At 60.4% G+C, this 114263-nt stretch carries 105 protein-coding genes, 1 tRNA gene and 9 pseudogenes (1 of these 115 only partly in view); 50 read left to right on the forward strand and 65 right to left on the reverse strand.

What is annotated here, in order from left to right:
- From fliG to QA635_RS07405, 4 genes are all read right to left on the reverse strand, one after another.
- Nucleotides 1-639, reverse strand: the 5' portion of a protein-coding gene (gene fliG, locus QA635_RS07390) for a flagellar motor switch protein FliG (RefSeq protein WP_018273552.1). 447 nt of this gene lie to the left of the window's left edge; the window shows 639 of its 1086 coding nt (coding positions 1-639); its start codon is at nt 637-639; its stop codon lies off the left edge, out of view.
- 1 nt (nt 640) lies between these two features.
- Nucleotides 641-2269, reverse strand: coding sequence for a flagellar basal-body MS-ring/collar protein FliF (gene fliF / locus QA635_RS07395; RefSeq protein ID WP_057017466.1), 1629 nt, complete (start codon nt 2267-2269; stop codon nt 641-643).
- Between the two features lie 174 nt (nt 2270-2443).
- The gene (sciP, locus tag QA635_RS07400) at nt 2444-2719 is read right to left on the reverse strand and encodes a CtrA inhibitor SciP (protein WP_002714638.1); all 276 of its coding nucleotides are present in this window, start codon (nt 2717-2719) and stop codon (nt 2444-2446) included.
- Between the two features lie 175 nt (nt 2720-2894).
- On the reverse strand, nt 2895-3755 hold the full coding sequence (locus QA635_RS07405) for a LysR substrate-binding domain-containing protein (protein ID WP_283068147.1): 861 nt from the start codon (nt 3753-3755) through the stop codon (nt 2895-2897).
- 80 nt (nt 3756-3835) lie between these two features.
- Here QA635_RS07405 and mdcA point away from each other — a divergent pair, with 80 nt between their 5' ends.
- Genes mdcA through QA635_RS07420 form a run of 3 tightly spaced genes read left to right on the forward strand, consistent with a single transcriptional unit; the run spans nt 3836 to nt 7578 of the window.
- Nucleotides 3836-5491 carry a malonate decarboxylase subunit alpha gene (gene mdcA / locus QA635_RS07410; protein ID WP_283068148.1) on the forward strand — a complete coding sequence of 552 codons (1656 nt, stop codon included), beginning with the start codon at nt 3836-3838 and terminating at the stop codon, nt 5489-5491.
- Between the two features lie 12 nt (nt 5492-5503).
- Nucleotides 5504-6763 carry a malonyl-CoA decarboxylase gene (locus tag QA635_RS07415; protein WP_283068149.1) on the forward strand — a complete coding sequence of 420 codons (1260 nt, stop codon included), beginning with the start codon at nt 5504-5506 and terminating at the stop codon, nt 6761-6763.
- A gap of 35 nt (nt 6764-6798) precedes the next feature.
- Nucleotides 6799-7578, forward strand: a complete 780-nt coding sequence (locus QA635_RS07420) for an alpha/beta fold hydrolase (protein WP_283068150.1) — start codon at nt 6799-6801, stop codon at nt 7576-7578.
- A gap of 59 nt (nt 7579-7637) precedes the next feature.
- On the opposite strand, the gene QA635_RS07425 is transcribed toward QA635_RS07420, so the two are convergent.
- Complete coding sequence (locus tag QA635_RS07425; RefSeq protein WP_283068151.1) at nt 7638-8858, reverse strand: OpgC family protein; 1221 nt, start codon at nt 8856-8858, stop codon at nt 7638-7640.
- A 124-nt stretch (nt 8859-8982) separates the two neighbouring features.
- Complete coding sequence (locus tag QA635_RS07430) at nt 8983-9165, reverse strand: hypothetical protein (protein ID WP_225647860.1); 183 nt, start codon at nt 9163-9165, stop codon at nt 8983-8985.
- Nucleotides 9166-9783: 618 nt separating this feature from the next.
- Here QA635_RS07430 and QA635_RS07435 point away from each other — a divergent pair.
- Nucleotides 9784-10656 carry a helix-turn-helix transcriptional regulator gene (locus tag QA635_RS07435; RefSeq protein ID WP_283068152.1) on the forward strand — a complete coding sequence of 291 codons (873 nt, stop codon included), beginning with the start codon at nt 9784-9786 and terminating at the stop codon, nt 10654-10656.
- Between the two features lie 198 nt (nt 10657-10854).
- Here QA635_RS07435 and QA635_RS07440 read toward each other — a convergent pair whose 3' ends face one another.
- The 3 genes from QA635_RS07440 to QA635_RS07450 all read right to left on the reverse strand — a co-directional run bounded on the left by QA635_RS07440 (nt 10855) and on the right by QA635_RS07450 (nt 11640).
- Nucleotides 10855-11055 carry a hypothetical protein gene (locus tag QA635_RS07440; protein ID WP_057017332.1) on the reverse strand — a complete coding sequence of 67 codons (201 nt, stop codon included), beginning with the start codon at nt 11053-11055 and terminating at the stop codon, nt 10855-10857.
- Between the two features lie 204 nt (nt 11056-11259).
- Nucleotides 11260-11481 (reverse strand): DUF6894 family protein, encoded by a 222-nt coding sequence (locus QA635_RS07445; protein WP_028333448.1) that lies wholly within the window; start codon nt 11479-11481, stop codon nt 11260-11262.
- Nucleotides 11482-11640: a hypothetical protein gene (locus QA635_RS07450; RefSeq protein WP_283068153.1), complete on the reverse strand. Its 159-nt coding sequence runs from the start codon at nt 11638-11640 to the stop codon at nt 11482-11484.
- Nucleotides 11641-11814: 174 nt separating this feature from the next.
- Here QA635_RS07450 and QA635_RS07455 point away from each other — a divergent pair, with 174 nt between their 5' ends.
- The 3 genes from QA635_RS07455 (at nt 11815) to QA635_RS07465 (ending at nt 12637) form a co-directional block, all read left to right on the forward strand.
- Nucleotides 11815-12000 carry a DUF3606 domain-containing protein gene (locus QA635_RS07455; protein ID WP_028333447.1) on the forward strand — a complete coding sequence of 62 codons (186 nt, stop codon included), beginning with the start codon at nt 11815-11817 and terminating at the stop codon, nt 11998-12000.
- A 1-nt stretch (nt 12001) separates the two neighbouring features.
- Nucleotides 12002-12178: a DUF2934 domain-containing protein gene (locus QA635_RS07460; protein ID WP_076830016.1), complete on the forward strand. Its 177-nt coding sequence runs from the start codon at nt 12002-12004 to the stop codon at nt 12176-12178.
- 114 nt (nt 12179-12292) lie between these two features.
- Nucleotides 12293-12637, forward strand: a complete 345-nt coding sequence (locus QA635_RS07465) for a DUF1236 domain-containing protein (RefSeq protein WP_028333446.1) — start codon at nt 12293-12295, stop codon at nt 12635-12637.
- An 85-nt stretch (nt 12638-12722) separates the two neighbouring features.
- On the opposite strand, the gene QA635_RS07470 is transcribed toward QA635_RS07465, so the two are convergent.
- The 3 genes from QA635_RS07470 to QA635_RS07480 all read right to left on the reverse strand — a co-directional run bounded on the left by QA635_RS07470 (nt 12723) and on the right by QA635_RS07480 (nt 15636).
- Entirely contained in the window at nt 12723-12926 is a 204-nt protein-coding gene (locus QA635_RS07470) for a hypothetical protein (RefSeq protein WP_125459363.1), read from the reverse strand.
- Between the two features lie 387 nt (nt 12927-13313).
- Nucleotides 13314-14027 carry a flagellar hook assembly protein FlgD gene (locus tag QA635_RS07475; protein WP_069276532.1) on the reverse strand — a complete coding sequence of 238 codons (714 nt, stop codon included), beginning with the start codon at nt 14025-14027 and terminating at the stop codon, nt 13314-13316.
- A gap of 10 nt (nt 14028-14037) precedes the next feature.
- Nucleotides 14038-15636, reverse strand: coding sequence for a flagellar hook-length control protein FliK (locus tag QA635_RS07480; protein ID WP_283068154.1), 1599 nt, complete (start codon nt 15634-15636; stop codon nt 14038-14040).
- A 359-nt stretch (nt 15637-15995) separates the two neighbouring features.
- Here QA635_RS07480 and mnmA point away from each other — a divergent pair, with 359 nt between their 5' ends.
- The 4 genes from mnmA (at nt 15996) to QA635_RS07500 (ending at nt 18471) form a co-directional block, all read left to right on the forward strand.
- On the forward strand, nt 15996-17192 hold the full coding sequence (mnmA, locus tag QA635_RS07485; protein ID WP_283068155.1) for a tRNA 2-thiouridine(34) synthase MnmA: 1197 nt from the start codon (nt 15996-15998) through the stop codon (nt 17190-17192).
- Nucleotides 17116-17856, forward strand: a complete 741-nt coding sequence (locus QA635_RS07490; RefSeq protein ID WP_283068156.1) for a class I SAM-dependent methyltransferase — start codon at nt 17116-17118, stop codon at nt 17854-17856. Before mnmA ends, QA635_RS07490 begins: the two co-directional genes overlap by 77 nt.
- 53 nt (nt 17857-17909) lie before the next feature.
- Nucleotides 17910-18278, forward strand: coding sequence for a hypothetical protein (locus tag QA635_RS07495; protein ID WP_253606933.1), 369 nt, complete (start codon nt 17910-17912; stop codon nt 18276-18278).
- A 116-nt stretch (nt 18279-18394) separates the two neighbouring features.
- Nucleotides 18395-18471: transfer RNA gene (locus tag QA635_RS07500), tRNA-Met, on the forward strand.
- Here QA635_RS07500 and QA635_RS07505 read toward each other — a convergent pair.
- Nucleotides 18428-20086 carry a recombinase family protein gene (locus QA635_RS07505; RefSeq protein ID WP_425249176.1) on the reverse strand — a complete coding sequence of 553 codons (1659 nt, stop codon included), beginning with the start codon at nt 20084-20086 and terminating at the stop codon, nt 18428-18430. The genes QA635_RS07500 and QA635_RS07505 overlap by 44 nt on opposite strands.
- Before the next feature lie 1316 nt (nt 20087-21402).
- Nucleotides 21403-21906 (reverse strand): hypothetical protein, encoded by a 504-nt coding sequence (locus tag QA635_RS07510; RefSeq protein WP_283068157.1) that lies wholly within the window; start codon nt 21904-21906, stop codon nt 21403-21405.
- A 431-nt stretch (nt 21907-22337) separates the two neighbouring features.
- Between QA635_RS07510 and QA635_RS07515 the strand changes: the two genes are divergently transcribed.
- The 8 genes from QA635_RS07515 (at nt 22338) to QA635_RS07550 (ending at nt 28918) form a co-directional block, all read left to right on the forward strand.
- A complete protein-coding gene (locus tag QA635_RS07515) occupies nt 22338-23252 on the forward strand; it encodes a hypothetical protein (RefSeq protein ID WP_283068158.1) in 915 nt (304 codons plus the stop codon).
- A gap of 22 nt (nt 23253-23274) precedes the next feature.
- Entirely contained in the window at nt 23275-23835 is a 561-nt protein-coding gene (locus QA635_RS07520) for a hypothetical protein (RefSeq protein WP_283068159.1), read from the forward strand.
- 54 nt (nt 23836-23889) lie between these two features.
- Complete coding sequence (locus QA635_RS07525) at nt 23890-24798, forward strand: AAA family ATPase (RefSeq protein WP_283068160.1); 909 nt, start codon at nt 23890-23892, stop codon at nt 24796-24798.
- Nucleotides 24795-25271: a hypothetical protein gene (locus QA635_RS07530; RefSeq protein ID WP_283068161.1), complete on the forward strand. Its 477-nt coding sequence runs from the start codon at nt 24795-24797 to the stop codon at nt 25269-25271. Before QA635_RS07525 ends, QA635_RS07530 begins: the two co-directional genes overlap by 4 nt.
- On the forward strand, nt 25268-25768 hold the full coding sequence (locus QA635_RS07535) for an HORMA domain containing protein (protein ID WP_283068162.1): 501 nt from the start codon (nt 25268-25270) through the stop codon (nt 25766-25768). The genes QA635_RS07530 and QA635_RS07535 overlap by 4 nt, the downstream gene beginning before the upstream one ends.
- On the forward strand, nt 25765-26667 hold the full coding sequence (locus QA635_RS07540) for a CBASS oligonucleotide cyclase (protein ID WP_283068163.1): 903 nt from the start codon (nt 25765-25767) through the stop codon (nt 26665-26667). The genes QA635_RS07535 and QA635_RS07540 overlap by 4 nt, the downstream gene beginning before the upstream one ends.
- A 12-nt stretch (nt 26668-26679) precedes the next feature.
- Nucleotides 26680-27402, forward strand: a complete 723-nt coding sequence (locus QA635_RS07545; protein WP_283068164.1) for a DUF6602 domain-containing protein — start codon at nt 26680-26682, stop codon at nt 27400-27402.
- A gap of 82 nt (nt 27403-27484) precedes the next feature.
- Complete coding sequence (locus tag QA635_RS07550; RefSeq protein ID WP_283068165.1) at nt 27485-28918, forward strand: phospholipase effector Tle1 domain-containing protein; 1434 nt, start codon at nt 27485-27487, stop codon at nt 28916-28918.
- A gap of 61 nt (nt 28919-28979) precedes the next feature.
- Here the strand turns inward: QA635_RS07550 and QA635_RS07555 are convergent, their stop codons facing one another.
- From QA635_RS07555 to QA635_RS07580, 6 genes are all read right to left on the reverse strand, one after another.
- Nucleotides 28980-29660, reverse strand: a complete 681-nt coding sequence (locus QA635_RS07555; RefSeq protein ID WP_283068166.1) for a hypothetical protein — start codon at nt 29658-29660, stop codon at nt 28980-28982.
- A gap of 206 nt (nt 29661-29866) precedes the next feature.
- On the reverse strand, nt 29867-33184 hold the full coding sequence (locus tag QA635_RS07560) for a DEAD/DEAH box helicase (RefSeq protein WP_283068167.1): 3318 nt from the start codon (nt 33182-33184) through the stop codon (nt 29867-29869).
- Nucleotides 33185-33467: 283 nt separating this feature from the next.
- Entirely contained in the window at nt 33468-34817 is a 1350-nt protein-coding gene (locus QA635_RS07565) for a hypothetical protein (protein WP_283068168.1), read from the reverse strand.
- Entirely contained in the window at nt 34814-40678 is a 5865-nt protein-coding gene (locus tag QA635_RS07570) for an AAA domain-containing protein (protein WP_283068169.1), read from the reverse strand. Before QA635_RS07570 ends, QA635_RS07565 begins: the two co-directional genes overlap by 4 nt.
- 392 nt (nt 40679-41070) lie before the next feature.
- Entirely contained in the window at nt 41071-41739 is a 669-nt protein-coding gene (locus QA635_RS07575) for a 4Fe-4S single cluster domain-containing protein (protein ID WP_283068170.1), read from the reverse strand.
- A 2-nt stretch (nt 41740-41741) separates the two neighbouring features.
- Nucleotides 41742-43505 carry an AAA family ATPase gene (locus QA635_RS07580; RefSeq protein WP_283068171.1) on the reverse strand — a complete coding sequence of 588 codons (1764 nt, stop codon included), beginning with the start codon at nt 43503-43505 and terminating at the stop codon, nt 41742-41744.
- A 203-nt stretch (nt 43506-43708) separates the two neighbouring features.
- Here QA635_RS07580 and QA635_RS07585 point away from each other — a divergent pair, with 203 nt between their 5' ends.
- Entirely contained in the window at nt 43709-47107 is a 3399-nt protein-coding gene (locus QA635_RS07585; protein WP_283068172.1) for a TM0106 family RecB-like putative nuclease, read from the forward strand.
- Nucleotides 47108-47163: 56 nt separating this feature from the next.
- On the opposite strand, the gene QA635_RS07590 is transcribed toward QA635_RS07585, so the two are convergent.
- The 5 genes from QA635_RS07590 to QA635_RS07610 form a co-directional block, all read right to left on the reverse strand.
- Nucleotides 47164-48060, reverse strand: coding sequence for a 3'-5' exonuclease (locus tag QA635_RS07590; protein WP_283068173.1), 897 nt, complete (start codon nt 48058-48060; stop codon nt 47164-47166).
- 69 nt (nt 48061-48129) lie between these two features.
- Nucleotides 48130-49167, reverse strand: coding sequence for a DNA polymerase IV (dinB, locus tag QA635_RS07595; protein ID WP_283071503.1), 1038 nt, complete (start codon nt 49165-49167; stop codon nt 48130-48132).
- A 65-nt stretch (nt 49168-49232) separates the two neighbouring features.
- Nucleotides 49233-49958, reverse strand: coding sequence for an SOS response-associated peptidase (locus QA635_RS07600; protein ID WP_283068174.1), 726 nt, complete (start codon nt 49956-49958; stop codon nt 49233-49235).
- A gap of 3 nt (nt 49959-49961) precedes the next feature.
- A complete protein-coding gene (locus tag QA635_RS07605; protein WP_283068175.1) occupies nt 49962-50411 on the reverse strand; it encodes a hypothetical protein in 450 nt (149 codons plus the stop codon).
- A 46-nt stretch (nt 50412-50457) separates the two neighbouring features.
- On the reverse strand, nt 50458-50853 hold the full coding sequence (locus QA635_RS07610) for a hypothetical protein (protein WP_283068176.1): 396 nt from the start codon (nt 50851-50853) through the stop codon (nt 50458-50460).
- A 145-nt stretch (nt 50854-50998) separates the two neighbouring features.
- On the opposite strand from QA635_RS07610, the gene ku (QA635_RS07615) reads away from it, so the two are divergent.
- Together ku (QA635_RS07615) and QA635_RS07620 are read left to right on the forward strand one after the other, a co-directional pair.
- Nucleotides 50999-51931 carry a non-homologous end joining protein Ku gene (ku, locus tag QA635_RS07615; protein ID WP_283068177.1) on the forward strand — a complete coding sequence of 311 codons (933 nt, stop codon included), beginning with the start codon at nt 50999-51001 and terminating at the stop codon, nt 51929-51931.
- A 147-nt stretch (nt 51932-52078) separates the two neighbouring features.
- Entirely contained in the window at nt 52079-52696 is a 618-nt protein-coding gene (locus QA635_RS07620; protein ID WP_283068178.1) for a cell envelope biogenesis protein TolA, read from the forward strand.
- A gap of 27 nt (nt 52697-52723) precedes the next feature.
- Here QA635_RS07620 and QA635_RS07625 read toward each other — a convergent pair whose 3' ends face one another.
- Nucleotides 52724-52987 (reverse strand): hypothetical protein, encoded by a 264-nt coding sequence (locus QA635_RS07625; RefSeq protein ID WP_283068179.1) that lies wholly within the window; start codon nt 52985-52987, stop codon nt 52724-52726.
- A 909-nt stretch (nt 52988-53896) separates the two neighbouring features.
- Here QA635_RS07625 and QA635_RS07630 point away from each other — a divergent pair.
- The 5 genes and pseudogenes from QA635_RS07630 (at nt 53897) to QA635_RS07650 (ending at nt 56048) form a co-directional block, all read left to right on the forward strand.
- Nucleotides 53897-54421, forward strand: a complete 525-nt coding sequence (locus QA635_RS07630; protein ID WP_283068180.1) for a thermonuclease family protein — start codon at nt 53897-53899, stop codon at nt 54419-54421.
- Nucleotides 54422-54561: 140 nt separating this feature from the next.
- On the forward strand, nt 54562-54744 hold the full coding sequence (locus QA635_RS07635; RefSeq protein WP_283068181.1) for a hypothetical protein: 183 nt from the start codon (nt 54562-54564) through the stop codon (nt 54742-54744).
- A gap of 428 nt (nt 54745-55172) precedes the next feature.
- Nucleotides 55173-55370: pseudogene (locus QA635_RS07640) on the forward strand (ArdC-like ssDNA-binding domain-containing protein); the annotation flags it as partial.
- Nucleotides 55358-55798: pseudogene (locus QA635_RS07645) on the forward strand (TraB/TrbI/VirB10 family type IV secretion system protein); the annotation flags it as partial. The pseudogenes QA635_RS07640 and QA635_RS07645, both read left to right, overlap by 13 nt.
- A gap of 4 nt (nt 55799-55802) precedes the next feature.
- Nucleotides 55803-56048 (forward strand): DUF2274 domain-containing protein, encoded by a 246-nt coding sequence (locus QA635_RS07650; RefSeq protein WP_283068182.1) that lies wholly within the window; start codon nt 55803-55805, stop codon nt 56046-56048.
- Here the strand turns inward: QA635_RS07650 and QA635_RS07655 are convergent.
- The 4 genes from QA635_RS07655 to QA635_RS07670 form a co-directional block, all read right to left on the reverse strand.
- Nucleotides 56015-56974 (reverse strand): LysR family transcriptional regulator, encoded by a 960-nt coding sequence (locus tag QA635_RS07655; RefSeq protein WP_283068183.1) that lies wholly within the window; start codon nt 56972-56974, stop codon nt 56015-56017. The two genes, QA635_RS07650 and QA635_RS07655, sit on opposite strands and share 34 nt — an antisense overlap.
- Before the next feature lie 85 nt (nt 56975-57059).
- Nucleotides 57060-57692 carry an acyl-homoserine-lactone synthase gene (locus tag QA635_RS07660; RefSeq protein WP_283068184.1) on the reverse strand — a complete coding sequence of 211 codons (633 nt, stop codon included), beginning with the start codon at nt 57690-57692 and terminating at the stop codon, nt 57060-57062.
- Between the two features lie 85 nt (nt 57693-57777).
- Nucleotides 57778-58506, reverse strand: a complete 729-nt coding sequence (locus QA635_RS07665) for a LuxR family transcriptional regulator (protein WP_283068185.1) — start codon at nt 58504-58506, stop codon at nt 57778-57780.
- 292 nt (nt 58507-58798) lie between these two features.
- A complete protein-coding gene (locus QA635_RS07670; RefSeq protein ID WP_283068186.1) occupies nt 58799-59398 on the reverse strand; it encodes a TetR/AcrR family transcriptional regulator in 600 nt (199 codons plus the stop codon).
- Nucleotides 59399-59727: 329 nt separating this feature from the next.
- On the opposite strand from QA635_RS07670, the gene QA635_RS07675 reads away from it, so the two are divergent.
- From QA635_RS07675 to QA635_RS07725, 11 genes and pseudogenes are all read left to right on the forward strand, one after another.
- A complete protein-coding gene (locus QA635_RS07675) occupies nt 59728-60930 on the forward strand; it encodes an LLM class flavin-dependent oxidoreductase (RefSeq protein WP_283068187.1) in 1203 nt (400 codons plus the stop codon).
- Nucleotides 60931-60958: 28 nt separating this feature from the next.
- Nucleotides 60959-61753: an enoyl-CoA hydratase/isomerase family protein gene (locus tag QA635_RS07680; RefSeq protein ID WP_283068188.1), complete on the forward strand. Its 795-nt coding sequence runs from the start codon at nt 60959-60961 to the stop codon at nt 61751-61753.
- A gap of 127 nt (nt 61754-61880) precedes the next feature.
- Nucleotides 61881-64652, forward strand: a complete 2772-nt coding sequence (locus tag QA635_RS07685; RefSeq protein ID WP_283068189.1) for an AMP-binding protein — start codon at nt 61881-61883, stop codon at nt 64650-64652.
- Between the two features lie 14 nt (nt 64653-64666).
- Nucleotides 64667-65449, forward strand: coding sequence for a creatininase family protein (locus QA635_RS07690; protein WP_283068190.1), 783 nt, complete (start codon nt 64667-64669; stop codon nt 65447-65449).
- A gap of 17 nt (nt 65450-65466) precedes the next feature.
- The gene (locus QA635_RS07695; RefSeq protein ID WP_283068191.1) at nt 65467-65943 is read left to right on the forward strand and encodes a flavin reductase family protein; all 477 of its coding nucleotides are present in this window, start codon (nt 65467-65469) and stop codon (nt 65941-65943) included.
- Between the two features lie 135 nt (nt 65944-66078).
- Nucleotides 66079-67158, forward strand: a complete 1080-nt coding sequence (locus QA635_RS07700) for an ABC transporter substrate-binding protein (RefSeq protein ID WP_283068192.1) — start codon at nt 66079-66081, stop codon at nt 67156-67158.
- Between the two features lie 102 nt (nt 67159-67260).
- A pseudogene (locus QA635_RS07705) lies at nt 67261-68608 on the forward strand (IS5 family transposase).
- Nucleotides 68605-68835: pseudogene (locus QA635_RS07710) on the forward strand (ABC transporter substrate-binding protein); the annotation flags it as partial. The pseudogenes QA635_RS07705 and QA635_RS07710, both read left to right, overlap by 4 nt.
- A gap of 824 nt (nt 68836-69659) precedes the next feature.
- Complete coding sequence (locus QA635_RS07715) at nt 69660-69968, forward strand: UBP-type zinc finger domain-containing protein (protein WP_283068193.1); 309 nt, start codon at nt 69660-69662, stop codon at nt 69966-69968.
- Between the two features lie 165 nt (nt 69969-70133).
- A complete protein-coding gene (locus tag QA635_RS07720) occupies nt 70134-71708 on the forward strand; it encodes an aldehyde dehydrogenase family protein (protein ID WP_283068194.1) in 1575 nt (524 codons plus the stop codon).
- Nucleotides 71709-72155: 447 nt separating this feature from the next.
- Nucleotides 72156-72377: a hypothetical protein gene (locus QA635_RS07725; protein WP_283068195.1), complete on the forward strand. Its 222-nt coding sequence runs from the start codon at nt 72156-72158 to the stop codon at nt 72375-72377.
- A gap of 570 nt (nt 72378-72947) precedes the next feature.
- On the opposite strand, the gene QA635_RS07730 is transcribed toward QA635_RS07725, so the two are convergent.
- Complete coding sequence (locus tag QA635_RS07730; RefSeq protein WP_283068196.1) at nt 72948-73241, reverse strand: hypothetical protein; 294 nt, start codon at nt 73239-73241, stop codon at nt 72948-72950.
- A gap of 218 nt (nt 73242-73459) precedes the next feature.
- The gene (gene rpmI, locus QA635_RS07735; protein ID WP_057836271.1) at nt 73460-73660 is read right to left on the reverse strand and encodes a 50S ribosomal protein L35; all 201 of its coding nucleotides are present in this window, start codon (nt 73658-73660) and stop codon (nt 73460-73462) included.
- A gap of 608 nt (nt 73661-74268) precedes the next feature.
- On the opposite strand from rpmI, the gene QA635_RS07740 reads away from it, so the two are divergent.
- Nucleotides 74269-75180, forward strand: coding sequence for a polyphosphate kinase 2 family protein (locus QA635_RS07740; protein ID WP_283071505.1), 912 nt, complete (start codon nt 74269-74271; stop codon nt 75178-75180).
- Nucleotides 75181-75307: 127 nt separating this feature from the next.
- Here the strand turns inward: QA635_RS07740 and QA635_RS07745 are convergent, their stop codons facing one another.
- Complete coding sequence (locus QA635_RS07745) at nt 75308-76036, reverse strand: type 1 glutamine amidotransferase domain-containing protein (protein ID WP_283068197.1); 729 nt, start codon at nt 76034-76036, stop codon at nt 75308-75310.
- 1325 nt (nt 76037-77361) lie between these two features.
- On the opposite strand from QA635_RS07745, the pseudogene QA635_RS07750 reads away from it, so the two are divergent.
- Nucleotides 77362-77660 (forward strand): annotated as a pseudogene (locus tag QA635_RS07750) (molybdopterin dinucleotide binding domain-containing protein); the annotation flags it as partial.
- Nucleotides 77661-78095: 435 nt separating this feature from the next.
- On the opposite strand, the gene QA635_RS41565 reads toward QA635_RS07750, so the two are convergent.
- The 4 genes and pseudogenes from QA635_RS41565 to QA635_RS07760 all read right to left on the reverse strand — a co-directional run bounded on the left by QA635_RS41565 (nt 78096) and on the right by QA635_RS07760 (nt 81373).
- Nucleotides 78096-78428, reverse strand: a complete 333-nt coding sequence (locus QA635_RS41565; protein ID WP_341850434.1) for a PRC-barrel domain-containing protein — start codon at nt 78426-78428, stop codon at nt 78096-78098.
- Nucleotides 78429-78485: 57 nt separating this feature from the next.
- A pseudogene (locus QA635_RS41570) lies at nt 78486-78867 on the reverse strand (PRC-barrel domain-containing protein); the annotation flags it as partial.
- A 380-nt stretch (nt 78868-79247) separates the two neighbouring features.
- Nucleotides 79248-79731 (reverse strand): annotated as a pseudogene (locus QA635_RS41705) (glycosyltransferase); the annotation flags it as partial.
- Between the two features lie 1285 nt (nt 79732-81016).
- Complete coding sequence (locus tag QA635_RS07760; RefSeq protein WP_425249177.1) at nt 81017-81373, reverse strand: hypothetical protein; 357 nt, start codon at nt 81371-81373, stop codon at nt 81017-81019.
- 861 nt (nt 81374-82234) lie between these two features.
- Between QA635_RS07760 and QA635_RS07765 the strand changes: the two genes are divergently transcribed.
- From QA635_RS07765 to trxC, 3 genes are read left to right on the forward strand one after another with little or no spacing between them, the layout of a single operon-like run.
- A complete protein-coding gene (locus QA635_RS07765; RefSeq protein ID WP_283068200.1) occupies nt 82235-82648 on the forward strand; it encodes a hypothetical protein in 414 nt (137 codons plus the stop codon).
- 19 nt (nt 82649-82667) lie between these two features.
- Entirely contained in the window at nt 82668-83519 is an 852-nt protein-coding gene (locus QA635_RS07770; protein ID WP_283068201.1) for an aldo/keto reductase, read from the forward strand.
- Nucleotides 83520-83542: 23 nt separating this feature from the next.
- Complete coding sequence (gene trxC, locus QA635_RS07775; RefSeq protein ID WP_283068202.1) at nt 83543-84004, forward strand: thioredoxin TrxC; 462 nt, start codon at nt 83543-83545, stop codon at nt 84002-84004.
- On the opposite strand, the pseudogene QA635_RS07780 reads toward trxC, so the two are convergent.
- The 4 genes and pseudogenes from QA635_RS07780 to QA635_RS07795 form a co-directional block, all read right to left on the reverse strand.
- Nucleotides 83999-84313, reverse strand: a pseudogene (locus QA635_RS07780) (aldehyde dehydrogenase family protein). The gene trxC and the pseudogene QA635_RS07780 overlap by 6 nt on opposite strands.
- Nucleotides 84300-84983: an aldehyde dehydrogenase family protein gene (locus QA635_RS07785; protein ID WP_283068203.1), complete on the reverse strand. Its 684-nt coding sequence runs from the start codon at nt 84981-84983 to the stop codon at nt 84300-84302. Before QA635_RS07785 ends, QA635_RS07780 begins: the two are co-directional and overlap by 14 nt.
- A gap of 79 nt (nt 84984-85062) precedes the next feature.
- Nucleotides 85063-85371, reverse strand: coding sequence for an aldehyde dehydrogenase family protein (locus tag QA635_RS07790; protein ID WP_341850435.1), 309 nt, complete (start codon nt 85369-85371; stop codon nt 85063-85065).
- Between the two features lie 114 nt (nt 85372-85485).
- A complete protein-coding gene (locus QA635_RS07795) occupies nt 85486-86697 on the reverse strand; it encodes an alkene reductase (RefSeq protein WP_283068204.1) in 1212 nt (403 codons plus the stop codon).
- A gap of 849 nt (nt 86698-87546) precedes the next feature.
- Here QA635_RS07795 and QA635_RS07800 point away from each other — a divergent pair.
- Nucleotides 87547-88275, forward strand: coding sequence for a helix-turn-helix domain-containing protein (locus QA635_RS07800; RefSeq protein WP_283068205.1), 729 nt, complete (start codon nt 87547-87549; stop codon nt 88273-88275).
- A 1517-nt stretch (nt 88276-89792) separates the two neighbouring features.
- On the opposite strand, the gene QA635_RS07805 is transcribed toward QA635_RS07800, so the two are convergent.
- From QA635_RS07805 to QA635_RS07855, 10 genes are all read right to left on the reverse strand, one after another.
- Nucleotides 89793-90083: a hypothetical protein gene (locus QA635_RS07805; protein WP_283068206.1), complete on the reverse strand. Its 291-nt coding sequence runs from the start codon at nt 90081-90083 to the stop codon at nt 89793-89795.
- Nucleotides 90084-90131: 48 nt separating this feature from the next.
- Nucleotides 90132-90419: a chaperone modulator CbpM gene (locus tag QA635_RS07810; RefSeq protein WP_283068207.1), complete on the reverse strand. Its 288-nt coding sequence runs from the start codon at nt 90417-90419 to the stop codon at nt 90132-90134.
- A 1-nt stretch (nt 90420) separates the two neighbouring features.
- Nucleotides 90421-91332 carry a DnaJ C-terminal domain-containing protein gene (locus tag QA635_RS07815; RefSeq protein WP_283068208.1) on the reverse strand — a complete coding sequence of 304 codons (912 nt, stop codon included), beginning with the start codon at nt 91330-91332 and terminating at the stop codon, nt 90421-90423.
- A 48-nt stretch (nt 91333-91380) separates the two neighbouring features.
- A complete protein-coding gene (locus QA635_RS07820) occupies nt 91381-91947 on the reverse strand; it encodes a nucleotide exchange factor GrpE (protein WP_283068209.1) in 567 nt (188 codons plus the stop codon).
- 43 nt (nt 91948-91990) lie between these two features.
- A complete protein-coding gene (dnaK, locus tag QA635_RS07825) occupies nt 91991-93895 on the reverse strand; it encodes a molecular chaperone DnaK (protein WP_283068210.1) in 1905 nt (634 codons plus the stop codon).
- Nucleotides 93896-94029: 134 nt separating this feature from the next.
- Nucleotides 94030-94500: an Hsp20/alpha crystallin family protein gene (locus QA635_RS07830; protein ID WP_283068211.1), complete on the reverse strand. Its 471-nt coding sequence runs from the start codon at nt 94498-94500 to the stop codon at nt 94030-94032.
- A gap of 45 nt (nt 94501-94545) precedes the next feature.
- On the reverse strand, nt 94546-95202 hold the full coding sequence (locus QA635_RS07835; RefSeq protein ID WP_283068212.1) for a BON domain-containing protein: 657 nt from the start codon (nt 95200-95202) through the stop codon (nt 94546-94548).
- A 185-nt stretch (nt 95203-95387) separates the two neighbouring features.
- Nucleotides 95388-96038, reverse strand: coding sequence for a hypothetical protein (locus tag QA635_RS07840; protein ID WP_283068213.1), 651 nt, complete (start codon nt 96036-96038; stop codon nt 95388-95390).
- A gap of 21 nt (nt 96039-96059) precedes the next feature.
- Nucleotides 96060-96545: a PRC-barrel domain-containing protein gene (locus tag QA635_RS07845; RefSeq protein WP_283068214.1), complete on the reverse strand. Its 486-nt coding sequence runs from the start codon at nt 96543-96545 to the stop codon at nt 96060-96062.
- Between the two features lie 472 nt (nt 96546-97017).
- Nucleotides 97018-97470, reverse strand: coding sequence for a redoxin domain-containing protein (locus QA635_RS07855; RefSeq protein ID WP_341850436.1), 453 nt, complete (start codon nt 97468-97470; stop codon nt 97018-97020).
- A 345-nt stretch (nt 97471-97815) separates the two neighbouring features.
- On the opposite strand from QA635_RS07855, the gene QA635_RS07860 reads away from it, so the two are divergent.
- On the forward strand, nt 97816-98634 hold the full coding sequence (locus tag QA635_RS07860; protein ID WP_283068216.1) for a helix-turn-helix domain-containing protein: 819 nt from the start codon (nt 97816-97818) through the stop codon (nt 98632-98634).
- Between the two features lie 705 nt (nt 98635-99339).
- Here QA635_RS07860 and QA635_RS07865 read toward each other — a convergent pair.
- The 11 genes and pseudogenes from QA635_RS07865 to QA635_RS07910 form a co-directional block, all read right to left on the reverse strand.
- The gene (locus QA635_RS07865) at nt 99340-99960 is read right to left on the reverse strand and encodes an HdeD family acid-resistance protein (RefSeq protein WP_283068217.1); all 621 of its coding nucleotides are present in this window, start codon (nt 99958-99960) and stop codon (nt 99340-99342) included.
- A 201-nt stretch (nt 99961-100161) separates the two neighbouring features.
- Complete coding sequence (gene lon, locus QA635_RS07870) at nt 100162-102597, reverse strand: endopeptidase La (protein WP_283068218.1); 2436 nt, start codon at nt 102595-102597, stop codon at nt 100162-100164.
- A complete protein-coding gene (locus QA635_RS07875; RefSeq protein WP_283068219.1) occupies nt 102590-103018 on the reverse strand; it encodes an Hsp20/alpha crystallin family protein in 429 nt (142 codons plus the stop codon). The genes lon and QA635_RS07875 overlap by 8 nt, the downstream gene beginning before the upstream one ends.
- A gap of 156 nt (nt 103019-103174) precedes the next feature.
- Nucleotides 103175-103396, reverse strand: a pseudogene (locus QA635_RS41710) (universal stress protein); the annotation flags it as partial.
- Entirely contained in the window at nt 103347-103913 is a 567-nt protein-coding gene (locus QA635_RS07880; protein WP_283068220.1) for a hypothetical protein, read from the reverse strand. The pseudogene QA635_RS41710 and the gene QA635_RS07880, both read right to left, overlap by 50 nt.
- A 257-nt stretch (nt 103914-104170) precedes the next feature.
- Nucleotides 104171-104632, reverse strand: coding sequence for a PRC-barrel domain-containing protein (locus QA635_RS07885; RefSeq protein WP_283068221.1), 462 nt, complete (start codon nt 104630-104632; stop codon nt 104171-104173).
- Complete coding sequence (locus QA635_RS07890; protein WP_283068222.1) at nt 104623-105138, reverse strand: hypothetical protein; 516 nt, start codon at nt 105136-105138, stop codon at nt 104623-104625. Before QA635_RS07890 ends, QA635_RS07885 begins: the two co-directional genes overlap by 10 nt.
- A 42-nt stretch (nt 105139-105180) precedes the next feature.
- Nucleotides 105181-105360 carry a hypothetical protein gene (locus QA635_RS07895; RefSeq protein ID WP_057836313.1) on the reverse strand — a complete coding sequence of 60 codons (180 nt, stop codon included), beginning with the start codon at nt 105358-105360 and terminating at the stop codon, nt 105181-105183.
- 54 nt (nt 105361-105414) lie between these two features.
- Nucleotides 105415-105633: a hypothetical protein gene (locus QA635_RS07900; protein ID WP_283068223.1), complete on the reverse strand. Its 219-nt coding sequence runs from the start codon at nt 105631-105633 to the stop codon at nt 105415-105417.
- A 362-nt stretch (nt 105634-105995) separates the two neighbouring features.
- Complete coding sequence (ku, locus tag QA635_RS07905; protein WP_283068224.1) at nt 105996-106865, reverse strand: non-homologous end joining protein Ku; 870 nt, start codon at nt 106863-106865, stop codon at nt 105996-105998.
- A 64-nt stretch (nt 106866-106929) separates the two neighbouring features.
- Complete coding sequence (locus QA635_RS07910; RefSeq protein ID WP_283068225.1) at nt 106930-107385, reverse strand: DUF2267 domain-containing protein; 456 nt, start codon at nt 107383-107385, stop codon at nt 106930-106932.
- 357 nt (nt 107386-107742) lie between these two features.
- Between QA635_RS07910 and QA635_RS07915 the strand changes: the two genes are divergently transcribed.
- The 4 genes from QA635_RS07915 to QA635_RS07930 all read left to right on the forward strand — a co-directional run bounded on the left by QA635_RS07915 (nt 107743) and on the right by QA635_RS07930 (nt 110510).
- Nucleotides 107743-108303, forward strand: a complete 561-nt coding sequence (locus tag QA635_RS07915; RefSeq protein WP_283068226.1) for a type 1 glutamine amidotransferase domain-containing protein — start codon at nt 107743-107745, stop codon at nt 108301-108303.
- Between the two features lie 99 nt (nt 108304-108402).
- Nucleotides 108403-108732 carry a hypothetical protein gene (locus tag QA635_RS07920; protein ID WP_283068227.1) on the forward strand — a complete coding sequence of 110 codons (330 nt, stop codon included), beginning with the start codon at nt 108403-108405 and terminating at the stop codon, nt 108730-108732.
- A gap of 560 nt (nt 108733-109292) precedes the next feature.
- Nucleotides 109293-109643 carry a DUF5335 domain-containing protein gene (locus tag QA635_RS07925; RefSeq protein ID WP_283068228.1) on the forward strand — a complete coding sequence of 117 codons (351 nt, stop codon included), beginning with the start codon at nt 109293-109295 and terminating at the stop codon, nt 109641-109643.
- Nucleotides 109644-110084: 441 nt separating this feature from the next.
- On the forward strand, nt 110085-110510 hold the full coding sequence (locus QA635_RS07930; RefSeq protein WP_283068229.1) for a DUF3775 domain-containing protein: 426 nt from the start codon (nt 110085-110087) through the stop codon (nt 110508-110510).
- Nucleotides 110511-110946: 436 nt separating this feature from the next.
- Here the strand turns inward: QA635_RS07930 and QA635_RS41715 are convergent, their stop codons facing one another.
- Nucleotides 110947-111501 (reverse strand): TetR-like C-terminal domain-containing protein, encoded by a 555-nt coding sequence (locus QA635_RS41715; protein WP_425249138.1) that lies wholly within the window; start codon nt 111499-111501, stop codon nt 110947-110949.
- A gap of 598 nt (nt 111502-112099) precedes the next feature.
- On the opposite strand from QA635_RS41715, the gene QA635_RS07935 reads away from it, so the two are divergent.
- Nucleotides 112100-113074 (forward strand): AraC-like ligand-binding domain-containing protein, encoded by a 975-nt coding sequence (locus tag QA635_RS07935; RefSeq protein ID WP_283068230.1) that lies wholly within the window; start codon nt 112100-112102, stop codon nt 113072-113074.
- Nucleotides 113075-113148: 74 nt separating this feature from the next.
- Here QA635_RS07935 and QA635_RS07940 read toward each other — a convergent pair whose 3' ends face one another.
- Entirely contained in the window at nt 113149-113298 is a 150-nt protein-coding gene (locus tag QA635_RS07940) for a hypothetical protein (protein WP_283068231.1), read from the reverse strand.
- Nucleotides 113299-113402: 104 nt separating this feature from the next.
- Nucleotides 113403-113654: a hypothetical protein gene (locus QA635_RS07945; protein WP_283068232.1), complete on the reverse strand. Its 252-nt coding sequence runs from the start codon at nt 113652-113654 to the stop codon at nt 113403-113405.
- Between the last annotated feature and the right edge of the window lie 609 nt (nt 113655-114263).

The following is a 114263-nucleotide window of genomic DNA, read 5'->3' on the forward strand; positions in this document are numbered from 1 at the left end:
GTTCGACATGAACTCGGTGCGCAGCGTCTGCTCGACGCGCTCGATGACTTCCTTCTGCACCGCTTCCATCCGCAGCATGCGGCCGACCACGTCGAGGGCGATGTCCTCGGGCAGGATCGCGAGCACGCGCGCGGCGTGCTCCGGCTTCAGCTTCGACAGCACCACGGCGATGGTCTGCGGGTATTCGTTCTTGAGGTAGTTGGCGAGCACCTCTTCCTGCACGTTGGAGAGCTTCTCCCACATGTTGCGGCCGGCCGGGCCGCGGATCTCGTCCATGATGCCGGAGACGCGCTCGGCCGGCAGGTATTGCTGCAGCAGCCGTTCGGTGGCGTCGAAATTGCCCATCAGCGCGCCGGAGGCCGACATCCGCGAGACGAATTCCAGCATCAAGTCCTCGACCACGTCGGCCTCGACGGTGCCGAGGGTCGACATGTGGACCGACAGCTCGCGGACTTCCTCGTCGTCGAGCATCGACCAGATCTTGCCGCCATACTGCTCGCCGAGTGCGAGCATCAGGATTGCCGCGCGCTTGGGGCCGGGTAACGGCTTGCCCTTGGGCCGGGCGCTTTGCCGGTTCGCCAGCGTCGAGAGGACGGTGGCGATGTCGTTGGCGTTGGTGGTCTGGGGTACGGCGGCCATGTCAGTTCTCTACCGGCTCGCTCAGCCATTGACGGACGATGGAGACGGTTTCGTTCGGATTGCGTTCGGCGAGCTCGCCGACCCGGTGCACGGCCTGGGCGTGGACCTGGCCCTGGATCTGGGCGACGTCGATCAATTGCGCCGCGCCGCTGCCGCTCGGGATCAGCGCCTGACCTGGCGTTGCGGCGCTCTCGGCATGGGCTTCCGCCAACGCGGGCATGCCCGCGCCGGCCAGCGCCGGAATGACGTCGGCCGCCACGATGCGCTTGACCAGCGGGCGGACCACCATGAACAGCACGACGAGGCCGAGCATCATCATGACGCCGAGCTCGATGACGTACATCACGTCATCCTTGGTGAATTGCAGCATGCCGAGCAGGCCGGTCGGCTCGGCGATCGGCTGCGCGGCGGGCGGCTCGGCGAAGCGCAGGTTGACGACCTCGACCTGGTCGCCGCGCTTCTGGTCGAAGCCGATCGCGGAGCGGACCAAAGCGGCGATGCGGTCGAGCTGTTCCTTGGTGCGGTCCTGATAGACCAGCTCGCCCTTTTCGTTCTTGGAGTAGCTGCCGTCGACCAGCACCGCGACCGAGATACGGTTGACGCGGCCGGCCTCGGTCACTTCGGTCTTGGTGGTGCGGGAAATCTCGTAATTGTTGGTCTCTTCGCTCTTCTTGCTCTGGTCGCGGGCGCGGGCGGCGTTGTCCTGGTTCTGGCTGCCCGGCAGCTCGTTGGCGACGGTGACCTGGCCGGAATTGTCGGCGGTGAGGCTACTTTCCTCGCGGGTCTGGGTCGAGCGCAGCACGCGACCCTCGGGGTCGAATTTGTCCGAGGTCTGGGTGATCTTGTTGTAGTCGAAGTCGGCGGAGAGCTGGACGCGGGCGCGGCCGGCGCCGACCACCGAGGAGACGATGTCCTCGACCTGCTTGCGCATCCGCTTCTCGAAGGCGGCGCGGCGCTCGTCGCCGACCGCGGCATCGGCGTCGGACTGGGCGCCGTCGGCGAGCAGTTGGCCGGCCTCGTCGACGATCGAGACCCGCTGCGGCTTCAGCCCGTTGACCGCGGAGGCGACGACGTGGCGGATCGCCCGGATCTGCTGCGGCTCCAGCGCGCCGCGCACCCTGAGCACGATCGAAGCTGATGGTTCAGGCGTCTCGCGCGAGAACAGCGGCTTCTCCGGCAGCACGAGGTGGACGCGCGCGGCCTGGACGCGGTCGATGGCACGGATGGTGCGGGCGAGCTCGCCCTCCAGCGCCCGCAGATGATTGATGTTCTGGACGAAGCTCGTGGTGCCCAAGGCGTCCGACTTGTCGAAGATCTCGTAGCCGACGCCGCCGCCCTTGGGCATGCCGCCCTCGGCGAGCTTCATCCTGAGCCGCGTCACCTTGTCCTTCGGCACCATGATCGCGGCGCCGTCATTGCGCAGCTCGAACGGGATCGCCTGGCGCTCCAACTCCTTGATGATTCCAGAGGAATCCTCGGTCGACAGGTCGGTGAAGAGGGTGGTCATCTGCGGTGTGGTGACGCGCATGATGACGAAGGCGAAGAAGCCGATCAGAGCCGCGGTGACCGCAACCATGGCCGCGAGGCGGGCCGCACCAAGACCTCTCAGGAAAGCAACCAGACTTTGCACCAACGGCCCCCAGGGATTCGGCCCGCGCGGGTCCGACTGGGCAAATATTGCCTAGGGTATGGTTTCCATATGGTTAACGACGGTTAAGGACCGCGGCAAAATCGCGGACATGAAAAAAACCGGCTTCGCAAGGCGAGGCCGGTTTTCGTCAAATGCCACAGGATCGGCACCGAATTACTGCCGATATTGCTGGATGCGCGTGGTGCGCAGCCCGGCCAGACCGTGCTGGTCGATCGAGAACTGCCAGGAAAGGAATTCATCGACGGTCAATGTGTAGCGGCTGCAGGCCTCCTCGAGGGAGAGCAGGCCGCCGCGGACCGCAGCGACGACTTCGGCCTTGCGGCGGATGACCCACCGTTTGGTACCGGGGGCCGGCAAATCCGCAATCGTTAACGGGCTGCCGTCAGGCCCGATGACGTATTTCACCCTCGGGCGATGGGGTTCTGTCATGGCGTACTCACAAACTCTCAACCACTGAACTCGCAAGGGGTAAGCTACGCCTCCCGGTTTAAAATTTGCCTAAGCCCAAGCGTTCAATACGAATCTCGTTGGAACGGCCGGGAACATTCGGATCTGCCCGCCGTCGGGCAGACCGGCGCGCGGCGCAATTCGCGGTTCGGCGCGCTCAAATCGTGGGGCGCAGGGGACCGCGCGCCAGCGTCAGCAAGGCATCGGCGAGCGCCTCCGAGGCCTTGTCCGGCCGTCTTTTCTCATAGATGGCGAATTCCAGATCGGGAAGCGGCGGCAGGCCGTCGCCAATTCCGAGAACGCGCAGGCCCGTGGTGACGGCGCTGAGGGGCAGCGGGGTAATGGCAAGTCCCGCGACGGCGGCGGCGCGGACGCCGGTCAGGCTCGGGCTGGTATAGACGATCTCCCAGCCGAGCTCTCCGTCGCGCAGCGCGGAGAGCGCGGCGTCGCGCGACACCGATCGTTCGCGGTACAGCGCCAGCGGCAGCGGCACGCCGGGAACGAGATCGAACGTTTCCGCCGCGGTCCACACGAGCGGTTCGCGCCACACCAGACGGCCTTTCGACGTTCCGAGCGGCCGCTTGGCGAACACCAGATCGAGCCGGCCCGCATCGAGCTGCTCGATCAGTTCGGCGCTGACACCGATCTGCACCTCGAGCTTGACCCCGCGATGCAGCGCGGCGAAGCGGCCGAGCGCCGACGGCAATGAGCCGCCGGCGACTTCCTCGACCACGCCAAGACGGACCGAGCCGGACAGCCGCGGCGCCACCAGCCGCTGCCGCGCCGCTTCCTCGAGCTGCAGCAAACGCCGCGCATCGCCGAGCAGCATCTCGCCTTCGTCGGTCAGCGCGACGCTGCGCGTCGTACGCCGGAACAGCGGCCGCCGGGTCTCGAGCTCGAGCCGCTTGATCTGCTGGCTGATGGTCGACTGGGTCAGATGCAATTGCTCGGCGGCGCGGTGGAAGCCGCCGCAATCGGCGACCGCGACGAAGGCCCGCAGAAGTTCGAGGTCGAGCATTGATTAATCCATATCTGTAATCAATCATATTATAGAATATCGTTTCTATTATCAATGTCGCCCGCCTACCTTCGCTTCAGATGATCAAGCAAGGAGAGGCCACCATGTCGGAGACGACACCACGAACCGATCGCACGGCGCGCCTCGTGCGCGCGCGAGCTGTCTACGGCACAAACGGAAAGGTCTGCCCGCCCGAGCACGCGATCGAGCTGCTTGAGGCGGTCATCACATCCGGCGACCGGGTGGCGCTCGAGGGCGACAACCAGAAGCAGGCGGACTTCCTGGCCGCGTGCCTCGCCGGGGTGAATCCGTCGCGGGTGCATGATCTGCACATGGTGCAGTCGGTGCTGGCGCTTCCCGATCATCTCGCGGTGTTCGAGCGCGGCATCGCCAACCGCCTGGACTTCGCCTTTGCCGGCCCGCAGAGCCGCCGCCTTGCCGAGCTCGTCGCCGCCAAGGCGCTGCGGATCGGCGCGATCCATACCTACCTCGAGCTTTACGCGCGGATGCTGGTGGACCTGACGCCGCAGGTTGCGCTCATCGTCGCCGACAAGGCCGATCGCCACGGCAACCTGTACACCGGTCCGAACACCGAGGACACGCCGACCATCGCCGAGGCCGCGGCGTTCCGCGGTGGCGTCGTCGTGGCGCAGGTCAACGAGATCGTCGATCGTCTGCCGCGCGTCGACATCCCCGGCGACTGGGTCGATGTCGTGGTGCCCGGTCCGAAGCCGTATGCGATCGATCCGCTGTTCACGCGCGATCCCGCCAAGGTCAGGGACGAGAATGTCCTGATGGCGATGATGGTGATATCGGCGGTGTACGAACCTTATCAGGTGACGCGGCTCAATCACGGCATCGGCTATGCCACCGCGGCGATCGAGCTGATCCTGCCGACCTTTGCCGCCAGGCGCGGGCTGAAGGGCAAGGTCGCGCGGAATTTCGTGCTCAACCCGCATCCGACGCTGATCCCCGCCATCGAAGCCGGCTTCGTCGACAACGTCTATTGCTTCGGCTCGGAGCTCGGCATGGAGCGATTTGTCGCCAGCCGTCCCGACGTGTTTCCGGTCGGCGCCGACGGCAATCTGCGCTCCAACCGCGCGCTGGCGCAGGTCGCCGGACAATATGCCTGCGACCTGTTCGTCGGCGGCACCTTGCAGATCGATCCCGAGGGCAACAGCTCGACCGCCACCAAGGACCGCATCACGGGCTTCGGCGGCGCGCCGAACATGGGTGCCGATCCGCGCGGCCGACGCCACGACAGCGTTGCCTGGTTGCGTGCCGGCGAGGAAGCAGGCGAGCGCCTGCGCGGCCGCAAGCTGGTGGTGCAGATGGTCCAGACCCGGCAGCCGAACGGCGCGCCGAGCTTCGTCGAGCGCCTCGACGCGTTCGACCTCGCGGCCTCGGCCGGCTTCGCGCTGCCGCCCGTCATGATCTATGGCGACGACGTCAGCCACGTGATCACCGAACGCGGCGTCTGCAACCTGTTGCGTTGCCGCTCGCCGCAGGAGCGCGAGGCCGCCTTGCGCGCGGTCGCCGGCGACACCGAGTTCGGCCGGCGACAGGACGCCGGGACGACTGACGGCCTGCGCCGCCGCGGCATCGTGATGCTGCCGTCCGATCTCGGCCTCGACGTCGAGACGGCGACGCGCGACTGGCTCGCCGCGAAATCGATCGACGACCTCGTCACTGCATCGGGCGGCCTCTACGTGCCGCCTGCCAAATTCCGCCGCTAGAAGGAGGCTCCCATGACCCACGCCGAGCACATCCCAGGCAGTCCACCGGCCTCACTCGACAAAGCGAGGCAACTCGCCGCGGCATTGTTGTCCGAGCGCGGCGAAGCGTCGGGCGCCCTGATCGCGCGCCAATTGCAGCAGACCATGCGCGCGCTCGATGCCACCGGCCGGCACGGCTTTCAACGTTATCTGGCGAGCGCGTTTCAGCCCGACGCGGCGGCGCTGCAGGATGCGGCGAAGCGTTATCTTGCCGACGGCACCGCGGCGGCCGCGGCCGCCTTGGCCGACGCTGCCGACCCGCCGCGGCAGGAGGTGCTGCGGCGGATGAACATGGCGCCCGGCGGCACGGCGAGCCTGATCGCGATGCGCAGCGAGATCGCCGGCCGTTTCGGCTCCGAACCGGAGCTAAAGCTGCTCGATGCCGATCTCAGGCATCTGTTCGTCTCATGGTTCAATCGCGGCTTCCTCGAGCTTCGCCGCATCGACTGGCAGTCGCCGGCCGCCGTGCTCGAGAAGCTGATCGCCTATGAGGCGGTGCACGAGATCAAGGGCTGGGACGATCTGCGCCGCCGCCTTGCGCCCGACCGCCGCTGCTTTGCCTTCTTCCATCCCGCGCTGCCCGGCGAGCCGCTGATCTTCGTCGAGGTCGCGCTGGTGCAGGGACTGGCCACCGCCGTGCCACCGCTTTTGGTGCAGGATGCGGATCAAGACAGTGCAGGCCTCAGGGCCGCGCATGCCGACACCGCGATCTTCTATTCGATCTCCAACTGCCAGGACGGACTGCGCGGCGTGTCGTTCGGCAATTTCCTGATCAAGCAGGTGGTCGAGGAGCTGCAAGCGGAATTCCCGCAGCTGAAGCGCTTCTCCACGCTGTCGCCGATACCGGGCTTCCGGCGCTGGCTCAGCCAGCAGCCGCAATCCGGCGGCAACGAGGTCGCGATGCTGCGTGAGCTGGACCGCGAAGGCTGGTGGCACGATGCGGCGATCTGCGAGACCTGGCGTCCGGTCCTGATGAAGCTGTGCGCGCAATATCTCACGCGCTCGCCGGCGTCAGGAAATCGCATCGATCCGGTGGCGCGCTTCCATCTCGGCAACGGTGCCCGGCTGGAGCGGATCAATTGGCTCGGCAACACGGCCGACCGCGCGATGGCGGAATCCTTCGGCATCATGGTCAACTATCTTTACGATCACGACAGCATCGAGCGTAACCATGAGGCCTTTGCGCGCGTAGGAGAGATTGTCCGTTCACCGCAGGTGGACGCGCTTCTCTGATTTTCAACTCACCATACAAACAACGGAGCAGTAACATGATGATGAACAGACGCGCCTTCTCGACCGCCTTGCTCGCTGGAGCCGCGGCTTCACTGGTGTCCTCGCGCGGCATGGCCGCCACCACGCCGCCGGTCAAGGCGCGCAACGTCGTGCTGGTGCACGGCCTGTTCGCCGACGGCTCCTGCTGGTCCGAGGTCATTCCGCGGCTGCAGGCCGCCGGGCTCAATGTGACGTCGGTGCAAAATCCGTTGACCACGCTGCCTGAAGCGGTTGCCTCCGCGCAGCGGGTGCTCGATCGCCAGGATGGTCCGACCGTGCTGGTCGGCCATTCCTTCTCCGGCATGATCGTCACCGAGGCCGGCGTGCATCCGAATGTCTCGGCGCTGGTCTATGTCGCGGCGCGCGCACCCGATGCGGACGAGGATTACACCGCGCTGGCCAAGACCTATCCGACGCCGCCCGCGAGCGCCGGCATCGTGTTCGACGGCGACGAGGGCCGGCTCAGCGAAGAAGCGTTCCTGCGCGATTTCGCCGGCGACCTGCCGGAGGCGAAGGCGAAGGTGCTCTATGCCGTGCAGCAGCCGTTCCACAAGCAACTGCTGGCCGGCAAGACCAGCCATGCGGCCTGGCGCAGCAAGCCGAGCTACTACGCCGTCTCGACCGAAGACCGCACCATCAATCCGGATCTCGAGCGCTTCATGGCCAAGCGGATGGGCGCCACCACGATCGAGGTGAAGGCCAGCCATCTCGCGCTGATCTCGCAGCCGGACGCGATCGCGCGGCTGATCCTCGACGCCGCGCGGCAGTCGAGCTGAGCGTCGGCGTTGACCGTGCGTGGGAGAGCATCCGCTTCTCCCGCGCACGATGGCGCGCCTTAGAGGATATGCGCGCCCTGACCGTCGAAAATGCCGCGATCGCCGGCGCGCGGCACAAGGTCATGTCCGGCGGCATCGACATCCGGCGGCCGGGCGCGCTTGGTGCCGAGCGTGTTCAGCAGCGTCGCGGCCACGACCATCACAAGGACACCGGCAAGACTGAGTCCGATCTGCATCGAGAGCCGGTTCGAGATGTCGAACAGGTCGCATTGGCTGGCGAGCGCCAGCAGGACGCCGAGACAATAGATCGGCAGCGAGTTCTCGCCACAATGCCTCGCGCTGCGCAGCATCGGCGTCGACAGTCCCTGCCAGCCCGCTGGAACGAGCCATGACACCACGATGGCAAGTGCCAGAAAATGCAGCAGCCGCAACGGGCTCAAATTCGACTTGTCCATCGGAAACAGCAGATCCGTCTGCGCCTGCGGCAGCAGCGGCGGCTTGATGCCGTGGCCGAGCGCAACGACCAGGCCGAACGCAAGATAGAGCGCGGACAGAACCAGCGCGGGGCGCGACGTCACCCATCCCTGGATGGTCCTTCCCTCGATGACGTACCATGCGCCCAGCACGACCGGAAGCTGCCAGGCCAGCGGGTTGAAGAACCAGACGCCGTCGGGCCAGGCGGGAATGCTCCAGCCGAAGACATGCACCAGCGCATAAAGCGACAGCGAAAGGCCAAGCGTCAGGTTCGGCGCTCGCAGCAGCAGCCACAGCAGCGGTGCGAACAACACGTGGCAGATCACAAAGACCGGCAGCACGTCGGTATTGACAGGGTGGAATTGCAGCACCGCGGCGTGCGCAAGCGCTGCGCCCGGACGTTCGAACAGAACCCGCGTATTGCTGTCGTCGGCGAGACGATCGCTGCCCGCGAGGTAGACGACGATCGCGCAGGCGAGCGTCAGCAGCAGAAAGGCGGCATAGATATCCCATCCTCGCCGCAGCGAACGGCCGATCATGCCGCGCCAGCCGTCGCGCTGACGCGCCCTGCCGTAGGCCAGTGCGCAGGTGACGCCCGAGATGAACATGAAGATTTCGGCGGCATCGCAGAAGCCGTAGTTGCGCAGGGTCAGCCAACTTCCGACGTTGTCTGGAATGTGATCGAGAAAGATCCACCATAACGCGATCCCGCGACAGACATCGATGCGCGGGTCGCGGCCGGTCGATCTGAACTCCGGCGGAGTCTCGCCGAGCAATCGCTTCGAGTTGCGGGTTCGATCGTGCATCTGTCGATCTGTCTGGCGGGCGTGCGCGGCCTCATCGGACCCAGGTCCATGAGACGCTCGGGTGCTCCGAGGCGTGCACGTGCCGGACTAGCCTCCGGCCAACCTTTATGATTGTGCGCTCCAGCTACCCGAGGGTTGGCGGCGCTTCCGCCGGCCAGCCGCAATCACGGGGGCCGGGTGGATCGCTATCCTCTGACGGCGCCGCCGGCGCGACGTCGTCGATGGCCGGCAACAAATGCTGCTTTCGCATTTCGGCGAGGCGGGCACGACAGTATTCACGATAAAGCATGTCGAATATGATGGACATGATCGAACGCCTTCTTGATCACTAGGTTGACTTTCCCACGTGACAGATTTCGACCATTTCAACCGGCGGCGATAACCGACAGTGCCGCAGGCAGTCCGACGCAACCAAAATCGATATCAGTCGTTCTACTGAATGACCTGCGCGTGGCGTCTTAGCCAGGAAACCGCGTACAGGGGCACGACACTGATTTGCGCTTGCACGCTGCCCGGAATGTTTGAAACGGATCCGATGGCAGCAATTATAAATAGAGCGATCGCGACTGCTTCTTCTTAAAAGGGAAATTTGCCGCGATTTTCATGATATCATTATATACGTAATATTCTAATCACCAAGTGAACCAGTTCACATCAGCATCAATCACAGGCGAGCAAGACTAGCAGACCGGTAGCGTGGCTTCTTGGACTCATGCGCACGGATCGGGCGAAGGCCGGTGCGTGAATCGCAAAATGCAGATACTGACTGTGGAGTGCCGCAGCATTTCATTCTGGTGTTTTGTGAAGGCTGGAGGTCCCCATGCCGATGGACGCAGCCAATTTCGCATCGTATCGATTTTCGACGTGCGAGCTTCCGGAACGCATTCGTATCCCGCTCTGGCGCGAGCACTTTGGCCGATGCATCGTGCACGCCGATATCGAGCCTCTCTCGAACGTTTCATTCCAGGCCGATGCGTCGCTGCGAGCGGTTCAGGGTTTGCGCATGCTGGCGCTGAAGGGCACGTCGATGCGGTTCAAGCGTTTGCAGGCGAACCTTGCCGATGGCGATGACTCCATCGGGGTCATCTTCTGCTCTCCGGGCAGAGGTCAGCTATCGCAGCGCGGCCGGGACGCCGATTTTCGCGCCGGCGATGCAATCGCAATTCTGCATTCCGAGCCTGCCAGCGTCACCTATATCGACGGGTTGCAATTCGGCCTGGCCGTGCCGCGCGAGGCGCTTGTGCAGCGCGTGACCGACGTCGAAGGCCTGGTCATGCGGCCGATTTGGCACCGGACAGAGGCATTCCGACTGTTCATCTCATATCTGAAATCGGTGCTTAAGGCGAAAGCGCTGAGCGCGCCGAAGCTTCGCGATACGGTCGTGACCCATATCCACGATCTCATCGCGCTTGCGATCGGCGAGTGTGCTGCGCTGGGCGAGAGCAGCGCGAGCGCCGTTGTCGCTGCGCGGCACCGTGCCGTGCTCGACTACGTCGCCGCACACTTTCAGGAACCCGGGCTCAACGTTCAAACGGTTGCGCGTGGCCAGGGAATCTCGTCGCGCTATCTGCAGCGCCTGATGGCGTCATCAGGACCGTCATTCACCGAGCGCTTGAATGAATTGCGGCTCCAGCGGGCGCTCAAATTGCTCACCGAGCCAGATGCCGGCCGTCGGCGAATTTCCGATATCGCGCTCGAGGTCGGTTTCTCGGATGTTTCGTATTTCAACCGTCTGTTCCGAGCCCGCTTCGGCGATTCGCCACGCGGTGCGCGGCTCGCACGAAAGGGCTCTCACTGAGCCGCCGCCCCTGATCGGCATGTGCGCGAGATGCTGCCTGGGGAGCGCTCCGGAGCGAAGGGCGAGGTGGGTTGAGGCCGGCTGCAAGTCTGGTTGGGGCAGAACCCGACGGTGGGGCGGGCCCGAGCCTCGAACGCCTCTCGCGGCTGTGCGCGCATTAGCTTATGTGAATCGGAGCAACTTATGTGAATCGAAGCGTTATGGTGGCGGCTCTGCTCCGGGAGTGGCGAGCCATTGGTCGATCTGGACGGCGCGCTCGGCCTCGCGGGCCTTCTTGAGAAGTCGTTCCCGCTCGGTGCCGGGAGGCAGATGCGAAGCCCTCGCGCGGGCCGCTTCCTCCAGCTGAATGAGGCGGTATGCGAGCGTCGTGGTTTGCTTGAAGCGATTGCGACGTTTCATGTGTGCAATTGGTGTTTCAACCCTGATGTAGGTCCGAACCGCGCTCGTCGTCGTTTGTTCCTATTGAACGGCGGGACGTGCCCCCGTCCTGGTCGCGTCCTTGAGAGCACCATGCGGCGGGCCGGCCAAGGAATGCCGGACATCGGCCGGCAGCGTCGGTCTGCGGGAAGCGAGCCGAGCCGAGCTGAGAACGACCGTTCCCCGTCAGACGCTCGTCGAAGCCAGCGGGATGCGGAAGAGCTCGCTATCGCCCGCATCGCGAACCGAAATGAAATTGCCGTCGCGAACCATCTCCGGCTTTTCAGTCCCGATCCGGTGAGCGATGAAGCTGCCGTGATCCTGGGCGTCCTTGTCGTCGGCACAGTCGTGACCGACGACGTCGTGTGCGGGGATGTCGCCCGCGAGATGGAAGAAGTATCTGGGCATCTAGGTCTGCTTGTCCAAATTGCCGAACGGCTTCGCGGGCGGCGCGTTCTCGGCGTTCTTGATCTGCTGCGCGCCTTCCTTGGCTAGCCTGCCATCGTTGATGATCTCGGCGATGAGTTGCTTGACCCGTCCGCCGATCCTGTCTGCAATGCCTGTCATGGCTTACCTTTGTTCCTGCTCGCTCTGCCTCTCACGACTGAAGTATCGCTCGCGGATAATGTTCCTCCGAGGGGTGACGACCGACCCATCCAAGAAAGGAACAAATGGCGGTCCGGAAGATTGGATCGCCAGCAACGGCCGAGGCTCAGGCCGAGCGCTGACGCGAGAAGTTCAGTGACGAAGCGCCTGACCAGGAAAGAGCAGTTCGATCGATCGAAGATCAACATGCATGATCTGCTTCAGGTGAGATGCTGGACACATGCCCTCGGCGTGTCGCGCGAACAGCTGCGTAAAGCCGTCGAGAAGGTCGGTGACTCGGCCGTGACGGTTCGCAAGGAGCTCGGAATTCCCGAGGAATGACATGGCCACCGAACAGCAGATCCGGGACTACGCGCGGCAGCTCTGGGAGAAGGCCGGAAAGCCCGACGGCAGGGACGAGGAATTCCGGCACGCGGCCGAGGTCGAGCTGAATGCGGAGAGCGAAAGTCCGGACGCGCCAACACTGGACCAGCCGAACAAGACGTCCATTCCCGGATGAACGCCTTGGCGCGAGGAGCGCGCCGGCAACGCGATTGATCGGGATCCTCGGTTAGGAACATTGCCATTCTGTCGCGGTTCTCGAAACGCCGCATGGAGCGGTGAGGAGGACGTTATGAAGAAGCTGGTTCTGATTTCTGTTGCCGCCGTATTGGCGTCGACGGGCGCTTTTGCCCAGAGCACGATTGTCGGCACGACCGGTGCCGGACATGCCGCCACCGTGCAGATCGAGCCGCAATATCGCACGCGAATCCACAGCTATGTGACCGAACACAAGATCCGTCCCGTCGAGACGCGGGAGAGGATCGTCGTCGGCTCGCCTGTGCCGCGCGAGGTCGAGCTTGAAGCGGTGCCTGCCGATTGGGGCCCGTCGCTCACCAGATATCGCTATGTCTATACCGGCCAGCGCGTGATGCTGGTCGATCCCGACACCCGTACGGTCGTGCAGGAAGTCGAGTGAGGCCGCTCTGATGGCGGGCCGCCTGCAACGGCGGCGGCCCGCGCTCAAGCGCCGTTCCGTCAGCGGCCATCGACCGCGTCGGTCGTCAGAGACCGATGCTGGCCACAGCCGCTTCCGCGACGCCCTTCGCGTCGAGGGCGCCGGTCTTGCCGATCTCGATGACCTTGCGGGCCACGATCTCGCAAAGCGGATCGTTGCGATCGACCAGACCCATCGAATGCAGCGCCAGGCTGAACGCCCTGTTGAAGAGCTCGATTTGCTCCGGCGTGTATTCGCCCGTCTTCAGCAAGCGATTGATCGGCATTGTCGAGCCCTACAGCAAGCAGCCAAGTGACGTGGCTATAGCATGGAACCGTTACGATCGGCAGTCGGCTTTCCCTGCGCCCTCTACAGCAGAGGCGAGACGAGAAGCAAAAGCTCGGGCAAATCATGTCGCGAGAATGCGATCGTGTGACCACAAAAACCGCGCCACACACTCAGTGTCGTCCTGGCGAAAGCCAGGACCCATTACCCCAACTCTCAACCCCAACTCTCAATTGTTGCGCGACGCCGGGGCCACGATCCCGTTCATTACCAAATGCGGTGGTTATGGGTCCCGGCTTTCGCCAGGACGACGATACAGTGTGGTGTGCGCGGTCGCCCGCTCAACGCGCAGCTGCGGATCGTGGCAATGTGCTCAGCTCGAGCCAGTCGCCCCGCGCACCACGCGCTTGATCTTGTCGGTGGTGTAGGTCTGCCCGCCGATCGAGAGCAACGGCGGGGAGGCGGTCAGGTCGACGGAGTCGACGACGCCCTGCACCTCGGTCGAGATGGCGATCGGGTTGCCCTTGGAATCCTTGCCGGTGGCGGTCAGCGTGTAGGTGCCGGCCGGCCATTGCGTGCCGTCATTGCCCTTACCGTCCCAGACGAAGCTGGCGTTGCCCTGCTTCAGGCTGAAATTGCCGGAATAGGCGGTCTGGCCGGTCGAGCTGGTGATCGTGATGGTGGCGCTGGTGGCTTGCGGGGACACCAGATTCCAGGTCGCGGATTTGTCGAACTGCGTCTTGCTGCCGTCGACCGCGACCGTGTTGCCGACATAGACCAGCGCCTGGGTCGACTGCGCGCTCTTCTCGATCTCGATCAGCGACTTCAGCTGATCGTTGGATTTCAGCTGCTGCTCGACGCCCGCGAACTGCACCAACTGCTGGGTGAACTGGTTGGTGTCGAGCGGGTCGAGCGGGTTCTGGTTCTGCAATTGCGTGGTCAGCAGCGTCAGGAAGGTCTGGAAATTGTCGGCAATGCCCTGCGAGGAGGTCGTCAGGCCGCTGCCGCTGCTGCTTCCAGAGTTCGTTCCGTTGCTGGTGCCCGGTGCTGAGACGACGGGCGTCGGCATGGTTGCATCGACTGCCATGGTGAACTCCTTACACTCTGATATCGACGCCGCCGAGGGCGCCGGTTGCACGGCCGTAGGAGCGGCCCGCCGCTGCGGCGGGAACGTTGTCCTCCTCAGTGACGATCAAACGATGGGCGTTCGGATTGGACTGGCCATTGTTGTTCTGGCCCGACTGCGACTGGTCGCGCAGGCTGAACTGCAATCCGCCATTGCCGGTCGAGAGGCCGGCATTGTCGAGCGCGCGCTGCAGCTGGTTGGCGTCCTGGCGCAGCATCGACAGCGTTTCAGGGCGTTCGACGGTGAGATGCGACGTGACCTGGCCGTTGCGATCGACATCGATGCGGACATCGATGCGGCCGAGCTCGGCGGGGTCGAGCCGGATCTCGAAGCGACTCTTGCCGCTCTTGGCGGAGGCGGCGATCTGCATCGCAAGCCCGCTGAGCGGCACGGCGGCGCTTTGCGCAGCGTTGGTCACGGTCAATTGTGCGGTCGCAGACGGCGTCGTCTGGGTGGTCGCGGGTTGCGGCTGCAGTGCGTTCGCTGCCTGCGCGCCGGGATCGGGGGTCGTGAGCTGGGTCTGCGCGGCGGCGTGGCCGCCGACCGCCGGGGTCGGCGCGGCATTGCCGTCACCGCCCGCGTCGGCCTTGATGGCATCGGCGGCACCGTCGGTGGTGGCCTTCGCCTTGCCAGCAACGGCGGCCGGCTGCGCGACGGCGGGAACGATGTTGGTCGGAGCAGCCTGCGCGGTGTTGGCGCTGCCCGCCGCGGCGCCGTCCTGGTCGGCCGGCATCGTCGCCGTCGCGTCCTTCGTGGTGAGCTGTGTCTTGGCCTGCGCCGTCGTCTTGGTGGCGGGCGTTCCGGCGGCAACCGCGGCGGCGAATGTCGCATCGCCGGTTGCAGTCGCTGCGCCCGATGCCGTTGCCGCATCGCTGGTGGTGATGATCTGCGCGTCGGTCTTGACGCCGGCCGCCTTGGCGACCTTGTCGGCGTTCGCTGTGGTGGCCGCCGCCGCTGCGGTGTCGGCGCCGGCAGGCGCGCCGGTGCCGGCAGCGGCACCAGTGCCGGCCATGGCCGAGCTTGCCGCGATGGCCGCCGCCGCGATCGCGAGCGGTGCGGCCGGCTGGTCGGACGGCGCGGTGGCCGCCGGTGTCGGGGCAGTCGCCGGTGTCGCGGCAACAGGAGCAATCACGGCATTCACGGTTGCCGCACCGGGATCCTGCTGCGCAGCGGCCTGCGTCGCGTCCGGCTTGTCACCGGTCGAGTTCGCATCGGAGCTCGATTTCGAGTCGTCCGATTTCGATTTCGATTTCGACTTGGTCTTGGACGGCGCGTCGCTGTCGACCTTGTTGTCGTCGCGCGAACTGCCGGAATCCCGCGACGTCCTGTCGGGGCCCGTGCTGGTGTCGCGGGGGCGTGCGTCGGTCGTCGAGGGCGGATCGTCGGACCGCCGCGAGGGCGCCGGCTGGGAGTCGTAGCGGCTGCTGTCGTTTGCGGACGCAGTGTTGCTGTCGACCAGCGCGGCAAAGCCGTCGTTCCCCACCTGCGAAGCGGGATCGGGCCGCGCCGACCGCTGCGTCGCGCTCTGAAAAGACCGGCCTGCCAATGCTTCCGACGTGACGCTGACCACTGCCAACCCTCGCAAATGAGACTTCCGGCGTTTTGTCAGCAAGGAGTGGGCCAATCAGCGATGGCAATAAATAATGAGTTATTTCAAGATGTTATTGGCTGCCCTGGCCGGCTGGGACGGGTTCCCGGCAGGTCTCCTTTTTGCCCGGCGGCAAGATTTGCCGTCCGCGCGCGGCACGGCACGGCTTCCGGCGGATTGCCTCACCGGAATACGGCCTATATTAAAGGTGGCCTCCAACGCGTCCGAACCGACCGAACCGGCCTTGGATGTGTTCTAAGGCTCTCTGGACAAAAGGCTTTTTCCAATATCGTCGCGGAGCGCATAAGCTCGCCGCGACAGTGACCAATGACCGCTTAAAGATGCTCAACAGTCTGGATCTCGAAGGCCGCCCTGAAGACACACGGATCGTCGTTGCCATGTCCGGCGGCGTCGACTCGTCGGTGACGGCTGCGCTGTTGAAGTCGCAGGGTTACGACGTGGTCGGGATCACGCTGCAGCTCTACGACCACGGTGCCGCGACCCATCGCAAGGGCGCCTGCTGCGCCGGCCGCGACATCCACGACGCGCGCAATGTCGCCGAGCGGATCGGCATCCCGCATTACGTGCTCGACTACGAAAGCCGCTTCAAGCAATCGGTGATCGACAATTTCGCCGACAGCTACGCGCTCGGCGAGACGCCGGTGCCGTGCATCGAGTGCAACCGTTCGGTCAAGTTTCGCGACCTGCTCGCGACCGCGCGCGAGCTCGGCGCGCAGGCGCTCGCTACCGGCCACTATGTCGCCTCGCGGCGGCTTGCCGACGGATCGCGCTCGCTGGTCTGTGCCGCGGATGCCGATCGCGACCAGAGCTATTTCCTGTTCGCGACCACGCGCGAGCAGCTCGACTTCCTGCGCTTCCCGCTCGGCGATATGACCAAGCCGCAGACCCGCGAGCTGGCGCGCCGCTTCGATCTCGAGGTCGCCGACAAGCAGGACAGCCAGGACATCTGCTTCGTGCCGACCGGCCGCTACACCGACATCATCGGACGGCTGAAGCCGAATGCGATCGCGCCGGGCGACATCGTCGATCTCGACGGTCATGTGATCGGCCAGCACCAGGGCATCGTTCATTTCACCGTCGGCCAGCGCAAGGGGCTCGGCATTGCCTCCGGCAGCCCGCTCTATGTGGTCAAGCTCGATGCGGCGACGCGCCGTGTCGTGGTCGGGCCGCGCGAGGCACTGCGGATGGATCGCATCGCGCTGCGCGACGTCAACTGGATCGGCGACGGCGCGCTGGATCGCGTGATCGGCGAGGGCATCGAGATCTATGTCCGCGTGCGTTCGACGCGCGCGCCGCAGCCGGCGTGGTTGCGCGCCGTCGATGGCGGCTATGAGGTCGAGCTCGTCGTCGGCGAGGAGGGCGTGTCGCCCGGCCAGGCCTGCGTGTTCTACGACGCGGCCTCCGGGCAGGCGCGTGTGCTCGGCGGCGGCTTCATCAGAAGTGCAAGCGCAAGCCGCGCAATACGGGCCGCGACGCAGGACGCGTTGGCGCCGCTTGCGGAAGCGGTTCGCGGATAGACAGAAGAAACGTCGGGGCAGGGGAATGGCTGGGGACATCGACCGCGAAGGGGTCGAAAAGGCGTATGGCCGCTGGGCACCGATCTACGATCTGGTGTTCGGCAAGGTGTTCGATCAGGGCCGTCAGTCGACGATCGCGGAAGCCGACCGGATCGGCGGCCGCGTGCTCGACGTCGGCGTCGGCACCGGGCTCTCGCTGTCGGAATACAAGCGCACCACAAAACTATGCGGCGTCGATATTTCCGAGCCGATGCTGCGGCGGGCGCTCAAGCGCGTGCGCACGCAGGGCCTCAGCAATGTCGAGGCGCTGGCGGTGATGGACGCCAAGAATCTCGCATTTCCGGATGCGTTCTTCGACGCGGTGGTCGCGCAATATGTCATCACCGCGGTGCCGGATCCCGAGGCGACGCTCGACGATTTCATCCGCGTGCTGAAGCCCGGCGGCGAGCTGATCCTGGTCAATCACATCGGCGCCGAGAGCGGCCCGCGCCGCGTCTTCGAGCTCGCCTTCGCGCCGCTGGCGCGGCGGCTCGGCTGGCGTCCGGAGTTTCCGTGGGAGCGGCTGACCAATTGGGCGGCGAAGCATGGCGGGGTCAGCCTTGCGGAGCGCCGGCCGATGCCGCCGATGGGGCATTTCTCGCTGATCCGCTTCCGCAAATCGTGAGGTTGCGGCGATTTTGCGAGGGAACATCGGCGCGCCGTCACGGTTTTCTCGTCATGAGGATCAATCGAACACTCGCTTTATCCTGTGTGCTGATGCTGGCACCCGCTGTTGCCGCGGCGCAGGCGCCGCCGACATCAGCCACGCCGCCGGCACAGACCGCGCCGCCGGCGCCGCAGCGCGCCGCCACGAATTGCGCGCCGCAGCAGCAGCCGTCGCATCCGGGTGCTGCAGTGCCGGAGGGAACCACGACCGGGCAGGCCGCCCAGCCGCTGGGCGACAAGCTCGCCAAATCCGACGGGGTGTTGTGCCCGCCGGCCGGGGTTGATCCCGAAATGCGTGCGCCGACCCCGCAAGGCGGCAACACGCCGGTGATTCCGCCGCCCGGCAGCCCCGGTGGCGACCCATCGGTCAGGCCGAAATAGCCTCTGCCTGCAATAAGTTGCTGCCTCGTCCGGCTTTGCTTGACAGGCGCGCATGCCACTCTTTATATGCCGCGCGTTCGCACCCGCGGCTCACCAGCCGCCGATGGCGAGCCCATGGCGGGGTAGCTCAGCTGGTTAGAGCACGGGAATCATAATCCTGGGGTCGGGGGTTCGAGTCCCTCCCCCGCTACCATCTTTCCCCACACTCCTTTGACGCGGTGCGGATAGGCATTTTCGCCCAGCAGGGCATTTAGCCGGCCTGCGATCTCCACAGTTACGCCGCCAGGCCGCTCTGGATCGCGGAAAACTGTGACGGTCTCGACGAGGTCCCTGATGGCTTCGGCGGCCTCTCCGTCGCCCGCGCTGATACCTTTACCCAGTGCTTCTTCAAGCCGACCGAGTTGCTTCTCATATCGTTTGAGGATGGCCGGATGCAGCGCGACTTCCTTCGGGGCGGGCGGCCCACTCTGCAATTCCTTAGATATCCGCTTTCGTTCGGCATCTAAGGCAGTCGATCGCGGTCCGAGAACCGATGGATCGCCATGTCCTTTCGCGATCGCATCCACGAGTCGTTCGATTTCCCGGTTTAATTGCCCAAGCTGCTGCTCAAGGCGCTGCCGTTTTGCCTGTGATGTGGCGGCGAGGCGCTTCCGCTCCTCGAGATACGTGCGTACGTATTCTGAGATAACCTTCGGCGCGCGCAATTCGGCCTTTAGACCGTTGAGGACCGCGCTCTCGACAGTGTCTAAATAAAAAGTCTTGGCGTCCGGACACGTGCCGCTCTCCGTCGCCGCCGAGCAGCGAATGCGAACACGCCCTGATTTGTCGCGCCCATTGGTTGCCATGCCCGAGCCGCACGAGCCGCAACGGAGCAGGCCAGATAGCATCCGACGAGGCCGGCGTTGATGGCTGGGGTGGGTGTGACTGCGCTCCTCTTTGCGTTGCTGAGCAGCTGCGAATAGCTCTCGATTGACAATTGCAAGGTGCGGCACTTCAGCCACCTGCCAGTCACTCTTAGGATTTGGTCGTGACAGGCGCTTTCCCGAGTCGGGATCTTTCACCATCCTGACCTTATTCCAGACGAGGCGCCCTACATAAAGCTCGTTCTGCAGAATGCCGGCACCCCTCTCGAGATTGCCATTGATAGTTGAGGCATTCCATGCCCGCCCTCGCGGGGGTGCTACTCTCTCCTTGTTGAGATCGTGAGCGATTTCCCGAGGCGTCCGGCCGTCTACGTATTCTTGGAAGATGCGCCGGATCACCTCTGCCTCTGTCTCGACGATGACTCGTTCGCCGCTCTTTCCGGCGATCGCGGCGTATCCGTATGTTAGGCCACCTCCGGCCAAACCTTGCTTGACCCGGCCTGCTTGGCCACGCCGCACCTTGTGCGCGTTGTCCTCACGATAGAGCTGCCCGACCAAACCGCGAAGACCAACCAGCACGGTGTTAACGACGCCTTCGTGGACCGCCCGGATCTCGATGCCGAGAAAAGATAGTCGCTTATGGATACCCGCGAGATCTTCCATGTCGCGAGAGAGGCGATCGAGCGCTTCGACGATCACTACGTCAAAGGATCTCTCCCGCGCTTGGTCCAACATCCGCAGAAGGCCTTCGCGTCCCATGACCGAGCCACCTGAACGAGCCCTATCTTCATGGGTACTGATAACCGTTAAGCCTTCGCGCTCTGCATAGCTTTGACAAAGTGAAAGCTGATCTTCAATCGAACGCTCGTTCTGAAGATCGGTTGAGAATCGAGCATAGATCGTCGCTCTCTTCCTTGTCTCTTCGATCGGCGAGCTCTCTTTCATGATCCTCCCTCGCAGCCAGACGAGCAAGTACGCGCGCAAGGCGTAAGATCGCCTTGTCTGGATTCGTCTGCAAGGACAATTTGCGATGCGTGTCCTGCACGGATCGAACCTCTAGGTCATCGCGCAACTCAACGAGGGCATGCACCTGCGCTGGCGCCATTCCACAAAATGTCGGCGTTGGTGATCATCCAGAGCATCATGCTCAGGCTCTGCCTAGCCGGAACGGCCGCCATGAGCTCGTCGTGTAATTGGATGCCGCGGCGAAGAAAAAGGGATGGACTTGGAAGTCCATCGCCCGCCAAAGTGTGCGCCGCTAGGCGGCGTTACCATCCAGCTCTTTGACACGTGACAGATACTGGGGCGAGAATTCGGCGCCGTCACCAACAGACTGCGACCAGCTATTGATTCCGTTGCTAGTTTGGCCTGAATCAAACCTGCAGCCAGACCGTCATGAGCGGCGGGATAGCGATTGGCTTGGTGCGATAACGCGTGCGTGTGCAAAGAGCCGGGCCTGACATCCGTGAGGTCTCCATCGCAGGACTCTCCTCACGATGATCATCAACCGGATCGACTTTACCCTCTCAAGGCTGAAACAGGGGTTCGATTCCCCTAGGGAGCGCCAGAAATTTCAACGACTTAGATCCGTTGTGCAGAAGTCGTCGAATATCCGTTGAATAAGCGCCGGCGAACGTTGGCGAACTCCGCCATGCCAATCAGTAGACACAGCCGCAGCTTATACTCGCTCCCGTCGCCGGCTAGAGTTCAGTGCCACCCGATGCGCTGAGAGCACGATCCGCTCGCGCAGCTGTCACATACACGGGGATACTTCCTTCGCGGTTCTAAGGGCAGTGACATCCTCAACGACTCGTCTTCAAGGTACGCGAAAGGCTCGCGGCTGGTTGAACGACGTTATTGAGTTGAAGGTGACTCTCGGCAGACCTTTTTGGATGGAGTTCGGAGGCCAAGGTTTCCGAAGAAGCTATCCTGATCACGGCTTCTCTGGCGGCGTCCTATCTCAATGCAGCCGAAGGGGCGAATTCGAACAACTCTGCGAGCTGGTCCTGGACGTTCTCGGATGGCACGCCTGTTACCAACGGTGATATGCTTGGGGGTAAAACGCTGCATTGACCAAAGAGCAGACGGGCGTCACTTATCCGCTTCGGTGGATGATTGACGCCCGTAAGCTTTTCGCAGGTCGTCATATTGCTCGATCTTGGAGCGCGGTAAGAAACCCGAATGCGTCGAGTTCCTCAGAATCGCGGCGTTGCGACACTGATACCAGGACACGGGTCAGAGGACGCAATCTGACGAGGTCGCTAAATTGCCTTCGCTGCAGCATCATCGCACGGCTTGCCGACCGTTTCGACATCGACCGTTCCGTCGAAGAACTGACGCAGCAGGTCGTAGATATTGAACGGCTGTGCGAACACCTTGGGAAAGGGAAAGTGTTTCAAGCAGATTTGAATCAGGAACTTCTCTCCGAATGCGCCCACTTCAACGAACTTCTCCCACGCACCGCCCATAAGCTCCGTGGTGGCGTCGTGAACCTCTTTGTCGACGCGCTGTGTTGCTTCTGGAACATCGACCAGTCGCTCGGAGTCATCAAGGTCGTTCGGGTTGCATCGCGCAGCTTCCAGGTCGACAATACGAGCGCCGATGCGCTCGTAGGCTGCGGCCGCGAGCTGAGAGCAGAAATACCCGCGGTCGGATTCCTGACGCAGTCTTTGCCATACCGTGGCGATGGCTCCACGCGTCGAATAAGGCCGGTAAAGTAACTCCCAGACAAAATCGACAAGCTGCGATTGCTGATCAGGCGCCAAACCCTTGAGCCCGCCGCATGTGGATCTTCGTGTTCGCTTCATAGCTGACGGCGGGCAGGAATATTGGGACCACGCCCGGATCTTTCGCTTCCACGGCAATGCCGTGTTCAACGTGCAAGGCCGCGTAGTTTCAATCACCGGCAGTTGCCGCGCGGATCATCCAGCTCACTTTGCTCTTGCCGGTAGAAGGCACGATATCTCCCGGCAAAAGCTTGCTCGCGTCGATAAGGAGGATTTCGCTCATTGTCGGTGTCCTGGCCGGCGTCAAATTAAGAGGCTAAGATTCTGAAATCATTTGGTTATGATTAGTCGTTTCTGCCTGGCTATTGCCACCCGTGGCAGCAATCAGGTTGAAATTCGCGTTTAGGGCGTTCGAAGTCGGACGACTCACCTTATATTGCCAGTCCTGTGCGAAATATTTGAGGTTCGGCGTGCAGTGTATCGTGCGTTTCCCGCCGCAATGGATAGATATCACCAGGTTCGAGCGCGCGCTGCTGACCTCCTGCGGCCCGCACGATGCTGGCACCTTTCAGGTCATCTTTGAATTTCCTGTCGGTTGCAAGATCATGGTCGATGCGGCGACGCGCCTTCTCTCTCTCATCAATCAGCTTGCATCGACGACGCGCACCGTGCTTCTGGATTTTCAGGAAGGCGACGCCGGCACCATGGGATATCTCAACCGCATGGGATTTTTCGATCACCTCGCGGAAGACGTTGAAATCGTCCAGGGTTGGCCGGTCTATTCTGCGGCCGAATATCATCGCGGCGGGAACTCCGCCCTCGTTGAGATTGCCCGCATCAACAAGGACGCGCGCGACGAGGATCTTCCCACCCGCCTGACCAACGCCTTGATGCGCTCCTGCGGCGACCGCGAGGACGCTTCGGCGTTGGAGGGGGCGGCCTGGACCATTTTCGCCGAACTTATCGACAACATATTCTCCCACAGCCGAACCGCGCTCGATGGCTATGCTGCGCTGCAGGTGTATTCTGGTGGCAACCGGCTTTCGGTAGCGGTCTCGGACAGCGGCATTGGAATCATGGACACGCTCAGGCCCTCTCTCCGATCCGAATTCCCTCGCCTGCACAACCTGTCGGATACGGACCTGTTGGTCGAAATCTTCAGGCAGGGCGTGTCGCGTCACGGGACGGACCGCGGTTGCGGCCTCAAGGGCTGCGCCGGCAAGGCCATCAAGTTCAACGCCAATCTTGATGTGCGGCTTCCGCAGCAGCGGGTGCTGTTGACCCCGGCGCAAGGCAGTTACCGTCCCAATACGGCCCACTGCTACGAAGGGCTGCCGCTCATGTGGGGAACCCATATCGCATTCACCTTTGGGCTGGGGTCTTGAACCCAAGGCCGAATCTGGTTAAATGAAGCCAATGAACGAGGAAGTGCGGGTGCTGCAATTGCGCAACGTCATGGACAAAGGCGAGGGCTGGGGCCGCGGCCAAGGGCGCGAAGTGTATCAGCGCATGCTCCGGTTCGTCGAAGACAGCCCCGGCGTCCTGGTCTTCAAGGTGTCGATGAAAGGCGTTAACCGGCTCGACATTTCCTTCTCCTCCGAGACTGTCGTTGAGCTGGCCCGCCGCTTTCGCACGCGAAAGGGCTTCTGCCTTGTCGACCTCAGCGATCAGGACCTGATCGAGAATCTGGACGCCGCGGCGCAGAAGAAGGAGCAGCCGATCCTCGTCTGGCATGATCGCTCGGCCGACCTAATCGGCGCCGAGCCCAGCGAGGGCGCGCGCGAGGCCTTCTCGTTCGCGATGGGTCGGTCCGAATGCCGCGCCTCGGAGTTCGCGCAGAGCAGGGGAATCACGATCAACAACGCCAGCATGAAGTTCAAGCAACTGTGGGAGCAAGGCTTCCTGCTTCGGCGGGAAGCAGTCGCCGAGAGCGGCGGCGTTGAGTTCATCTACCAGCGCATCGGATAAAAATTTTTGCACTCTGATTAAGTGTATTCAGTGAATGAGAATGAGGAGAATGTCGTGACCGCACACCCCGACTTCAACCGCCCCAAGGGCATCCAGCGCATCCGTCCGCTGCCGGACCCGGCGCTCGGCCGCCTCTGGGACTCCATTATTCTCGCCGCAACGATGAAGGACCAGCTCCTCTCGCAGTCGATGTTGAACTTCAGCATCCGCGGCAAGGTCGACCGCAGCATCCTCCCGCTCCACGGCGTCATCATGCTGGTCGGCCCGCCCGGCACAGGCAAGACCTCGCTCGCGCGAGGGCTCGCCCACCGCACGGCGCAGTCGTTCAAGAACGGAAAATTCCAGTTGCTGGAGGTGGAGCCGCATTCGCTCACCAGCGCCGCCATGGGCAAGACGCAACGCGCCGTGTCCGACCTGTTCGCGCAGTCGATCACCGAGGCGGCCGCGCGGGGGCCGACTATCGTCCTACTCGACGAAGTCGAGACCCTCGCGGCCGACCGCAACAAGCTGAGCATGGATGCGAACCCCGTCGACGTGCATCGCGCGACAGACGCGGTTCTGATCCAGCTCGACGTTCTCGCCGAGCAGAACCCGAACTTGCTGTTTGTCGCGACCAGCAACTTCCCGAAGGCGGTCGATGCGGCCTTCACGTCGCGCTGCGACCTGGTCGTGCATGTCCCGCTGCCGGATGCCGAGGCCTGCGCCGCGATCCTGTCGGATTGCCTGAATGGACTGTCGCAAACCTATCCGGCAATCGGGAAGTTGGCGAAATCCGCCGACCTCGCGCGCTGGGCATCGGCTTCGGTCGGGCTCGACGGCCGCGCGATCCGCAAGATGGTGGCGAATGCCTTGGCGAGCACGCGCGATATCGCAATGGACCCGAACACCCTGACCTCGGACAAGTTGCTCGCCGCCGCCAAGGCGGCGACGGCCAGCCGGTTGAACGTGGAGAAGAAGGCATGACGACCGTTGCCAGCCGGACATTCATCAGCACGCCCGGCCGCGAGGCCATGGCAACGTGGTCGGCGATCGTCGACCTGCTCACGCAAGGCAAGAACTCGGCTGCGCGCAACGAACTGCTCGCGGTCTCGGGCGTGGCCGCCAGCGTGATCGCCGACCACGCACCCAAGGCCGATGCCATCGTGGTGACCTGCGATGGTCCGCGGACGCGGATCTACTGCGTCTACGACGACGACGCGATCGAAGGCTCCGACGCGAACGAGGACGCGCTCGGCTTCGACCCGCTCAGCGGAGACTGGCGCGTCTCGTTGCCGTGCTTGCCCGACGATCTCGGTTGGGTGGAGGGCGCCTTGAAGAAGCACTCCGAGCGCATCACGGCGCGCGCGCTCGGCGACGGCATCGAGAAGAACGACAGCGGCAATGGCGCGGCCGCCGGCGTGTTGGTCTTCGACCAGAAAGGATTCATGGGATCATGACCAGCGTTGGCGTCTATTCCTACACGCACTCGGTCACCTATGTGGCCGACAATATCCTCAAGAGCCTGAAGGACATCATCCGGCTGAGCGGGCTCGATCCCTCCAAGCTCGTCAGCGACTGGACGGTGCTGATGAGCGGCCTGACCACGTGGCTGAACTCGCAGCACCTCAGGACCGTCACGCTGGAGGTGTTCAACCCGAAGAGCGACAGCCTTGTCGGCCGCTGGGACATCGACATCGCCTACGGCGCCTCGGGCGACGGCAGCTTCTGGACGGACACCGACCAGATCAAATACGCGATCCTCAAAGCCGGGCTTTGGCCCAGCGAAGCCAGCTACCGCATCGTCGTCGACACGGCGGACGGCCGGCCTCACGTGGCGGGCTGGAGCGACACCTCGTTGCGCTCGACGGCAGGCTTCGTGCGGCACAGCCTCGGTTCCACCATCGAGCACAACGGACTGGGCGGCAGTGCCGCGTACTGGAGGAAAGCCGGATGATCAGCCTCGACGAAGCCTTCCGCAAATTCAAGAGCCGTCTCGAGCTCAATGATCGCGAGCAGAAGAATGCGAGCCAGCGCCATACTGAGGTGCGCGAATATCTGCAGACCAAGTTCGCGGTCGAGCGCAGCTTCCTGACCGGTTCCTATGCGCGCCACACCAAGACCAAGCCGCTCAAAGACATCGATATCTTCTTCGTGCTGAAGGAGAGCGAACGCCATTACCGCGACAAGGCCCCGTCCGTGGTGCTCGATGCCTTCTACGATGCGCTGGTCGAAAAATACGGCAAGAGCGCCGTTCGCAAGCAGAGCCGATCGATCAACATCGATTTCGGCGTTGCGATCGACGCCGAAGACAACACCGACTATCGCGTCGTCAGCGTCGACACCGTTCCCGCGTTCGCGGCCGGGGACGATTATGAAATTCCCGATACCGACACCGGCGCGTGGATCAAGACGAATCCCGACATCCACGCGCAGAAGGCGGTCGCGGCGCACCAAGCCTTCTCGAATGAGTGGAAGGGTCTGGTACGCATGGTGAAGTATTGGAACAACAACCCCCGCCACGGCAGCGACAAGCCGGTGAAGCCCTCGTTCCTGATCGAGGTGATGGCGCTGCAGAGCCTCCATGGCGGCTGGCAGAGCCGGTTCGACTATGAGCTGCAGGCGCTGTTCTCGACCCTTGCCGACCGCATCTTCGAGGAGTGGCCGGATCCCGCCGGCCTCGGGCCGCCGATCAGCAATGGCATGGATGCCTCGCGCAAAACCCGCGCGCGCGACCTTCTGCGTCAGGCCAGCCGCGATGCCAGCATCGCCATCAATCTCGCGCGCCAGGGTCAGAACGGTGAGGCTCTGAAGGCATGGCGCGCGCTGTTCGGTCCCAAGTTTCCGCTTTCATAAGGAGAGTTCACCATGACCGAGTGGTCGCTTTCAGTGTTGCTGTCCGGGCTGCACGAAGACATTCAGCAGAAGCTTTCGATCGCACGCAAATCCTTCGCCCATCCCGGGACCAAAGGTGACGCCAGCGAAAAGGTCTGGCTGGAGATGTTGCAGGACTACCTGCCGCAGCGCTATCAGGCCGCCTCGGCGCACATCGTCGACAGCCACGGCAACTTCAGCGACCAGATGGACGTCGTGGTGTTCGACCGGCAGTATTCTCCGTTCATCTTCAAGTATCAGGGCCAGACCATCGTCCCGGCCGAAAGCGTCTACGCGGCCTTCGAAGCCAAGCAGGCGATCAATGCGACAATGGTGCAATACGCGCAGAAGAAGGTCGCTTCGGTGCGGCGTCTTCACCGGACCAGTCTGCCGATCCCGCATGCGGGCGGGACCTACCCTGCCAAGCCCCTCATCCCGATCCTCGGCGGCCTGCTTACCTTCGAGAGCGACTGGAGCCCTCCGTTCGGTGCGCCGCTAGAGCGCGCGCTCGCGGTCACAGATGAGCTGGAGCGTCTGGAGATGGGTTGCGTCGCCGCGCACGGGCATTTCACGTTTGATCGGTCCGGCAAGACCTACTCCTTCACCAAGGAGGGGCGACCGGCGACAGCCTTCCTGTTCAACCTGATCTCCACACTTCAGTTCAGCGGCACGGTACCCATGATCGACATTCAGGCCTACGCGCGCTGGCTGGCCTAGAACCGCGAGCCCGGTACTAGGCGCCGGCCTTTCGCTCGCGGTTTTTCATTCCCTTTCACTCCCTCTGATCGGCGAGGCCGACATGCCCAAGAACATCCTGATTTTCTCGGACGGCACCGGTCAGGCCGGCGGCCTTCGTCCGGACGAGGACCGCTCCAACATCTACAAGCTCTACCGGGCGACCCGCTGCGGCCCCGACACCGCGATCGATCCGCGGGAGCAGCTCGCCTTCTACGACGCCGGGCTCGGTTCACGACCGCCAGGCGGCGCGCTGTTCGTCACTCGCGCATATCGCTGGTTGCACAACGTCGCCAGCCAGGCGACGGGGCTCGGCATCACCACCAACATCATCGACTGCTACGCCGCCATCATACGGATGTGGGAGCCCGGTGACCGGATCTTCCTGTTCGGCTTCAGCCGCGGCGCCTACACCGTCCGGTGCCTTGCGGCCGTGCTGGGACAATGCGGGGTGCCGACGAGGATGGCCGACGGAACTCCGCTCCGACGCGACGTCGGCACGACAACCCACATTGCCCGCGAGGCCGTAAAGAAGGTCTATCAGCACGTCAGTTCGCCCAAGGATACGGACTACCTGCCGCAGCGCGAAGCGCTGGCGAAGCGCTATCGCGAGCGGTACGGCACCGACGCCGGCGGCGCGGCCAACGCGGTGCCCTTCTTCATCGGGGTCTTCGACACGGTCGCGTCCCTCGGCAGCTACGCGCTCTCCGCCGCGCTTGTCGGCGGATCAGCCGTTCTCATCGCTGCGTTGAGCTACCTGCAGTCGTTCTTCTTGTTTCCCTTTGTTCCAACCTTGTTGTGGACCGCTGTGGTCGCCGTGATCGCGGCGGGCGTCGCCTACGTCGCGACCCACGTGAAATACGCCGTCGGTCTGCCGGGCTATACGTTCTTGCAGACGCTCCATCTCGCTTCACCAAAGATGAAGTTCTACGACCTGCACCTGAACAACGCGGTCTGGTACGCGCGCCACGCCATGGCGATCGACGAGAATCGCGCCGACTTCGCGCGCGTGCCGTGGGGTGGATCGCACAACAAGGGGCCGCAGCGTCCCGACGAATACCCGGACTGGCTGCAGCAGGTCTGGTTCGCCGGAAATCACTCCGACATCGGTGGCAGCTATCCTGAGAACGAGGCCCGCCTGTCCGACGTCGCATTGGGATGGATGGTGCACGCCGCCAGGAATCTACCCGATGGCAAGAGTCCCGACGGCTTCGGCATCAAGGTGGACGATCGGTACATGACGCTGCATCCGGACCCGCTCGGCCCGCAGCACGATGAGCGCGAACCGGGTTATCTGCGCGGGCGTTTCAAATGGACCGAGGGCCTGCGCCAAGTGCAGGAAGAGGCGATCCTGCATTCGAGCGTCCTCGCGCGCTTCGCCGCACCCGGCGGCGTTCAACACTATTACCAGCGCGCGGACTATCGACCCTCGAACTTGAGTGGCCACGCGAAGGTGAAGCACTATTACGCCCCGATCCCGACAAGGGACGGTTCGTAGTTCGCCGCTATTGAACGGACTGTGCGGGCTGCCGATCGTAGCTGGCTGTTGTAGACGACAATCAGCTTGTCGCTTCCTTTCGCCGCAAACGCTTTCGCGCGCGTCGCCGCGCCTTGGCTCTAGGCCGCCCCTGCCTCCTTGCGCGTAGCTGCAGCCACGCGTTGAGCCGTGCTCGCCTGAGCGCACGGCCATTACGACGAGGCAGGGATGGCATCTTCCCCGGATTGGACAAAGTCGCGTACAATTTGAACTGGTTCCAAAAAGTGATTTCGTACAGGTCACCAGCCTCAGATCGTGCCCTTCGGACCGAAAGACCTGGTTCTCTCTTGAATTCCTGGCCGGCCCTATCGAGCATGGCCTTTACGTCTTGCACGTCCTCGTCCTTCACCAGAAAAGATTCGATCTTCTGGTCGGCCTCGATGAATGCGTTATCCTCCCGAAAAGTAATGCCCCGCACGATTTTCTCGGTCATCGCGGGCAGACTGTGCTCCGGAATGCTAATTCCAAGCTGTTGCTCAAGGGGGCGATCCCAGCGCTCGCCCAAGCCAAGCACCACTTCTTTCCCCTTGAGCTCTTCTCCCTTGTACATCTCGCGCAGGATTTTCTTCGCCCGAGCATCCCGGGCCGCTGCGTCACCCTCGCTCTTGGCGGCGTCAGGGTCGATAGCGCGCAGTGCTTTTTCTGCCAGTCCTGCTGAAGCGGGATTGCCCGCGTCAAGCGCCAGGCCCAAGCGGCCAATCAAGTCGCGCTCCAGCCTTCCGTAGCGGTCATTGCAAGCGACACAGGATGGAATTTGCCACTTTTCCAGGTCGGCTGGCGTCGAGTCCGGGTACCACGACTGTGGGAACAAGTGATCCGAATTGAGGTCCACCCCATGCCTAAGGCAGTGGACGCAGCGTCCCTTGCGAGGTCTCTTTGCCATGTTTCATGTTCGCCGTTGCAGAATCGTCAGTGGCAGAATAGTAGGAGGCGCGCGCCGGCTCTGGCGCACGCGGTTCTTAGTCCATCCCAATGCATGAGCAGTTGCCGCAATCTGTTGTCGATCGTGTCCGCCAGAATGTGACCGGTGACCACGGCCCGATCGACGGTATTTCCCGCGACGATCCAAACTTCCCGATCGTATGTCGGATTCCCGCAGGCCGCGGCTAAAGCGTCGGATATCTGCTGAGGGGTTAAACCCTTGGAATTGCGGAAGATGCGATCCCGGCCGGTTAGCGTCCGCTTGTTTGCCTGCACGTATTTGGTCCACCTGTCCGCCTTCCAATTCCCAACCGGTGCGTAGCGCGCAAGGAAAGCCAGCGAAGCGGTCGCCTGCCGTCCCACAGCCTGCAGTGAATCTACGTTGTAGACGTTGTCGCCCTTCTTGTTCACCTTGGCGTGGATGAACGAGATCTTCTTTTGGTCCGGGTCCAGTGCGATGAAATCTGCGATCTCCTTGGAATCGTCGTCGCAAACGATGAGCGGATACGGGCCGAGGCGCGCGCCGAATTCCTGCCACCCCCTGGTAAGCGCGGCCTTGTTGCTGGTGTGCACGATCGCGTCGACTGCCCCGAATATCGATTCTGCATGCCATCGACCCATGTTCGGATAGAAATCTTCGCCTTTTTCGCTCCTTGCGTCGGCCAGCACCTTCACCGAGTGCACGTCGTCGAGGATTGGTGTGCTCCCGTCGGGCAATTTGTATGTGATGCGGGGTTCGAAAAATCTCTTCTCGGCGTACACGACGTTAGGTTCTGTGATGAGAATTCGAAAACTTTGCTGTGCCGAAATTCTCTGGCTTGCCGTTTGCGGATGGGCTCTGTCGCCCGTTTCCTTTGCTCTGAACAGATCGTTCAGAGCGTCGCTGTGGAAGCGGTACCTCTTTGTTTCGTCGTTGTAGCTGATGTTGCACAGTGTTTGTTTGCCGAGCACTTCGACCGCGAAGTTGCCCTCCGCGTCGACCTCGGCGCATACGTCGTCGTGATCGATATCGGGATCCGCCGCGAGCGTTCGCGCTTCGGAATGAGAGTCGGTATGCTCGAGGAGCTCGTCGCGAGAGAAACTCAGCAGAATGCTTTGAGGCTGTGCGCCGTCCTTCGTGACATCGTCCCGTATGAGCGCGTAGCGGTCGAAGACTTGGCTGCGGACGGCCTTACCCCCGAGTTGCTTCGCGATCGAGGCGGTCCATGATATATAGTCCGCAACCGCCAAACGTCGTTCGGTGGAATCCCGAAAGCGCGCGTTGGCGAAGCCGACATAGCGCCCGCGGCCGTCGACAAACCCCGAAGCTGCCGTAGGGACCAAGTGGGGATCCAGCAGGTCGGTAAAGGTTGTTTCGAAGGCCCGCGTACGAACTGCCAACGTACGGATGGCCTGTTCGGACATGTCGAGGGATCCAAATGACATTCGGGTGAGTCGCGAAGCGGAGCCGCGTGGGAACGCCTGCTCGAGCGTTCGTCTGGATGCCACCTCCAGGCCGAGTGCTTCCATGTCCAGCACATTGCCTTCGGTATCGTGCGCCATGACGAAGTCTTTGTGCTGCACGGCGATGAAGACGCCGAGCGTCCACTCCGAGAAGAATTTGTCGATCAGTAAGGGCGAATTTCGCCATGCGTAGTAACTGAAGCCCAGGCAGTTCGCTGGGAGTCCTTCGATCGGGACGATTTTGAATCGATCCTTCTCCATCAATGCATCTTCCGCCGCTTCCGACAGTTCGGTGACGGCACGTGAGGGATTAGCCCACTTGAATATTGCGGTGCTCGCAGGAATCTGCAGGTCGGCTATCGTCAGGGGCGAAGCGGGATCGAAACGTTCCCGGAAATCGCCGCCGATGTACTGATTGTCCGGCATGTATTTCAGAAGACGGTCGGGCAGGGCGGTTTCGTTCGTCACAATGTTTCTGGTTTCTGCCGCGCAGTAGGCTTCATAGGACCTGTAGCGATCCCATGTCGCCTTGATGCGTGCCGCGTTAGCCTCGCCCGCCAGAACCCAGGCTTTTTGTTTGCGCGTTCGCCCGGGGCTCGTTCGTACCACCCGCCCGATCTGCTGTACGAGCTGACGGCCGTTCGTGTGCAGGTCGTAAATAGCGACCGCGACGAAGTCGGGATTATCGACGCCTTCCATAAGCTTGTATTGATGGAGCCAGAACTGCGCGTCGGCGCATTCATGCATTGCGCGCCGTACGCTCTGGAACCTTCTGGGGTATTGCCGCGAGGCCTTCGCGCGGTCGTGGACGAGCGCCGACTTGGTGCCGAACACCTGGTCGACCTTACGTTGCAGACTCTGCAACGTGTCGAGATCGTCGGCTCGAATCATGACTTTCGGCGTGTTCGTCCACACTTTTGCTTGAGCAAACAAGGCGGGAAGTTGCCGTTGAAGACCGGTGACGAACTTGTCGTTTGCCGACCCACTGCCGCGCGGCTCGACCACGACGGTTTCGACGTCCCTTATTACATGAGCCGCCACGGCGTCGCCGTGCGGGTAGTTGAAAACGAACTGACCTCTCACCCGGAAGGATTTGAAGTCGTTGCGATAGGGCGTCGCGCTGAGCAGCACCGTGGGTCTATTGAGCTCGCGAACGCCCTTCGACCAGGAGATGGCCGGTTCGTAGTGGCCCTCATCGACCAGGATCACGTCGAAACCCGCGAGCAAGGCAAGCACGTCCCGCGCAGACTGGGCTTTAGCCGCTCGTTCTGGCCTCGGGTCTCGAGCTCGCCGGCGAATCATGTCCAAGGCTTGATAGGTGCCGGTTAGGATCGATCTGGTGGCTGCGGGAACGTGCTGCAAAATGGCGTCTGTTCGGCTCGGCAGGAGCGTCTCGACGTAGGCTTCCTGCAGGTCCGCGCCCATAGTTGACGCTTCGGCCGTGAAGGTCTGGCCCTCATTCACCGTGTAGCCGAGATGCTTCCAGAACCGGAAGCGGACGTCGTCGCTCATCTGCGCGACCAAGGATTCGCGCGGTGTGAGCACAAGGGTTCGCTTGACCGACGGAAGGCAGCGAGCAAGGACCGCTACAATGCCGGACTTGCCAGTGCCGGTGGGAAGCTTGAGGAGGGCGGCTTCCCTGAGATTTGGCCTCTCGGGCAAGTGAGGATTTGCGGCGATGTAGGCGGCCACGGTTTCGATCGCTCGGCGCTGATGCTCATACAGCGCCGGTTTGGCACCTTCCCAAAAGCGGTACTTTTGGAGGTGACGCACCATCGCTCCGTAGGATTTTTCGTCTACGGAGGCGGCGACCTCGTCGTCTATCGACGTGCGTGGATCGGAAACGAGATCACGAATTCTCATTTGTTGCTCTTCGATGGACGTGTGCCCGAGAGATAACCTCCGACCACCCAGTAACCCGCCATCGCAGTCACGATAGCAAGAGATCTTGCAATTGAGTGAATTATAAGCATCAACCTACGCGAGATCGCTAGAGTTGGCTCCGTTTCGCAGGTTTTCCACGAACTTCGATGCCACTGCTAGACGCTGATCGAGGAATTCGGGCGCTGACGGACCGGTACTGCCGACCGCTCGAAGGCCCTCGCGAGCTGATAGTCCGCCATCACAACGCACGCATCTAAGTCTATTAGCGATTGATCTGCCGTGTCCTAACAACTTCGGCATCGGCTGACTGGGCTACTACATCCGCCACCACCTTGAGAGGGAATTGCCCTGCTGGACGGGCGCTCTCGATGGAGACGTTTCCTCCTGCTTGCGCGACCAGCGATTGTAGGCGTTCGAATTCGCCGCACCAGATCGTTTCCATGTCCTTATCTCGTCCGGCATCACGTGGATCGGCAGGATTTCCAAGCCCGACCGCTCTCACCTGCATAACGTCGGTTTGCGATCCGCCCGATAGCTCGACCCCATACCCGGGATTAGCCGGCTTTCGGAGAACGACCCGCCCGCCCGAGACCCAAGCCGTCATCATCCCCTGGGAGACCTCATAACCGAGGCTCGCGAGCCCCTCCAAGACGGCGCGTCGCCGCTCCTCCGCAGCCATGGAGCGGACTTCGGCCTCGATGAGGAAGTCGGCGCGTTTGACGAGCTCCTGGTCGTTGGCGCCAGACTTCGCAAGGGCCTGCTCGATCTCGGCGCGCAGCGCGGCCGATTCGGCCGATTTCATCTCCGACAGTTCGGCATGCCGGTCGGCAAGATCCCGTTCGAGGCGCGCGCGCGCGCGTCCGGTCTTGATCGCGGAGTTAAGATCGAGGAGCAGGCTGTCGGCAACGAGAGCCTGCCGGGCGCGCGGCTCGGCCTCGAGAGCCGCGATCCGGGCGGAAAAAGGACTGGGATCGATCCCAAGGCTTGCAAGTTCGCCGAGGAGCTTGTCCACTTTCAAAAGCGCCTGGTCGTCGCTTGCGCTGGTTTGCTGGGAAGTCCACTCCTCGAGCGTGATACGACGGTCGCCGGCACCGAGCCGGTCGGCGAGCGCCCGCTGACGCTCGGTGACGCCTTCGGAGCGGTCGGCCGGCTGAAGCAGCATCAGCCCCTTGCTTACAGCCTTGTTGAGACTCTCGACGGACGCCGCGGGGGTCGTAAGCTCTCGTCGAAGATCGACCGGGATCTCGATGGGGGAAGCTTCGAACTTCGCGAGCAGTGCCTGGGCGGCGGACCTGGCACGCCTCTGATCGCCCTTGCACTTCGCTTCAGATTCTGCGGCCTTTTCCGCGCGTCGCTCGGCATCGGCGTTCAAATATGAGATTTCGGCTATGACCTGCTTTTGAAGGTCCGTGAACCTGTCCGCGTCGAGCATCCGGTGAATTTCGTCGCGTCGAGCGATGACCCGGTCGATATCCGACTGATCGATCGTTCCATTGCGTTTGCAGGTCGAAGTCCAAAATTCGATGGCCGCGTCCAAGCGCGCTAAGTTGCGGCGGCAAATCGAGATGATTTCCGCGCGGGTGACTATCCGGAAGGCTTTCGGACCACTCATTGGTATCCTCCTCCGTTATGCAGGGCGTTTTCGACGGCTTCCTTCAGGCGCTGACGCTCTTCATCCCCGGAATGGGTCCACGCGTAGGACGAGACCCGGTGAATGAATGGGACCGCTCCATTCAGAACTTTCGGTCGCCAGACCTCGCGCGCTCGGGCTCTTTGGAGCAACAAGTGCCGCGGAGCGTCGCACTCTACACCTAGCGCATACAGACCCGTGCGAGGATCGGTGATCGCGAAATCAAGACTGAACGCGCCACCGTCGCGCGCCTTGGCCGGCTTCCATCCATTGATCTCCAGGAATTTCTCGACGGATTTCGTGAAGCCATCCTCTACGTGGCCTTCATATTCGTGATCCGCGCTCTTTTCCGTCACGAGGCGTTCGAGCAAGGTCCTGCCGGATGCCGCCGATCCCTCCGAAACGGTACGACCGTACTCTAGGTAACCCTGCAGATAGTCACGAGGTACACGCGGTCCGCTCCGCCGTGTCAGAAGGTCGGAAATCTCGGATACCGGCATGGACGTGACGATTACGACCTTCTCCCTTGCCCTGGTCACAGCCACGTTCAAGCGCCGCTCGCCGCCGGCATGACCGAGTGCGCCGAAGCTCTTGCGGAAGACGCCATGCTCATTGCGTCCGAAAGTGGTCGAGAACACGATGATGTCTCGCTCGTCGCCCTGAACGTTCTCTACGTTCTTGACGAAGAATCCCATGTCCTCGCCTGCTTCAACGCGCTCGCGTTCCCGCATCAAGGCATCGCGAAATGCTTCGTCGTTTTCTGCACGCTCTTCCAGCGCATCCTCGATCGCGTCCGCCTGCTTGCGATTGAATGTCACGACACCGACTGATGGCGGCGAAGCGTCCTCCCAGAGACCGCTGAGATACTCCACCACATCGGAGGCTTCCTTGGGATTGGTCTGGCTCTTGTAGATGCCGTCCGAGCGGAGAACCTCGATAGGCTTGATCCTCCGGATCGTTTCGTCGGGGTGGCGAACAGGCACACTGAGACCGTTCGCGTAGAACGAAGCGTTCGAAAACGAGATGAGCTCGCGGTACTTCGAACGATAGTGGACCTGCAGGGTTCGGCTTTGGAGGGCAGAGCGCGCAAGCTGGAGCAGGTCGGGACAATCCTTGATCTCCCGCCGGTTCCACGTTTCCGCGAAGGCTTCGCGTTCCTCTTCGGTCGCTTCCTCTTCCGGCTCCTCGCCATCGAAGATTGCCGCTTCGTCGTTCTCAACCTTGCTCGCGAAGAATGTCGTGGGCGGCATCTGCTTCTCGTCGCCGCTCACGATCACGATCTTGCTCCGGAATAGCGATGGCAACGCATATTCCACCGGCATCTGGGAGGCTTCGTCGAATATGACGGTATCGAACGTGCCGGGACGCGCCTGCAGCACGCGGCTCGCGATGTCGGGAGTCATCAGCCAAACCGGTCGCAGCGCGAAAAGGCCAAGCGGAGCGGCCTTCTCGATGAACTCTCGAAGTCGCAACGCCCTCGGTCCGCGAAGTCGAGTGATCGGTTCCCACTCTCGCGTCGGGCGGACGCGGCTGACATCGATGCCGTGGATCAGAAGCTCCCTGTTGCAATCCCTGATCTGCGCGTCGGCTTCGGCAAGCGACGTCACCTTCGCTTCGACCGCTCGGCTATCGAGGAGGACCTCCGGATTGGCGGCTTCCATCGCGCTCTTCCAGGCCAGCCGCGCCTCCCGTCCAATGGTTGCCCGGATGCAAGAATCAAGATCGCCGGTACCGATCAGCGAGAGTTCAGCTTCCTTCGAGCGAAGAGTGCGGAAGATAGCGCGTTCCTTGTCGCCAAGGCGAACAGAGCGGAGCCGAAATTCCTGGTAGAGCACCAGCATCGGTAACGCTTGGAGTATTTCGGTGAGGGCGGCCTCGTTTGACCGGCCGCCGTCGATTGTCGCGCGTCGCGATTCGATCCAACTCGCGTCAATATAGCGGGCAAGATCATCCAGCGCCGCATGGCTTTGCTGCCGGACATCCTGTCTTCTGAGGGCACGATCCGCCCGCCCGAAGAACCAGTCGATCCCTTCGATCTTTTCAGTCATGGCTGCCCGGTCGAGCTCAACCCGGTTGGGGCAGTCGTCGATAACGGTCACGAGGTTGTGGACGACTGCAAGTATCGAATGCAGGTTCCTGGAAAATTCGGCGAGTTTGCCGGGAGCAACGTCGTGATCGGGAGCCTTGCCGAAAAGCGCGGTGAGATATCCGGCCAACTGCGTTCTCAGTGGCCTGAGGACCAACTCCAGTTCGGCGCCGCGATGGAAAGACGAGATGGCTCGGTCGTCGTTGGCAAAACTCATGGTCGTCAGCAGAGCGCGAAGACGGCGTTTTCGAAGCCAACGCATGGGATTGATCATCGCCAAGCCCGTCGCTGGCTGTAGTACCGCTGCCGCCAGTTCCGAAGCGGATCTTAGCTCGTCGTTGTGGACTCCCACCAGTTTCCGGACCTGCTCCGGCTGGTGGGCCGATGGATCAAGCGAAGCGAGGCGTTCCTCAAGCCGGACGAGGTCGGCGAGCATATTCGTGCCCTTGGACCCGCCGCCCTCGGGAGTTCTAAACAAAGGAAGCAGCCAGCGTCCGAGATTGGCGCAAAGGCTCTCGCTGATCGAGCGAAGCTTCTCGGCCGTCCGAAGCCATTGTCTGAAGGCGTCAAAATCTGAAATCTTCAACGAGTCCGCGGTCTCCGCTTCCGCGTTCTCGCGTCCTGCCTCCAAGTCCGAGAAGGCACGAAGGGATGCACCGAACTCCTCCGCCGTTCCGCGGTCAGGGTTGAAGACCTTGAGAGAGGATAGGGGATTGCCCTCGAACTTGGCCGGAAGCCAATATCTTGCAAGCGGACCGCAAATCTCCTCGACCGTTGCGATGTCTGACGGATGCAAATCCGATAGTAGCGAACGAAGCGCCGGCGCATCGATCGGCTTCGGCTCGTTTTCCTCGATGGCCAGGAGTTCACCGAGCAATGACCGATAGGTCAATCCTGTCCGATTTTCGACTTCATGCAAAGCGGCTTGTTGCCGATCGAGTTCCGCTTCGAGCACGTCGATTCGGGCTGCCAATCGATCGCGATCGCGCTTCCACGCGGGCGAGCCGCCGGCGGGACGACTATGCAGGGCTTCGACCTGGGAGCGGATCGCACCGACAATAGCCTCGCGATCTCGCGTCGCATCCGTGATCATGACGAACCGGTCACCAAGCCGCTCTCTTTCGAGGCGCTTCCTGACGACGTCGATTGCTGGTTGCTTTTGGCAAATCACAAGCAGCGATTTGCCTCTGCCGATCGCGTCCGCCACCATGTTGACGATGGTTTGGCTTTTGCCCGTCCCTGGTGGCCCCTCAATGACGAGACCTGGTGCCTGTCGAGCTTCGATCACCGCTGCCTCCTGGGAGGGATCGCTGTCCGCCGTGAAGTAGCGATCGATCTCCCGTACCGGGGCCGGCGTCGGCGGCGCCGACTTTTGATCCGTGAGACGGAGTGCTGCTTCGAGCGCGGTCGCCGTGGGCGGCATTCCTCTCAATAGCTGGAGATCCTTCATGACCGCCTGCCCCATAAAGGCGAGATGGAACAGCACAGCTGCCGGCACGACTTGTCGTTGGTGCGAGCCGACCTTCACGTCCTTCCCGGGAAGGGGTGTCAACTCGCTCCCCATCGGCGTGGCGAGCTGGCTGAACGCGTCCATCACGTCCTGAGCGTTAAGACTGCCACGGGTGAGAAGCTCGTCCGCCGCTTCCTGCCATCGTCTTGCTTCGGGAATTCCCACCATGCCTTCGAGGGCTGGGTTGACGACGACGTGTTCGGCTTCCGTCTCGGCGTTCTTTTCGCGTCCGTACCCGATCGTGACGTGACCGCGGTTTCCGACCTCGGGCGACACGCTGACCGGCCAGAGCAGGACGGGCGCGATCCTCGGTTTCGTGTTCGGCTTCCCGTCTCGCATGAGAAGGAACGGAAATCCCATGTATAGACCGTCGATCCCGGTATCTCGCTTGTAGAGCAATGCATGCGAATGGAGGGAGCGCAGTCTGCGTTCCAGGCCCTCGTTCTCGGAAAACGCGGCAGGATCGACGTTCACTGCTCGGCCGGCTCTGGCCAAAAGAAGACTGAGTATCTCCGATCCCGGCAGTCGCGGCGTATTCAACTCGGTCAGATCTATTCTCGCGGTTTTGCCGATGAGCATCCGTGTCAGCGGCCCGCGCAGCACGCCGCCAGATATTCTCTTTGCGAAAAAATCCAGAATGGTCGAAACGTAGCCTTGCTTGGGAAGCGGCTTCCACGTGTCTTTCGGAACCGAGAGCAGTGCGAGTGCCCGACCGATCGGCATGCGTCGGTCAAGTCGAAATTCGTCGGCCCATTCATCGATCGTCGAAATCCCGCACCTCGCGAAATTCTGTATACGCTCGTCGACGGCCTGGTAGATTTCACGACGAGGCCGCGCGAGACGCGCCGCAGCCTCCTCCCTCGAAAATGCGCTCAAGTCTGCCGATGAAGCCTGCTTGGTCGCCTCCTCGATCACCTCCTCCACCGAGCGGAATTGGCTCGGCGATGCGCTGAGGAGAATTATCAGATCCTCTTCGGCCGACTGTCGCCGCTCCACGAGCGAAACGATGCCCGCATGGTCGGTGTCGGGAAGCAGCCTCCGCTTCTCCTCCCACAGAGCCGACAAACGGGCCATCGACGTCGAGAGGAGGTGCACGCGAAGCAGGTCTTCCTCGACGTCGATATCGAGTTGTTCCAGGCGCTTCCGGACTGTCTCGGCGCGCAGTTTCAGACGCCACAGCAGATCATCCGCATCGACCTTTCGAAGAAGATCTGGAGCCGGGCCCGTGATGAGGCTGAAGCCGTCGTCGGGATGATCGAGCAGCCAGCCCGGGGTAACGATATTGCCCCGGACGATCAAAGGCATGGACGGGTTCAGTGTCTTCAACGAGATCAATAGCCTCAGATCTTCGTTCAGTTCCTCGACCCTTGCGAACTGTCGCAGCGCCGCGGGCACTTTGGCGTCGAAGCCCGCCTCCGTGGCCCAGGTTGCCACCGCCCCTCGCAGGAGAAGGCCTCTTGCCTCATTCCAGTTGGACGCTTCGGCAGCGGCAAGAGCGAACGAGCCGGCCGACCGATACTGCTTGCCGCCGAGCGTGATAGATGCCCGCCCCTCCGCTTCGCCGGCTTTCTGCCCTGCAGGTGCCGATACCGCTTCCCCCGCCAGCCAGGCCTGAACTTCTTTCCATTGCCACCGCTGACGTCGATCGCTTGCGAGAAGGCCTCGAAGAAGGAGGTCCATCGAAGGATTCAGATTCTCCGGCAAGGGTACGCCGTTGGTCAGCACATGGATCAGAAAGGCCTGCTCGTTGATGCCTTCGAAGCAAGCTCCTGCGGTGATCCGCTCCAGCAGGATCATCCCCAGGCTCCACCAGTCCGAGGCCGCCGCTACGCCGCCCGCAATCGCTTCAGGCGCCATGTAGCGGGTCGTCTCTAGCGGAGAGGCGATGTCGAGATCGAATTCCGAAAGCCGTGCGGAGCCGAAGCTGCCTATAGCGAGGTCGAGCGGATCCCGGGAGCGGACGAAAATGGTGGAAGGACGGAGATCTCTGTGGCGCAGGCCTGCCTCGGTCAGCGAATGTACGGCTCGGGCAAGCTCGCTGATGAACCTCTCTAGTGCCGTCCGATCGCCGACGTCCAGCGACAGGTCCGCGATAGTGCCGCCTGGAAATTCCTCTACGACCTCATAAGCGCGCTCGCACCATCGACCGGTCGCGATTATTTCGGCGACGTGATCGCGCGGAAGTCTTTTTAACAGATCGTAGATCGCTCCGTCCGGTTCGGACGCGGTCGCATATAGCGTAAGCACTCCGCGACGTCCGCTAGAGTCCTGCACTGCCGTATAGCGTTCACGAACCGTACTCGACGACTCGATCCTGTCGAGAAGACGCCAGCCTGCGATGATTGTCTCGGTCGGCGATGGCTCGGTATCTGGCTCGGGTTGTGGAGCGGGCGGGGCCGATTCGTCGAGAATTTCTCCGCAGGTGCTGCAGATTAGATCGCCCGGCGAATTGGTATGCCCGTTACGACAAGTCGGATTGGATGGCGCCGGCGCGGGAGGGACTGGCGCAGGTTGCGGCCGGCCAGGTGGCGTCACATCGACCGACGATAGATCCCATCCGCAATTGTGACCGTCGACCGTGCCCTCGCAAAAGTACTCAGTGACGGGACGTTCGGTTTGGCAGTTCGGGCAAAGTCTAATCATGCCGAGCGAGTCCGCATGGAAAGAACGCGCTTATCCTCGGAGGTGTCGAGTGTCGATCCATTGCTTTCTAGTAATTCCTGCAGTCTCCGAAAATCATTGCGCGCGGGTATACCGGCAAACCAGACGTCGCCGTTTTCGTCGAACATGACGTCGACGGACCGATCCCGCTCGTCGGCCAGGCGCTCGAAGCTGGCGAACCGGGCGCGGCCTTTTTCCGTGATGAAGTGAAGTTCTTGATTGTCGCTTCCTCGCAGAGCAAGTGTCTGTTTTTCCTCGAAGTCGAAAGGCCCTGTAACGATGGCGTCGATCGTGCCAGAGCACGTGCCAACCGTGTCTCGTATGTGCGCCCACGGGTATCCGGTGAACACGAGTATGTCAGTCTCGGTCTTCGATCTGATTCGGGCCGTTAGTTCCAACAGCGCGTCGGGTTGATCGAAAGGCTCGCCTCCGGAGATGGTGATGCCGTCGGCATTCGAGATCCATGGAATGACGGTATTCACGACTTCTTCGACCGTCGTGCTTCCCCGTCCTTCGGCCCACGTGTCCATGGAAATGCAGCCCGGGCAACGGATGGAGCAACCTTGAAACCAAATGCCGAGCCTTTGTCCGGGCCCTAAAGTCGTCACGGGAAAATGGATACGCGATACGGCGATGCAAACCGTCATCTCTAAGGCTCGCTTTCGAGCCGAAGCGTCGATGATGCCCCGGTTTGAACTTCCAGAACTCGATATCGGCCTCCTGCTTCTGCGCCGCTATCGAACAGACCGCGCGAAAGGGGGTTGATGAGATGGGCTTCGACTTGATTGCGTATGCCGCGACCGCCGTTCGAAAGATCCGCCAGACACAAACCACGCAGCGTCGCGCGGGCCTGCTCCGACAATGTCACGTCGTAGCCTAGCGATTTGACGTCGTTCAGCAGGTTGTCGACCATCTGATCGAAGATTTCGTTGGCGACATCTGCGCGAATGAAATCGAAGACGATCACGTTTTCGCCGATGCGATTCAGTATTTCCGGACGGTTGAGCACTTGCTTGAAGTGCTTTTCGATCTCGGTGCGGACCTTCCGCTTGACCGCATCGAACGTCTCCTCGGGCGTCACGTTCGCGATCCGCTCGCCCGTGGGGCCGGGAGTGTAGATACCGAGATTGGACGTGAAAACGATGAAAGCTTCGGAGAAGTAGACGCGGTCCCCTCGTCCCGAGGTGAGAACGCCGTCATCCAGGATCTGGAGGAATTTATCGAGGATTCGCGGGTGCGCCTTCTCGATCTCGTCGAAAAGGACAACGCTGAATGGCTTTTCGCGGATTGCGTTCGTGAGCTCGCCGCCGACGTCGTATCCAACGTAACCGGGCGGGGCACCGATCAAGCGCTGATCGGAATGCTCGGCGCTGAACTCGGACATGTCGAAGCGGATGTATGCGCTGTCGTCTCCGAAGAGCAGGCTCGTGATGGTCTTCGCGAGTTCCGTTTTGCCAACTCCGGTGGGGCCGGCGAGGAAAGCGACGCCCCTCGGCCGGCCACCCCTCGGCGATTGCCCGATGCCGGTGACGGCGCGTTTCACGATGTCGAGCATGTGAGTGACGGCGTGCGCCTGCCCCTTCACGCGGCGCCTTACGAACTGGTCTGCCGAGCTGATCTTGTCGTGGCTTATTTTGCGCCACGGGTCTTCGGTGACGCCGACCTTGAAGCGCCGAACCGCATCGGAGATGCGATCGAACGAGACGTTTTCGCTTCGGGAGAGCTGTGCGATCGCGCTGAGGTCGAGAAGCAGGAGTCCTTCGGTTTCGTCGACGAATCCATTCGTTGACTTCTCCAAGTCGGCCGGGGCGGCATTTTGAGCGCCGGGCAGTCCCCGCATCAACGAACTGATCATGGTCCGCCTGGCCAGGTGATCGGGCCGACCGATCGGTATGTGCCGAATACGTGGATTGCCGATCAGGAACCAGTCGGGAAGGTCTCCTTCCTTGTCCACGATCCAGATCACCGTGTTGAAAAATGGCTGACGACGATCGCCTGCCGGGCGCGCGCGCGCAGAATGGGAGAGGATCAATGCGCGCGAAAATAGCTGATGTTCGGCAGGAGAGAGGGCCTCGCTGCGAGTGATCAAGCGCGACGCGAAGTCGATGATGAGAGCCGAGGGGGGGCCGTCAGACGGAACATGCCTTTCGAGAGCTGAGGCCAATAGATCGATGCCGCCGGCGGCGACCCCGTTCGCAGGCGAAAGCCCAAGATGCGTCAGAAAGCTATCGTCGGCGGGTTCGAGGGCTCTAAAGCCGTTCAAAAGATCGAAGGTCGCGATCTGGCCATAGCCGGCGTCCTTCAGGGCGTCCGGCAATGCTCGGGCGAGGGATACCGATGTGATTTGGCCGGGTGCGGCCTCATGGATCTGGAGGTCTCTCGTATTGCCCGACAGGACGAATTGGCTTCGCACGGGAAGAAACCGGAGCAAATCCCGCACCCATCTTGCCTTATCGACCGTACCAGCCCCCACCGAACTGCCCCCTGTCTACACTCTTTGCGCGACTATAGTAGATTACTCGCCTGTTTCGAGCCCGATCGCCTAGGAAAATGGCATAATGGACTGCGCGCTAGACGGCCGAGTCGGGTCGCCGGCGAGCGACATCATGGTGGGAAATGCAGAACGTCGGTGGGAATTTGCAACTGAGTTCGACCGACCTGGTCGGACACCTGAATTGCACGTATTTGACAGAACTCGATCTCAAGGTGGCCAACGGCGAACTCCAAAGGCCGAAGATCTGGGATCCGGTGCTTGAGACCCTTGCCGAGCGAGGTGCCGCGCACGAGCAGGCCTTCGTCGATCACTTGAAGTCACTCGGCATGGCCGTGACGGTGATCGGTGGAGTTGGGCTCGATCCCAAATCCACTTCGGCAACCCTGGAGGCTATGTCTCGCGGCGATGCGGTGATCGTTCAAGGCGCGTTACAGTCGGGGAGGTGGAGCGGTCGAGCCGACGTGCTTCTCCGCGTGGAAACGCCGAGCCGGCACGGTACCTGGTCGTACGAGGTAACTGACACTAAGCTTGCGAGGGAGACGAAGGGGAACACGGTTCTTCAGATATCATTCTATTCGGACATGCTTTCCGCGATGCAGGGTGTCGAGCCGACTTCGGCTCACGTCGTGACCCCAGGTACGAATTTTGAGCCCGAAACCTACCGTATCGCCGACTACTCAGCCTATTACCGGCATGTGAGGGCCAGTCTCGAACGAGCGGTCGCCGATGGCGCCGGCGCCGCCTATCCCGAGCCGATCGAACATTGCAACATTTGCCGGTGGCGCCGTCATTGCGACGAGCGCCGGCGGCGGGACGACCACTTGTCGCTGGTGGCCGGTATCAGCAAATCGCAGATCGGTGAATTGAACAGGCGCGGAGTTGGTACCGCTGCCGCGCTCGCTGCAATGCCCATTCCACTGGAATGGAGGCCAGAACGCGGAGCCGCCAAAAGCTACGAAAAAATCCGCGAGCAGGCGAGAATTCAAGTCGAAGGCAGGACCAGCGGCTCGATGAAGTACGAGGCGCTACCGCCGATCGCCGGCTTCGGTCTGTCACGGCTTCCCGCGCCATCACGGGGCGACATCTTCTTCGACTTCGAGGGCGATCCTTTTGTGGGAGAAGGAGGCCTGGAATTCCTGTTCGGCTACTCCTTCCTCGATGAGGGAGGGAAGCTGACGTACGTAGGCGACTGGGCTTCGAACCGACGGGAAGAGCGGATTGCATTCGAGCGTTTCGTCGATTTCGTAACCGAGCGCCTCAAATCCTATCCCGATCTGCACATCTACCATTTCGCGCCATACGAGCCGTCCACCTTAAAACGCCTGATGGGCCGTTACGCGACGCGCGAGAACGAGGTCGACGATCTCCTGCGCGCCGAGAAATTCGTCGACCTGTTTGCCGTTGTCCGTCACGCAATTCGTGCCAGCGTGGAAAGCTACTCCATTAAAAAGTTGGAGCCCCTGTATTCGTTCACCCGCAGCGTCCTGCTGGAGGACGTCGGGGCGGTCATGGCCAGGACTCAGGCGCGCCTTGAAATGGCGGACGCCGCTGGCGTTCCCGATGCGGACAAGAACACGATCCGCGGCTACAACAAGGACGACTGCGACTCGACGTTCGCGCTAAGGGAATGGCTCGAAGGATTACGCGCCAGCCTGATCGCCAGCGGTGAAGTTATCAAACGGCCCGTTCCAAAGCCTCCGGAGATTAGCGAGAAACTCGGTGATTGGCAGAGGCGGGTGGCGGAACTCGTCGGTCGACTTACTGAACGCATCCCAGACGACGTCGCTGAGCGGACAACCGAGCAGCAGGCTCGCTGGCTGCTGGCTTTCATACTTGACTTTCACGGTCGAGAGAAGAAGGCCGTTTGGTGGGAGTTCTTCCGGCTACGCGATCTTTCCGCAGAGGACCTTCTCCACGAACGCGCTGGTCTTTCGGGCCTCTCGTTCAAGGAAGTTGCCGGTGGTACGCCCAAAACTCCCATCCATCGGTACAACTTCGTTCTTCAAGACACCGATCTTCGGCCAGACAGCGAGCTAAGGAGCGTCGGCGGTCAGAAGTTCGGTAGCGTCGCCGCCATTTCGCATGACGATCGGACCATCGACATCAAGAAACGCGGCGATACGGCGGATTTGCATCCAGAGGCCGTCTTCGCCCACAAATCATTGAATCGTGACGAACGTCCCGAGTCCCTCCTTCGGCTCGGACAGTACGTGGCGGAAAATGGAATGGAGGGGGCTGCCGAACACCGTGCCGCGCGCGATCTTCTCATGTTGGTCGCTCCGCGGCTGCATGGGCAAAGCTTGCAGGTCGAGGGCGAGGATGCTTTGAAGACCGCCACTCGGGTCGCGCTTGCGCTGGACCAAAGCATCTTTCCAGTCCAAGGACCGCCGGGAGCCGGGAAAACATTCACCGGTGCCCGAATGATCTGCGCTCTTGTACGTGCGGGGAAGCGGGTAGGGATAAGTGCCAATAGTCACAAGGTGATTCGCAATCTTCTTGACGAGGTAGTTAGAGCGGCCGGCGAGGAAGGTCTCCCGATCCGCTGTGTCCAGAAGGTCGACGAGAAGCATGACGAAGACGATCTCGACAACCTGAAGTTCGTCTCGAAGAACGAGCACGCTATCGATGCGATACGGACGAACTGTACTGTCGGCGGAGGGACATCGTACTTCTGGGCCCGACCGGACGCACGACTTTGCGTTGACGTACTGTTCATCGACGAAGCCGCGCAGATGGCACTTGCGAACGTGTTGGCCGTAGCACAAGCAGCGCAGAGCGTCGTCTTGCTTGGAGATCCGCGACAATTGGAGCAGCCGATACAGGGAAGCCATCCAGATGGCGTCGGCGTGTCCGCCCTTGACCACGTCCTCGGACCACGTGCCACCATTCCGGCCGATCGAGGCCTATTCCTCGACGAGACGTGGCGGCTCCATCCGCTTATCTGCGCCTTCAATTCCGAACTGTTCTACGAAGGTCGCCTGAAGTCTCGGCCGGGACTGGAACGGCAGGAAATCAGGATCAATTCAGGACTTAACGGTTCTGGCCTTCGGTATCTTCCGGTCCAGCACGACGGCAATCAGAGTTCGTCGCCGGAAGAGGCCGATGCGATCCGCGACCTTATTGAGGAGATCCTGGGATCCGGTTCGACCTGGATCGATCGAAAAGGCAACGAGTACCCTATTTCGCTGGACGACGTCCTGATAATCGCGCCGTACAACGCCCAAGTGTTCGAACTGCAGGACCGAATTCCCGGCGCCCGTATTGGCACTGTGGACAAGTTTCAGGGCCAGGAGGCGCCCATTGTCATCTATTCAATGGCGACCTCCAGTCATGCGGACGCGCCCCGCGGAATGGAATTCCTATACAGCGCCAACCGACTGAATGTCGCTGTTTCGCGAGCGAAGTGCATTTGCATCGTGGTCGCGTCACCGCGTTTATTTGAGGCCGAGTGTCGGACACCTCGTCAGATGCAACTCGCGAATGCCTTTTGTCGGTATGCCGAGATGGCGTCGGTATTGTAAGGTTCGTCGCTTTGGAACTACGGAAAATCCTCCATCGATCAAATTGAGAACCACTTTCAGGCTCGGACGGAAAATCGATCGAACGCCGTCAAGATTTGTAAGCGCGGCTCGACATCCCGCAGATAAATGTCGGTCTGGAGGAAGGCGATTTCTTCATCCAGCTTGCTTTCGTCGCTATCGACATACCAAGATCGCGGCCTGCCATCGCTTCCATCGCTCCAACGATAGCCTCGCCGCTTGAGTGCGTCCTTTAGCTCGAAGGGCGTGCGCTCGGCCCACACGCGTATCGTCTTCTTGCGGGCCTGTTCCAGCAGGATAGCAAGTGCTGGCGAGCCCGTTGTCGGTAACTCAAAAGCCAAAATTTCCAGCAAAGCATGGCAATCGTCGACCGCCCTGTGAGCTTGATGGAAATAACCCGCACCGTTCAAAAGGTAGCCCAAGCGTGAGCCTTCGAAACCATGCTTCCGCCAATCGACCTGTGTTGCCGAACAGCCCCAAGCCTTTTGTTGGAAAATCGGCCAGTAACGTTCCGAAAATTTGCGGTCGAAACTCGCGTTGTGTGCGATGACAATCACGGCATCGTCCGCGAATGACGAGACGGCCGTCTCTTCGATGCGTTGTCCTGATACCATCTCGTCCGTAATGCCGGTAAGAGCCGTCACCTCGATCGGTATCGTTCCTGTTGGCTCGTTGAACGACGAAAAGACATCCTTGATACGGACGATCCGACCATCAGGGAGGTAGTCGAATTTTACCATGCCGAGCTCGATGACCTCGTCGTTTCGCTGGTCAAGCCCAGTGGTTTCGACGTCAAGGAGGACGGCCGTTTTGGTGTTCTGATTGCCGGACGATACGAAAGTGGTACGGGGAAGCAGTCGTCGCAAGACACGGTAGTCGGCGGATTTCGCCAGCTCTTCGGCCATGGCGGCCAGAGTTAGATCGTTGTCTGACATGCTACTATTGCGATCCTGAGGAGTCGTTGCCAACGCAGCGAGTTTAGCTCGGCCTAACTCTAATCTGCTTCAAATGCCGAAATCCAGCTGCGGCTCCGCATCATCCCCGTCCTGTAGGGAAGACACCGACACCCCCAAGAGGCGCACTGCTTTAGGGAGCGGCATGTTGTCCTTCAGGAGGCCGATAGCCAGATGCGCAAGATCGTCCCGGTTTGCGACGGGCGAGGAAGCCGATCGACTGCGGCTGATGATTTCAAAGTCGGAAAATTTCACCCTAAGCGTCACCGTCCGTCCCCGACTGCCCTTATCCTCGCAATGCCGCCAGACCCTGTCGATCAACGGCTTCAGCTCGGAGAGCATAGCCTCGAAGTCAGCAAGATCGCTGGAGAACGTGTGTTCTGCGCCGATGGATTTCCGAATTCGGTCGGCCCGGATCTCGCGGTGGTCGACGCCTCTCGATATCCAATAGTAGTATGCGCCCGCCTTCCCGAAGTTTTCCTGCATGAATTCAAGCGATTGATTGCGCATATCGAGTCCGGTGTAGAGACCGAGCGAGTTCATCTTCGCGCTGGTCGCCGGTCCGATGCCGTGGAATTTGCCGACCGGCAGGGTCTCTACGAATGCCGGGCCCATCTCGGGTGTGATGACGTACTGGCCGTTAGGCTTGCGATGGTCGGAGGCGAGCTTTGCCAGAAATTTGTTGTAGGAGATGCCGGCGGAAGCGTTGAGGCCCGTTACCTCTTTGATCTTCGCACGGATCGCCAACGCGACGTCCCGCGCCAACGGAATGCTCTGCAGATTTTCTGTCACGTCGAGATAGGCCTCGTCCAGCGACAGCGGCTCGATGATCGGGGTGTGCTCGGCGAAGATCTCGCGTATTTGCTGGGAGATCGCCTTGTACACCTCGAAGCGCGGATTTACGAAGATTAGGTCTGGGCATTGTCGCTTCGCGGTAACCGATGGCATGGCCGACCTGACGCCGAACTTGCGCGCTTCGTAGCTGGCCGCCGCCACGACACCGCGCTCTCGGGATCCGCCGACGGCGACCGGTTTGCCTCGAAGCTCCGGATTGTCTCGCTGCTCGACGGATGCATAGAAGGCGTCCATGTCGATGTGGATGATCTTACGCTGGCGGCCTCGGGAAGCTGCCTGGTCGTCATCGTCCTCGATGGTCACGTCGCTAGCCCGGCCGTGTCTTCCTTGACGCCGCGGGCGACGATCCGGAGCGTTCCGTCGGCAAGCGGCCGCTGCAGCTTCAGGGCCTCGTCCAGAGGAGCCATCATCCAGGCCTCGACCTCGTCCGCCGTCGTCAGGATCACCGGCATTGCCTTCGGGTGGATGGCACCGACCTCGGCGTTCGGGTCTGTCGTGAGGAACGCGTACAGGTCGTTGGTCGTCTCACCTTCCTTGATCTTCCGGACGGACGTCCAGTTGGTCCAGATGCCGGCGAAGCAGGCGAGGGGACGGGTCTCATCGAGCGCGAACCAGATATCACCGCCCTCGGCCTTGTTGAACTCGCTGAAGGAGTTAAACGGCACTATGCAACGATGCTCGGGGCTGAGCCAACGAGCCCAGTGTTTGCTCTTCACGTTGCGGATGTTTGTCGTGCCCCCGTCCGGCTCCAATCGTAGCAGTTCCTTGAAATCGACCGTCTTGCCCTTGGCCTGCAGCTTCTCGGCACGTTTCTTGGTGGCGTCCATCAGTGCCTTTGACGACGACGGCATTCCCCACCGCGCCGTCACAAGTTCGCGGCCCTCAGCCCCATTGCGCACGATCGGTGCCTGGTAGTCAGGAAAGACCCCCGGAATTGGCGCCAGGTTGCCAACGTATCGGTTCACGACGCGGAACAGCGCGCTGATCGCGGCTTGGTTGGTCGTGATCGAATAAAGATTGCACATCGGTCAGGATTCGGCCCGAGGGTGGCGCGGCTGCCACGTCAACTGTAGCAGAGTCGCGGATGGACGCCGGCCCGCCTTGGCGCATTTGCGGCAGCGCAGCCGGCTGGCGAGATCGTGCACGAACGTGGTCGGCGGGTGCTTCATCGCCGCGAGATCCACGTCGCTCGGCGTCTTACAGCGCGCGCACCTGATCTCCAGCCAGGGGAAGCCTCCGTTCACGGCTTGATCGATGGTCGGCGACGGATCGATCGGTTCGCCGTCACTCCACATGCGCTCGTTCCAGCTTTCGCAAAGCAGCCTATCGGCTTGCTGGATCATCGCCTCGCCTTTGGCCCGCATTTCCGCCGATTGGGTAGCCAGGATGTTAGCCATTGCACGCGCCTTGCCGAGCTCTTTCGCCAGAGCCTTGCGATCGCCGCCCGACAGGGGCGTAGGGTGATACTTCGGGGCCATCCGGACATCCAGGCGCAAAGAGATCGGATCGGCAAATCCAGAGCGGCTACGGCGTCTCGAATGCTGGCCAGCACCCGTCTTCTTCATGCCTGCCGGTGCGCTGCTGGCAGGTGTTGTCGAGCAGCCGCTGCGCGACGTCCTTCCAGAGCGCGTTGCCGCCGTACAAGCGGACCGCATCGGCGGTCTGGATTTCCAAGGTCCGCTCGCAGCGGCGGCAGGAGACGCGCAGCACGTGGCGCTGAATTTCGGAGAGACGCCGCTGCCGCATCTGGGTCCCGGTCGTGCCGGCGCGAGGGTCTTCGAGGACCGATTTCCAGTATCCGGCCGGAAGCGGCGCATCCGGAGCCGCGGTGGAGGGGCTCGGCCTACGGACGGCTTCAGCGGCCAGCTTTTCCATCTGCTTCGGGGTCGGCATGCGCCAGCTTGCGGGTCGATCGGTCATTCTCAATTAGAACATAACATGAACAAATGTCGAGTCCGTCCAAGGGTGGAGGTGGAGAAAAATCGGCCCGTCGGACCGGTCGCGGTGTCGGAACCAAGGTGAGCCGTTCGTCTTGAATCCGGCATCAGTAATGGAGTTCCCCGCGATGGCCCCACGCGCCAACTGGAAAGGCTTTCTGCGTCTTTCCCTCGTCACCTGTCCGGTTGCGCTCTATCCGGCCACCTCGGAATCCGAAAAGGTCTCGTTCAACCAGCTGAACCGAAAGACTGGCCATCGGATCAAGTACGCCAAGGTCGACGCCGACACCGGCGAGGAGGTCGACAACGAGGACATCGTCAAGGGGTACAAGGTTGATACCGATACCTTCATCGAGGTGACCAAGGAGGAGCTTGAGAACGTCGCGCTGGAATCGACGCGAACCATAGAGATTGACGAATTCGTTGACCGCAGCGAGATCGATCCGCGATATCTCATTCGTCCCTACTACCTGCGTCCCGACGGTAAAGTCGGACACGATGCCTTCGCCGTCATTCGGGAAACCATCCGCGAGATGAACAAGGTCGCAATTGGCCGCGTGGTGCTGACCAATCGCGAGCACATCATCGCGCTCGAGCCTCTCGACAAGGGACTGATGGGCACGCTACTGCGCTACCCCTACGAAGTCCGTTCCGCGGATGAGTATTTCGATGACATTCAGGATGTCAAAGTTACCAAAGACATGCTTGATCTCGCCAAGCACATCGTCAATCAGAAGGCGGGCCACTTCGAGCCGAACAAGTTCGAAGACCAGTACGAAACCGCCCTCATCGATCTCATCAATCAGAAGCGCGCCGGCAAGCCGATCACCGCGAAAGCGCGTCCTCGCGGTGAGAACGTCGTGGACCTGATGGACGCGTTGCGTAAGAGCATCGGACGAGAGGCGACGGCCCCGACTGAGGCGCCGAAGAAGCCGGCCAAGAAGCCGCGCAAGGCGGCCGCTGCGCAGAAGGAAATGCTGATGCCGATCACCGGCAAAAAAGCGGTCAAGGAGGGTGCGGCGAAAAAGCCCGCCGCGAAGCCGCAGCGAAAGTCGGCCTAGCCTATCGTGAAACATCCGATGACGCCGGGGCGGTCGCTATCTATTTGCCGGACCGGCCGCGCTATGCGCTCGCTTCGAAGAACCCCCGCTCCCGAGGTAGACTGAACGACGGATCAAATGATCGCGTCGGTAGGCGGGAAGGGTGACATGGCGAGAAAGCTCAAGACGTACCAGACTTCGCTGGGCTTCTTCGATCTGGCGATCGCCGCTCCCTCCATGAAAGCGGCCCTCGAAGCATGGGGCGCCCACAGCAATCTCTTCCATCAGGGCGCGGCGAAGGAAAGCGACGATCCGGACGTCATCGCTGCGACCATGAAGAAGCCTGGCGTTGTTCTCAGGCGTCCGGTTGGATCCGACGGATCCTTCAGCGAACATGCCGGACTGACCACCGATCTTGGCGGCGGCAGAAGTTCGGCGAAAGCCGAGCGCAAATCGAAGGGCCCCGGGGCGAAGAAGCCTTCCTCGCGTCCCGTCGACAAGGCGGCGGAGCGGAAGGCCGCGCTCGCCTTCGAAACGGAGCAGAAGCGGCGCCAGCTTGAACAGGCGAAGGAAGAGACTGCCAGGCAGAAGGACCGGGAACGGCGTCAGCAGGCGATCGACAAGGCGCAGGCTGCGCTGGACAAGGCTGAGCAAGAGCACGCGAAGCGGGTCGCCGCCATCCAGGCCGAGGTCGAGGTTATCGAGAAGAGATCGCAAGCCGAAAAAGCCCGCTGGGATAAGGAGAAGGAGCGATTGGAAGCTACGCTGCGGCGCGCGCGGGGTTAGCTTCCGTCACGCACGGCGCCGGTCCTTCTAATCAGCAGGGCATTCTGGGCAGGTATCACCGATCGAGTTCAGCACGTCACGAACCTCGGCCGCCGCCGCATCAGGGGAGACGCCTGCGGGCGGGTCTACGCGGGCGATATCGAAGGCCCGCTTCCTTGCATGCGGATCGGCGCGGTCCTGCATCCAGCCGTGCTCCTCGCACTCGCGGATGGCGCTGGCTTCCTGGAGGACATGGATCGCCCATCCGCGCAGCGTCCGTATCGGCGGCCTTCGTTCACGCGTCATCAGCATCGAAATGGCTCCCGATAGGACGAATCGTTGTGTCCGCCATTCGTTCCCCTCCTATCACCAGGGCGGGCTTTGTCGAGAAACACTAGCGAAAGGTAGCGGGTGGGCGTGCCCGATGACGCCACTCTCGGCTGTCGTTTCTGACGATGTGCAGGCTCAGAAAAGGGGGTGGCGATTTGATAGTTGCGTATTCCGCCACTGCCTTGTTGACAGGCGGCGGCGCATATTTCCGGCCATGACGCAGTCATGGGAATCGGGAGAGGACTACGCGTGTCCGCACTGCGGTGCGATATACGCGGTGACGCTCACCCAATCACTTTCAATCGACGATGACGGCAAGCCTTGCATGGAATGCGGGGACGCATTGCATGGTGGCGCAGCACGACGGTGCCGCACTTCAAGCTAAAGGTGCGTAAGAATGGGGATCCGGCATGATCCCGAAGCACCACCGCAACAAGCAAAATGCTGAACCGGGACCCTGGCGTGGCTCTATTGCCGCAATGACGCGCAGCGCTACAGCTTCGGCGTCGGCAAGCTTTCGTCGGATGAGGCGCGCCGGATCGGCAAGGCGATCGCGCGCATCCCCGAATTCCTGATGCCGCGCCAGGGCTGCTATTCACGTGGGGGCGGTCCGCGCTGGCGTGCCGACCGGCCGCATCACGTGGCTCTGGAGGATCGCTATATCCGCGAGCACTGGGGTGAGTCTACGCGCTCTGCAAGCGAAACAGCCTGCCCTTCAACGCAACGGGTGAAGTCATAATGAGCGACGGCGTTTAGAAGGTCTATGAGTTTACTTGGCAGATGGATGCGATCCTGTTCTGGAAGCGTTTCCTGGGCCGCTGGCCGAAGCCGCGGCAGAACTGGCCGAAATTCAATCCCCGCAATCTGCGGTAATCGCTGGTACCCAACACCATGATCAAACGCCGAGTCCTTGTATGGATGCTCCTGTTGCTATCGAGCACGGCCCTTGCCGACAGCTTTGTCGGTCAGGCCAGTGTCATTGACGGTGACACGTTGGAAATTCATGGAACGCGGATCCGCCTTTGGGGTGTGGATGCTCCGGAGAGCACTCAGCTATGCCGCGGTGAGGACAGCTTGCAATACCGCTGTGGTTCGAAGGCTGCGAACGATCTCGATGCTTACATTGCCCGGCGCCCCGTCAACTGTGTCCCGCTCAGCGTCGACCGGTATGGCCGCACGGTCGCGACCTGTTCGGTGGCAGGCAGGGATCTCGGGGAATGGCTTGTGCGCAACGGTCTGGCGTTGGATTGGCCTCAATACTCGAAGGGCAGATATCACGAAGCTCAGCGCGAAGCGGAGCGCGCGGGTGAGGGGATGTGGAAGGGTAGCTACGTCAAGCCGTGGCTCTATCGTGCATGCATCCGCGCCAGCGGAAACCCGTCTGCATGTTCGGACGATGCAAATGCCCATCATTGATGGGGATTCAGTGCGAGGCGTCAATCTAAAACGTGCGATGACCGGTCACCGCGTTTTTGCGGGCGGCTCTAGTCTAGCGCGGTTCAGGCGACTCACGCTACGTCATCATTCCCAATACCTCGCTGCACAATGGGAATGAAATGGTTGCTGCCACCCGTGAACTGCCGGCTTCTGGTTATGCACTTGAAGTGGACGGCCGACTCAAAGCCGAATTTGCAACTAGAGACGGTGCCAGGGCAGGTGGAGTAGAACTAAAGAAACGTTTTCCCATGCTTCAGATCAGGATCTATGACGCGCAGACGAATGCGCGCGAGGAAATTTAGGTCCTCCGACTGCTGGTTCTCCCGCTTGCGCGCGTGCGGCTTCCGCCGCGCCGGGCTCTCGTGAACCGAGCCGCTTTGCGTCTGCGCCATCCGGCTTCGATCCCTCGCGCAAGGAGATGTGGAGCTCCTCGCCGGGGGCACTCGGGAAAGGGGCTCGCCTGCGGCGATCGCTATCACTGCCCCGTTCCCGGGTGCCCTTTTAACCGGTCTCGTCGCTGCACTCGGACCCGCGTGCCCCTTCGGGTCGCTATGCTCACGCTCTCCGGGTGCCATTTCTCGAAGGCGATGCGCCGCTGGCGCACGCCTGATGCGGCCTGCGGCCTAAGGCAGATTGCGAAGAGGCTGAGAGTAAGAGTGCAGGCTGGCTTTTTCCGCGACGGGTTACAAGCTGCGAGAGAGGCTCGCGGCGCCCGTCGCGGAGACCCGCGATGTCAAACCGTACTGCTTGCGCGCGCGCCGGCCAGGATCGGGCGAACCTCTATAGCGAAATTACCAACAAGATCATTGCCGAGCTTGAGGACGGACGCGTGCCATGGGTTCAGCCCTGGGGTACGGCCGCGGCGAAAGCGCCGCTGGCCATGCCGAAAAACGCATCGACCAGCCGGCAATACAGCGGCCTCAGGGTGCGCGCCTGATCGGTATCTACGATAGTCAGGTCACTTTCGGCCAGTCCCGTGTCCTGCTCGTTTGGACCCGGCTGATCATGCCGAATGGACGTTCAATCGTTCTCGAGCGGCAGCCTGGCGCTGACACCGCGGGATATGCAGGTCTCGAAGACCAGGTCGACAACCACTGGGGCGAACTCTTCAAGGCTGCGGCACTATCGACGTTTCTGGCGATCGGGACCGAACTGGGGGCTGGCTCGGACACCAATAGCAACGACAGCGCCATCATCCAGGCATTGCGGCATGGCGCCTCCGACTCGCTGAATCAAACCGGACAACAGGTGGTTCGGCGCAGTCTCAACATCCAACCCACTCTAACCGTGCGACCTGGCTTTCCAGTCCGCGTTCTCGTCAATCGCGACCTCATACTTGTGCCATACGGAGGGTAACGGCATGCCCAAGCTTAAAATAGCAACACTGCCGGACGACAAGCCGGTCAAGGTCGCCGCCGAACTTCCGGCATCAGTGCATCGGAATCTCGTCGCCTATGCAGAGGCCTTGGCAAGCGAAAGTGGGCAGCGCATCGATCCGGCGAAATTGATCGCACCGATGCTAGCTCGCTTTATGGCCACGGACCGCGGATTTGCAAAGGCGAGACGAGCCGGTCACCCCTCGAGAGCCGGTGGAAGCGAGGAATAGCGCTCTGCCAACAGATTGAGGAAACGGTTTAGAGCCGGATTTTCATTGTCGTCGCGCCAATGCGCAAAGAAGTCTACCCGGCTAGGTCCTGTCCCGTCGTGCAATTCCCGGTACACAAGCCCAGCGAAACTTGCGCCGATATCCGATTCCATCACCAGACTGAGCCCCATGCCCATACTCGTCAGATTTTTGATAATGCCGCGGCTTACGTCGTGGCGCTCTACTGCGGGCCGGTCGTCAGGTGAGGCGAGCTTCGAAATCAGGAGATCCTCGAGCTCTCGTCCTGGATCAATCTTGCTTAGAAGTATCTTTTCGTTGCGCAAATCGACCCAATAGATGGTCTCGCGCGCCGCTAGGCAGTGATCCTGAGGCAACGAGATCAAGATGCGCTCGCTCCACAGCAGTAGTGATTTGACGTCCATTGAAGCCAGACGTCCAGGGCTAACGACGACGTCGACGGTCCCGTTACGCAGCGCGGTCATCAGATGAAAGCGAGAGCGTTCCATCGTTGCCAATTCGATCTGCGGGAGCCGCTTCTTAAATTCACCTATAGTCGCCCGCAAATTGCCGGTAGACACGGACGTGTAGAAGCCAATAACGAGATGGCCAGTATCGCCGCGACCACCAGACCTCCCGGTTTCAACGAGTATGTCGACCTGTTCCAGGATCAGCCGCGCAATTCGCAAAACCGCTTGCCCAGCGATAGTGGGCTTGATTCCTCCGCTGGAGCGCTCGAATAGTGAAGTCCCAACCAGATATTCAAGCTGACCGATGGATCGGCTCAGGACAGTGTGCTTGATCGAAAGGACAGCAGCGGCTCGTCGAAAGCTCCCGTAGTCGCTGGCAACAACGGCGAATCGAAGCTGTTGCAGGTCAATCGAGCTCGCTGCGTTCCGCCGATTGTGTCGGATCCCGGGTTCTGTCATTTTCGAAGCTCGGTAACAAACCACAAGACAGGAAGTCCCCGATCCAGGCGAGGACCTCTAATCTCGTTCATTGGCAGGGATCGTTCTAGGCGGCAGCAAAGATTACTGGCATCCAGAGAGTCGGTGTCGAAAGACCCCCAGCCTTGCGGAGATTCCGGAGGACTTCGCTCGAAATCGCAAGGTAACCCGCCAAGGCCACGGTTTTGCCGATTGTGGCCGGATTGCCAATGCGTCGCAGCGGCCAACCGACCCGTCGAAGGATTCGCTCCATTCGGAGATCTGTGACAGTAACGATATCAGTGAGTTGTCGTGAGAGCCCGAACTCGACCATTCCGGCAAACAACTCGTATGCGGCGCGAGTTATGCCGTGATTTCCTTTGGGGGCGTCGGCTGCAATGTCGATAGCGAACCTGCTGCTTTCCCATACTAGCGGAGTTGACGGCGCGGGTTGATCTTCAAGAAGCGCGGGAAAGATGTCGCGAAGCATGGTCGGGCCAAGCGTGGGGAGCAGGCGTACGGAACCTTGCACTTGGCCGTTTTCACCTACCTGGATCAGATAGTCAGGATGCAGCGCGTCGAATTCGTCGATCTCCATGTCGCCGCTGGTCTCGACTTCCCATGCCATGCGCAGTTTGAAGACACGATGCCGCAACCGATGCATCTCAACGAGAGTGTCGGAAAGCTCTCCGTACGAAGGTGGTGTGATCAACTGGATCATAATCCCTCCAGTAGTGTTGAATAGCCTTCGTTGAAGCGCGATTATCGCCTCAAATCATCACCTGTAGTTGTAGGGGGAGGGCACCCTAATTTTGCTTTTTTCTGTTTGCAGCCGCCAGGTGTGTTACGGCCTGCGCGATTGTGCGTACGCCGAGCTTTTCCTTCGCATTCTCTAAGTAATACGCAACCGTGTTGCGCGAGATACCGAGAATGCAGCCGATTTCCCAAGAGCTCTTTCCTCGAGCCGCCCACTCCAAACATTCTACTTCGCGGCGCGATAGCCGAATTCCGTCGAGACCACGTTCGTGTCCGAGCTTGCGACGAACGTGAGCATGAAAATACATTGCCATGAGTTGAAGGACACGCGTGTACGAATCAATGCATTTCTCGAATTGTGGCCGGCTCTCGTCAGTAGCGAAGGTCAATGCGGAGATTGGCCCATGCCCATCGTGAATCGGCACCGTGAAGCCGAACCGGATTCCGCATTGCGCGGCTTCATCGAATAGTCGCCGCTGCTCTTTTGAACTGGTTTGTGATCGAAAATCGATTCCCCATCGAAAGGGCTCCGGGCTCTGAAGGGCTTTTCGAATGACGGGATCAATGACTTGGTATTTCTTATCTAGATAATGGGTCGTCCATCGCGTTGGATATGTTGAGATGAGCCGGGGCTTCCTGTCTTCTTCGCTCTGGAGAGCGAGATAAGCGAAGCACGATAGGTCCAAAGCCGATGCTGTTTCTGCCAGCGCATTGGAGAAGCCTTCGGCATCTTCGGCGCTGACTATTGCATCAATGAATTGTTGGAGGACCAGATGCATATTGCTTTCCCTTAGACCGGTATGTGCAGAAGCCTTGTAGGCGACTCACCGTAGCGTCGTCGCGGTGCTGCGCTTGAGGACGCCTGGCCCGCCGGACCTAAGGGAAAGCCTGCTAACATCAAGCACCACACGCCTCCGTAACTAGCGCCGAAGGAAATTAGGCAAAACCTGGCCTGTGCGGGACGCGCCTCACAGTGCGATCTCTCATGTGCAGCCATAGCTAATGCGTGGGATTCTGCGGCCGCGAGGACCGTCAGATCGATAGGGTTTGCGCCGGCAGGACAGGTGTAGATCAGAGGTCGCCGCGGCCGAGCAGCGCGTGCAGCGCGGCCTGCCGCATAGTGGAGAAGATCGACTCCTCGTCGAGGCCCTTCCTAAGCGTCGCAGCGGTGTTGAGCATGGAGAACACGGCCTGGGTCAGCAGTCGTGCCTCGGGTTCGGACAGGTCGGGCCGCAGCGGGATTATCACGGAAATCCACTCTTCGGCGTACAACGCCATCTCGCGCCGGATCCGTCTGTGGTCGTGTTCAGGAAGAGCGTGCTCGTTCTTGGTGAAGATCAGCGTGCTTGGTGGTCCTTTAAGGATCAACCGGATGTGCGACTCGACCATCGCTATCATGGCGGCCTTTGGGTCCTTCGTCGTCTCCGCGATCCGTTTCACAACCTCGTGCACGATCTGCGTCGGTTCCTCCAGAACCGCGATCAGGACTGCCTGCTTGTTCTGGAAGTGGCGATACAATCCAGGACCAGTGATGCCGGCGCGCGCAGCGATCATTTCAACTGTGACCGCGTCGTATGAGTGCTGCAGGAAGAGTTCAGCAGCGACCGCGATCAACTGCTCGCGCCGCCCGCTGCTGTATGCCCGCTTGATCGGTAATGGCTGAATATTCATTGAGGCGCACCGTACCACGTGGCGGCCGCGAGGCACCGTGTCATCCCGCGCGCCAGCATCGTCTGTCCCGGGCTCAATGAACGGATCATGTGAACATCTCATTTCATTCTCATGTAAATATGTATTCACTTTTCTGGACCGCCGCCAGATCGCTAGGCGAGGGGGCTGAATATTCCATCGCGCGCTTATTGGACAATATACCAGTAAATGAGCCATGATTGCAAAGAACGGTTCTAGATGGTCGGCACCGAAAGGTTGTTGACAGGACGCAATTGCCGGCCATAAAGTTAGTGTAGATTAACATTGAAGATGCGAAGGAGGCACAACGCATGCGGTTCATCTTCTTCAGCGAGGGAGAGACCCAGCCGGGACACACCCACGCGCACCGCTATCGCGAGCTCATCGACGAAGTGATCCTGGCAGAGAAAGTCGGATTCGACGCGTTCGGGTGCTCCGAACAGCATTTCGCGATCGGCACGGCCTCGACCTCCGCACCCGAGGTGATCTACCCGTACATGATGGCGCTAACCAGTCGGATCCAGTTCATCCACCTGATCACGCCGCTTCCCAAGAAGATCAATCACGCGCTGCGCGTTGCGGAGCGGCTGGCGACCGAGGATATCCTGTCGAACGGCCGCGTCGGGCTTGCCGTCGGCCGCGGCAACACCACCCTCGCGCTGCGCGCCTTCGAGGTCGACCCCGAGGAGACCAAGGCGCAGCAGATAGAGGGCATTGAGGTCATCCGCCGGGCGCTATCGAACGACACCTTCTCTTTCGTCGGCGAGCATTACAAGATTCCGCCGCGCAGCCTGACGCCCAAGCACGTGACGCTGCCCTATCCGCCAATCATGATGGCGACTTCGAGCTCGCAATCGATCACCGCCGCCGCGCACATGGGCATCGGCGCCATGATGGGCGGCGGCTATAGCGGGTTCGCCTCCGTGCAGAGGTCGGCCGAGCTCTATGACAAGGAGCTGGCGAGCGCCGAGCACGTATATCCCGTGCAGGCGCAGAAGGTGGCGGTGATATCCGGCGGAATGCATTGCGCCGATACAAACGAGGAGGCGGAGCGGTGGGCGGCCACGCTGGCCCATAGCGTCGCCTTGTCCATCGACGCTTATGAGCGGCTGTCGAAGCTGTCCGCCGACTACGGATCGCTCGGCAAGATCAAGAACATCGACTTCAAGAATGAGCGCTATCTGTTCGACGAGTCGGGCAGCTTCATCGTCGGCGACGTCGAGACCTGCACCAAGCAGGTCCAGCGGTTCGTCGACATGGGCATCGACGCGCTCGCGCTGCGCATCGATGGCATGCCGCACAAGGAGCTGATGAAGTCGATCGAGCTGTTCGGCAAGTACGTCATCCCGAGGTTCAAAAACCACCGGTCGGTCGTGCGCACGTCCGACGCGATCCTTGCCGACATCCGCGCCGCCCGCCCCGCCCATTATGCCGAGCGCGAGGCCTTCGAGAACGCCAAGGCGGCCGCCGGGACCGTCGATGGCGCAGTCCGTAATCCTGCGGCTTCGGCCTGACGCCTATTTGAAGAACTGGAGACTGAAGATGAAAGACAAAAAATATGAAGACTTGCTCGTAGAGATACGTCCGAGCGGTGTGGCCGTCATAACCATGAACCGGCCTGAAATCCTCAACGCCATCAATTGGCCTATGCATACCGCGTTGGAGGAGGTGTTCGTGGACCTCGATAGGGCCCCCGCGGTGAAGGCCATAGTGCTCACCGGCGCTGGTCGAGGCTTCTGCTCAGGAGGTGATCAGAACGCGCTTGATACCGGCGGGCATCCGATATCGCCCACGCGCTCGGGTCGACATCTCATCAGGAACATCCTCGAAGTCGAGTCCCCCGTCATCGCTGCCGTAAACGGCGTGGCGGTCGGGTTGGGCGCCACGCTCGCCCTGTTTTGCGACGTTATCTTTGCCCAGCCGAGCGCCCGTTTCGCCGATACGCATGTTACGGCCGGTGTCGTCGCCGGAGATGGGGGCGCTGTAATCTGGCCGCTTCTCCTGGGTCCGGCGCGGGCTAAACACTTCTTGATGACCGGTGACTTCATTTCGGCGGAAGACGCGGCGGCTGCAGGGATGATCAACAAGGTCGTGCCGGAAGGTACTGTTCTTGATCATGCGATCGGATACGCCGAGCTGCTCGCGGGCGGTCCCCGCAACGCTATCGTCTGGACGAAATACAGCGTCAACAAGTTGCTCAAGGAGCAGGTGCATCTCAATCTAGATACCGCGATGGCGCTCGAGGCGCTGACCTTCAAGAGCCCCGATCGCAAAGAAGCTGTCGCGGCCTTTCGGGAGAAACGCAAGCGCTTTGCGGAAGCCAAAAAGCCGACGTGAGCCCGGCGCGACGATGCGGTGCCAGACTTCGACGCATGATGATGGCCCGCTACATCGAGGCCTGGCAGCCGTTCCGCGAGAAGCGGTCGCGCCACCCACCGCAGCAATCAGACACGAGAGACATCCGATGACGGCTCTATCCGTGCGGCACGAAAGCGATGCGGCTGCCGGGCTGCGGACGGCCGACCACGACGGCGTCGTGGTCGCAACGCTCGACAGGCCTCCGGCCAACGCTCTGAACCGTGCGCTGTTGCTCGCCATGACGGCGCTGTTCCGGGATCGTGGCCAGGGCGACCCCACGCCGATAGTGATCACCGGTGCCGGGGGGCGGTTCTTCTGCGCCGGCGGTGACATCAAGGAAGCCGACGGAGCCGCCGCCGACCCGGTCGAAGTCCGAATGCGAGGTTTCCATAACCTTCTTGTCGCGATGGAGCGATACCCGGCTCCAGTCATTGCCGCCGTCAATGGCGACTGCGTCGGCGGCGGCGTGGAGTACGCGCTATTCGCGGATGTGGTGCTCGCGGCGCCTCACGCCCGGTTCGGATTCCCCGAGATCAGACACGGCCTTCTGCCCGCGGACAAGGGAATCCAGCGCCTCATTCGCCTGATCGGAACACGGCCTGCACGTGACTTGCTGCTGAACGGTGAACTCGTCGGTGCCGAGCAGGCGGCACGGTGGGGACTCGTCGACGCGATTGTCGAGCCTGGTCGACTGGTGGAGGAGGCGCTCGGCCGGGCCCGAGAAGCCGGCCGCCGAGCGCCTGTGCTCTATGCGGCGCTCAAGCAGGCCGTGAACGATTACGACGACGTTGTTGATCGACGCCAGGCCGAACTGACGCTCGCCAAGGCTGCCTGCTGGTTCAACGACCCTGTGGCCCGAGGCCTCCGCGAAGGCTGGAGACAGGCGCGGGCGTCGTCGCGGCCCTCCGACGAGGGGGCGCCCCAAACCCCACCCCACACTCAGGCCGGTAGGCCTGCACAAATCGGAGCGATGACCATGGCCACAAACCCCGTCCCCGCAGCCACTGCCCGCGTACGGCAGGTGCCGGTACTGAGCGGCGTCACCGATATCGGCGTCGCCAACTTCCAAGCCGTCGAGCGAACCTTCGCCCAGATGGTGCAGGAACGAGCCGAGGTTGAACCCGACGAGGTCGCATTTTGCCAGTGGGATGGGACGTGCGCGATCCCGACCACGTGGGCGCAGTACGCATCGACCGTACGAGAGGTTGCGCTCGGACTGGCAGCCCTCCGTGTCGCGCCCGGCGACAGAGTTGCCATCATGGCGCCGGGCCGGGGCGAGTGGGTGATCGCGGCGCTTGGCATTCTCTCGGCCGGAGCGATTCCGGTCGGTGTCTACCCCATGAGTTCCGCGGCTGAAGTGAGGCAACTGGTTGGACACAGCGAAGCCGTTGCCATGGTTGTTGGCGACGACAATGACGTGGCAAAGGTCGCTTCAGTTGCCACGGAGCTTCCCGCGCTACGAGCCGTGATCAGCTTCGATGGTTCCCCGTCAGGACTTCCGGGAACGGTTGTCGGCAAAACATGGGCCGCACTGCGCGACACCGGTCGAGGCCATGATACGGCCAACCCGGCGCTTTTCGACGAGCGCCTCTTCGGCGGGCACATCGACCAACCAGCAGCCTTGTTCTACACGTCTGGCTCCACCGGAGCGCCCAAAGGGGTCATCCATACCCACCGCACCCTGCAGTACTCCGTCCTTGGCTCCGCCGTACTCAACCCGGAGGTAACCACAACCCGCCGAGACTCGCTCAGCTTCCTGGGCCTCTCCCATGTCTCTCCGGCAATGTCCGGCGTCTACGTGCCGATCATGACCCGGGCGGTGGTGACCTTCTGCCGCCTGGACCAGCTCTCGGAGGCCCTGCGCGGCGTACGTCCTACTGGGATCGTCTGGCCGCCGCGGCTGCATGAGAAGCTGCTCAGCGCCGCGCTGGCCGGGATCAAGGGCGCGCCGGCATCTTTCCAGGAATCTTACGAGGAGGCGATGGCGGTGGCCCGCGAGGTTGCCGCCGCGCGCCGATGCGGCGAATCCGTGCCTGCCGAGTTGCAGGCGCGCTACGATCAAATCCAGGAACAGGTGTTCCTGCCCCTGCGCGCAAAGTTGGGCGTGGACCGGGTCAACATCGCTTGGACCGCGTCGGGAGCGATGACGCCCGAGGTGCATGCCCTGTGGCAGCTGTGGGGCGTGGACCTGCGCGAGATGTACGGCACGACCGAGACCTGCGGCTGGGTCCTCGCGCAGTGGGATCGCGCCTTTCCGCCGCCTGGGACCGTGGGCAAGGCCATGCCCGACCCGCGATTTGGGATCAAGGTCAGTAGCGAAGGCGAACTGCTGGTGAAGGGGCCTCTGCTGTTCCGCGGCTACTGGAACGACGCGAAGGCGACCGCGGACGTGATGGATGGCGAGTGGTACCGCACCGGCGACCTCGTCGAGATCGACGCCTCCGGCGAGGTCAAGCTTATCGGACGGGCCAAGGACATCATCGTCACCAGCGGCGGCAAGACCATCAATCCGCAGCCGACCGAAGTGCGCCTCAAGGCCAGCTCTCTCATCGAGGAGGCCGTGGTCGTCGGCGACGGCCGCAAATACCTCACGGTCCTCATCTGGCCGACTGAGAGCGGCAGCAAGCTCGACAGGGACGCCTTGCACGAGGGCTTGCGAAAACAGATTGAGGATCTCAACGCCGAGCTTGCGCGCCCCCTTCAGCTCAAGGACTTCCGTATCGCGCCACGTGCGCTCTCGCCGGGAGCGGGAGAGCTTACTGCCAAGGGCACGATCCGTCGGGCTGCAGTGCTCACCTCGTTCGGCGCCCTTGTGGACGAGATGTACGACTCAGCGGAGCACAACGAGTTCGCTGACCAAGCGCGGCTCCAAGGTTGAAGGAGCGAGAAGTGATGCGTTCCGAGCAACCGCGAGAGCTGCGGATCGAACACCTGACCAGTTCCGAGATCGCTGAGGCGATCGCGGCCGGTGCTCGCACGGCGATCCTTCCGCTGGGCGCGATAGAGCAGCACGGACCTCACCTTCCGCTGTCAATGGACAGCGATCATGCCGACGCGCTGGCGCTCCGCATCGCCCGCAAGCTTGGTACTGCACTGGTTCTGCCAACGGTCCGGGTTGGGTACTCGCCCCACCACCTCGGCTTCTGCGGCTCGCTTTCGGTGCGTCCCTCTACGCTGGAGGCGATCTGCCTGGACTACTGCAGCAGCCTGGCTGCGCACGGGTTCACCCGCGTCGTCCTCTTCTCCGGGCACATCGGCAATTACCCGATCATGCGCGACTTCGAACCGCGGCTGGCCGCAGCGCTCGCTCCGGCGCTTCGGGTCATCGTCTATAGAGACAGTGCCGCGATCCTCGACGCGTGGCGGACGTCCGCGGAGTCGGTCGCCGGTCTGGGAAGCCATGTTGGTGGCCACGCAGACGTAGCGGAGACCTCGGTGATGCTCGTCCTGCACCCCGAAAAGATTCGGCCCGACCGGGCCGCAGCCGGATACCTGGGCACGGTAGACGAAGAGTTCCTGCAGCGGGCGTTCGTCGAGGGCATCGCCGCGGTCTCGCCCAACGGTGTCCTCGGCGACCCCGCTGGGAGTTCGCAAGCGATCGGCCACGCCGCTTTGGACGCCGTGACCGATCTCGTCGTTGAGTACGCCACCTCGCATCGAGCGCGAGTCGCATGACATCCATGAGGGACCAGATGAACAGCAGGACATTACGCGACGCCTTCGGCGCGTTTCCGACGGGCGTGGTGGCCGTGGCGGCGCAGGTCGACGGGACGCTGGTGGGTCTTGCGGCCTCCTCCTTCACGTCAGTCTCTCTCGATCCCCCTCTGGCGTCATTCTCGGTCGCGAAAGGCTCCACCACGTGGCCCGATCTGCGCCGAGCCGAGCACCTCGGCGTCACCGTGCTTGCCGAGGACCACGGCGCATTGTGCCGCCAGCTTGCCGGCCCGGCCCAAGAGCGTTTCACTGGCGTCGCCTTCGAGATCACCGACAGGGGTGCGGTGATGCTCGCCGAGGGGATCGCCCAGTATGATTGCACTGTCCGCGAGGAGTTGGAGGCGGGCGATCACGTCATCGTGCTGCTGAAACTCCACGCCGTCGTCGTTCATAGCTGCAGGCAGCCTCTCATCTTTCACCGCAGCGGGTTCGGAAGGATCGCCTCGCTTGCATAGCGAGAGCACATATGACGGCCCCTTGTCTCGCGCTCGCCCGCGAAGCCGTCGGCGCAGCTTGAGGGAAGCGGCCGCCGCACTGTGAAGCTCTGCTTGACACCCCGTTCAACAAACAAGTTGCGAAGGAAATTACGAATGAGGAAGCGAATCTTGCATCTGGCCGCGGCAATGGCGTTGACCCTCGCGCTGCCGATCTCTGCGGCCAATGCTCAGAAGAAATACGACCCAGGCGCCAGCGACACCGAGATCAAGATCGGCCAGACCATGCCGTTTTCGGGACCGGCGTCGGCCTATGCCTCGATCGGAAAGACCGAGGCCGCCTACTTCAGGATGATCAACGACCAGGGCGGCATTAACGGCCGCAAGATCAACCTGATTCAGTATGACGACGCCTATTCGCCACCGAAGGCGGTGGAGCAGGTGCGCAAGCTCATTGAGAGCGACGAGGTGCTGCTGACTTTCCAGATTGTCGGTACGCCTTCGAACGCAGCCGTGCAGAAGTATCTCAATTCCAGGAAAGTGCCGCAGCTGTTCGCGGCTGCCAGCGCCTCGAGGTTCTCCGATCCGAAGAACTTTCCCTGGACCATGGGCTACGATCTAAACAACTTCGTCGAAGGGCGCATCTATGGCCAATACATCCTGAAGGAGTATCCGAGTGCCAAGATCGGCGTGCTTTATCAGAATGACGATTTTGGCAAGGACTATCTGAACGGCATCAAGGCGGGCCTCGGTGACAAGACCGCCACTATGATGGTCGCGCAGGCGTCCTACGAAGTGTCCGATCCGACCGTCGATTCCCATGTTCTCAGGATCAAGGATGCGGGCGCCGACCTGTTTTTCATCGCCGCCACGCCGAAGCAGGCGGCGCAGGCGATCAGGAAGACCGCCGAGATGGGCTGGCATCCGGTGCGGATCGTCGACATGAAAGCCACCTCCGTCGGAAGCGTCCTGAAACCATCCGGGCTTGAAAACGCCAAGGGTCTCATCAGCACCAACTATGGCAAGGAGCCGCTCGATCCGCAATGGAAGGACGATCCGGGCGTAAAGCGCTATCTTGCCTTCATGGAGAAGTATTATCCAGATGGAGACAAGAGCTCGAACTTCAATACCTATGGCTATGGCGCGGCACAGCTTCTGGTCCACGTGCTAGTCGGCTGTGAACAAGCCTGTAAGCGATTGAACGGGATTCTGTTTTTGGGGTTTGGGAGCGTTTGAGATTTGCAGGGATGTGAAGCTTGAGCGTCGCAAACCTTGCAAATTCGTTCTGTGGATTCCCCTTCGCGGTGAACCGTGCTTGTGTGGCGCATCGAGGGGACGATGCGGCCGAAGAAGCACAAGACGACGGGATCGAACGATCTGTTCCGGGCACGGCTGGACCAGATCATCAACATGAAGCACGAACTGGTTCTGCTTGCCGGCAAGATCGACTGGGACTGGATCGACGGCGAGATCGCCCCGCTCTACAGCGAGAACGGCAGGCCGGGGATCGAGACCCGCTTCATGATCGGGCTGCTGTTGCTCAAGCACATTTACGGGCTGTCCGATGAGGGGGTGTGCGAGCGCTGGGTGCACGATCCGTACTTCCAGTTCTTCACCGGCGAAGAGTTTTTCCGGCACGTTTTCCCGCACGAGCGCTCGGACCTGAGCCATTGGCGCAAGCGGCTCGGCGACAAGCTGGAGCGGTTGTTGGCCGAGAGCCTTCGGGTGGCGCACGCGACCGGTGCGTTACGCAGCCAGGACCTCAAGCGGGTCACGGTCGACACCACAGTGCAACCGAAGGCCATCAGCTTCCCGACCGACGCCAAACTGCTGCATGCCGCGATCCGGGGCTGAACCGCCTGGCGAGGAAGCACCGGGTCAGGCTGCGGCAATCCTATTGTCGCGTGGCCAAAAGCGCGGCGATGATGGCGGGCCGTTACGCTCATGCCAAACAGTTCAACCGGCATCAGCGGCAGCTGCGTATCCTGCGCAGCCGGCTGGGGCGGATCATCCGCGACATCCGCCGCAAGATCGAAGGCCAGGCGACGCTGGAGGAGGCGTTCGCCCTCCCGCTTGGCCGGGCCACGCAGATCCGCTCGCAGCAGCAGCGCCAGCGCGGCTTCAAGCTTTATTCTTTCCATGCCCCGGAGGTGGAGTGCATCGGCAAGGGCAAGGCCGCCGCACCTTATGAGTTCGGCGTGAAGGCCTCCATCGTTACCAACAATCGCCGGGCTCCCGGTGGCCTGTTCGTGCTGCATGCCAGGTCGCTGCCCGACAACCCTTACGACGGTCACACATTGCGGGACGTTATCGACCGCACCGAGACACTCACCGGCTGTGCGATCGAGCGGGCCTATGTCGACAAGGGCTACCGCGGCCACGACGCGCAAAATCCCCGCCGCGTCTTCATCTCCGGCCAGAAGCGCGGTGTCTTTGGCGCCATCAAGCGTGAGCTGCGCCGCCGCTCCGCCATTGAGCCCATCATCGGACACCTCAAAGCTGAAGGACACCTCGGCCGGTGCTACCTCAAGGGCCGCGCAGGCGATGCCGCCAACGTCATCCTCTCCGCCGTCGGACACAACCTCCGTCGCATCCTCGCCTGGTTCAGAGAACTTTTGCGCCTATTGTTGGTCTCGCTCTGGCGCGCACGCTCAACTGTCCAGCTCAGCTCAATCCGGCTTCTTAACGGTCGACGTGCTACAGCAGTGCGGCGACGATCTGACGCGCGAGAACGCCATGAAGCAGGCGGCATCGCTCAAGGATGTCACAGGCGACCTCGCGCTGCCTGGCATCAAGATCAATACCTCGCCGACTGACTACCGTCTCCACAAACGGTTGCAGATGATGCGCTTCAACGGCGAGCGCTGGGATCTGTTCGGCCCGATCCTTCAGGATGCCGGTCCGGCGGGTTAGTTGCTGAACTCTGATCCAATCGACGGCCTGTCGGCCGCAGACGTTGTCTTCCGCTCCTCCCCTGGCCCGGCGGACTATCGTCGGGCCCTTTTTCTTAAGCGGATGGGCGCGTACGATAGCTTACCGTACCGTCAAGCCTCTCTAGTCTCTCACCGGCGGACGACCTTCTTCAGTATCTCCGCAGGCAATCGGAACTCTTGCTGGCCTAGCAGAGAATATGTCTCACTGGAAATCTCTCCGACGGTCCCGATCGCGGCATCGGCTATTCACCGACCTTTCTCGGTCAGGTCGATTTCCCGTCGTCGCGTCAGCCCGGTTTGCGTCGGTCCCAACGGACTCACGTCGTGGCGGATTGGCTATGCCATGAAGCACTGTTGCAGAAGCCAAGTCAATCGGCCGACCGACCTTAGCTCGCGCCCGGTATCCGCGAATCGGTCCAGCCGGCTGTTGCAATCTGGGATGCTGACGATGCTCGCAAAGGCATAGCGCGCGTTAGCTTGGTAAGAGCCACCAGGAGATCGCCCACAACGGCAGCGTAGACGACCTTCTCTGATTTTGGCGAGGTGCTGGCGGCCATGATTGATCGTGAGTGAAACGGGTTCGCGCGGCGACAGTTCAGCGATTGGGCTCCGCATTTAAGCCCATAGGAACGATCTAGAATTGTCGAGCCGATGATGGGGAGTGCTACGCATCTCTGTGCGATGGCGATCATGGGGTATGCAGCCCCGATAGGCAGCACTGAAAAGTTGACGATCGTCAAGGCCGGCCAGCCGGCCCTCACGCTACCATGAACTAGAACAGACATTGAGTATGGTGAGTATGGAATGGCACAAGGCTGCAGGCATCTGGCGGGAATTCGCGACGTTGTTCCCAGTGCTCGTGGGTGCGAAGAATGCCTGCAACTGGGCGATCCATGGCTGCATCTACGTGTCTGCCGAACCTGCGGTCATGTCGGTTGCTGTGATCAATCGCCCAACCGCCACGCGACGAAGCATTTCCATGCAACCAAACATCCGATCATTGAAGCCTATGATCCGCCCGAAGGTTGGGGCTGGTGTTACGTTGATGAAATCATGTTTGACTTGTCGGGCCGGCCGACGCCGCACGAAGGTCCGATCCCGAGATTTTATTGATGCCATGCCGCGTTGCAGGTGGGTTGTAAAGGCGTGGGCAATGCCCGCCCTAGCGAGACCAACTGATGGCGCATGAAGCTCCCGACGATTACGTTGACGGCCCTCAAGGCGGAGCATCGTCATCGTCGGTTACGGAAGCCCAACCTGGCAAGGGGATGGACGGACATGGTCGCGCGCACTGCCAAACGCAATTCCGATCGAGGCGAAGCCACAAAACAGCCTGGCGGAAAAGTTCAAACGATAGACCTACAACCTTATGATCGCTTCGAACTGCTGCCGATCGCTGGCGACTGGCGCCACGGCGGGGCAGAAAGCAGGTTGGTTGACACAAATCCTTATACCGACGACGTCCTCCTCGAAATCAAGCAGGCCGATCGCAGCGACCTTGATGCTGCATTTGCAGGGGGCGCCAAGGCTCAGGTGGAGTGGGCTGCCTCCGCACCGTCCGTCCGCGCGCACGTATTTCGCCGGGCGGCAGAGATCATGGAAGCGCGCCGCGGCGAAATCGTTGATTGGCTGATCAGCGAATCCGGCAGCACGCGGCTCAAGGCGAAGCTTGAGTGGGAAGTGACTCATACCGTCATGCTTTGGGCCACCTCGGTGCCGCATGCCGTCGAAAGCCGCATCATTCCGTCCGACATTCCGGGCAAGGAAAATCAGGTTCGGCGCAAACCGGTCGGCGTCGTCGGCGCGATCAGTCCGTGGAACTGGCCGCTGCACCTGAGCAACCGCACCATCGCGCCGGCACTGGCGGTGGGAAATGCTGTCGTCGTAAAGCCCGCGAGCGATACGCCGGTGACAGGAGGATTACTGTTGGCGAAAATTTTCGAGGAAGCCGGCCTGCCGGCGGGACTTCTCAACGTTGTGGTCGGCGCGGGCAGCGAAATCGGCGACGCTTTCGTCAGTCATCCCGTTCCGCGGGTGGTTTCGTTTACCGGCTCGACGCCGGTCGGCCGCAACATCGCGAAACTTGCGGCGGAGGCGCCGATCATCAAGCGTGTCGATCTGGAGCTCGGCGGCAATGCTCCCTTCGTTGTGCTCGCGGACGCCGATCTGGATCAGGCCATCGAGGCCGCAGTGTTCGGCAAGTTTCTGCACCAGGGCCAGATCTGCATCGCTATTAACCGCATCATTGTCGAGGAGGCCGTTTATCACACGTTCGTCGAGCGCTTCGCCGCGCGGGTCGCGAGGCTGAAAATCGGCGATCCCAGCGACAGTGACACCATGGTCGGCCCGATCATCAACAACTCGCAGCTTCGCAAATTGATAGAACGCATTGGCCGCGCGCGCGAAGACGGCGCTAAGCCGGTGCTCAGCGGCGAGCCAAATGGATTGGTATTGCCGCCGCATATCTTCGTGAACGTTACTAACCAAATGGAACTTGCAGCAGAGGAAATATTCGGGCCGGTGGCGCCGATCCTCCGAGTCGGCAACGCCGAAGAAGCGTTGGCTGTGGCCAATGAAACGAGTTTTGGATTGAGCGGCGCCGTGTTCACGCGCGACGTGCACCGGGGCATGCACTTTGCCCAGCGAATGCAGGTCGGTATGGCCCATGTCAATGATCAGCCTGTCATCGATTTGCCGACCTGTCCGTTTGGCGGCGAGAAGAACTCTGGCCTCGGCCGGTTCAACGGCTCTTGGGCCATCGAGGCTTTCACTACCGACCAGTGGCTGACGGCACAGCACGCGCCGCGAGGCTTTCCCTGGAATGCTTCCGCTGTACAGGGGCCATGGTCCTGAAGGCGCATAGCACGGACGATGTTGCTTAGCAGGCCAGGGGTCGATTACCCCTTATAAGCACGCTACCGGCTTTTGTTTGCGGACCGCTGCCGCCCTGGCGCTGTGGGCACGAGCATCAGAACAATGGCAACGCAGAAGAACAATGGCAACGCAGACCATCGCGATCAGGAAGATGGTTGCGAAGGGGGCATTTCTGTTATGCGATGGGTCTTTCGCGCTCGGGCGCAGCGAATGTGCCAACCGGTGTGCCCGCCATCTTATCAATCATAGAGGTCGGACGGCGCGGCGCATTGATATCACGCAACGTCCGCGCTCCCGGACGGAGCGATCTGCATCGCTTGCGCTGGCAAGGAGCGGACCGGCGATGTCGTCGTGTGATGCGCGGAGAGCCGATTGACGAGCTTAAGGCGACCGTCGAATGCGGAGCCGATAGTAAGGGGTGAGGCCATGACGATCTCAGGAAACGCTTATCATCGGACATCCTCCGAGTCCCTTCGCGCGCCCGATCGCCAGATCCTTGTCCAGGCTTCGAGCCACCAGGGCTGCGATGCGGTCCATCACCTGCTGCTGCTCCACGTCGTCTACCTCGGAAGGCCTGATCCAGGCAGTCACCGTAAGTTCGACGACCGGCCCATCAGCGTTGGTGATGTCGATGACCGGGAAACATGAAGCGGTCGGCTGGCCGCGCCGGTCCAGGTTCGCATTCTCGGGCAGATTCTGCAGAACGCACCCAGCGATCCGGCGGCGGGACCTTGAGCTCGCAGGCTTCGGCGCAACGACTTGATCGAACTCTATCTGACGGCCAAGACGGCCGGGAGAATTTGGACGCCGCGGGGCAACATGGCCGGCGCATCGATAAGGGCATGTCATGGCAAATGGCTCGTGGCAATGTAACGACGCCCCGATATCTGACCGCAGACAATTCTCAATGGTGCGCTGAGTGCGGGAGATCGTTGGATAGAGGTCTTACGCTCGGAACGCCATCGATACGCGGCATCAGATAACAGTCGATCCCAAGCAACGGGCGAAAATGCGCTGATCGAGGCATACGGTGCAGCGGATTTTTCTGAAGAACGTCCGGCGGCGTCATGAATGGTCTCATGACAGGTCGTCGGCGGTCTGATCGAAAGAATGGACGCCGGTTGGTCCGTCGGAAGGCTGGTTGACGGCCGTAAAGCAAGTCAGGGCTAAAGGGGCAATCGGACCTGGCGCTTAACTGACTGAAAATAGACCTGGGTCTCAGCGGTTATCCCGGCGCCACTCTTCCATTGCCAGTCGCATGGCTTCCGTGCGGTCGCAGCCGGTCCGATCCATCCAGCGCTTGATCAGGCCCTCCTTCCCCTGCGCGCTCGTCATGGAAAAGACGCGTTGAAAGTCCCGCTGGGTTTCCGATTGCCGTCGCAAGTCCGCTTGTCGCCGCATTGCCGGATCCGGCCGCAGGGACTGCGATCCATGCTGCAACAGGTAATATGCGACGCCACCGACTAACAGGAGAAGCAATAGACCTAGAACGATTTGCACCGCATTATCCATGTTCACTACTCCGCTTATGCTGGCTCAAGTATCCCCCCGGTCCGACCATTTGCATTGACGGATCGCAAGCCGGTGGGTGGCACGTTCTGCGTTAGCGTACCCAGAATTCGCAACTGCTCACATTCCCTTACTGAATGTCCGCTTGGTCCCCCACCAGCAGAGCGACATGCCAGGTCGAGCGGGGACGCGACTCGGCTAAGTGGGCGCGCGGGTCGCGCTCAGGCGTTCGGCAGGAAGTATCTCTTGATGTTGTCGCCGTCGGTCTTGAACAGCACGCGGGTGCCGCGAAGCTGCCGAATCTGCTTCTTGGTCCTTTTGATCATGCCGTGGCGCTTTCCGGCGTGGGCCGCCATCACTTTGCCGGTGGCCGTCACCTTGAAGCGCTTCTTTGCTCCTGATTTGGTCTTCAGCTTGGGCATTCTGGCTCCTATGGCTGCGAGATAAACAACGACTCGGTGATGGCCTCAATCGTGGCCTCGTTCTGAATATCCGAGACAACGAAATCCCGCGGAAGCATTAGATCAACCATCTACCGCCGGTCGTCCGAACGCACGGAGGAGCGCCGGACGACGCTATTGACAACGTAGTTCCAATGGCCCGGTGGCCCCGGATTACTTGGGAATTTCCTGACCATGATTGCAGGCCATGATCTTGGCGAACGGTTCAGCCGTTCACTGCGCGTGGTTGTGCCGAGAGTATCCGCCGATAGCAGTCCACGGGATAAGTTCTTCTATTCATACTCACGCCCTTCCTTTGGCTGGGGGTAACGCTTCGAGGGAACCGACAGGAAAGATGAACGATCGCCCCACAAGAACGTTCAACTAATTGCTGCGAATTCCCGCACCGTAAAAGTACGTAATGCGATCTCCAATGTCACAAACGAAGCGGCGCAGAGTTGCATGCTGGAAATTGATTGCAGCCAACGAGACGATGCTGATCGTTGAACGGGAAGAAGCGAATCGCGCTTTCGATACCCTTGCACCGGATTTCATGCTGCGGGCCAACCCCGACCAACACCTCAACCACCATGAACAAAAAGCCTTCGCAATCTCTCGTAGCCCAGTTGAAGCCCTTTGTAGCTCCGTTCCGCTTCGACGGATCGAGCGAGTTTCACCTCAAATCGCAGAAGACCAGAGAGAGGGGAGGTCTCGACAAGGGCCAGGGCGAGGAGATCATCGAGGCCAACCACAAACGGTTGAGTGATTTCCAGGAAAAGCTCTACGCGCAGAACAGCTGGTCGTTGCTGCTGATCTTCCAGGGCATGGACGCCGCCGGCAAAGACAGTGCCATCAAGAGCATCTTCAGGGGCATCAACCCGCAGGGCTGCGAGGTTCATTCCTTCAAGCAGCCGTCAACGCTTGAGCTCGATCATGATTTCATGTGGCGCAGCGTGATCGCGCTGCCGCGGCGTGGCCGCATCGGCATCTTCAATCGTTCTCATTATGAAGAGTGCCTGGTAGTGCGGGTGCATCCGGACATTCGCGCTAAGGAGAAGATTCCTGCCCAGCTGATTACCAGGAATATCTGGCGCGAGCGGTTTGAGGACATCTCTTCCTTCGAGCGCTACCTCGCGCGCAATGGCACAATCATCCTGAAGTTCTTCCTCAACATATCAAAGGAGGAGCAGCGCCAGCGCTTTCTCGCGCGACTGGATGAGCCTTCGAAGAACTGGAAGTTTTCGATGGCCGATATAGCCGAGCGCGCACTGTGGGAGAAATACCAGGCGGCGTATCAGGACGTTGTCAGGCATACCTCAAGCGAGGCGGCGCCGTGGCACGTGGTGCCGGCCGATCACAAATGGTTCGCGCGAGTGGTGATCGGCTCCACTGTCGTCAGCGCGCTCGAAAGGCTCGATTTGCAGTTCCCCAAGGTCGACCCTGCTTCGCTGCGGGAGTTCGAGATGGTTCGCAAGGCATTGCTGGCGGAAGGGCAGGAGTGAAATGGGCGGTGAAGTCGCCAGTCAAACAGGTTAAGTGAACCTAGAAACGGTTTCATGCGCTTGGCTGTCCCGTCGCTGATGGGGCTGCTGCTCACTCGATGAGCTCCTATTGGCAAAGCCCGCAATACTATTCAGACGCTCCGAGCCGCGACGCCACCAACTTTTGCGTCTGGCCATTGATCCCCAGTCGATCGAGTAGAGCGTTGGCAACAGCTTCCGAAGATGCTGGATTTTGTCCCGTGATCAGATCGCCATCGGAGATGGCATAGGGCTGCCACTTCTCGTTCCGGGAATAGTTGCCGCCGTTGTTCCTCAACATATCTTCGACCAGGAACGGTACGACGTCAGTCAATTCAATTGCAGCCTCCTCGATGTTGGAAAATCCGGTGACGGATTTGCCGGCGACGAGGGGAAGCCCATTCGATGCCATGGTATGACGCAACGCGCCGGGCCCATGGCAGACGAGCCCTAATGGGCGACGCGTGCAGGCCATCGTTTCGATCAGTGCGATTGAGTGGGGGTCATTGGCGAGATCCCACAACGGCCCGTGGCCGCCCGGATAGAAGGCGGCATCATGGTCGCAGGCCGAAATGCTCGACAGCGTCCGGGTGTTCGCAAACGCGGCTTGCGCGTGACTGTCGCGCCGAAAGCGAATAGTCGCTTCGGTCTCCGCCTCGGCCCACTCGCTTCTTGGATCGACCGGAGGCAGGCCTCCTTCGGGAGATGCAAGTGTGAGAACGATGCCGGCGTCTTTGAAGATGTAATAGGGCGTAGCGAATTCATCGAACCAGAGGCCAGTCTTCTTCCCAGTGTTCCCAAGTCGGTCGTGCGAGGTTAATACGATCAATATCCTCATCTGAGGGTTGCTCCTCTGCTCAGCACCTGGGTGATGGAGCATCGGGCATCATGATTAGACGTTCATTGAGGGTCATCAATTTTGCCGTCAAAGTTCAAACCAACGCTGATCGGCACAGGCATCTGGTTGTTGTCGCGTCACATTGATTGTCGGCGATTGTCGGCGAACTTTCGAAGCTCGTCCTGATCGAGCGCCTGTTCGGTCTTACCAGAGACAAGTTGATAAAAATGCCTCTCGTTGCTCTGGCGTACACAAGATATCGCGAAATCAAGACCTGGCTGAAAAACACCGAGGTCTGGCACGCCGTTCGCGCATTGGCAAGTCTGCCCGCCATTATCTCACCGAGATCAAGAAACCACTGCGATGCGCCACTTAAAAGCCGGCGAAGCCGCTTTCGTTGAATGTCTGTTATCGAAGTGGTATCGTTCGCGTGATTAGGATCTTCAGTTGATCAACTACGAGTCATGAAAGTTGATCCCCGTCAACGCCATAAGAAAACTGCAGCGGCATACTCTGCAGCGCTTCCGCTCTTGGAACGAAAGACGGTCGAGTGTTGAGAAGATGAACGCTGCTGAATAGGCTGATCTGAATAAATTCGGACTTTTGCCGCATGTCCCCACTGTCGATCAGCATGTAGGCTAAACAGAGGTGTCGTTGAGCCGCTAACCCACTTCTCGAACTGTGTCGTTGTTGTGGTCGCTTCGGGTGGGATTGCGGTTGCCAATCTCGAGTACGACCGGCCGATGCTGACCGAAATCCACGCGTCTACGCTTAGGCTCACCGCTCCGCTGGTTCGACAAGAGGGAGAAACCACATGCTGAGTTGGTGCACCTGGGTCGTCACTCTTGCCGCGTTCATCCTAGGCATTTGCAGCTCCATGGGCGGAGCCCAGCCGCAGAGTGAAGATTACAAGTCGGGAGACTCTCCTTGGAGTACCGGCCGCACGGTATTACCGGACAATCACGGTCAACCCCAGCCACAGGGCCGGACCGGCCCACTATCGACCGGCACGGGCGGCGCTCCACCGACAAGTCCACAAGGGGGCACACCGCCAGACATGCAACCCGCGCCGAGCGGTGCAACCAAGAGCATCGTTGATCCTTCTCCTAAACAGTAACGCGTGGCGTGGCTGCACGAAGGGAGAGCCTCGATGAATGCCGCCTCACCAGTTCGGCCTTGCGGTTTGCTGATGCGTATAGGGGGCGGGGCAGGCGGTCCTCGGTACTCTCACTTTTGGCAATCACAGCGAAGAGAGCTGTGGTATCGGCGCGCAGTAGATGGGGCGGGAGGAAAGAATCTGTCTGGAAATTGATGTTTGTCATGATGCCGACGGATGCGCCCGCGGAATCAAGGATGGCGGATGGGTTTCGGTAACCGGGCCGGAGAGCAATTCGAGGGCTCGCATGAAGGCCTTCGTGACGGAAAGAGTAGGCGAGGGAGTCGCCTGGATGCCTTTCCACTTGGCCGGTTGGTACGAAGGCACCGATCTGCGTCCCATGTATCCGAAGGGTGCCGATCCGATCCTACTCGGCGAGAGCGTGAACACGCTCACGACTTACGGATACGATCCGTCGACCGGCATGCCGGAGCCGAAGGCACTCTTTGTCAGATCAAGGCGGCGTAAGTGGTGCCGGCCGCAACATCGGCTGCAATGCCTGCGTCACCGTCCGCAAAAACGAGAGTGACGTCCGTTGGAGAATGACGGCAAGCCCATCCCGCGGCAAGACGTCGCGAGGTCGCGTCGGCAAAGGGAGGGCCAACAGGCTCGAAGGGCGGCATTGCGCATGGCAGGGCCTTGCCGCGGATCGAGGTTTGTGGCCGACTTCCGCTACAAGGTGCACTACTTTGCTCGTTAATCTATGATGTGCAACTTCCAGCGCGAGATCTAATTTCCGGCGCGAGATTCGTAATGCTCGAACCGCTCAGCTATCGCCTTTGCGTCAGTTCGAGCGCGCGGCCGGGGCGCGATTGCCAAGCGATACGCGTCCGCTGCGCTGGAATCGACGATTTCGGCGGCGCGCCGAGGTGTGATGCTTCGATGAGAGGCCCGCGATAGTGTTCACGGGACGTCGGATGCGGCCGCAATCCAATAATATCTGACCTGCCAATAGTCGTAGACGTCCCGGTTGCGGGCCCGAGCTGTTTGCTCCCAGATTTCCCCTTGCTCGATCTTCGGCGCGTTCTCAAGCTCTCCTTCGGTGATGTCCACCTGGAAGCCATCGGGCTTTTCATTCCAGGTCAACATCGACCAGGGAATAGGGTAGTGGCTCTCTCCGATGCCGAGGAAGCCGCCGAAACTCAGGATCGCGTAGGCGATCTGGCCGGTAAGCTTGTCGATCATCAGGCGCTCTACCTTCCCGATGCGCTTGCCGTGTACGTCATAGACCGGCATTCCTTCCACGCTGTCGCTAGTGATGAGGGACGAGGTGTGGCCCTCTTGCACCGGGGCGGGTTGCTCCCAATAACCATAGACCCGCTCGTCGCGGTCCGGATTTACCTCCTCCCAGCTTTCCACCGGTTCGGCCTTCGGGGCTTTCTTGAGTTGCTCCTCGGTGATGTCGACGCGATATCCACCGAGCTTCTGATCGTAGTTCAGCATCGGCCAAGGGATCGGATAGTGGCTCCCACCGATACCGAGGAATCCCCCAAAACTCAGGACCGCGTAGGCGATGCGGCCGCCGGCCTTGTCTATCACTAGCCGCTCGACCTTCCCGATGCGCTTGCCCTGTGGATCATAGACCGCGGTGCCTTCGACGCGGTCGCTTGCGATCAGGGAAGACGCAGTTCCGCTCTCCGTCGCGGGTGCGCGTTGCATTGTAGTCACCATTGATTGTCTCCTTGATTGGCACATTCAAAACCAGAGTATCGGTCCCCCGGATTACCAATCGATGGCTTCGGAGGCTTGATCTGCATTGGCATGCGCTACGCTGCCATCGCGTTCGCCGCATTGACGGCCGTCAACGCATGTGCACGGTCTAACGCGCGGTGGCTCAAATGACCTTCGGGAGCCTCCGAACGCGCGAGGTATTCCTTTGCCATACGATTTGCCGTGAAGCGTTCCTCGAACGTACACGTACCCTGCGGCGGTCAAACTTGGCCGAGACGGCTAACCGCATAGCTACTTCCTCCTCACCCTCGACCACGAAGCCCCGTATGTTTTCCTCCAGCTGGTACCGAGCAAATTACAGGCGTCGCGCGTGCCATTGCTTCGATCATGCGGGAGGCCGTGATGGACCGTGCCGCAGCAGCTCGCAGCGGCCAGCGGCAGACGCTGATTGTCTGAGATTGACACGAAAGAGGCCGCTGGAAACTCCCGAGCCCCGTCAGAGAGGCCAAGTAGATCAAGGCGTCCATGCATTCTGGTGAGGAAAGGTACAGCGAGTTGGCTCAACAGCGGCAAATGTACCCATCAATATGGGCGTGTATCACATCAAAATCCTTTGCGCGGCTCGACATGGCCTCAAACAGAGCGGCGCACGCCGCCATGGGATCGCGGCTGGGCGGCCAAGCCGAAGAGCACGAGGCCAGAAAGGATGGAGTTTGCCGTGCGTTCTCGAATCACCACTCGCAAACAAGGTCACGTCGTGTCCAAACGCTACGAGCTCATCGACCAGCCACGCGACGACCCTTTCTGTCCCACCGTAGAGCTTGGGAGGAACACTGTCAGCCCAAGGGGCAATCTGTGCGAGCCCCATGAGTCCGCATCCAACGTCGACTGTTGGGAAGCCGCCAAACGGCGCAACTCACTGCCTCGACAGGTCCAATATCCATGGTGCAGCTCAAGCTTCCCAGCCGCGAGCGGTCCATCCGTGACGCCGCGGCCCCCGCCGCCGCTATCGTATTGAGATCGACGGTTTCTTAGCGGGCACGGCGTGATCCTCGTGCGCCGACCGCCTGCCAGCGCAGGCACCTGTCGCGAGTTCTAACAGCGCCGGACTTTGCGAACGATCAAAGTGCCGTCCGGCCGTTGGCGGCGCTCGACTACTATCCGGCAGTCGTCCCAGGCGTAGCTATGCCACGCCGGCTCGCGCACGACCACGTCGCGTTCGACCACGCGAGGTGGAGGACGAATGACTTCCTCTTCCCAGACCTGAGCTGAGCTGGGCCATGCGGCCAAAGTCGTCATGATACCCGCAAGGCCTATCACGAAAGTTCTCATGCTGTCTCTCCTTGCAATGTGACCGGTTGGCAGTGGTGCCCAACGCTTGGCGATGTTGGATGTTGCCGTCGGTTGCGAAAATAAAGCACATGAGGCGCGGGCCGGAAATTGATGGCCGTCAAGATCAGCTGATGTGACGGATCGAATTCAGGCGCCTGCGCTATGACGGCATGACCTGTAAGCTCCCGGGCAGATTCGAAACATTGCCTCAAGATGAGTAAGTACGCAGCTGAATATAGCAGATGTGCTTGATCCACGACATTGGCAAGAACGAGCCGCGAAAACGAGAGGCAAAGCGGAGCAGTTCGGCCTACGAATCTCAGCCGATCGCCTGCTGAAGATGGCCGAGGAGTATGACCGGATTGCCGGGCTAGCGGCGGAGCGGCAGAAGGAGCGTAACCGGATACTGCGCCTCTAGCCGGCCTGCTCGAATTAGTGAACACGTCGCGGCCCGACTTACAGCGGACGGAAGTCATCGTAGTCGACCGTTGAACGTGCTGGCTGAGGCCAGATGTTCTTCGCCCGCAGACTGCCACGCGAGGAAGTGTACGCCACCTTCGGCTTACATCTCCATTTGGAACTTGCCTCGTCGGAAAAGAATGGATCGGCCTTTGCCAGAAAGGTAAACCAATTGCACTCTCTCCACCATTCTATTGATGACCGGGAATGGCGAGATAACCAGTTGAAGGAATGCAGGATGCGGATTTTTACAGAGCGACGTTACAGCAGCCATGGACTGACGGCGAGCTTGCGGAGGAAGTCACCCTGGCGCTGGGCTAAGATCAGGTGCCTCGGGATCAATAATCCACGCGCATTTCAAATCAAGTCATGCTGCCCGGCATGAAGCAGCGGACCGTAGTTCCCATGTAGTCGCGGATCGGCCAAACCATGGTTCTTCCCACTCTATTCGGCTCGGTGATGACAGCTTCATCCGGAACGTCAATCCATTGGTTGTCGAGCCGTACGCGGTAGTGGCCGTCGCGGGTTTCCCAATCGACATCGCTGACCGCGGTGCCGTCGGCGTCGGAGCAGCAGGGCCCCTTGCCCGATCTGAGCTGGTCGAACCAGGCCTTCAGCGGCGAATTGGCATGGCGGCCGTCGTCGCGTGCGTGCGCCGATAGTATCGGTGATGCCAGCGCGAGGATACAAGCAGCTGAAATGGCAATGGGTCGTTTCAGGCGCGTTTGGAACACATCACTCTCGCGTCGGGATGGAGTTGCGGTCGTGGTCTGGATGATAACGCGGTGAGTCAACGCGGTCGTTGACAACGAGCAATTTTAGACCGGGGTCAGTTGCCCTGTCTCACGATGATTGAGACGCGACCTGCATTGCGTGCGCGCGCAATTGCGAAAGCTCTTCATTTGCGGGGTCGTGTCCGTCCAAAAGACCGCTTCGAACGTCAGGATCACGCGATGGATCGCGAGGACGGCGTCGAGCTCTTCAATAACTACCGTATCGATTTGACCGCATTTCAGGGGCTCTCGAGACGCGCCGCGGATCAACCAGTTGGAGCTCTCATTGACGCGCGAGATGTTTTCCAGCTCCCGAAAGGGTGCTCTTCGATTTCGGGCAACATTTCCGATGCGGCACTAGCCAGAGCAATCGCACATCCAAAATCACCATGCCGCCAATGCTCGATGAAGGCGTGGATCTGCCGCATCGACGCGTAATGGGAGCAGGTCTCGTTGTAATGAGGCTTTGCCGATTGCATATTCCTCACGCTAGATGCGTGCCCACGCGAAACAGGTAGTGAAGACCATCAACAACCGGCCATGCGGAATCGGCGCGCTGATATCTGTCAATCAGCCCTTGGTTGCGACACTTTGCGTATCTCAGATCCATGAGAGGCGCATCTTATCGGGCGCAAGCTGTGCGATTCAGGGGCATACCGAACGCCGATAGCGCGGCAAGCGTAACACGGACCGGTTAGCGGTTGGCAGGTATCGGCCAGCAATGGCGGTTTCCGCTCTTGAATTGATAGCGGTCAACTCTTGCTGGCGATGAAGAGGCTAGTGTGGCTCATTCGTTCGGGATTGGCCATGCGGAAGATAGTGCAAGGCATTGTCACGTTTCTCGCGATCGCTGTCGTATCCCCAGCGTTCGGCCAAGGTAGCGTGCGCTACGAGCTGTTCCCTGAGCCGGATGTCAAGTCCAACACCTCTTACCGGACGGCTACGGCTTATGTGATTGACAAAAAAGAAAATCAATTTTTCGTCTGTTCGGCGCGCTACAACTATCGTGACCTGACGGCGAACAATGGCTCGTGCGTCAAACTCGACCCGACGATCGGCAGGCCATCGCTAAACGAGACATATGTCGCGCATCCAGTGACGGGCTCCGCGATATTCAACTCGTTCCTGCCGGTGATCTGGTTTGTCGATCCAGGCACCGGCGATGTTCAATTTTGCGCCATCCGTCACGCTGGGCTATGCGTGAAAATTAGTCTGCCGTGAAGAACAAAGGACCCGCGTCATGACCGTCACCGAGGCCACCCGCACTACCTTACTTCCTTCAGGTGAACACATTCCAATGCTCGGCCAAGGGACCTGGCACATGGCCGAGAATCCGCTGAACCGGAGCAACGAGATCAAAGCGCTGCGCCTCGGCATCGATCTTGGCATGAGCCTGATCGACACGGCCGAAATGTACGCCGATGGTGGCGCCGAGAGGCTCGTCGGCGAGGCCATCAAAGGACGGCGCGACGAAATCTTTCTTGTGAGCAAGGTGCTGCCTCAGAACGCCACCCGACAGGGCACGGTAGCGGCTTGCAACCGAAGTCTAGCCCGGCTTGAAGTGCATGAGATTGATCTGTATCTGCTGCATTGGCGAGGACGCACTCCGCTGGAAGAAACCGTCGACGCTTTCGAGGCTTTGCTAGGCGCAGGCAAGATCCGGAACTGGGGCGTCAGCAATTTCGATATCGGCGACATGCAGGAACTTGTCGACTTGCCCAATGGTGCCAACGTCGCGACCGATCAGGTGCTCTACAATCTCGAGCGTCGCGGCATCGAGTTCGACCTCTTGCCATGGTGCCAGCGCAGCGGCGTTCCCGTTATGGCTTATTCACCGATCGAGCAGGGCCGTGTGTTGCGTCATGTCACACTCAAGACCATTGCGGCTCGTCTCGGCGCGACCCCGGCACAAGTGGCGCTGGCATGGGTGCTGCGCCAGGACGGCGTATGTGCGATACCGCATTCGGGCAAGCCGGAGCATGTTCGCGAGAACCATGGCGCGCTCGACGTTCGCTTGACACCACAGGATCTCGCCGATCTCGATGCGACCTTTCCGCCGCCAGACGGCAAACAACCTTTGGCAACGCATTGAAGCCAATTCGGGAGCCATCCGACATGAGTGCACAAGCCCGCCACATCGTTTGTCCGCATTGCACGAGCATCAATCGAATTCCGGCCGGGAAAGATGCGCGCCGGGCCAAGTGCGGCCATTGCCACCAACTCCTGTTTACGGGACATCCGACGCCGGTTTCCGCTCGCAGCTTTGCCACCCACGTCCAGCGCAACGATATTCCCGTCGTGGTCGATTTCTGGGCGGAATGGTGCGGGCCATGCAAGGTGATGGCGCCGATTTTCGAGCGTGCGGCCGGCGAGTTCGAACCGGAACTTCGTTTCCTGAAGGTCGACACAGAGGCGGAAGCCGAGCTGTCGACCCGCTACAACATTCGAAGCGTTCCAACCCTGATGCTATTCCATAAAGGCAATGTCGTCGCGCAGCGCGCGGGCGCTGTGGGTGCCGAGGTGTTACGCCAATGGTTGCGCCAGCATGCGCCTTCAGCTGCGCCTGCAGCCTCATGAGTACACCATCACGGTTTTGATGTTGGCGAACTCCCTGATGCAGTAGCAGGACAATTCACGCCCATAGCCGCTTTCCTTGATGCCTCCAAAGGGCACCCTCGGATCGGAACGCACGTTGTCATTGACGAAGACCGTTCCAGAGTCGATCTCGAACTATGAGATCCGTCCGCCGCGCTCAATATCGCGGGTGATCACGGCGCCGCCGAGCCCGAATGGGGTGTCGTTCGCGACTGCAATCGCGTCGGCCGCGCTCCGGGCCGGGATGATTGCCGCAACTGGACCGAACAACTCTTCTTCATGGGCCGGCATGCCTTTCCTCACGTCGGTGAGGACTGTCGGCGGGGTAGTAGGCTCCCGGATGATTAGGCACGGTGCCGCCGAGCAACAGGCGCGCTCCCTTTCCGACGCTTGCGGCGACCTGCCGGTGCAAGGTGTCGCGCAAATCGTGCCGCGCCAGCGGACCTATCTCTGTCCCACGCTCGAACGGGTCTCCCATCATGGTCTGGCTCATCAGCTCAACAAAGCGTTTCTCGAAAGCCGGCCAGACCTTTTCGACCACGATGAATCGCTTGGCGGCGATGCAGCTCTGGCCCGAATTCACCTGCGGCCTCTGACGCAGATGGCAGCCGCGGAGTCGGGATCGATATCTTCCAGGATCAGATAAGGGTTCGCTGACGCCGAGCTCGAGCACGGTCTTTTTGAGCGCGGCGATAGCCTTGCTCGCGACTGCGCGTCCGGGGGCGCCGCTACCCGTCAGGGTCACCGCGCGCACGAGCGGATGCTCGATCAGGGCGTCGACCTGCTTGTTGCCGATCATCAATGTGCGGAACAGATTTTCGGGAAAGCCTGCGTCGCGAAAGATCTGTTCGATCGCGAGCGCGCAACCCGGCGCGTTCGAGGCATGCTCGAGCAACGCGGCATTGCCCGCCATCAGATTCGGCGCCGCAAAGCGAAAAACCCACCAGAAGGAAAAGTCCAAGGCATGACCGCGAGCACCACTCCGACCGGATTGAACGTGACGAAGGTCCTGCGTGCCTCCGTTCATACCGGGTGACGCATCAGGAAATGCTCCGCATTTTCGGCAATGAACTCGCAGGCTGGACACATTTCTCTACTTCTGCGACGCCCTGTTGGAGGGGCTTTCCCATCTCCTCCGCCATTAGTTGCGCATACTCGCGCGCCTTCTTGTTCAGGATCTCGGCTGCATTGCGCGTCAGCAAAGCGCGACGTTCGAAACCGGTTCGGCGCCAGGTGAGGTAGTCGCGGTGCGCCTTGCCGACGACGTCTTGCGTCTTATCGGTCGGCCATTCCTCATATGACGCAAGCGGCTCACCGGTGGTGGGGTTGATGGATTGAACATTGCGAATGGTCCTCGCATCGGGCTCGGCCGGGCGGCACTCGCTGCGTCGATCACCATGAGTATGTGAGAGTCGATAAGACCATGACGGCCTTCAATGCGCTCTTGTAAAATGCCAGCTTGATTATCGCCAGGTCTGGTCCACGCACGCCTTGGGCTGTTCGCCACGGTCCTGGGCCAGCGACGGATAGTCGGTATATCCCTTCTCACCTCCGCCGTAGTAAGTGCTGGGATCATCGGCGTTGAGCGCCGCGCCGAGACGCAGACGCTCTGGCAGGTCGGGGTTTGCGAGGAATTTCCGGCCGTACGCGATCAGATCGGCCCATCCCTCCCGAAGCCACTGCGCTCCGCTCTCGGCATCGAAGCCGCCTGCCACGATCAGGGTTCCCCTGAATCTGTTCCGGACCAGCTTCGCCATATCCAGAGCGGCTGGATCCGGTTCCTTTCCGCTTTGCATCTGCTCCAGTGCGGGGTTGACCATATGTAGATAAGCCAACCCGTATTCGCTCAGGCGTTCGGCCACATAGCCAAAGGTTGCTTGCGGGCCATCGTCATATATGTCGTTCAATTTCCCCAACGGGGATATGCGCACGCCAATGCGATCCGGTCCCCAGACCGGCATCAGGGCCTCGACGACTTCAAATAGCAGGCGGCTGCGGTTCTCCACCGCACCGCCGTAGGCGTCGACGCGCCGATTGGTGCCGCTTTCGATAAACTGGTCGAGCAAATAGCCGTTCGCCGCGTGAATCTCCACGCCGTCGAAATCGGCCGCCACTGCATTTCTTGCGGCACGCACATATTGGGCTACCACGTAGGGCATCTCCTCAATTTCAAGTGCGCGAGGTCGTATAAAGGGAACGAGCGCGCCTTCGCCCCGCTCATTTTCGATGAAGGCCTTTCCAGCAGGAATGATGGGAGAGGGAGCGACGGGCAGCATGTTGTCGGGCTGTAACGCCGGATGTGAAATGCGGCCGACATGCCAGAGCTGGCAAAACATCAGGCCCGCCGCCTGATGCACCGCGTCGGTGATACGTTGCCACGCCTCGACCTGCTCGCGGCTATGGATGCCGGGCGTCCATGCATAGCCCTGACCCTGCATCGACACCTGCGTCGCTTCGCTGACGATCAACGCGGCCGAGGCGCGCTGCGCATAGTAGCAGGCCGCCAACGCGCCCGGCACATTGCCGGGCTGGCGAGCGCGCGAGCGCGTCAGCGGGGCCATAACCACGCGATGGGGCAGATTGAATGGACCACGGCGGTACGGCTGGAACAGTGGTGCGGTATCCGTCTCCCGGTTCGCTTCTTGCGTTGGTCTCGCTGTCACCACGCCGTCCATCGCTGGCTCCTGCAAAGGGAAAAGCCTCATTGCAATCCTAGCCACCTCAAGAACCGCCCTCACTGACGATCGTCAACCAAACAGGTCAGAGCAGCGATATGACTATGACGAAATGGTTGGAACGCATCAGCCGCCAAACCGACCTTGCAGACGAGATCGCAAGAGCGCGGCATCGCTTTGCAATCACGCGCTGATTGACGCCTACCGGAACATGAGACCGGGCTCGATGTCGGCGGCACGCAGCAAGGCTCTGATGATGCAGTGATCGCAATCCTGGGGGCACGCGCCAAAAGCTGAGGATCAACGTGGCAGCGCGATATCAAAGCCTCGAGCTTGCGCCCGGCCTTCACCACTGCAGCATTCTCATCGCTCCTTGCGAGCTGATAAAGTTCTTCCATCGCCTCTTCGACCGCGGCTTGGTCACGTCCTGCGCTTGCGAAACGGAAAGACGTTTCAGCGCGTCAGGATCTTCAATCAATTTGCTTCTCCAGCAAGGCGTCAGCTTTGAGCAGTAGCCGACTGCAATTGGACAAGTGGTCTTAGTCTCTTGGCACTATTCTTGATGGTCGGTCTTGCGGCCGTCATCTGTCCGCGGACGTTACACTTGGTTGATCTGCGCCTTCTCGTCCGCCTACGCTTGCTTCCGAATTTCGTTCTTACAAGCGCACGCAGCGCCAACGTGTCGTGACTACGGTCAATTATTGCCGTCCGTAAGGACCTCCTTGGCGGCCGATTACGTATTCTTACGGTACGCAGATTCGTAAAAGGGTCGGATCATCAAGGCGATAACAAGGTTAGTGTGGTGGGAACGGGCAGCATAAAGAAAAACGAGAACAGGAAGGTGCAGGCATGAAGGCGAAAACGCGCGCACTGGACTATTATCGGCGAATGTTAGCCGCGCAGAACCATGCGATGAAACGGCTCGATGAGCATGCAAAGATTATGCTGCTTGCCAGGAGCCAGGAGGTTCCAGTCAATTCGGAGCTGACGGCCCATTGGTACTACGTAATTTTGGGGGCGGTCCGCCGATCCGCCATCCGTTCAGACGGGCGGCGGCAGATTCTCGACTTGATGTTGCCGGGAGACTTCTTCTTCGTCGTCGTCGATAGAAACGAAGATCTGACGGTTGAGGCGATCGCCGAGGAAACAGCGCTGGCGAGTTACTCTGGTCAGAGGGTCGAGCAATTGGCGCAGCGCGATGCGGAGTTCGCCCGCGAGCTCCGCAATGTCGCATTTCAGAACCTGTCGCGGATTCAGGATCAATTGCTGATCATCGGCGGCGTAAGGGCGGTCGAAAAGGTCGGTTCATTCCTGCTTGCGTTAGCGAGCCGTTCGTCGAATGACAAGGGTCAGGTCGTATTGCCCCTGACGCGTTACGACATCGCCGAGTACCTCTCAGTTTCGGTCGAAACCGTTTGTCGTTGCTTCACTAACCTGCAGCAGCGTGGCGCGATCACGCTGTCGGGAAAACGCACCGTCAGGATTATCGATCGAAATGTGCTAAGGAGAAGAACGAACATGATTCCATGCGGCTCGGCGGCTAGCAATTCTGTCCCAACTCATCGCCCTGAGCTTTAGCCCTGATCACGAACTACGTGAGGCCAGCCGCGCCCTGATGCCGAGACAAAGCGCTTCCGCAGTTTGATCGGCTGCCCAACCGGACCATCATACGCGCGTGCTGAACCTCGATCGTGCGCACGCTAATGCCCGCTGATGGGCGGGCATCTTAATTGGAAATGTCGTCGATCAGGGATTGAAGGGACTTCGCTTTCGTGTAAGGGTATTGACGCGGCGCGTGGCTTCGGCGGTCTCAGGACAGTATTCAGGTTGCTGCTAGCGCCATGAAAGCGGGCGTACTCGACTTTCTGAGACACTACATAGCGAGGAAGCATAGCTGGAAGCTGTTGAGGCCGCCTTCGTGAACGGAGGAACGTCTGTTCGTGCCGACAAGATCATGGCGTTGGCCGCAAATCGTTTCGGATGCGATGCAGCGCCTCGATGATGTCAATGCCGCTTGTACCCGGAAGCCAACCATCCCAGCGGGGCGCATCTCTCCATTGTGCTTATCGCCAGCCCGGCGCCGATATCGCCGGAAATGCAGGACGTCAGGGACGAGGTTGATAATCTGTGAGGCGAGATGTTCAAGGCGGCGCTCATGTCGACCTTGCTTGGTGTCGAAGCGGAGCTTGGATCAGGATTCTGAGGCGACAAGAAGAGTCAGCCGATAAGAGGCTAGGGGTAGTGTTCGCTCAACAGCTTGGGAAAGTTGCAAGCCGTGTTGCCATTGTTCCTGCCGGGACCAAGCGATCTCGCGTTGGCAACAAGGGACGAAGACGCAAAACTGTTGCAACTATGCCGCCAAGGCGCCTGTAGCCGCGCGGTTATTGCATATATGGCGTCGAGAAGCCACATGGTCATTGAAGCTATCATGAACACAGCGGCGCGTCCTGCTCAATTTATCGCGGCGCCCGAAATCTAGCTGCACAGGAACAGATCGTCGGGTCTGGTATGAGAAACGTGAACCTTGATGTGGGTGACGAGCATCGGAGAATTGCGAAATTAGACAAGACCCAGGTGACCGACAGATCCGGCCTCGATTGCGGCCTCTGAACCTGTCCGTGTTTCCGGACGAGAGTCGCGATCCACAATTTGTTTTGCACACACGCTAGGCCAGCGGTCGAAGCGATCATCCCGGTGGACTTGCCCAGTCGAAAAGAGGAGTTCCACGTTGTCTTTTCCTTCGCGTCGAAAGAGCCGAGCAGTGCCGCCCATGCGAGCGCTCCTGGACGGAATCCAGTTTGCCCAAGCGACCCAAGATGCGCTCTCAAACAGGTGGAATCCCGTCCGCGGACTTCGCTGAGAGGACGAACCGCATCACTTGAAAGGGAGCTTGGTCTGGGTGGAGCATTTCGCAATGCAATAGCGGCGGTGGGCGTGAAGGTTCGAAATCCGGTACCTTAGAGACGGGCTCGGCGGGGAAATCTCCTCATGCACTCTGCCAACATCGATCATTTGTCGCGCTGACGCGAAAGCATGGCCTGTCCGAAGGAAGGGCTGCCGACATTCAGGGCAGATTTGAGCGCGGCCGAAACTTGTTATTCCCTATCCGAGGCGGGCGAAGCTGGATCGACGCCTGGCTTCGGGTCCTTAATCAGCACGGCAGGTTCGTCATAGCCCTTCCGGCTGCTGTAAAAGAGCAGGGCCATGAGTCCGAAGCCGAGGATAAGCGAGAAGGTCACGCCGAGTGCCATGGCAATGTAACCCGATGCGGGCACCTCGGCATCTCCGAGGCGCGAGCCTTCATTCGCAAAGAAACCGGCGGCTGTCAGCAGCAACAACAATAGAATGATAACGAGCCACGAACCGAGGCCCTTGGGAATTCGCATCAGCCTTTCCTTAGTGAATGCACGATTGCGCCGTTCTTTTTTTCGGCGTCAGCCGCCATGCTTCGTAAGATCCAGCGTCTCCATGGTCTGGATATCCTGGACCAGGCAACGCAGCCCGTGCAGTTGATCCAGCAGGTGCAAGATTATCGAAATGCCTTCGTCGTTAACGCCGAAATCGGCCTTGAGATCGTGGATCAAGCGCACCCGCGCTAGTTCGGCATCAGAAAAGTTCAGTCTTCCTTTGGCAGCGATGGGGACCAGCCATTCCGCTTCGATCCACACATTTAGTGTCGGGAGGTCGAGATGTGATCGGTCGATGAATTCCTGCATCTGCATGTCAAACTCCCATCGACTGCCGCGGGCTTTCCGCGACCGGCTGCCATCGGGCGATGAATTTCTCGAGTTCCGGATCCCGCTTTTGCGGCAGCACCAGCTTGAGGGTGATGTATTGATCGCCCGTGATACCGTCAGGGCGCGGAACGCCGCGCCCCTTGAGCCGGAGCAAGCGACCGGTGCTCGACCATTTCGGCACCGTCACCGTAACCGTCCCGCCTGGCGTGGGGACGCTGATCTTAGCGCCTAGCACCGCTTCCTTCAGTGAGATCGGTAGATCCAGATAGATGTCGTCGCCTTTGCGGGTGAAGTAGGGGTGCGGCTGAACGCTGATCTCGATCAGGGCATCGCCGGGTTGACCTTCGCCGGCCGCCGGACGGCCTTTGCCTTTCAGACGCAGTGTCTGGCCGTCCCGCACGCCTGGGGGAATGTTGACCTCGAGCGCGGATCCATCGGGAAGCACAAGCGATTGCTTGCCGCCGTTGATGGCATCGAGAAAGGCGAGGTCGATATGATAGCGGACATCTTGGCCCCGTCTGCGGCCGCCGCGGCCCGCGCGACCGAAAATCTCCGAGAGGATATCCTCGCCGCCGGAAAAGTCGCCGAAATCGGCAAAGCCGGAATTGCTGGTGTAGGTCGACCAGCCGTCCTGATCGGCGAAATCCCGATAGTACCGCCGCCTCGGTCGCTCAGTGCCCGAACTGTCGATCTCGCCGCGATCAAAGCGTGCGCGTTTTTCCGGATCGTTCAACAGATCGTAGGCGGCGGAGAGTTCCTTGAATTTTTCCTCGGCGGCCTTGTCGCCGGGATTGAGGTCAGGATGCGATTTCTTCGCGAGACGGCGATAGGCCTTCTGGATATCTGCTTGCGTGGCATCCTTTCTTACTCCCAGTGTCGCATAGGGGTCTGCAGCCAATATCCGCTCCCGTTCCTTTGTACGCGGTCGGACCGCGCGCAGCCCGCCTCACTGTCGTGTTGCCTGCGGAGATGGCCGTTGGGCTTTGGCTACCGCAACGCGCGCCGGCCGCAGTAGACGATCGTGCAGCGTGTAGCCATTCTCCAGAACCTGAACCACATTGCGGGACGGCTGTCCGACTGCATCGACCTCCAGCACCGCTTCGTGTTTCTCGGGGTCGAACGGTGCGTCCAGCGCCTTGATCTCCTCCACGCCGAATCGCTTCAGGACCTCCGTCAGGATGCGGTCAGTTGCTGTCACGCCCTCGATCAATGGATCGTGCTGGCCAGTGTCAGCGCGGTTAGTGCCGGCACTGATCGCCCGCCGCAGATTGTCGACCACCTGCAACAGTTCGCGGGCGAAACTCGCGATAGCGTATCTCTGTGCCTCCTCTGTGCGCCGCTCGCCTTGCCGGCGGGTATTCTCGGACTCGGCGAGCGCGCGCATCAAACGTTCCCTCAAACATTCATTCTCGACCTCGAGATCGCCGCTTCTGGTCTCGACGTTATTCACCGGCATTTCGCCGCTATTCGCTTGCGCCCGATCAAGATCCGCGTCCATGGGTTTTGTTGCCATGTCATTCGCCTGTTTTCATGTGCGATTTCGCGCTTCACGATGCTCATCGGTCGCGCGGGTCGACTTCCTCAAATTCGGCATCGACGACGTCTTCACCGGAAGAACCGCTTCCGCTCGACGACGCCTGCGCGTCGGCGCCTTGCGAGGCGGCGCGGTTCAGCGTCTCGCCGATTCTGGCGGCGGTCTGCTGCAAACGATCCGTCGCTTGGCGAATCGATTGCGGGTTTTCGGTCGTGAGGGCCTGCTTTGCATCTGAGATTGCCTGCTCGACCTCCTTCTTGAGACTGGCAGGGATCTTGGGCTCCGATTCCTTCAGGGCCTTTTCAGTGCTGTAGATCGCCGCATCGGCTTGGTTGCGTGCTTCGACGAGTTCCTTGCGGCGCTTGTCCTCCTCGGCGTGGGCTTCGGCTTCTCTGACCATCTTCTGGATATCCGTCTCGCTAAGACCACCGGAGGCCTGGATCCGGATGCTTTGCTCCTTGCCGCTGGCCTTGTCCTTGGCGGAGACGTTGACAATGCCATTGGCATCGATATCAAAGGCGACTTCGATCTGTGGCACGCCGCGGGGTGCCGGCGGAATCCCGACGAGGTCGAATTGCCCCAGCAGCTTATTGTCGGCCGCCATTTCCCGTTCGCCCTGAAACACGCGAATGGTGACCGCCGTCTGGTTGTCTTCGGCAGTCGAGAACACCTGGCTCTTCCTGGTCGGAATGGTTGTATTGCGGTCGATCAGCTTGGTCATAACACCGCCCAGCGTCTCGATGCCCAGCGAGAGTGGCGTCACGTCGAGCAGCAAGACGTCCTTGACGTCGCCCTGAAGCACGCCGGCCTGAATTGCGGCGCCGATCGCGACCACTTCGTCCGGGTTGACGCCCTTGTGCGGTTCACGCTGAAACAGGTTCTGCACGGTTTCCTGCACTTTCGGCATGCGGGTCTGGCCGCCAACCAGCACCACTTCGTTGATGTCGGACGCCTGCAGTCCGGCATCCTTCAACGCTGCCTTGCAGGGTCCGATGGTGCGCTCGATCAGATCGTCGACCAGCGCCTCCAGCTTCGCCCGGGAGAGCTTGATATTGAGATGTTTCGGTCCGTTCTGGTCGGCCGTGATGAAGGGTAGGTTGACGTCGGTCTGGGTGGCGCTCGAGAGCTCGATCTTGGCCTTCTCGGCGGCATCTTTGAGCCGCTGTAGTGCAAGGCGATCCCTGCGTAAATCGATGCCGTTGTCCTTGCGAAATTCGTCTGCCAGATAGTCGATGATGCGCTTGTCGAAATCCTCGCCACCGAGAAAGGTATCGCCGTTAGTAGCCTTCACCTCAAACACGCCATCCCCAACCTCGAGGATGGAAACGTCGAATGTGCCGCCGCCGAGATCGTAGACGGCGATCTTTCCGCTGCCCTTTTTGTCCAGGCCGTAGGCCAGCGCGGCTGCAGTCGGCTCGTTGATGATACGGAGTACCTCGAGGCCGGCAATCCGTCCCGCGTCCTTAGTTGCCTGACGTTGGGCATCGTTGAAATAGGCAGGTACGGTTATTACAGCCTGCGTTACCTTGTCTCCTAGATGGGCTTCGGCGGTTTCCTTCATCTTGGTCAGAATGAAAGCGCTGATCTGGCTTGGGCTGTACCTCTTGCCCCTCACTTCGACCCATGCGTCACCGTTGTCGCCGGCCACAATGTGATAGGAAACCATGCCCTTGTCTTTCGCGGTGATCGGGTCGTCATAGCGCCGCCCGATTAGCCGCTTGATGGCGTAGACGGTGTTCTCCGGATTGGTGATGCTCTGCCGCTTGGCGGGTTGCCCGACAAGGACCTCGCCTTCATCGGTGAAAGCGACCATCGATGGCGTCGTGCGACCGCCCTCGGCGTTTTCAATGACCCTGGCCTTGCTTCCTTCCATCACGGCGACGCAGGAATTGGTGGTCCCGAGATCGATGCCGATTGCTTTCGCCATGACTGGCTCCTTTCGGTGTAGTCTCACTGGCTCGGTTGCGGAGCGGTCGTCGACCGCCTCGCGTCAGCAGGTTGAGCGGGACGCGCAAAAAGCCGGGAGGAAAACGACGATGTGCGCGCCCCGCCGCCGCTGGGCTAGGCGGCCTCCTTGACCTCGATCTTCCTCGGCTCCGGTTTGGCAGGCTTCGGAATCGTGATCTTCAGGACTCCGTTCGACATGGTTGCCTGAACGCCCGAAGTGTCGATACCGGAAGGCAATTGCAGTACGCGATAGAACACGCCATAGCTGCGCTCACTGTGCTGGACATTCTTGTCCTTCTGCTGTTCTTCGATCTTCTTCTCGCCACGAATGGTGAGAGCGTCGTCCTCGATCGATATCTCGACATCCTTGCGCTCGAGTCCGGGCATCTCGGCTGTAACCTCAATCGCCTTGTCACTTTCGGAAATTTCGATGTTCGGAACGATGTTTGCTTTGCCGCTCGGGCCGATGCCTTGCGCGAACTCGCTGAAAAGGCGATCGATCTCCCGATGCAGACCAAATAGCCCGAAATCGGGTCGCGTTAACGCGCCTGCGTCTCCAAACGGGACCAGTGATTTTAACCTCATTGGAATTCTCCTTCTTTGAGTGAAGTTCAGCTAGCTTGGGGAGGACTAGTAAGGCCTGACGACAATCCGATCTTCGACCTTCGTGACACCGGGCGCCGACCATGCAACACGTTCGGCTTCCTCGCGCTCGATCCAAGAACGGACGGTGCCTTCCAGCATCACTTCGCTGCCCCTCACTTCCACGCTGATGCGCTCCGCATCCACCTCGGCGCTGCGTTTGAAGGCATCCTGGATCTTGCGCTGGATGTCGGTGGGCTGGATCTTGGGCTTCAGTGTAATGACGTTGGTGACGCCTTTCACGCCCTTAACCTTGCGGACTGCGGTGTCTGCCGTGGTCTTCTGGTATTGCCACTCCACCGTGCCTTCGAGCGTGATCCAGCCATCTTTGACGATGACCTTTATCTGGTCGTGGGAAATTGGCAGTTGTGACTTTAGCGCGGCAACTGCGTCTCGGGCGATGTCGGGATCCGGACGCTGGTCGATCGCTGGTAGTCGCACTTCGATGTCGTTTGCGACGGCAAGAACACCGGCGACGCGCTTCGCGGCTATCTCGGCTTCAAGCCTGTCGGTGTAGCTGTGGGTGAACCCCGCTAGCGTGACGACACCATTCTTGACTGACACGGCGATATCGTCGGCATTCAGATCGGGATCCCATTTGAGTTCTTCCCGAACATCGCGCTCAATTTCGCTGTCGGATTTCATGTTATTCTCCTGGTCTGCACGAGACTCGGCAAATTGGCTCGGGCATCATTTTTGCCGATAGAGTTGAATCTATGCTGGCCAATGGATGCGGCCATGACGATTATCAACTTCCTCACAAGGTTTGTGCAGTCGATGAAGCCGTTTCCTGAGAGTGCTTCGCAATGCTGGCTCCAATGAACGATGAACTATGGCCGCCCCAGCGGTTCGTTCCCTAACCACGGATCGGGCCGCAGCGAGTGAAGCGGCAGATCGTCTGCCGTCTTGGCGATATCGATTTCGTGGATGTGGACGGCTTCTCCGCCGTGGCGAAGCAGAATTTCCTGTGCCAAAGCTTCCTTCTCTGGGGACTGAACCCGTACCCAGATCAGCAACCCGTCCCATTCGGCGGCAGCTTCCAATCCGCGAACCCGGTCACGCTGCATCACCCGTCGCAGCGGACGTATCGCAACAGCAGCCGCGACGATCCCGCCGAGTACAGAGACGACGATAACGCTCGGTGGCGTTATTTCGCGCGATATGAGATAGAGCGCGATCACAAGGGCGACAACGCAGCCGACTACGCTGGCCGTGACGACTTCGAGGCCAAGCCGATCGTCTCCGCCTACGTAGGGCCTCCGCGCCGCCGCCGGCATGTCGGCGAGGTCGGCAGCCGGAATAACCTGATAGTGGAGCCGCCGTTGCTGTTCATCGGGCGAGGCGCTGATGTCGATGTCGGCCCGGTCGAATCCCGAGGACAGCAAATCCTGGGCGGCGGTGTCGAGCGCTCTCCGGGAATGGAAGACGCCCGTCACCTCTCGTGTACGGAGCTGGTCAAGGACATCGGAAGGTCCGGACATCGGACGCGCGCTCCTGTCCGACTAGGACGATTTATAATGGTATTCCGTTAGCTTCTTTAGTTCCTCCTTTGATGCGCCGGGCAAGGTGATCTTTTGTCCGTTGTCGTCGATGGCGAGGCTCTCATAGGGCACGACTATCAGGCGGCCGCCGACGCCGAGGAACCCGCCGACCTGCAGCACAGCAAAGTTCACCTGCTTCTTGTCCGCGATGACATCATCGAGGGTCCCGATCTTTTCGTTCTTGTCGTTGATAACGTTGCTGCCGAGCAGCTTGCTCATACGGTAGCCATTGGCCACAACCGAGAAGTCGACCTTGACGAGACTTACGCCGGCTTGCGGAAGTGCCGGAGTAGTAGTGGTAGTGAATGCCGTGATCGACGCGAGCGCAAACCAAATCATCCAGTCGGGAGCGGTCCTGTGCGCTGCCAAGGCGTGACGAGGTGAGTGCGGCGATGTAGTGCGGGTGTCAGAGTCAAGAGAGGCTCCAAGTCTGTTGAATGCAATCATGGGTATCTCCTGGGCTTGATCATCACTGCAGAATTAGACCCTCAATCCCCGCAGCGGCGATGACGGTTATCAATGTGGCGGACCGCTTATCGCTCTGGCACGTCCGACGCCGATCTGCTGGTCTGTCCGGGATGGCTACCGGCTGTAGGGGGCTTTGAATTGCCGACGCCAGGGACGCGAAGTCAAACGGACCTTCGTGACGGAAACCATTGATCAAAAAGGTCGGTGTGCCATTGACGCCACTGCGTACACCGCCATGAAGTCGTTCCGTACTTTGCTTCTGAACTGTCCCGTTTCGAGAACATGGCGCATCATCGTCTCGGAAACCCTGAGCTTCTCGGCAACTTGACGTCGGAATACTCAGAATAACTTGGTTTTCGAAATAGCGCCTCATGCAGTTTCCAGAAGACGCCCGCCGCACCGGCAAATGCGGCGCTTTCGGCCGCGACTTCGGCATAGGGATGCACGTCGGTTAGCGGAAAATGGCGGAAGACAAATCGCATCTGTTCCTTCGAAATGCGATTCCAGTTGGTCGACGACGGCACAAGCCGAAGCGCCAATAGTCGCCATACTCTAAGTGACTTATCCCAGCGGGGGCCGGTCCCCGGATATGGTCACTTCTGTTGATCGCCATGTGCGCTTGCTTGGATGGAAAGTTGTTCGAGAGCGTCGAGAATCCCATCTTCGCCGGGATTGACCGCAACCAGTCAGTAATAGCTCCACGCGATCGGCGGTCCAGGACACATAGCGCACGCTCGCAAACGCCTTCCCTATCACGATAAGCGCTGTATCTCTTTGCTACCGCGCCCTTGGGCTCGAAGTCAGCGAGCAGGGGGAAATGGAAATGCCGGTCACGGTCGAAAGCCGCGTGGCACCGAACGCCGTTGACCGATTTACGAGTATTTCCGCGCTGTGTTTGTGAAATTCGGAAAGCAACTCGTTATATCGCGATATCGCGTCACCTGATCGGCGCGGACCGGACTCCAGTCAGTTGGATGACATGCAGCATGAAGCTCGGCGCGACGATACCGGCAGTCAGGGTGGAAGATCGTCTTCCTCCTGCGTGACTTGCGGCCCGAATTGAAGCGATACCGTTCTAAGAATGAGCCGCCTGCTTCGTTGACTGCCGTCAATTGTGTGGCGTTCAAATCTTCAAGATTGCTGCGGGGCTGCGTGGCCCTGATCCGGCCGGCGTTACGTAATTTTACGGTACGCAACTCCCTCGAATCTTTGGAACGCGGACATCCTGGATTGTTTATGGAACCAGTTAGTGCCGGCAACCTTCGAAATAGAGGTTGAAATCATGAAAACAAGCGCGCATGCGGCAGACTACTATCGGCGGATTCTTTCGGGACAGGCCCATTCGTTGAAGCAACTAGATGCATTCGCCAAGATTGTGCTTTGCAATCGTGGTCAGAAAATTCCACGAAGTGCGAGTTCCGCCGGTCAATGGTATTGTGTCATTGCCGGGGCGGTTCGCAGGTGCGCGCTCCGAGCCGACGGGCGGCGGCAAATCCTTGATCTGATGCTGCCCCGAGACTTCTTCTTTGTGAGAGGCGACGGGGACGAGGTCACCATCGAAGCGATTGTGGACGAGACGGCGCTTGCCAGTTATCCCGGCGAGGGGATCGAACAGCTGGCCGAGCGTGATCCGAAGTTTGCGCACGAGCTCCGCGAAGTAGCCTTCCGGGCGTTAGGCAGATCCCAGGCCCAGTTGATGATTGTTGGCGGCGTCACCGCACTCGAGAAGGTCGGTTCCTTTCTCCTTTCCCTCGACCGTCGTTCCTCGGACGAAGATGGACAGGTTGTGCTGCCCGTCTCGCGCTACGATATTGCTGACTACCTTGCGGTTTCGGTCGAGACGGTATGTCGCTCCTTCACCAACCTGCAGCAGCGGGGTGCCATTAGGCTGGCGGGCAAGCGTACGGTCAAAATCCTAAACCGCGCTGCGCTGGAAGATCATATCGGCGAACGAGGGAGCAGGGGCCTAACTTTATCTCTTAAGCCTGTTGAGCGTCGAAGTGATTTCTCAAAAGAAGGGCTTGCGCGAGCTCGCGCATGCCAGGCCGGTCCATCATACGCGCGGTGAACTTCGACCATCGCCGAGGCCGAGATTGTACACGAGCGCCTAGTTGGAGTGACCGTCCATCAAGCCCGTCACCCACCTGCCGCTCGCGCGGCGTGCTGCGTCCGCAACCTCGTCGTTGTAATCGGACTGCCTGCCTGTCGCAATGGTTATCTCGATCGTACTGAGCAGCGCACGCTCGCTGTATGGCTTCTCAAGGAAATCGATCGCTCGAAGCGGTCACTACGATTACCGGAGATTGCATCTGAGGCGGTGCTGGGCCCCAGTTCGTCATGCCTTGCAACCGGATATTGAGCAAGAGGCACCCGCCTCGATCGGTTTCGCAACTGTGAGGAACGCGGCCGGATGTTCGAAGGTGACGGAGTCGAACGTCGCCGAGCGCAAAAGTCGCTCCATGCAGTGGCGGACCAGCTCACGGTCGTCGAGATAGATAGCCGTCCCGCGGGCATCGGCACGTCGTCAGAAAGGATCGTCTCGCCTGTATCTGGTGCGACCGTCAATCAATGGCCGTAGGCCTCGTGATCGATCACAGTCACATTGTAACTATGCCTCGTAAAGAATGGTACCGTCTTGGAGGATAAGCAATCAAGAAATGAGTTGACGTGTCCAAAAATAAAAGGACCTGTTCGGGCCGAACTTGGCTTGGGTCGCGCGACCGCGCCTAGGCGATCCACTATTCCTATATATTAATGCCGTTGCCTGTTTCTATTAAGCGGCCGTTCGGGCAACCGTTCGGTTGATCTGTTGGTTCTGTCTGAGCCGCAGCTTGAAGGATAGGATGACAAGCGCGACGCCAAATGCGATGGCATAGGCGCCCATCCACCATGTCAGAACGATCGCCCCGATGAGCGGCGTGGCGACCAGAAGCGCTCCATAGCCGACGGACAACAATCCGCCCAGAACGAGCCACCACCTGCCGTGGCTGACGCTCAGCCGGAAAGCTGCGGCCGTCATCAGCGCGCCCGAGACGATTGACCAGGCGGCAACAAGCAACACGAAGGCCAGAACAGTCATGCCGGGCCACAGAAAGGCAAGGATGGCTACGGCTATATTGACAGCGCCTTCGAAGATCAGCCATCCCCACCGCTCCTCCTTGCGCTGGATCGCCCTTACTGCAGAGATGATGCCGGCCACGCCATCGACAAGTGTGTAAGCCGAGAACAGGAGTACCAGGGAGAGCATAGTTGGGCCGGGAAAGATCAGCGCAACAACGCCGAAAAGGATTCCTAAAATGCCTCGCAGCAGGAACAGCCACCAATTCTGAGCCAAATTCTCGCTCGCCGAGGTGGACTCGGTTCCGAAACCGGAAATAACTGTGCTACTCGCCATGACATTCTCCCAAGTGCAACCTGGTTTCCGACCGAATTGAAGTGTCGCTGCCTCTGCACCATAATTCTCCTATTCCATGTGCCCGAGGGATGCATTGACGCCCGTCAGTGGCTTGGCTCGGGTAGTCTTTTCGAAAAGCTCGCGGCACCGGGTACCTGCTGTCACACGATGTTGGCTGGTGTGTCTTCCAGAAGATGCTGGTTATCGGGAACGCGCCGCCTGCCGTTCCGCCGGCGCTACTTGTGGTGTTTCCTCGAAGCGGGGATCGTGCTTCTGCGGGCGATTTAGCGCAGCATCAATCGCGTCGTCGACCCGCTCAAGCCATATGAAGCGCAATCGGTTGCGCGCATTTTCAGGGACCTCCTCGATATCCCTTCGATTGCGGGCAGGGAGCATGATCGTGGTAATCCCTGCCTGCAGCGCGCCGAGCACTTTCTCCTTCACGCCACCGATCGGGAGGACCAGGCCGCGCAGTGAAATCTCGCCGGTCATCGCTGTATCGCTCCGGACCGTGCGGCGGGTCAGAAGTGAAGTCAGTGCCAGAAACATAGCCACGCCCGCGCTTGGGCCATCTTTGGGAATGGCGCCTGCCGGGACATGAACGTGGACATCGGATTTCTGCAGCGCGATCGTATCGATGCCAAATTCAATGGCGCGCGACTTGACGAGGGAGAGTGCCGCCTGCGCGCTTTCCTTCATCACCGCACCCAGCTGACCGGTGAGGATCAGTTTGCCCCGGCCGGGAATGCTGGTCGCCTCGACAAAGAGAATATCGCCGCCGGCGGGAGTCCAGGCGAGGCCAGTAGCGACGCCGGGCACGCTAGTTCGCATCGCGACCTCCTGCTCGAAACGCCGCGGCCCCAGAATGGCAGGAAGGTCCGTCGGCGCGGCGATAAAGCGTGTGACGCTCGCCTCAGCTATCCGCATAGCCGCGTGTCGGCAAATGGCGCCGATGTGGCGTTCCAAGTTGCGCACGCCGGCTTCGCGCGTGTAGTTGCGGATGACGGCTGTAACGACGTCGTCCGAGATCTCACATTGCTCGCTGGTTAGACCCGCGGATTTCAGTTGACGCGCGAGGAGATAGCGTTTGGCAATCGCCAGCTTTTCCTCCTCAGTGTAACCCGGCATTTCGATGATCTCCATCCGGTCGCGCACCGGGACCGGGATATTGTCGATAAGGTTGGCGGTGCCAATCAGCATGACCTTGGAGAGATCAAAGGGAATCGCAAGGTAGTTGTCGCGAAACGCCGCGTTCTGCTCGGGATCGAGCACTTCGAGCAGCGCCGCTGCCGGGTCGCCGTGAAATCCCGCACCCAGCTTGTCCATCTCGTCCAGCATCAGTACCGGGTTGCGCGTTCCTGCCTTCCGGATCGATTGGATGACGTTACCCGGCAACGCGCCGAGATAGGTTCGGCGGTGTCCGCGTATTTCGCTTTCGTCATGGACGCCGCCGAGGCTTAATCTCACGAACTTGCGTCCCGTGGCGCGGGCGATGCTTTGGCCGAGCGAGGTCTTGCCGACGCCGGGAGGGCCGACAAAGCAGAGGATTGGGCTTTTGCCTTCCGGATTGAGCTTGCGCACAGCAAGGTGTTCAAGAATTCGCCGCTTCACCTTCTCAAGGCCATAGTGATCGTCATCGAGAATTCGCCGCGCTTCGACAATGTCGATCTGTTCCGGATCCAGCTTCGACCAAGGCAGCTCGGTAAGCCATTCGAGGTAGCTTCGCGTCAACCCATACTCTGCCGCGGCCTCCGGCATGCGTTCGAGCCTTTTCAATTCCCGCCTAGCCTGCTCCTCGGCCTCCTTCGGCATCCCGGCCTTGTCGATCTTGTCACTGAGTTCCTTCAGTTCAATGGACTTGGCGTCGTCGTCGCCTAATTCCCTCTGAATCTGGCGAAGCTGTTCGCGAAGAATGTGTTCGCGCTGCTGCGACGAAAGGGTCTGTTGCGTCTGTTCGCCAATCGCCTTTGAAAGCTGCAGGACCTGAATTCGCTTCGCCAGCAGGCCGAGCAGCTTGTCGAGAAGCTGGGTTACGTCGAAGGTTTCTAGCAGATCCTGCTTCTCGCCTACAGGAATATCGATGATGCCGCCGAGAAAGTCGGCGAGCACGGACGGCGAATCCAGGCCTTCAATCGCCGCTGAAATTTCCGGCGGCAGATTCGGTAGCAACTGGATCGCTTCCCGGGCGCGCATCTTGAGCAGATTCATGCGTGCCTCGACCTCGGGGGTCATCACCTCTGATATGCCGACTTCCTCGACGCGCGCTACGATGTAGGGAAAACCGGAAAGAAATTCCTTGACGCGGAATCTGCTTATGCCGCGGCAGATCGCATAGTGGGTCGCCTCGGAAGTGACATAGCGCAGGATTTCGGCCACCGTACCGACGTGCCGCAGATCCTCTGGCCCCGGCTCCTCAACGGTGGGGTCGTTCTGTAGCAGCAGACCGATTTTGCGGCCGCTGCGGACGGCTTCCTGTGCGGCAGCGATGGATGACGGCCGGGCAATCGTCAAGGGCAGCACGATACCGGGAAACAGCAGTATACTGCGAACCGGCAAGATGATGATTGCATCCTCGGGCACGGCTGCTGGGCTTTGATCGGTCGTGGTGCCGGATTCGCGTTTGAATGCGTCAGCCATCAATCGGTACTTCCATCGATTCCTTGAAGAAGGTCAGCGCGAGACATCCGTTGCGGTATTCCGATTGACCAAACCGTAGGCCCGTAGTCGGAAACGCAATCCGGCGCTCGAATCTCCCGTAAGGGATTTCAAGACGGACCGCGGTGCCATCGCGCGGAATCGTGCCCTGACGGCGAAGGCCAACGACCGAAACGCCATCATCGTCGATCGTCACTTTCAAGTCGTCGCGGTCGACACCGGGAAGAGCGACCATTATTCGAGCCTCGGAATCGTTCGCAATGATATCAATTGGAGGCTCCCAACGGGCTGCCGAAGCGATGGCGATGATCGGATGGAAGAATTGACGATGCAAGCGCTCAGCGCGCTCAATCATTTCGCAGGCAGTGGCCCACATAAGGGTTCCTGGATCGACTGGGGCCATGTCATCCTCGTGCGCGTACGTACCCCTCAAGCCTATGACGCAAATCCGGAGGTGACCTTGACGATCGTCAACCGGCAGCCATCCGGCATTGTCCAAATGGACGATGACCAGTGGTACCGGTGAATAGTGCAGGAGTCGTGAGGTCGTGCTGCCAGGCAACAATTCGTACAGGCGCGAGTGGCCATAGCTGCCCATCACGAGCAGGTCGGCGTCCAGCCGCCGGCATTCTTCGATCACGATGTCGGCAATTTCGTCGTCTTCCCGACCGCGCGATACTTTACCGCGCTGATGCCGTGATGCCGCAGATACTGCGCGGCATCGTTGCTCCTCAGCGCATCGGTCTGGGCCGGACGTTCGTACTCCACCACGAGAAGCCAAACTTTCCTCGCTCGCTGCAGATAGGGGAGGGATTCGGACAGAGCGCGCGCAGATTCCCGGCTTCCGTTCCAGCCAACCACGACGTGATCGAGGGCGCCATGGTTCTCTTGTCCTCCGGAACAAGAAACAGATGACGTCCCGCTCCGTGGAGGAGTTCTTCGATCAGAACCCGCGGTTTGTTTGGTTGGCCGTTCAGGCGAGGCGCCACGGAGGTATCGGCGACGTCGCGTTCGTCTTCCACATCGAACCGCCGGAAGAAGGTTAGTTGCTGCAACCGCTCCAGCCGCTGTAGCACCGTTGGCTTTGACGGCGTCGCCGGCCTTCCTTGTATCGTGCGGCAGTTTTGCCGGCCCGCTGGACCCTGCATCCTGACCACATCTGATATAGCCGCCGGAAAGACGTTGAATAGCAGCCTGGCGATATGACTTTCGAAAGTGGCGGCGATCCGGCTGACAGCGGCCAGCCGCGCGAAGTCTCCTGCTGTCCCATCCAACCGAACGAAGATGTCGTTGATCATAATGACCTCGCAAGACGTCGCTAGCACGCCGAAGAAGAAGGACCGCTCGGATTTCGCCGGCGGTCCAAGTCTGGGGAGGAGCCCCCGGGGGAGGGGCACCGGCAGGAGGATACTGCCGGTTATGCAAGACTACGAATAGAACGGGGCCTCGCCTTGACAACGCTCAATTTCCGTTCAGCGGTGTTACCGTGGGCGGATGCTTCGCTGTGTGCTCGTGGAGCGCTGGGCATCGTCTACTGATTAATGCGCGACCGCGATCAGCGCGTGGACGAGGACGCCGAAGGTTGCGCATTGTACAGGTAAACAGGCAGTTTCTCCAATGCCGCGCGATTTGCTCCCGGAAGCACGATGAAGCCGCGTGAATCGTCCAGCTTCAAACTGTTGAAGGGAACTGCGACCAAGCGGGGTCCGGCGCCGATGAAGTCACCCACGGAAAGCACGGCGAAGATACGTTCATCCTTGCTGAAGATGAAATCGTTAATCTTCCCGATCGTCTCGTTCTTGTCATTGACGATTATCTTCAACTTCAGCGTCTCGGCGGGATAGCCGTTCGCGACCTCGTTGACGTCAAGCGTAACAAGCCCGACTGGTTGCGCTGCCGAATATTGCCCCGGCAAACAGCAGAGGACAACGGCAACTGCAGCAAGCCACGGCGAAGGAAGCCCTCCTTGGGGAGGCTTCCGTCGAGTGCCATAGAGGCGTTTGCGCGTTACGAGCATGGGGGTACGGTGCCGGCGCCACAGCTCGAACGACGGGCTATGTTTTCGGAGCTCGAGCCGCTGGTAGTAGGCTCCCCTACAATCTCGGTCACGAGTTTCGTATCGGGATTGATCAACACGATCCGGTCGGGCAGCTTCACAAAGAGAAGGCTTGTGACCTCCGGCACCTGATCGGTGACGTTGTTGGGAAGCCCTTGCGCGTTCATCGACTTCGGACGCTTGCTGCCGTCCTGCGGTTGCGTGCCGCCGGGCGCGGACTGTGATGGCGAGGACCTAAGTCCCTGGCTAATTATTTGTTGCTGACTCGACGTCAGATCAGCTTGGGCGGTATCGGCCTTCTGGGCAGCGGCGAAACCTGCGCTGCCAAGAAGTGCAAGGGTGATGGTGACTGAAAAATGAGGTCTCTTCATGGTATTATCTTTGGGATCGGGACCCGGCGTCGTGCGTCGGCCATTGTACTTGCAAGGAAACAGCAAGGCGGCAGGCCTGGCGTTGACCATCGTCAAGATTTGTGCGGGAATTGAATGGTGGAGCGCAAGTCACCAACGCTAGGCCGTATGCGGTGGATCCAGATATGTCGGCGTCTTCTTCGCGCGTTGCGGCGTCATTTTTGCCGGCGATGGCTTGCCGGGAACACCACGAGGTCCAAGCAACTCCTGCTGGATGTCATCCTCGGTCTTGCGTGGCAGTCCATCATCAAGTTGGCGAGGTTCACCGAATATCAGCATCTTGCCCACTCCGGATTTCTTGCCTAGTGAAAATTCAATTTAGTCCAGGAGACTTCAATGGGCATTGACGGTTGTCAAAACCGACCAATCGTTTTCTAACCACCATCGGCTGGCTTTGGCAAAAGGCAAGGGTAAACCGGAGGATCGCTCCGCCTCCAGCGTTGGCTCGTAGCGCAGCGCGCCGCGACCAGAGGAAAGATAATCATCGAGAAGTTCTAATTCCTCTCGATGATCGACCGGACAGGCAGCTACGTAAAAGTACTGAATTGCCACTGCGTTGGACTCTTAGTAGTTACCACCCTCGTCCGACGATCGTGCTCGGTAAAGGTCCCGTCCGCCATGCGACATCAATCAAAGCCACACCGTTTTGAAGATCAGCTAGCGGTAGCAAAGGAGCGGCTGCAACGAGAGGTCGCGAAGCTGCCTGCTGGTTCCGGAAGGGATGTATTGGTCAGGAAACTCAGCCGGATTGATACCGCTGAACGCATGAATGCGTGGCTATCATCGCGGGGCTTGTCGACGCCGACACGAGTTCCGTGGCGCGGAACGCGGAAAAATGCGCCGAAGCGATAGACTGCAGGATTGGTCATCGGAGACGATGCTAAGTGCCCTCGCAGGTATCGCTGCGACGCCAATTAGCTTGCCTTCCTGGCCCGTATCGACGACCGTTTCGCCGCGACTTGCTTGAATCTCCTAGTGACACGCTGATGAGGCGCTAAAGGCGTGCTGCGGCCATCTGCTGCGCTCTGGCGCAATGCATCCATCAGGTCAATAACCTCAGCCGAGGGCCGCTTTTTTGGTTTATCGATCTTTTCGCCGCGTTGTTTCCTCTTAATTAGCGCTCGCAGGGCTCGCTCGTAGTGATCTTCAAATTGTTCGGGATGAAAGTGACCAGCCTTCATCGCGAGTATTTTCCTCCCTAGCTCGAGCATTTCTCTCGGTACTCCCTCCTCTGGCAGATCACCGAAATAATCTTTCTCGTCCCGGATTTCATAGGGATATCGCAGCGTCACGCCCACCAGGCCCTTGCCATGCGGCTCAATCGCCATCACATGTTCGCGGGTCGTGAGCACCACCCTGCCGAGCGCTACCATGCCCTCTTTCCTGATTGCTTCTCTGATGACCCCGTACGCCTGCCGGCCGATTTCCCCCGCCGGGGTCATGTAGTAGGGACGGCTCAAATAGAGATCGTCAATCTCGTTTCGTGGCACGAACTGGTCGATCTCGATTGTATGCGTCCCTTCGATCCCGATCGTCTTGAGTTCATCCTCGGTGAGGGCGACATATTGCCCCCCACCGACTTCATAGCCCATGACGATGTCTTGCGACTCTACCTGCTTGCCGGTCTCAGCATCAAGCTTGCAGTATTTGATCCGGTGCCCGGTGTTCTTGTTGATCAGATGAAATCGGACCTTCTCGCGGTCAGAGATCGCCGGAAACAGCTGGATCGGACACGACACTAGCGACAAACGCAGATAGCCCTTCCAGTAAGCACGTGGGGCCATCAACTTCTCCATTCGCAAATCTATCGTGTGTCAGCTAGTTGCAACGAGTTTCTGGTTGGGCTGCCTACTTTGCGACAGGGCCAGACGACGCCCAGGTGACTGGCCAAAACGAGCGGATCTCCTTAGGCAGAGACTGAACTACGTGTCCGATTTCTCCTGCGGAGACATGGTTCTCAAGGGTCTGGAAGACGGCACGCACAGCATCTTCGCGGTTGATGAGCGCTGTGTTCGGGAGGCGCGTGTCAATCGAGGCTAGGAATTCGTCCCTCGACCGAATCTTTTCCGGCTTCCCGGCGGGACGCCATGCCTCGTAGTAGATACCGCGTATTAGCATCGGGAGTTGCTCGCCGAGATGAGCCGCCTCGTCGATTATCAAGCGGTCGCGCAGGCAATGCAGCACCGCTCGCAATGCCTGATAGGCCTCGTGACGATCGGTACCTAGCGTCTCTCCGATTTCTTTGAGCCACGTGTTCGTCTTGTGAAGCGTTTCGTCAAACACTTCTAGGCCGGTCAAGCTCATGATCACACCTTCTGGACTGAATGCGGACATTCCAAATGCGGGTCGGAGCCCGATTGGTCGGTCACGCCCCCCAAAGCTTTAAAATTTTGCGCGCGACCGCCTAGGGCGCCTTGATAGGCGTCAATTCCGATCCACTGGAAAGAAGCCCCATGTGCAACCGGCGACCGTTGGGCTTTTGTGCTCGACGCAACAATCGGATAGCATCTACCGTGGCCATTGAACGAGTGATGATCTAGCCACCGCCAGGACAGTCGATCGCTTCGTACCGCAATCAGATAAAAATTGCGCGTTTGAAGCCGCAGGAACGATAGGGCGAAAAGCCGATTGATAGGGGAGCCCTTCTGAAGGAGTTTCCTGATGGATCTGAAAGGCAAGAAGATCGCGATCTTGGCGACCCATGGCTTCGAACAATCCGAACTTGAAGTGCCTCGCGACCGTTTGAAGAAAGCGGGTGCAACCGTCGAGGTGATTTCGTTGGCGACCGGCGAAATCAAGGGGTGGGACATGAAGGACTGGGGTCGGCCGGTGAAGGTCGACAAGTCGCTCGATCAAGTCTCATCGTCGGACTACGACGCCATCGTGCTACCGGGCGGGCAGATCAATCCCGACCTGCTCCGGGTCGAACCGAAAGCCCTCAAGTTCATCAAGGAGATTTTCGACGCCCAGAAGATCGTCGCCGCGGTCTGCCACGCACCGTGGTTGTTGATCGAGACCGGGATCGCGAAGGGACGGATGATGACGTCCTACAAGTCGATCAAGACCGACGTCATCAATGCCGGCGCGAAATGGGAGGACTCCCAGGTGGTGGTCGACCAGGGCGTGATCACCTCGCGCAACCCCGGTGACCTCGAAGCGTTCAGCGCGAAGATCATCGAGGAGGTCAAGGAAGGCCGCCACGTTAGGCGGAGCGTAGCCTAGCCGCTGTTAGTCGGCCTTTGTGCTGCAATGGTAGAAGCGGGGGCGACCTCGTCTCGCCGGGACCGCTTGCGCCCCGCGGTGAAACCGCAGGAGGCACCAATGACAACGGTGGTAATGACAACGGTCCGAAAGAAACGAATTCACCGCCACGGCGAGAACGAAGTCGTTCGGGCCGATCAACTGAGCAGCCGCAGCTGGCCGTTAGACCCACGCGCTCGGGAATTAGAGATGAAAGCAAAGTCCGTCACTGTCGGTTCGGAGCGGATCCTCGTGCTCGACCAGGGAAAGGAGGCGTTCGGGGCGATCACCGATTTCGCGAACAAGGTGCAGGTCAGCGGCGCCGCGGCGACAGTTGCCTTCGCGCACGCCGGCCTCGCGGCTAGAAGCTACAAGCCCCTGTCAACGAGTAATGCGAAGTCCTTAGCCTGATCGGCGATTTGGTGGAGAGCGATAGCCCCAAGGCCAGCCTTCGCCCTCACGCAGTGCCTGGTCTGCGGGCTCGGTGCGCGGTGGGTTGCGGCGACGTTGGAAGTCACGGTCAACGAAACGGTCAAGCATATGGGGCGGAAAAAGCGCCCCCATCTCGCGATCGCTCTCCTCAATCTCTGAACGGGAAGCTGAACCTGCCATTGATTCATTGCATTTCCGTCGGCGATCGAGGATTTGATCGCGCTTTGGCTCAGTCGTTGCCGACGCAAAAGAAAATTAGTAAGGTACTGAGATCTTGAGCCGCACTCACAAGCGTCCAGTTGCACAAAAACGGAAGTGGACCATCTGAGGCGTCTTTTGCCGAAGACGGCGTCGAACTTTGCTATCGCGCGATAGATAACAAAGATCACTTCTTGAGATGATTGAGCGTGGGCTTGACGGAATGCGTTGTGTTGGCATGGCAAATTTTGTGGAAAGTTGATCGTTGTCAGCGCGTAGAAACGGGCTGCCAGTTACTGGCGTGGGGAATCCGGCGGAATCTAACTCGGAGACTCCGAACAATGGCAAAGAAGCTCGAAAAATCGCAGTGGAGCGTCTATTTCGATATCATTTCAAAAGCACTGGGCGGCAAACGTGCCGAGATCGAGGTGACGTCGCTTAAGCTCGGTGATCAGGTCGAGGCGCACTGGCTACCGTTTTTTGGGATTTCCTATGATCCGAAGGACGACCTAATCTCGCTCGTGCTCGAAGGACATGACCATCTGATCCACAAGCCCAGAGAAATATACATCGAAGGCGAAGGTCTGGAGTTGTTTAGCCTTGAGGTTATCGACGCGGACGGCGTGCGTCAGATCGTCGTCCTCAGAGATCCTCTGATGCTGCCGGCGCCATCTGCGGTAAAGGCGGGCTGATCTTCCACCAATTCAAAGAAATAAACGAATGCTCATGCTTTGGAGCGCGCAGAAATGCCGTGATCATCCAATCGGGAAGCTGCTCGCGATGAGAGCCCGGATGCGCTCCAACAGGAGTAGCATATGGTCAGGCGTCATAGTTTCAAACGGCTCTTCGCTCAATCGCGGTTCAAAATCGGACGCCGCAGCATTAGCCCGATTCAGCCGCATCCGGAATTATCAGTTCGGGAGCGATCGAGAGCCCCCGACAGTGCTGCAAGACGAAGACAGCTTCGACCTCAGGCATTCAGCTCCACGAACCTGTCAATCGATCGCAATAGATGATTGGCGGAACGTGCTGCTTGGGCGGGCCGGCAAGCGGCGCATTTCCGCGGTATGGCGCCACGGATCATCTCGTGGTCCGGCGCGTTGATCGAAACGCCCGCAACTAAGGAGCAAGCGATGTCCGAGCTAGCCGTTTCACGCGAAAAGGTCAGCTTTCTGATCGAAAAAGCGCATGAGTTTGATGTCAAGGACCTGCCGGCCGATGAAGAGTCCGGATCGAATCCTACTGATGATGCTGAAATCGACGTTTTGCAGGACGATGGTTGCGACGCTGTCGCTGCCGAGATGGCGAGCTTCATCAGGGCCTTGAACGAGGACGAACAGATCGACCTTGTCGCGTTGATGTGGCTCGGACGGGGCGATGGCACGATCGACGAGTGGGAAGATCTGCGTAGCCAGGCGGCTGAACGGCGAAACGGATACAGCAACCCGCGTTGGGAGACCGTGCGCTACCTGCTCGGCGAACCGCTGTTGGGCGATTTCCTGGCCGAGGGCCTAGACAAGTTCGGAATATCCTGGGGCGATGAGGCGCCCACGCCCTGACGAGCATATTCACGGTGGCCGAGAGGAGCGTCGTGAAATTAGCTCAAGGTGAACGAACAAGCCCTTGAATTAGAAACGCGGAATCCGCGCTCTTGGCCCAGCCGAACGCGGGACCGGAGACCAAATCAGACCCATTAGCGCGTAGGTACAATGACAAAGCGCACCCGGACATTCTATCGACGAGGCAGGACACTTCAAGAGGTCAGAGCGGGAAGGAAAACCTAACGCGCTCTCGATGTCTTGAAAATCAGAGGCGCGCCCACGCGATCAAAAAGAGACTTGCGCACGCGAAAGAGGAGATAAGTGATTGTCTGACTATCCGAAGCCGCCTTACCCCAATCAGAAACCGCCCGCACCCGGTTGCACCGCCTAGATGGACCCGCGTCCGGATCATGGCGAGCACAGCTACGGCACGCTGGCGATGTTGTGGTCGCGCTCACGGCACCCTAGCAGCAGCAGCCCCGATCGACCCCACCCCAGCTAGGTATATCTCGACCACCCTTTCGAAGCTCTCGTCATATGAATAGACGTCCAAGAATGAGCCTAGGATCTGATGCACGGTAAAGCCGCGGACTAAGCTCCGAAGCATATACAAGGCGTCTTCTGCGTGTTGCCCATGCACCCCACATTCGGCGAGAACAGATTCGATGAGGTCGCAAATTTCTTTGTGGCCTGCCCTCCACTCAGCGCAATCGCTTATGGACGTTCTCGATCCGGCAGCCCACAAGGCGGGACGCTCCAACGCATATTGTCGCATTTCTCGGGCAACTGACCTAAGAGCGTCAAAGGACGTTTTGCCCTCGCGTGCTGTCGTCAACCTAGCGAGCAGGTCGCGATAGCACTTGATGGCGAAAAATCTCCGCAATTCCGGAATTGTGCAGCGCTTGTCGGAGGAGAAATGTTCTACCTCTGAGGCGAGGTCTGCTGCCAGCAGTTGATCCCAGGATGCCGACAAAATTTCATCGACGTCGAAGCTATGTTCGCGGTTCATAAATCCAGCCCCACGTTCAGGAGGAACGCCGGTTGCTTCCGCAGATACGCGACTTCGATCACGTTGCCACGGGTGCTGACTCTTCTACATCGCCTTGACACCGGCTTTGGACGGGACGTGAACAAAAGATAGAACTCAGTGAGATCACCTGGGAGACTTGCCTCAAGTTGTGCGCCGGTGTCCCAAACGCTCAACACCAAGCAGTTTGTCGACCACAAACCATCGATCGACCTGCATCTGGCGTAAAGTGGGGTGGAGAAAACCACGCGCTTCGGCTCCGCTAGATTATAGGGCGGGAACCCCAGTGTTCGCGTGTTCCTATCCTTCTTGTGGAGGACATTGGCTCGCGGAACGTTTCCGGGTTCCACTGGCGGTGTTTCTGTCTGTTGAGACGTCTGACGGTGATGCATCGTGGGTCGTCGCATGTGCGGCCACCGGGGTGTTGCGCATTCCGGCGAAAAGCTACAAAGTTTCCTTAGAGTGAACGTGCAACAACGCAGTTTCGCGTTGCGTCTGTTTCTAGCAGATGCTCTGTGCTTTCAATCGGCGGCCATGGACCAATTCGTCGGCTGATCTACGGTTAACGAACGGCAAACACGTGGAAACCATCTTCTCGACCTCCTCGGTTCATCCCCGCGACCGATTTGACTATTGGCACAGCCTGGCCTGCAAGAAGATCGTCGGTCATGACTCAGTGCCGGAAAATCGCCTGACGTTCCAAGCCGAGATCAATGCCGCGAAGTTCGGCAACCTGGACCTGGTTGAATTCAGCAACTCACCGATGCAGGTCTCTCACACCTTGGCCCACGTCGAGCGCACCGGCCCCGACACGTTGTTCCTGTGTTACCAATTGTCGGGCAGCGTCCTTATCGTCCAGAACGCGCGCGAGGTTAACCTGGACGCCGGTTCTCTGATGCTGCTTGAGCCGCTGTTGCCTTATGATGCGAGGTTTTCGCCAGACTCGAAAACCCTCCTCATCAAGGTTCCGCGCCGTGAGCTACGCGCACGGATCGGTACAAACCGCGAGTTGATCGGGCGTCGCGTGACGGCCGAGCGGACGGACGATGGTCTGGCGCTTTCGGTCGCTGCAAAATTGCCATCGCTCGCTGGGAGGACAGCTTCCATAACGGAAGAAATGGTCGGCAATCACGTGCTTGACTTACTCGGACTATCCATTGCGAGAACAATTGGGAACGCTACCGCTCGCGTCTCGAATCCAAAAGCGCTATTGCTGGGACAGATTCGTTCGGTGGTGGAAGCGAGGCTCACCGATCCCGACCTCGACGGACAGAAGGTCGCCGATATCGTTGGAATAAGCGTCCGATACGCCAATGCGCTTCTTGCCGAACAGGACTCCTCACTTCACCGTCTCATTCTGGCCCGACGGCTCTCGCGTTGCCGGTTTGCTCTTGAAGACCCCAACCAAGATCATCGAACCATAACCGAAATTGCACAGGGATGGGGGTTTTCGGACATGACGCATTTTGGCCGCTGCTTTAAAGGGGCTTATGGGGTTTCACCGCGCGAGTATCAGAAAGCAGCGGCGCGATCTCGGCAAGATGGTCGGCCCTGACCCTGGCTTTCGAGAGAAAATCTTGGCCGACCTCCATCGGCGGTCCGCTTAGAACTGTCGACGTATTTTTAGCTTCAGGACTTCAACAACATTGCAAGCGATGTCAGCGTCACGTTGCCGGCTGGATCTTGGTCGGCTGCCTCGAGCTTCTTCGCGCCAATGGCGCGCGCCTGATCGAAGCGGCGCACGCTGGCGACGTTGACCGGGTTATAGGTCTTGCGCACTGCTTGTTGCGGTCGACCGTGTTGGCCATCTTGTTGGACTGATCCTCGACCATGCCGCCGCTGGCCTCGCCCTCGACGGCGCCCGAGCGGCGCATGTCCTGCAGCTAGCGGATCTCGGACTTGCCGAACGCGAGCTCGAGCGCGGCGCGGAAACCCTGGTTGAGCGAGCTCTCGGTGTAGGGGCTAGGTACGATGTGCCTGCCGCCGTGATCGCCGCCCCACTGGTCGGTCTCGCCGTTGCGGCCCACCGGCTTGCCACCTCGCGTCCAGAACAGCGGCGTCGCGTCGAGCAGCTCGACGCCGTTGAACTGTTTGGCCAGATAGGCGAGCAGGACCGCGAGCGACCACTTTGTCATCGTAGCGGCCGCCGCGCGGTCGGTCGCGCCAGCTCGAATTAGACGCCGGCGGGATCGCGGCGCGCCTGGGTTGTCGACCGGCGACAGCTGGCTGTCCCACGCAACGGCCATCAGCGCGGCCAGACCATAGTATTCGTTTGCATGCGATCTGCACGAGGCGGAGCACTTCCCGGCGCAGCCACATCTCCGCGCGCGGCTTCGGCGGCGTGTTGGCGAACGACTTCGATGAACCCGCCTCGAGGTCGCAATCTTGATCGCGGCTATCTTCATCCACAGCGCGCACCAGACCTTGATCACCATGTGGCGCTCGGTGATCGACACCGCGGCCTCGATTTCCGCAACCAGGCACTTTGCCTCGCCGGTGACGTCCTCGAGACGCAGGAAGAAGTGTGATGAGGCTCGATCGTGCGCGGGTCGCAGTCCGCGAACTCCGGCTCTCCGCCACGCCCATCGCCTTCGCAGGCGTCGTGCGCAGGGCTTTGTGAGTGCGGCGCCGGTCAGGCGCACAGCGGTGCGGATGCCGACGCCCTCGCAAAGCGCGGCAAATGACTTCAATCTGCTTTTCGCGGTGAAGTACGTTCACGAAGCTATTCCTTCGGGTTGAAGGGG

Origin of the sequence: Bradyrhizobium brasilense, assembly GCF_029714345.1 — a bacterium.
In the GTDB taxonomy this organism is placed as follows: Bacteria; Pseudomonadota; Alphaproteobacteria; order Rhizobiales; family Xanthobacteraceae; genus Bradyrhizobium; species Bradyrhizobium australafricanum.

Excerpts from the sequence above, each read along its gene's own strand:
- sciP (WP_002714638.1), bottom strand. The coding sequence starts at position 2,719 with ATGACAGAACCCCATCGCCCGAGGGTGAAATACGTCATCGGGCCTGAC.
- QA635_RS07405 (WP_283068147.1), bottom strand. The coding sequence starts at position 3,755 with ATGCTCGACCTCGAACTTCTGCGGGCCTTCGTCGCGGTCGCCGATTGC.
- mdcA (WP_283068148.1), top strand. The coding sequence starts at position 3,836 with ATGATCAAGCAAGGAGAGGCCACCATGTCGGAGACGACACCACGAACC.
- QA635_RS07415 (WP_283068149.1), top strand. The coding sequence starts at position 5,504 with ATGACCCACGCCGAGCACATCCCAGGCAGTCCACCGGCCTCACTCGAC.
- QA635_RS07420 (WP_283068150.1), top strand. The coding sequence starts at position 6,799 with ATGATGATGAACAGACGCGCCTTCTCGACCGCCTTGCTCGCTGGAGCC.
- QA635_RS07425 (WP_283068151.1), bottom strand. The coding sequence starts at position 8,858 with ATGCACGATCGAACCCGCAACTCGAAGCGATTGCTCGGCGAGACTCCG.
- QA635_RS07430 (WP_225647860.1), bottom strand. The coding sequence starts at position 9,165 with ATGTCCATCATATTCGACATGCTTTATCGTGAATACTGTCGTGCCCGC.
- QA635_RS07440 (WP_057017332.1), bottom strand. The coding sequence starts at position 11,055 with ATGAAACGTCGCAATCGCTTCAAGCAAACCACGACGCTCGCATACCGC.
- QA635_RS07445 (WP_028333448.1), bottom strand. The coding sequence starts at position 11,481 with ATGCCCAGATACTTCTTCCATCTCGCGGGCGACATCCCCGCACACGAC.
- QA635_RS07450 (WP_283068153.1), bottom strand. The coding sequence starts at position 11,640 with ATGACAGGCATTGCAGACAGGATCGGCGGACGGGTCAAGCAACTCATC.
- QA635_RS07460 (WP_076830016.1), top strand. The coding sequence starts at position 12,002 with ATGGCCACCGAACAGCAGATCCGGGACTACGCGCGGCAGCTCTGGGAG.
- QA635_RS07465 (WP_028333446.1), top strand. The coding sequence starts at position 12,293 with ATGAAGAAGCTGGTTCTGATTTCTGTTGCCGCCGTATTGGCGTCGACG.
- QA635_RS07475 (WP_069276532.1), bottom strand. The coding sequence starts at position 14,027 with ATGGCAGTCGATGCAACCATGCCGACGCCCGTCGTCTCAGCACCGGGC.
- mnmA (WP_283068155.1), top strand. The coding sequence starts at position 15,996 with ATGCTCAACAGTCTGGATCTCGAAGGCCGCCCTGAAGACACACGGATC.
- QA635_RS07495 (WP_253606933.1), top strand. The coding sequence starts at position 17,910 with ATGAGGATCAATCGAACACTCGCTTTATCCTGTGTGCTGATGCTGGCA.
- QA635_RS07505 (WP_425249176.1), bottom strand. The coding sequence starts at position 20,086 with ATGAAAGAGAGCTCGCCGATCGAAGAGACAAGGAAGAGAGCGACGATC.
- QA635_RS07520 (WP_283068159.1), top strand. The coding sequence starts at position 23,275 with ATGAAGCCAATGAACGAGGAAGTGCGGGTGCTGCAATTGCGCAACGTC.
- QA635_RS07530 (WP_283068161.1), top strand. The coding sequence starts at position 24,795 with ATGACGACCGTTGCCAGCCGGACATTCATCAGCACGCCCGGCCGCGAG.
- QA635_RS07535 (WP_283068162.1), top strand. The coding sequence starts at position 25,268 with ATGACCAGCGTTGGCGTCTATTCCTACACGCACTCGGTCACCTATGTG.
- QA635_RS07540 (WP_283068163.1), top strand. The coding sequence starts at position 25,765 with ATGATCAGCCTCGACGAAGCCTTCCGCAAATTCAAGAGCCGTCTCGAG.
- QA635_RS07545 (WP_283068164.1), top strand. The coding sequence starts at position 26,680 with ATGACCGAGTGGTCGCTTTCAGTGTTGCTGTCCGGGCTGCACGAAGAC.
- QA635_RS07550 (WP_283068165.1), top strand. The coding sequence starts at position 27,485 with ATGCCCAAGAACATCCTGATTTTCTCGGACGGCACCGGTCAGGCCGGC.
- QA635_RS07560 (WP_283068167.1), bottom strand. The coding sequence starts at position 33,184 with ATGAGAATTCGTGATCTCGTTTCCGATCCACGCACGTCGATAGACGAC.
- QA635_RS07565 (WP_283068168.1), bottom strand. The coding sequence starts at position 34,817 with ATGAGTGGTCCGAAAGCCTTCCGGATAGTCACCCGCGCGGAAATCATC.
- QA635_RS07575 (WP_283068170.1), bottom strand. The coding sequence starts at position 41,739 with ATGACGGTTTGCATCGCCGTATCGCGTATCCATTTTCCCGTGACGACT.
- QA635_RS07585 (WP_283068172.1), top strand. The coding sequence starts at position 43,709 with ATGCAGAACGTCGGTGGGAATTTGCAACTGAGTTCGACCGACCTGGTC.
- QA635_RS07590 (WP_283068173.1), bottom strand. The coding sequence starts at position 48,060 with ATGTCAGACAACGATCTAACTCTGGCCGCCATGGCCGAAGAGCTGGCG.
- dinB (WP_283071503.1), bottom strand. The coding sequence starts at position 49,167 with ATGGACGCCTTCTATGCATCCGTCGAGCAGCGAGACAATCCGGAGCTT.
- QA635_RS07600 (WP_283068174.1), bottom strand. The coding sequence starts at position 49,958 with ATGTGCAATCTTTATTCGATCACGACCAACCAAGCCGCGATCAGCGCG.
- QA635_RS07605 (WP_283068175.1), bottom strand. The coding sequence starts at position 50,411 with ATGGCCCCGAAGTATCACCCTACGCCCCTGTCGGGCGGCGATCGCAAG.
- QA635_RS07610 (WP_283068176.1), bottom strand. The coding sequence starts at position 50,853 with ATGACCGATCGACCCGCAAGCTGGCGCATGCCGACCCCGAAGCAGATG.
- ku (WP_283068177.1), top strand. The coding sequence starts at position 50,999 with ATGGCCCCACGCGCCAACTGGAAAGGCTTTCTGCGTCTTTCCCTCGTC.
- QA635_RS07620 (WP_283068178.1), top strand. The coding sequence starts at position 52,079 with ATGGCGAGAAAGCTCAAGACGTACCAGACTTCGCTGGGCTTCTTCGAT.
- QA635_RS07625 (WP_283068179.1), bottom strand. The coding sequence starts at position 52,987 with ATGCTGATGACGCGTGAACGAAGGCCGCCGATACGGACGCTGCGCGGA.
- QA635_RS07630 (WP_283068180.1), top strand. The coding sequence starts at position 53,897 with ATGATCAAACGCCGAGTCCTTGTATGGATGCTCCTGTTGCTATCGAGC.
- QA635_RS07635 (WP_283068181.1), top strand. The coding sequence starts at position 54,562 with ATGGTTGCTGCCACCCGTGAACTGCCGGCTTCTGGTTATGCACTTGAA.
- QA635_RS07650 (WP_283068182.1), top strand. The coding sequence starts at position 55,803 with ATGCCCAAGCTTAAAATAGCAACACTGCCGGACGACAAGCCGGTCAAG.
- QA635_RS07655 (WP_283068183.1), bottom strand. The coding sequence starts at position 56,974 with ATGACAGAACCCGGGATCCGACACAATCGGCGGAACGCAGCGAGCTCG.
- QA635_RS07660 (WP_283068184.1), bottom strand. The coding sequence starts at position 57,692 with ATGATCCAGTTGATCACACCACCTTCGTACGGAGAGCTTTCCGACACT.
- QA635_RS07665 (WP_283068185.1), bottom strand. The coding sequence starts at position 58,506 with ATGCATCTGGTCCTCCAACAATTCATTGATGCAATAGTCAGCGCCGAA.
- QA635_RS07670 (WP_283068186.1), bottom strand. The coding sequence starts at position 59,398 with ATGAATATTCAGCCATTACCGATCAAGCGGGCATACAGCAGCGGGCGG.
- QA635_RS07675 (WP_283068187.1), top strand. The coding sequence starts at position 59,728 with ATGCGGTTCATCTTCTTCAGCGAGGGAGAGACCCAGCCGGGACACACC.
- QA635_RS07680 (WP_283068188.1), top strand. The coding sequence starts at position 60,959 with ATGAAAGACAAAAAATATGAAGACTTGCTCGTAGAGATACGTCCGAGC.
- QA635_RS07685 (WP_283068189.1), top strand. The coding sequence starts at position 61,881 with ATGACGGCTCTATCCGTGCGGCACGAAAGCGATGCGGCTGCCGGGCTG.
- QA635_RS07690 (WP_283068190.1), top strand. The coding sequence starts at position 64,667 with ATGCGTTCCGAGCAACCGCGAGAGCTGCGGATCGAACACCTGACCAGT.
- QA635_RS07695 (WP_283068191.1), top strand. The coding sequence starts at position 65,467 with ATGAACAGCAGGACATTACGCGACGCCTTCGGCGCGTTTCCGACGGGC.
- QA635_RS07700 (WP_283068192.1), top strand. The coding sequence starts at position 66,079 with ATGAGGAAGCGAATCTTGCATCTGGCCGCGGCAATGGCGTTGACCCTC.
- QA635_RS07715 (WP_283068193.1), top strand. The coding sequence starts at position 69,660 with ATGGCACAAGGCTGCAGGCATCTGGCGGGAATTCGCGACGTTGTTCCC.
- QA635_RS07720 (WP_283068194.1), top strand. The coding sequence starts at position 70,134 with ATGGTCGCGCGCACTGCCAAACGCAATTCCGATCGAGGCGAAGCCACA.
- QA635_RS07725 (WP_283068195.1), top strand. The coding sequence starts at position 72,156 with ATGACGATCTCAGGAAACGCTTATCATCGGACATCCTCCGAGTCCCTT.
- QA635_RS07730 (WP_283068196.1), bottom strand. The coding sequence starts at position 73,241 with ATGGATAATGCGGTGCAAATCGTTCTAGGTCTATTGCTTCTCCTGTTA.
- rpmI (WP_057836271.1), bottom strand. The coding sequence starts at position 73,660 with ATGCCCAAGCTGAAGACCAAATCAGGAGCAAAGAAGCGCTTCAAGGTG.
- QA635_RS07740 (WP_283071505.1), top strand. The coding sequence starts at position 74,269 with ATGAACAAAAAGCCTTCGCAATCTCTCGTAGCCCAGTTGAAGCCCTTT.
- QA635_RS07745 (WP_283068197.1), bottom strand. The coding sequence starts at position 76,036 with ATGAGGATATTGATCGTATTAACCTCGCACGACCGACTTGGGAACACT.
- QA635_RS41565 (WP_341850434.1), bottom strand. The coding sequence starts at position 78,428 with ATGCCGGTCTATGACGTACACGGCAAGCGCATCGGGAAGGTAGAGCGC.
- QA635_RS07765 (WP_283068200.1), top strand. The coding sequence starts at position 82,235 with ATGCGGAAGATAGTGCAAGGCATTGTCACGTTTCTCGCGATCGCTGTC.
- QA635_RS07770 (WP_283068201.1), top strand. The coding sequence starts at position 82,668 with ATGACCGTCACCGAGGCCACCCGCACTACCTTACTTCCTTCAGGTGAA.
- trxC (WP_283068202.1), top strand. The coding sequence starts at position 83,543 with ATGAGTGCACAAGCCCGCCACATCGTTTGTCCGCATTGCACGAGCATC.
- QA635_RS07795 (WP_283068204.1), bottom strand. The coding sequence starts at position 86,697 with ATGGACGGCGTGGTGACAGCGAGACCAACGCAAGAAGCGAACCGGGAG.
- QA635_RS07800 (WP_283068205.1), top strand. The coding sequence starts at position 87,547 with ATGAAGGCGAAAACGCGCGCACTGGACTATTATCGGCGAATGTTAGCC.
- QA635_RS07805 (WP_283068206.1), bottom strand. The coding sequence starts at position 90,083 with ATGCGAATTCCCAAGGGCCTCGGTTCGTGGCTCGTTATCATTCTATTG.
- QA635_RS07810 (WP_283068207.1), bottom strand. The coding sequence starts at position 90,419 with ATGCAGATGCAGGAATTCATCGACCGATCACATCTCGACCTCCCGACA.
- QA635_RS07820 (WP_283068209.1), bottom strand. The coding sequence starts at position 91,947 with ATGGCAACAAAACCCATGGACGCGGATCTTGATCGGGCGCAAGCGAAT.
- dnaK (WP_283068210.1), bottom strand. The coding sequence starts at position 93,895 with ATGGCGAAAGCAATCGGCATCGATCTCGGGACCACCAATTCCTGCGTC.
- QA635_RS07830 (WP_283068211.1), bottom strand. The coding sequence starts at position 94,500 with ATGAGGTTAAAATCACTGGTCCCGTTTGGAGACGCAGGCGCGTTAACG.
- QA635_RS07835 (WP_283068212.1), bottom strand. The coding sequence starts at position 95,202 with ATGAAATCCGACAGCGAAATTGAGCGCGATGTTCGGGAAGAACTCAAA.
- QA635_RS07840 (WP_283068213.1), bottom strand. The coding sequence starts at position 96,038 with ATGTCCGGACCTTCCGATGTCCTTGACCAGCTCCGTACACGAGAGGTG.
- QA635_RS07845 (WP_283068214.1), bottom strand. The coding sequence starts at position 96,545 with ATGATTGCATTCAACAGACTTGGAGCCTCTCTTGACTCTGACACCCGC.
- QA635_RS07865 (WP_283068217.1), bottom strand. The coding sequence starts at position 99,960 with ATGGCGAGTAGCACAGTTATTTCCGGTTTCGGAACCGAGTCCACCTCG.
- lon (WP_283068218.1), bottom strand. The coding sequence starts at position 102,597 with ATGGCTGACGCATTCAAACGCGAATCCGGCACCACGACCGATCAAAGC.
- QA635_RS07875 (WP_283068219.1), bottom strand. The coding sequence starts at position 103,018 with ATGGCCCCAGTCGATCCAGGAACCCTTATGTGGGCCACTGCCTGCGAA.
- QA635_RS07880 (WP_283068220.1), bottom strand. The coding sequence starts at position 103,913 with ATGATCAACGACATCTTCGTTCGGTTGGATGGGACAGCAGGAGACTTC.
- QA635_RS07885 (WP_283068221.1), bottom strand. The coding sequence starts at position 104,632 with ATGCTCGTAACGCGCAAACGCCTCTATGGCACTCGACGGAAGCCTCCC.
- QA635_RS07895 (WP_057836313.1), bottom strand. The coding sequence starts at position 105,360 with ATGCTGATATTCGGTGAACCTCGCCAACTTGATGATGGACTGCCACGC.
- ku (WP_283068224.1), bottom strand. The coding sequence starts at position 106,865 with ATGGCCCCACGTGCTTACTGGAAGGGCTATCTGCGTTTGTCGCTAGTG.
- QA635_RS07910 (WP_283068225.1), bottom strand. The coding sequence starts at position 107,385 with ATGAGCTTGACCGGCCTAGAAGTGTTTGACGAAACGCTTCACAAGACG.
- QA635_RS07915 (WP_283068226.1), top strand. The coding sequence starts at position 107,743 with ATGGATCTGAAAGGCAAGAAGATCGCGATCTTGGCGACCCATGGCTTC.
- QA635_RS07920 (WP_283068227.1), top strand. The coding sequence starts at position 108,403 with ATGACAACGGTGGTAATGACAACGGTCCGAAAGAAACGAATTCACCGC.
- QA635_RS07925 (WP_283068228.1), top strand. The coding sequence starts at position 109,293 with ATGGCAAAGAAGCTCGAAAAATCGCAGTGGAGCGTCTATTTCGATATC.
- QA635_RS07930 (WP_283068229.1), top strand. The coding sequence starts at position 110,085 with ATGTCCGAGCTAGCCGTTTCACGCGAAAAGGTCAGCTTTCTGATCGAA.
- QA635_RS41715 (WP_425249138.1), bottom strand. The coding sequence starts at position 111,501 with ATGAACCGCGAACATAGCTTCGACGTCGATGAAATTTTGTCGGCATCC.
- QA635_RS07945 (WP_283068232.1), bottom strand. The coding sequence starts at position 113,654 with ATGACAAAGTGGTCGCTCGCGGTCCTGCTCGCCTATCTGGCCAAACAG.